Origin of the sequence: Amycolatopsis kentuckyensis (assembly GCF_041679295.1) — a bacterium.
GTDB lineage: Bacteria > Actinomycetota > Actinomycetes > Mycobacteriales > Pseudonocardiaceae > Amycolatopsis > Amycolatopsis kentuckyensis_A.
This window is the reverse complement of record NZ_JBGDMD010000006.1, coordinates 448,690-561,322: the sequence shown is the minus strand read 5'-3', so window position 1 is coordinate 561,322 and position 112,633 is coordinate 448,690. Positions and strand designations below refer to the sequence as shown.

108 protein-coding genes and 1 tRNA gene (2 of these 109 running past the window's edge) are annotated in these 112,633 nt (G+C 71.0%); 41 read left to right on the top strand and 68 right to left on the bottom strand.

Annotated elements, in window-relative coordinates:
* A protein-coding gene (locus ACERZO_RS27840; RefSeq protein WP_372667706.1) for a helicase-associated domain-containing protein crosses the window boundary here: on the top strand, window positions 1-1,974 show its 3' portion. Its footprint begins 270 nt before the window's first position; the window shows 1,974 of its 2,244 coding nt (coding positions 271-2,244); its start codon lies beyond the left edge, outside the window; its stop codon occupies window positions 1,972-1,974.
* Here the strand turns inward: ACERZO_RS27840 and ACERZO_RS27835 are convergent.
* Entirely contained in the window at window positions 1,971-2,609 is a 639-nt protein-coding gene (locus ACERZO_RS27835) for a class F sortase (RefSeq protein WP_372667705.1), read from the bottom strand. The two genes, ACERZO_RS27840 and ACERZO_RS27835, sit on opposite strands and share 4 nt — an antisense overlap.
* On the bottom strand, window positions 2,606-3,091 hold the full coding sequence (locus tag ACERZO_RS27830) for an excalibur calcium-binding domain-containing protein (RefSeq protein WP_372667704.1): 486 nt from the start codon (window positions 3,089-3,091) through the stop codon (window positions 2,606-2,608). The genes ACERZO_RS27835 and ACERZO_RS27830 overlap by 4 nt, the downstream gene beginning before the upstream one ends.
* A gap of 244 nt (window positions 3,092-3,335) precedes the next feature.
* Between ACERZO_RS27830 and ACERZO_RS27825 the strand changes: the two genes are divergently transcribed.
* Complete coding sequence (locus tag ACERZO_RS27825; protein ID WP_372667703.1) at window positions 3,336-3,962, top strand: response regulator; 627 nt, start codon at window positions 3,336-3,338, stop codon at window positions 3,960-3,962.
* Window positions 3,963-4,173: 211 nt separating this feature from the next.
* On the opposite strand, the gene ACERZO_RS27820 is transcribed toward ACERZO_RS27825, so the two are convergent.
* The 5 genes from ACERZO_RS27820 to ACERZO_RS27800 form a co-directional block, all read right to left on the bottom strand.
* Window positions 4,174-5,340: a GAF domain-containing sensor histidine kinase gene (locus ACERZO_RS27820; protein ID WP_372667702.1), complete on the bottom strand. Its 1,167-nt coding sequence runs from the start codon at window positions 5,338-5,340 to the stop codon at window positions 4,174-4,176.
* Between the two features lie 50 nt (window positions 5,341-5,390).
* Complete coding sequence (locus tag ACERZO_RS27815) at window positions 5,391-8,999, bottom strand: ATP-binding cassette domain-containing protein (RefSeq protein ID WP_372667701.1); 3,609 nt, start codon at window positions 8,997-8,999, stop codon at window positions 5,391-5,393.
* Window positions 8,996-10,003, bottom strand: coding sequence for a cytochrome d ubiquinol oxidase subunit II (gene cydB / locus ACERZO_RS27810; RefSeq protein ID WP_372667700.1), 1,008 nt, complete (start codon window positions 10,001-10,003; stop codon window positions 8,996-8,998). Before cydB ends, ACERZO_RS27815 begins: the two co-directional genes overlap by 4 nt.
* A gap of 570 nt (window positions 10,004-10,573) precedes the next feature.
* Entirely contained in the window at window positions 10,574-12,046 is a 1,473-nt protein-coding gene (locus ACERZO_RS27805; RefSeq protein WP_372667699.1) for a cytochrome ubiquinol oxidase subunit I, read from the bottom strand.
* A 38-nt stretch (window positions 12,047-12,084) separates the two neighbouring features.
* On the bottom strand, window positions 12,085-13,077 hold the full coding sequence (locus ACERZO_RS27800; protein ID WP_372667698.1) for a S41 family peptidase: 993 nt from the start codon (window positions 13,075-13,077) through the stop codon (window positions 12,085-12,087).
* A 186-nt stretch (window positions 13,078-13,263) separates the two neighbouring features.
* Here ACERZO_RS27800 and ACERZO_RS27795 point away from each other — a divergent pair, with 186 nt between their 5' ends.
* Together ACERZO_RS27795 and ACERZO_RS27790 are read left to right on the top strand one after the other, a co-directional pair.
* Complete coding sequence (locus ACERZO_RS27795; RefSeq protein WP_372667904.1) at window positions 13,264-13,851, top strand: TMEM165/GDT1 family protein; 588 nt, start codon at window positions 13,264-13,266, stop codon at window positions 13,849-13,851.
* A 56-nt stretch (window positions 13,852-13,907) separates the two neighbouring features.
* On the top strand, window positions 13,908-14,558 hold the full coding sequence (locus tag ACERZO_RS27790; protein ID WP_372667697.1) for a DUF998 domain-containing protein: 651 nt from the start codon (window positions 13,908-13,910) through the stop codon (window positions 14,556-14,558).
* Here ACERZO_RS27790 and ACERZO_RS27785 read toward each other — a convergent pair.
* Together ACERZO_RS27785 and ACERZO_RS27780 are read right to left on the bottom strand one after the other, a co-directional pair.
* A complete protein-coding gene (locus ACERZO_RS27785; RefSeq protein ID WP_372667696.1) occupies window positions 14,555-15,196 on the bottom strand; it encodes an IclR family transcriptional regulator in 642 nt (213 codons plus the stop codon). The two genes, ACERZO_RS27790 and ACERZO_RS27785, sit on opposite strands and share 4 nt — an antisense overlap.
* A complete protein-coding gene (locus ACERZO_RS27780; RefSeq protein WP_372667903.1) occupies window positions 15,193-16,047 on the bottom strand; it encodes a hypothetical protein in 855 nt (284 codons plus the stop codon). Before ACERZO_RS27780 ends, ACERZO_RS27785 begins: the two co-directional genes overlap by 4 nt.
* Before the next feature lie 86 nt (window positions 16,048-16,133).
* On the opposite strand from ACERZO_RS27780, the gene ACERZO_RS27775 reads away from it, so the two are divergent.
* The 3 genes from ACERZO_RS27775 to ACERZO_RS27765 all read left to right on the top strand — a co-directional run bounded on the left by ACERZO_RS27775 (window position 16,134) and on the right by ACERZO_RS27765 (window position 19,926).
* Window positions 16,134-17,306 (top strand): homogentisate 1,2-dioxygenase, encoded by a 1,173-nt coding sequence (locus ACERZO_RS27775; RefSeq protein WP_372667695.1) that lies wholly within the window; start codon window positions 16,134-16,136, stop codon window positions 17,304-17,306.
* 72 nt (window positions 17,307-17,378) lie between these two features.
* Complete coding sequence (locus ACERZO_RS27770; RefSeq protein WP_372667694.1) at window positions 17,379-19,187, top strand: substrate-binding and VWA domain-containing protein; 1,809 nt, start codon at window positions 17,379-17,381, stop codon at window positions 19,185-19,187.
* A gap of 1 nt (window position 19,188) precedes the next feature.
* A complete protein-coding gene (locus tag ACERZO_RS27765) occupies window positions 19,189-19,926 on the top strand; it encodes a hypothetical protein (RefSeq protein WP_372667693.1) in 738 nt (245 codons plus the stop codon).
* Here ACERZO_RS27765 and ACERZO_RS27760 read toward each other — a convergent pair.
* Window positions 19,923-21,137: an MFS transporter gene (locus ACERZO_RS27760; RefSeq protein WP_372667692.1), complete on the bottom strand. Its 1,215-nt coding sequence runs from the start codon at window positions 21,135-21,137 to the stop codon at window positions 19,923-19,925. The two genes, ACERZO_RS27765 and ACERZO_RS27760, sit on opposite strands and share 4 nt — an antisense overlap.
* 293 nt (window positions 21,138-21,430) lie before the next feature.
* On the opposite strand from ACERZO_RS27760, the gene ACERZO_RS27755 reads away from it, so the two are divergent.
* Window positions 21,431-22,171: a substrate-binding domain-containing protein gene (locus tag ACERZO_RS27755; RefSeq protein WP_372667691.1), complete on the top strand. Its 741-nt coding sequence runs from the start codon at window positions 21,431-21,433 to the stop codon at window positions 22,169-22,171.
* On the opposite strand, the gene ACERZO_RS27750 is transcribed toward ACERZO_RS27755, so the two are convergent.
* Window positions 22,138-23,169: a hypothetical protein gene (locus tag ACERZO_RS27750; protein WP_372667690.1), complete on the bottom strand. Its 1,032-nt coding sequence runs from the start codon at window positions 23,167-23,169 to the stop codon at window positions 22,138-22,140. The two genes, ACERZO_RS27755 and ACERZO_RS27750, sit on opposite strands and share 34 nt — an antisense overlap.
* 166 nt (window positions 23,170-23,335) lie before the next feature.
* Between ACERZO_RS27750 and ACERZO_RS27745 the strand changes: the two genes are divergently transcribed.
* On the top strand, window positions 23,336-24,133 hold the full coding sequence (locus tag ACERZO_RS27745; RefSeq protein ID WP_372667689.1) for a DUF2470 domain-containing protein: 798 nt from the start codon (window positions 23,336-23,338) through the stop codon (window positions 24,131-24,133).
* On the opposite strand, the gene ACERZO_RS27740 is transcribed toward ACERZO_RS27745, so the two are convergent.
* A complete protein-coding gene (locus ACERZO_RS27740; RefSeq protein ID WP_372667688.1) occupies window positions 24,125-24,586 on the bottom strand; it encodes a PPOX class F420-dependent oxidoreductase in 462 nt (153 codons plus the stop codon). The two genes, ACERZO_RS27745 and ACERZO_RS27740, sit on opposite strands and share 9 nt — an antisense overlap.
* Before the next feature lie 22 nt (window positions 24,587-24,608).
* On the opposite strand from ACERZO_RS27740, the gene ACERZO_RS27735 reads away from it, so the two are divergent.
* The 3 genes from ACERZO_RS27735 to ACERZO_RS27725 all read left to right on the top strand — a co-directional run bounded on the left by ACERZO_RS27735 (window position 24,609) and on the right by ACERZO_RS27725 (window position 27,353).
* On the top strand, window positions 24,609-25,421 hold the full coding sequence (locus ACERZO_RS27735) for a CPBP family intramembrane glutamic endopeptidase (protein ID WP_372667687.1): 813 nt from the start codon (window positions 24,609-24,611) through the stop codon (window positions 25,419-25,421).
* Between the two features lie 40 nt (window positions 25,422-25,461).
* Window positions 25,462-26,649, top strand: coding sequence for an arginine deiminase (locus ACERZO_RS27730; protein WP_372667902.1), 1,188 nt, complete (start codon window positions 25,462-25,464; stop codon window positions 26,647-26,649).
* A 149-nt stretch (window positions 26,650-26,798) separates the two neighbouring features.
* A complete protein-coding gene (locus tag ACERZO_RS27725) occupies window positions 26,799-27,353 on the top strand; it encodes a ferritin (RefSeq protein WP_372667686.1) in 555 nt (184 codons plus the stop codon).
* Window positions 27,354-27,423: 70 nt separating this feature from the next.
* On the opposite strand, the gene ACERZO_RS27720 is transcribed toward ACERZO_RS27725, so the two are convergent.
* The 4 genes from ACERZO_RS27720 to ACERZO_RS27705 all read right to left on the bottom strand — a co-directional run bounded on the left by ACERZO_RS27720 (window position 27,424) and on the right by ACERZO_RS27705 (window position 30,525).
* Entirely contained in the window at window positions 27,424-28,248 is an 825-nt protein-coding gene (locus ACERZO_RS27720) for a hypothetical protein (RefSeq protein WP_372667685.1), read from the bottom strand.
* Window positions 28,245-28,757, bottom strand: coding sequence for a SigE family RNA polymerase sigma factor (locus ACERZO_RS27715; protein WP_372667901.1), 513 nt, complete (start codon window positions 28,755-28,757; stop codon window positions 28,245-28,247). Before ACERZO_RS27715 ends, ACERZO_RS27720 begins: the two co-directional genes overlap by 4 nt.
* Before the next feature lie 195 nt (window positions 28,758-28,952).
* On the bottom strand, window positions 28,953-29,306 hold the full coding sequence (locus ACERZO_RS27710; RefSeq protein ID WP_372667684.1) for a DUF952 domain-containing protein: 354 nt from the start codon (window positions 29,304-29,306) through the stop codon (window positions 28,953-28,955).
* A gap of 337 nt (window positions 29,307-29,643) precedes the next feature.
* Entirely contained in the window at window positions 29,644-30,525 is an 882-nt protein-coding gene (locus ACERZO_RS27705) for a DUF5926 family protein (RefSeq protein WP_372667683.1), read from the bottom strand.
* A gap of 53 nt (window positions 30,526-30,578) precedes the next feature.
* On the opposite strand from ACERZO_RS27705, the gene ACERZO_RS27700 reads away from it, so the two are divergent.
* Window positions 30,579-31,745, top strand: coding sequence for a cytochrome P450 (locus ACERZO_RS27700; RefSeq protein WP_372667682.1), 1,167 nt, complete (start codon window positions 30,579-30,581; stop codon window positions 31,743-31,745).
* Here ACERZO_RS27700 and mca read toward each other — a convergent pair.
* Entirely contained in the window at window positions 31,735-32,580 is an 846-nt protein-coding gene (gene mca, locus ACERZO_RS27695; protein WP_372667681.1) for a mycothiol conjugate amidase Mca, read from the bottom strand. The two genes, ACERZO_RS27700 and mca, sit on opposite strands and share 11 nt — an antisense overlap.
* Window positions 32,577-33,926 carry a DHA2 family efflux MFS transporter permease subunit gene (locus ACERZO_RS27690; RefSeq protein ID WP_372667680.1) on the bottom strand — a complete coding sequence of 450 codons (1,350 nt, stop codon included), beginning with the start codon at window positions 33,924-33,926 and terminating at the stop codon, window positions 32,577-32,579. Before ACERZO_RS27690 ends, mca begins: the two co-directional genes overlap by 4 nt.
* 89 nt (window positions 33,927-34,015) lie before the next feature.
* On the opposite strand from ACERZO_RS27690, the gene ACERZO_RS27685 reads away from it, so the two are divergent.
* Window positions 34,016-34,612, top strand: coding sequence for a TetR/AcrR family transcriptional regulator (locus tag ACERZO_RS27685; protein WP_372667679.1), 597 nt, complete (start codon window positions 34,016-34,018; stop codon window positions 34,610-34,612).
* On the opposite strand, the gene ACERZO_RS27680 is transcribed toward ACERZO_RS27685, so the two are convergent.
* The 13 genes from ACERZO_RS27680 to ACERZO_RS27620 form a co-directional block, all read right to left on the bottom strand.
* Window positions 34,609-35,586 (bottom strand): DUF4328 domain-containing protein, encoded by a 978-nt coding sequence (locus ACERZO_RS27680; RefSeq protein WP_372667678.1) that lies wholly within the window; start codon window positions 35,584-35,586, stop codon window positions 34,609-34,611. The two genes, ACERZO_RS27685 and ACERZO_RS27680, sit on opposite strands and share 4 nt — an antisense overlap.
* Window positions 35,587-35,624: 38 nt before the next feature.
* Window positions 35,625-35,984 (bottom strand): rhodanese-like domain-containing protein, encoded by a 360-nt coding sequence (locus tag ACERZO_RS27675; RefSeq protein WP_372667677.1) that lies wholly within the window; start codon window positions 35,982-35,984, stop codon window positions 35,625-35,627.
* A 53-nt stretch (window positions 35,985-36,037) separates the two neighbouring features.
* Window positions 36,038-37,666 (bottom strand): solute symporter family protein, encoded by a 1,629-nt coding sequence (locus ACERZO_RS27670; protein WP_372667676.1) that lies wholly within the window; start codon window positions 37,664-37,666, stop codon window positions 36,038-36,040.
* Window positions 37,663-38,013: a DUF485 domain-containing protein gene (locus tag ACERZO_RS27665; protein WP_364463954.1), complete on the bottom strand. Its 351-nt coding sequence runs from the start codon at window positions 38,011-38,013 to the stop codon at window positions 37,663-37,665. The genes ACERZO_RS27670 and ACERZO_RS27665 overlap by 4 nt, the downstream gene beginning before the upstream one ends.
* A gap of 124 nt (window positions 38,014-38,137) precedes the next feature.
* Complete coding sequence (locus tag ACERZO_RS27660; RefSeq protein WP_372667675.1) at window positions 38,138-39,928, bottom strand: sodium/solute symporter; 1,791 nt, start codon at window positions 39,926-39,928, stop codon at window positions 38,138-38,140.
* Window positions 39,929-39,958: 30 nt separating this feature from the next.
* Complete coding sequence (locus ACERZO_RS27655; RefSeq protein ID WP_372667674.1) at window positions 39,959-40,492, bottom strand: hypothetical protein; 534 nt, start codon at window positions 40,490-40,492, stop codon at window positions 39,959-39,961.
* Between the two features lie 13 nt (window positions 40,493-40,505).
* The gene (locus tag ACERZO_RS27650; protein WP_364276095.1) at window positions 40,506-41,342 is read right to left on the bottom strand and encodes a LytR/AlgR family response regulator transcription factor; all 837 of its coding nucleotides are present in this window, start codon (window positions 41,340-41,342) and stop codon (window positions 40,506-40,508) included.
* 83 nt (window positions 41,343-41,425) lie between these two features.
* Window positions 41,426-42,811 (bottom strand): glycoside hydrolase family 16 protein, encoded by a 1,386-nt coding sequence (locus ACERZO_RS27645; protein WP_372667673.1) that lies wholly within the window; start codon window positions 42,809-42,811, stop codon window positions 41,426-41,428.
* Between the two features lie 157 nt (window positions 42,812-42,968).
* Window positions 42,969-43,814 carry a S49 family peptidase gene (locus ACERZO_RS27640; protein ID WP_372667672.1) on the bottom strand — a complete coding sequence of 282 codons (846 nt, stop codon included), beginning with the start codon at window positions 43,812-43,814 and terminating at the stop codon, window positions 42,969-42,971.
* 19 nt (window positions 43,815-43,833) lie between these two features.
* Entirely contained in the window at window positions 43,834-45,150 is a 1,317-nt protein-coding gene (locus ACERZO_RS27635; protein WP_372667671.1) for a histidine kinase, read from the bottom strand.
* 245 nt (window positions 45,151-45,395) lie between these two features.
* Window positions 45,396-46,256 carry an Fpg/Nei family DNA glycosylase gene (locus ACERZO_RS27630; RefSeq protein WP_372667670.1) on the bottom strand — a complete coding sequence of 287 codons (861 nt, stop codon included), beginning with the start codon at window positions 46,254-46,256 and terminating at the stop codon, window positions 45,396-45,398.
* A 39-nt stretch (window positions 46,257-46,295) separates the two neighbouring features.
* Window positions 46,296-46,730 carry a DUF983 domain-containing protein gene (locus tag ACERZO_RS27625; RefSeq protein WP_086677814.1) on the bottom strand — a complete coding sequence of 145 codons (435 nt, stop codon included), beginning with the start codon at window positions 46,728-46,730 and terminating at the stop codon, window positions 46,296-46,298.
* 104 nt (window positions 46,731-46,834) lie between these two features.
* Window positions 46,835-48,373 (bottom strand): sigma-70 family RNA polymerase sigma factor, encoded by a 1,539-nt coding sequence (locus tag ACERZO_RS27620; RefSeq protein WP_372667669.1) that lies wholly within the window; start codon window positions 48,371-48,373, stop codon window positions 46,835-46,837.
* Window positions 48,374-48,561: 188 nt separating this feature from the next.
* Here ACERZO_RS27620 and ACERZO_RS27615 point away from each other — a divergent pair.
* Both ACERZO_RS27615 and ACERZO_RS27610 read left to right on the top strand, forming a co-directional pair.
* A tRNA-Gly gene (locus ACERZO_RS27615) sits at window positions 48,562-48,634 on the top strand.
* 203 nt (window positions 48,635-48,837) lie between these two features.
* Window positions 48,838-48,969 (top strand): hypothetical protein, encoded by a 132-nt coding sequence (locus ACERZO_RS27610; protein ID WP_372667668.1) that lies wholly within the window; start codon window positions 48,838-48,840, stop codon window positions 48,967-48,969.
* A gap of 156 nt (window positions 48,970-49,125) precedes the next feature.
* Here ACERZO_RS27610 and ACERZO_RS27605 read toward each other — a convergent pair whose 3' ends face one another.
* The 3 genes from ACERZO_RS27605 to ACERZO_RS27595 form a co-directional block, all read right to left on the bottom strand.
* Window positions 49,126-49,419 (bottom strand): YiaA/YiaB family inner membrane protein, encoded by a 294-nt coding sequence (locus ACERZO_RS27605; protein WP_372667667.1) that lies wholly within the window; start codon window positions 49,417-49,419, stop codon window positions 49,126-49,128.
* A gap of 69 nt (window positions 49,420-49,488) precedes the next feature.
* Complete coding sequence (locus ACERZO_RS27600) at window positions 49,489-49,890, bottom strand: immunity 7 family protein (RefSeq protein WP_372667666.1); 402 nt, start codon at window positions 49,888-49,890, stop codon at window positions 49,489-49,491.
* Between the two features lie 33 nt (window positions 49,891-49,923).
* Window positions 49,924-50,463 carry a DUF2716 domain-containing protein gene (locus ACERZO_RS27595; protein ID WP_372667665.1) on the bottom strand — a complete coding sequence of 180 codons (540 nt, stop codon included), beginning with the start codon at window positions 50,461-50,463 and terminating at the stop codon, window positions 49,924-49,926.
* A gap of 135 nt (window positions 50,464-50,598) precedes the next feature.
* On the opposite strand from ACERZO_RS27595, the gene ACERZO_RS27590 reads away from it, so the two are divergent.
* Complete coding sequence (locus tag ACERZO_RS27590; RefSeq protein WP_372667664.1) at window positions 50,599-51,264, top strand: alpha/beta fold hydrolase; 666 nt, start codon at window positions 50,599-50,601, stop codon at window positions 51,262-51,264.
* A 12-nt stretch (window positions 51,265-51,276) separates the two neighbouring features.
* Here the strand turns inward: ACERZO_RS27590 and ACERZO_RS27585 are convergent, their stop codons facing one another.
* Complete coding sequence (locus ACERZO_RS27585; RefSeq protein ID WP_444843234.1) at window positions 51,277-51,900, bottom strand: hypothetical protein; 624 nt, start codon at window positions 51,898-51,900, stop codon at window positions 51,277-51,279.
* Between the two features lie 98 nt (window positions 51,901-51,998).
* Complete coding sequence (locus ACERZO_RS27580; protein ID WP_372667663.1) at window positions 51,999-53,753, bottom strand: hypothetical protein; 1,755 nt, start codon at window positions 53,751-53,753, stop codon at window positions 51,999-52,001.
* 163 nt (window positions 53,754-53,916) lie between these two features.
* Between ACERZO_RS27580 and ACERZO_RS27575 the strand changes: the two genes are divergently transcribed.
* The 6 genes from ACERZO_RS27575 (at window position 53,917) to ACERZO_RS27550 (ending at window position 63,885) form a co-directional block, all read left to right on the top strand.
* Window positions 53,917-55,053 carry a hypothetical protein gene (locus ACERZO_RS27575; RefSeq protein ID WP_372667662.1) on the top strand — a complete coding sequence of 379 codons (1,137 nt, stop codon included), beginning with the start codon at window positions 53,917-53,919 and terminating at the stop codon, window positions 55,051-55,053.
* Between the two features lie 131 nt (window positions 55,054-55,184).
* Window positions 55,185-56,399: a hypothetical protein gene (locus tag ACERZO_RS27570; protein WP_372667661.1), complete on the top strand. Its 1,215-nt coding sequence runs from the start codon at window positions 55,185-55,187 to the stop codon at window positions 56,397-56,399.
* Entirely contained in the window at window positions 56,392-59,121 is a 2,730-nt protein-coding gene (locus ACERZO_RS27565; protein ID WP_372667660.1) for a glycosyltransferase, read from the top strand. Before ACERZO_RS27570 ends, ACERZO_RS27565 begins: the two co-directional genes overlap by 8 nt.
* Window positions 59,118-60,410 carry an alginate O-acetyltransferase AlgX-related protein gene (locus ACERZO_RS27560; protein ID WP_372667659.1) on the top strand — a complete coding sequence of 431 codons (1,293 nt, stop codon included), beginning with the start codon at window positions 59,118-59,120 and terminating at the stop codon, window positions 60,408-60,410. The genes ACERZO_RS27565 and ACERZO_RS27560 overlap by 4 nt, the downstream gene beginning before the upstream one ends.
* A 23-nt stretch (window positions 60,411-60,433) precedes the next feature.
* A complete protein-coding gene (locus ACERZO_RS27555; RefSeq protein WP_372667658.1) occupies window positions 60,434-61,591 on the top strand; it encodes a hypothetical protein in 1,158 nt (385 codons plus the stop codon).
* Between the two features lie 5 nt (window positions 61,592-61,596).
* Window positions 61,597-63,885 carry a glycosyltransferase gene (locus tag ACERZO_RS27550; protein WP_372667657.1) on the top strand — a complete coding sequence of 763 codons (2,289 nt, stop codon included), beginning with the start codon at window positions 61,597-61,599 and terminating at the stop codon, window positions 63,883-63,885.
* A 4-nt stretch (window positions 63,886-63,889) separates the two neighbouring features.
* Here ACERZO_RS27550 and ACERZO_RS27545 read toward each other — a convergent pair whose 3' ends face one another.
* From ACERZO_RS27545 to ACERZO_RS27525, 5 genes are all read right to left on the bottom strand, one after another.
* Window positions 63,890-64,849: an FkbM family methyltransferase gene (locus ACERZO_RS27545; RefSeq protein WP_372667656.1), complete on the bottom strand. Its 960-nt coding sequence runs from the start codon at window positions 64,847-64,849 to the stop codon at window positions 63,890-63,892.
* Window positions 64,846-65,841: a GDP-mannose 4,6-dehydratase gene (gmd, locus tag ACERZO_RS27540; protein ID WP_372667655.1), complete on the bottom strand. Its 996-nt coding sequence runs from the start codon at window positions 65,839-65,841 to the stop codon at window positions 64,846-64,848. Before gmd ends, ACERZO_RS27545 begins: the two co-directional genes overlap by 4 nt.
* A 197-nt stretch (window positions 65,842-66,038) precedes the next feature.
* Entirely contained in the window at window positions 66,039-66,707 is a 669-nt protein-coding gene (locus ACERZO_RS27535) for a response regulator (RefSeq protein WP_372667654.1), read from the bottom strand.
* Window positions 66,704-67,810 (bottom strand): sensor histidine kinase, encoded by a 1,107-nt coding sequence (locus ACERZO_RS27530; protein WP_372667653.1) that lies wholly within the window; start codon window positions 67,808-67,810, stop codon window positions 66,704-66,706. Before ACERZO_RS27530 ends, ACERZO_RS27535 begins: the two co-directional genes overlap by 4 nt.
* A gap of 66 nt (window positions 67,811-67,876) precedes the next feature.
* A complete protein-coding gene (locus ACERZO_RS27525) occupies window positions 67,877-68,710 on the bottom strand; it encodes a helix-turn-helix transcriptional regulator (RefSeq protein WP_372667652.1) in 834 nt (277 codons plus the stop codon).
* 101 nt (window positions 68,711-68,811) lie between these two features.
* On the opposite strand from ACERZO_RS27525, the gene ACERZO_RS27520 reads away from it, so the two are divergent.
* Complete coding sequence (locus ACERZO_RS27520) at window positions 68,812-70,236, top strand: MFS transporter (protein WP_372667650.1); 1,425 nt, start codon at window positions 68,812-68,814, stop codon at window positions 70,234-70,236.
* A 17-nt stretch (window positions 70,237-70,253) separates the two neighbouring features.
* Here the strand turns inward: ACERZO_RS27520 and ACERZO_RS27515 are convergent, their stop codons facing one another.
* Window positions 70,254-71,090: a helix-turn-helix domain-containing protein gene (locus ACERZO_RS27515; protein ID WP_372667649.1), complete on the bottom strand. Its 837-nt coding sequence runs from the start codon at window positions 71,088-71,090 to the stop codon at window positions 70,254-70,256.
* Window positions 71,091-71,189: 99 nt separating this feature from the next.
* Between ACERZO_RS27515 and ACERZO_RS27510 the strand changes: the two genes are divergently transcribed.
* The 3 genes from ACERZO_RS27510 to ACERZO_RS27500 are packed head-to-tail and all read left to right on the top strand — an operon-like array spanning window position 71,190 to window position 72,913.
* Window positions 71,190-71,516 carry a hypothetical protein gene (locus tag ACERZO_RS27510; protein WP_086675050.1) on the top strand — a complete coding sequence of 109 codons (327 nt, stop codon included), beginning with the start codon at window positions 71,190-71,192 and terminating at the stop codon, window positions 71,514-71,516.
* Window positions 71,517-71,520: 4 nt separating this feature from the next.
* On the top strand, window positions 71,521-72,045 hold the full coding sequence (locus ACERZO_RS27505) for an RNA polymerase sigma factor (RefSeq protein WP_372667648.1): 525 nt from the start codon (window positions 71,521-71,523) through the stop codon (window positions 72,043-72,045).
* Complete coding sequence (locus tag ACERZO_RS27500; RefSeq protein ID WP_372667647.1) at window positions 72,038-72,913, top strand: VOC family protein; 876 nt, start codon at window positions 72,038-72,040, stop codon at window positions 72,911-72,913. The genes ACERZO_RS27505 and ACERZO_RS27500 overlap by 8 nt, the downstream gene beginning before the upstream one ends.
* A gap of 416 nt (window positions 72,914-73,329) precedes the next feature.
* Here the strand turns inward: ACERZO_RS27500 and ACERZO_RS27495 are convergent, their stop codons facing one another.
* The 3 genes from ACERZO_RS27495 to ACERZO_RS27485 all read right to left on the bottom strand — a co-directional run bounded on the left by ACERZO_RS27495 (window position 73,330) and on the right by ACERZO_RS27485 (window position 76,948).
* Complete coding sequence (locus ACERZO_RS27495) at window positions 73,330-75,096, bottom strand: gamma-glutamyltransferase family protein (RefSeq protein WP_372667646.1); 1,767 nt, start codon at window positions 75,094-75,096, stop codon at window positions 73,330-73,332.
* A gap of 30 nt (window positions 75,097-75,126) precedes the next feature.
* Window positions 75,127-75,519 (bottom strand): VOC family protein, encoded by a 393-nt coding sequence (locus tag ACERZO_RS27490; RefSeq protein WP_372667645.1) that lies wholly within the window; start codon window positions 75,517-75,519, stop codon window positions 75,127-75,129.
* A 124-nt stretch (window positions 75,520-75,643) separates the two neighbouring features.
* Window positions 75,644-76,948, bottom strand: a complete 1,305-nt coding sequence (locus ACERZO_RS27485) for a UDP-glucose dehydrogenase family protein (protein ID WP_372667644.1) — start codon at window positions 76,946-76,948, stop codon at window positions 75,644-75,646.
* Window positions 76,949-77,090: 142 nt separating this feature from the next.
* Here ACERZO_RS27485 and ACERZO_RS27480 point away from each other — a divergent pair, with 142 nt between their 5' ends.
* Window positions 77,091-77,849, top strand: a complete 759-nt coding sequence (locus ACERZO_RS27480) for an SDR family NAD(P)-dependent oxidoreductase (RefSeq protein WP_372667643.1) — start codon at window positions 77,091-77,093, stop codon at window positions 77,847-77,849.
* 40 nt (window positions 77,850-77,889) lie between these two features.
* Here the strand turns inward: ACERZO_RS27480 and ACERZO_RS27475 are convergent, their stop codons facing one another.
* The 3 genes from ACERZO_RS27475 to ACERZO_RS27465 form a co-directional block, all read right to left on the bottom strand.
* Window positions 77,890-78,543, bottom strand: coding sequence for a class I SAM-dependent methyltransferase (locus ACERZO_RS27475; RefSeq protein ID WP_372667642.1), 654 nt, complete (start codon window positions 78,541-78,543; stop codon window positions 77,890-77,892).
* A gap of 6 nt (window positions 78,544-78,549) precedes the next feature.
* The gene (locus tag ACERZO_RS27470) at window positions 78,550-78,810 is read right to left on the bottom strand and encodes a hypothetical protein (protein WP_372667641.1); all 261 of its coding nucleotides are present in this window, start codon (window positions 78,808-78,810) and stop codon (window positions 78,550-78,552) included.
* Between the two features lie 128 nt (window positions 78,811-78,938).
* Window positions 78,939-80,579, bottom strand: a complete 1,641-nt coding sequence (locus tag ACERZO_RS27465) for a TM0106 family RecB-like putative nuclease (RefSeq protein WP_372667640.1) — start codon at window positions 80,577-80,579, stop codon at window positions 78,939-78,941.
* Window positions 80,580-80,669: 90 nt separating this feature from the next.
* On the opposite strand from ACERZO_RS27465, the gene ACERZO_RS27460 reads away from it, so the two are divergent.
* Window positions 80,670-81,131: a DUF6474 family protein gene (locus ACERZO_RS27460; RefSeq protein WP_364463854.1), complete on the top strand. Its 462-nt coding sequence runs from the start codon at window positions 80,670-80,672 to the stop codon at window positions 81,129-81,131.
* A 158-nt stretch (window positions 81,132-81,289) separates the two neighbouring features.
* Here ACERZO_RS27460 and ACERZO_RS27455 read toward each other — a convergent pair whose 3' ends face one another.
* From ACERZO_RS27455 to ACERZO_RS27440, 4 genes are read right to left on the bottom strand one after another with little or no spacing between them, the layout of a single operon-like run.
* Window positions 81,290-82,249, bottom strand: a complete 960-nt coding sequence (locus tag ACERZO_RS27455) for a glycine betaine ABC transporter substrate-binding protein (protein ID WP_372667639.1) — start codon at window positions 82,247-82,249, stop codon at window positions 81,290-81,292.
* On the bottom strand, window positions 82,246-83,025 hold the full coding sequence (locus ACERZO_RS27450) for an ABC transporter permease (RefSeq protein WP_372667638.1): 780 nt from the start codon (window positions 83,023-83,025) through the stop codon (window positions 82,246-82,248). The genes ACERZO_RS27455 and ACERZO_RS27450 overlap by 4 nt, the downstream gene beginning before the upstream one ends.
* Entirely contained in the window at window positions 83,022-84,188 is a 1,167-nt protein-coding gene (locus tag ACERZO_RS27445) for an ABC transporter ATP-binding protein (protein WP_372667637.1), read from the bottom strand. Before ACERZO_RS27445 ends, ACERZO_RS27450 begins: the two co-directional genes overlap by 4 nt.
* Window positions 84,181-84,828 carry an ABC transporter permease gene (locus ACERZO_RS27440; protein ID WP_364463846.1) on the bottom strand — a complete coding sequence of 216 codons (648 nt, stop codon included), beginning with the start codon at window positions 84,826-84,828 and terminating at the stop codon, window positions 84,181-84,183. Before ACERZO_RS27440 ends, ACERZO_RS27445 begins: the two co-directional genes overlap by 8 nt.
* Before the next feature lie 253 nt (window positions 84,829-85,081).
* Here ACERZO_RS27440 and ACERZO_RS27435 point away from each other — a divergent pair, with 253 nt between their 5' ends.
* The 4 genes from ACERZO_RS27435 to ACERZO_RS27420 all read left to right on the top strand — a co-directional run bounded on the left by ACERZO_RS27435 (window position 85,082) and on the right by ACERZO_RS27420 (window position 88,039).
* Window positions 85,082-85,627, top strand: a complete 546-nt coding sequence (locus ACERZO_RS27435) for a hypothetical protein (protein WP_372667636.1) — start codon at window positions 85,082-85,084, stop codon at window positions 85,625-85,627.
* Window positions 85,628-85,703: 76 nt separating this feature from the next.
* Window positions 85,704-86,462 (top strand): YcnI family copper-binding membrane protein, encoded by a 759-nt coding sequence (locus tag ACERZO_RS27430; RefSeq protein ID WP_372667635.1) that lies wholly within the window; start codon window positions 85,704-85,706, stop codon window positions 86,460-86,462.
* Window positions 86,463-87,011 (top strand): copper resistance CopC family protein, encoded by a 549-nt coding sequence (locus tag ACERZO_RS27425; protein ID WP_372667634.1) that lies wholly within the window; start codon window positions 86,463-86,465, stop codon window positions 87,009-87,011.
* Complete coding sequence (locus ACERZO_RS27420; protein ID WP_372667633.1) at window positions 87,011-88,039, top strand: copper resistance D family protein; 1,029 nt, start codon at window positions 87,011-87,013, stop codon at window positions 88,037-88,039. The genes ACERZO_RS27425 and ACERZO_RS27420 overlap by 1 nt, the downstream gene beginning before the upstream one ends.
* A 212-nt stretch (window positions 88,040-88,251) precedes the next feature.
* Here the strand turns inward: ACERZO_RS27420 and ACERZO_RS27415 are convergent, their stop codons facing one another.
* Together ACERZO_RS27415 and ACERZO_RS27410 are read right to left on the bottom strand one after the other, a co-directional pair.
* Window positions 88,252-89,139, bottom strand: a complete 888-nt coding sequence (locus ACERZO_RS27415; RefSeq protein WP_372667632.1) for a phosphotransferase family protein — start codon at window positions 89,137-89,139, stop codon at window positions 88,252-88,254.
* 22 nt (window positions 89,140-89,161) lie between these two features.
* The gene (locus ACERZO_RS27410; protein WP_372667631.1) at window positions 89,162-90,547 is read right to left on the bottom strand and encodes a tetratricopeptide repeat protein; all 1,386 of its coding nucleotides are present in this window, start codon (window positions 90,545-90,547) and stop codon (window positions 89,162-89,164) included.
* A gap of 306 nt (window positions 90,548-90,853) precedes the next feature.
* Between ACERZO_RS27410 and ACERZO_RS27405 the strand changes: the two genes are divergently transcribed.
* Both ACERZO_RS27405 and ACERZO_RS27400 read left to right on the top strand, forming a co-directional pair.
* A complete protein-coding gene (locus tag ACERZO_RS27405) occupies window positions 90,854-91,198 on the top strand; it encodes a hypothetical protein (protein ID WP_372667630.1) in 345 nt (114 codons plus the stop codon).
* 13 nt (window positions 91,199-91,211) lie between these two features.
* Complete coding sequence (locus ACERZO_RS27400) at window positions 91,212-91,634, top strand: hypothetical protein (RefSeq protein WP_372667629.1); 423 nt, start codon at window positions 91,212-91,214, stop codon at window positions 91,632-91,634.
* Between the two features lie 421 nt (window positions 91,635-92,055).
* Here ACERZO_RS27400 and ACERZO_RS27395 read toward each other — a convergent pair whose 3' ends face one another.
* Window positions 92,056-93,318, bottom strand: a complete 1,263-nt coding sequence (locus ACERZO_RS27395) for an MFS transporter (protein ID WP_372667628.1) — start codon at window positions 93,316-93,318, stop codon at window positions 92,056-92,058.
* A complete protein-coding gene (locus tag ACERZO_RS27390) occupies window positions 93,308-94,627 on the bottom strand; it encodes a GH1 family beta-glucosidase (protein WP_372667899.1) in 1,320 nt (439 codons plus the stop codon). Before ACERZO_RS27390 ends, ACERZO_RS27395 begins: the two co-directional genes overlap by 11 nt.
* Window positions 94,628-94,756: 129 nt before the next feature.
* On the opposite strand from ACERZO_RS27390, the gene ACERZO_RS27385 reads away from it, so the two are divergent.
* Window positions 94,757-95,404, top strand: a complete 648-nt coding sequence (locus ACERZO_RS27385; protein WP_372667627.1) for a TetR/AcrR family transcriptional regulator — start codon at window positions 94,757-94,759, stop codon at window positions 95,402-95,404.
* A gap of 381 nt (window positions 95,405-95,785) precedes the next feature.
* Here ACERZO_RS27385 and ACERZO_RS27380 read toward each other — a convergent pair whose 3' ends face one another.
* Window positions 95,786-96,970, bottom strand: a complete 1,185-nt coding sequence (locus tag ACERZO_RS27380) for an amino acid deaminase/aldolase (protein ID WP_372667626.1) — start codon at window positions 96,968-96,970, stop codon at window positions 95,786-95,788.
* An 85-nt stretch (window positions 96,971-97,055) separates the two neighbouring features.
* On the opposite strand from ACERZO_RS27380, the gene ACERZO_RS27375 reads away from it, so the two are divergent.
* Window positions 97,056-98,351, top strand: coding sequence for a D-arabinono-1,4-lactone oxidase (locus tag ACERZO_RS27375; protein ID WP_372667625.1), 1,296 nt, complete (start codon window positions 97,056-97,058; stop codon window positions 98,349-98,351).
* Here ACERZO_RS27375 and ACERZO_RS27370 read toward each other — a convergent pair.
* From ACERZO_RS27370 to ACERZO_RS27360, 3 genes are read right to left on the bottom strand one after another with little or no spacing between them, the layout of a single operon-like run.
* The gene (locus ACERZO_RS27370; protein ID WP_372667624.1) at window positions 98,348-99,298 is read right to left on the bottom strand and encodes a ribose-phosphate diphosphokinase; all 951 of its coding nucleotides are present in this window, start codon (window positions 99,296-99,298) and stop codon (window positions 98,348-98,350) included. The genes ACERZO_RS27375 and ACERZO_RS27370 overlap by 4 nt on opposite strands.
* Window positions 99,295-99,945 (bottom strand): SDR family oxidoreductase, encoded by a 651-nt coding sequence (locus ACERZO_RS27365; RefSeq protein WP_372667623.1) that lies wholly within the window; start codon window positions 99,943-99,945, stop codon window positions 99,295-99,297. Before ACERZO_RS27365 ends, ACERZO_RS27370 begins: the two co-directional genes overlap by 4 nt.
* Window positions 99,946-99,955: 10 nt before the next feature.
* Window positions 99,956-100,606, bottom strand: a complete 651-nt coding sequence (locus ACERZO_RS27360) for a hypothetical protein (RefSeq protein WP_372667622.1) — start codon at window positions 100,604-100,606, stop codon at window positions 99,956-99,958.
* A 422-nt stretch (window positions 100,607-101,028) separates the two neighbouring features.
* Here ACERZO_RS27360 and ACERZO_RS27355 point away from each other — a divergent pair, with 422 nt between their 5' ends.
* The gene (locus ACERZO_RS27355; protein ID WP_372667621.1) at window positions 101,029-102,099 is read left to right on the top strand and encodes an HpcH/HpaI aldolase/citrate lyase family protein; all 1,071 of its coding nucleotides are present in this window, start codon (window positions 101,029-101,031) and stop codon (window positions 102,097-102,099) included.
* Window positions 102,096-102,947, top strand: coding sequence for an HpcH/HpaI aldolase/citrate lyase family protein (locus tag ACERZO_RS27350; RefSeq protein WP_372667620.1), 852 nt, complete (start codon window positions 102,096-102,098; stop codon window positions 102,945-102,947). Before ACERZO_RS27355 ends, ACERZO_RS27350 begins: the two co-directional genes overlap by 4 nt.
* Window positions 102,948-102,969: 22 nt before the next feature.
* Here the strand turns inward: ACERZO_RS27350 and ACERZO_RS27345 are convergent, their stop codons facing one another.
* Genes ACERZO_RS27345 through ACERZO_RS27310 form a run of 8 tightly spaced genes read right to left on the bottom strand, consistent with a single transcriptional unit; the run spans window position 102,970 to window position 111,257 of the window.
* Complete coding sequence (locus ACERZO_RS27345) at window positions 102,970-104,355, bottom strand: amidase (RefSeq protein ID WP_372667619.1); 1,386 nt, start codon at window positions 104,353-104,355, stop codon at window positions 102,970-102,972.
* Window positions 104,356-104,364: 9 nt separating this feature from the next.
* Window positions 104,365-105,120 (bottom strand): SDR family NAD(P)-dependent oxidoreductase, encoded by a 756-nt coding sequence (locus tag ACERZO_RS27340; protein WP_372667618.1) that lies wholly within the window; start codon window positions 105,118-105,120, stop codon window positions 104,365-104,367.
* Window positions 105,117-106,529: an aldehyde dehydrogenase family protein gene (locus ACERZO_RS27335; protein WP_372667617.1), complete on the bottom strand. Its 1,413-nt coding sequence runs from the start codon at window positions 106,527-106,529 to the stop codon at window positions 105,117-105,119. The genes ACERZO_RS27340 and ACERZO_RS27335 overlap by 4 nt, the downstream gene beginning before the upstream one ends.
* A complete protein-coding gene (locus ACERZO_RS27330) occupies window positions 106,522-107,295 on the bottom strand; it encodes an ABC transporter ATP-binding protein (protein WP_372667616.1) in 774 nt (257 codons plus the stop codon). Before ACERZO_RS27330 ends, ACERZO_RS27335 begins: the two co-directional genes overlap by 8 nt.
* On the bottom strand, window positions 107,292-108,023 hold the full coding sequence (locus ACERZO_RS27325) for an ATP-binding cassette domain-containing protein (RefSeq protein ID WP_372667615.1): 732 nt from the start codon (window positions 108,021-108,023) through the stop codon (window positions 107,292-107,294). Before ACERZO_RS27325 ends, ACERZO_RS27330 begins: the two co-directional genes overlap by 4 nt.
* Window positions 108,020-108,826, bottom strand: a complete 807-nt coding sequence (locus tag ACERZO_RS27320; protein WP_372667614.1) for an ABC transporter permease — start codon at window positions 108,824-108,826, stop codon at window positions 108,020-108,022. The genes ACERZO_RS27325 and ACERZO_RS27320 overlap by 4 nt, the downstream gene beginning before the upstream one ends.
* Window positions 108,826-109,770, bottom strand: coding sequence for an ABC transporter permease (locus ACERZO_RS27315; RefSeq protein ID WP_372667613.1), 945 nt, complete (start codon window positions 109,768-109,770; stop codon window positions 108,826-108,828). Before ACERZO_RS27315 ends, ACERZO_RS27320 begins: the two co-directional genes overlap by 1 nt.
* A complete protein-coding gene (locus tag ACERZO_RS27310) occupies window positions 109,767-111,257 on the bottom strand; it encodes an ABC transporter substrate-binding protein (protein WP_372667612.1) in 1,491 nt (496 codons plus the stop codon). Before ACERZO_RS27310 ends, ACERZO_RS27315 begins: the two co-directional genes overlap by 4 nt.
* Window positions 111,258-111,323: 66 nt before the next feature.
* Between ACERZO_RS27310 and ACERZO_RS27305 the strand changes: the two genes are divergently transcribed.
* Complete coding sequence (locus ACERZO_RS27305) at window positions 111,324-112,070, top strand: FadR/GntR family transcriptional regulator (protein ID WP_372667611.1); 747 nt, start codon at window positions 111,324-111,326, stop codon at window positions 112,068-112,070.
* A gap of 10 nt (window positions 112,071-112,080) precedes the next feature.
* On the top strand, window positions 112,081-112,633 hold the 5' portion of the coding sequence (locus ACERZO_RS27300) for a patatin-like phospholipase family protein (protein ID WP_372667610.1). It continues 488 nt past the right edge of the window; the window shows 553 of its 1,041 coding nt (coding positions 1-553); its start codon is at window positions 112,081-112,083; its stop codon lies off the right edge, out of view.

The window sequence follows — 112,633 nt, the reverse complement described above, 5'->3', positions numbered from 1 at the left end:
GCCGAGGTCAAGTCCTTTTTGGACGATCTCGCCGACCGCATGCTCCTGTGGCGCGACGACGACCGCGTCACGCTGCCGGATTTCCTGCGCCGCGGCGGCTTCCAGGCCGAAGGGCTCGGTCAGCCGGTCGCGGACCTGCTGGCGGAGCTGAGCCGCGGCCGCAGGGCGCGGCTGTCGCAGGCCCTCGGGCTGCCGGAAGGCCTGAAGGAGCTCGTCCACTTCTACCGCGACGGCGACCGCGTGCGCGAACTGTTCCGCACCGCCCCCGAGCCGACCCGGAAACTGTTGCAGGACATGGCCGACGGCGTTCCCGAGGCCGAGGGGGTGCTGCCGTTCCACACCGAAGAGGGCTGGGCGTTCGAGCACGGTTTCCTCATCAGCACCTACTACGGCAGCGCGGCCATGCCGATCGAGGTGTCGCTCGCGCTGCGCGGCCCGGACCACCAGCTGCCGTTCACGCCCGAGGAACCCGGCCACTCCACCACGCAGGTCGGAGCCGAATCGGCCGAGGCGACGTCGTCGGCCGCCGCGCTCCGGTTGCTCGACCGCGTGTCGGCCGTTCTCGACCTCGCCGCCGCGGAGCCGTTCCCGCTGCTCAAGGACGGCACGATCGGTGCGCGGCTCGTCAAGAAGGTCGCCAAGGAGACCGGCGCGACGCCCGCGGAGATCGAGCTGGCCATCGACCTCGCGGCACAGACCGGGCTGCTGCTGGCCGACGAACCGCCGACACCGCGCCGCGGTCAGAAGGCGGCGCCGCCGACGCTCGCCCCGGACCCCGACCTCGTCCGGCCCGCGCCGGCGTTGCTCTACCGCCTGCTGCTGACGACGTGGTGGGACCCGGCGCCGCCGGACCTCGGGATCGACGTCGGCGCGCTGGTGCGGCGGCTGGTCGTCCGGCTGCTCGCGCGGCTCGAACCCGGCACCGCCGTCGTCGACGGCCTGACCGGCCTCGCCGAATGGCACGCGCCGATGCTGCCGACCGAGGACTTCGCCGGGCACGTCGCGGACGCGCTCGAGGCGGCCGAGCTGCTCGGCGTCGTCGCGCACGGCGCTGTCACCGCGGTGGGCCGCGCGCTGCTCGACGGGCACGGGCTCGTCGAAGTCACCGACGGGCTGGTCGCCCGCGCCCGGACGACGGCGCTGTTCGGCACCGACCTCACCGCGATCGTGCCCGGCTCGCCGGACGCGCGGCTCGCCGCGGCGCTCGACCGCGTCGCCGATCGCGAGGCCCAGGGCACCGCGACCAGCTGGCGGTTCTCCCCCGCGACCGTCCGGCGGGCGTTCGACCAGGGCGCGACCGCCGGCGAACTGCTCGACGAGCTGCGCGCGCTCGCCGCGGGCGAACTGCCGCAACCGCTGGTGTACCTGGTCAACGACGTCGCGCGGCGCCACGGTGAGGCACAGGTCCTCGACGTCGCGAGCGTCGTCGTCGGCGAACCCGCCGTGCTGGCCGAGCTCGCCGCGCACCGCAAGCTCGCGAAACTCGGCCTGCGCGCGGTGGCGCCGACCGTGTTGACGTCCACTGTGGACGCTGCCGGCACGCTCGACGCCTTGCGTGAAGCCGGTTACTCGCCGACCCACCACGCCGCCGACGGCAGCATCGTGCTGCCCGCCCGCGAGCCCGCATCGCCGACGGTCACCTTCCGCGACCCCGAGCCGGACGACGGGCCGCCCGACCCGCGCGCGCACGCCGAGCGGTTGCTCGCGGCGCCGTCGAGCGGCCCGAGCCTGCTGCGCGGGCAGCTCGCGCGAGCGATGAGCGACCGCTACGCGGGTCGGCTGACGCCCAAGCAGCAACAGCTCTGCTGGCAGCTCGAAGCCGGCATCCCGGCGGACATCGTCTACCAGGAGGACAGCGGTCCCGCGCAGTTGGTGATCGCGTACCCGGAACTCGACGGCGACGTCCTGGACGTCTGGTCGCTCGGCGACCACGCGTACCGGCGGCTCGAGCTGGCGAAGATCGACCTCGGCTAGGCCTCGACACCGGTGAGCCGCGCGTAGGCCACGACGTTGTCGAGGTAGTTGCCGCTCGACCGGTCGAACTCGCCGCCGCAGGTGATGAGCCGCAGCTCGGGCTCGGCGGTGTCGCCGTAGACCTGGTCGGTCGGGAACTCCGCCTTGGCGTAGCGGTCGACGCGGTAGACGGTGAAGACCGCGGTCCGGCCGTCGGACCGCCCGACCCTCGCCTGCTCGCCGGGCTTCAGCTCCTTGAGCCGGGAGAAGGCGCCGGGCACGTGCTTGTAGTCGACGTGCGCCGCCAGCACCGCCGGGCCGACCTCGCCGGGCGAAGGCGCGCCGGTGAACCAGCCGACCGTCGTGGCGTCGCCCGGGACCTCGAGCTCACCCTGCGAGGTCAGCCCGAGGTCCTTGATCGCGTCCGCGCGCACGCCGATCGCCGGGATGCTCAAGGAGGCCGGTTTCGCCGCCGGGAGCCCGCCACCGGACGGCGTGGCGGTGGTCGACGGCGCGACCTCGACGGGTACGGGGGACGGTGGGGCGACCTGCTCCGGCGCGTGCGGCGAGAACGCGAGGACGAGGGCCACCACCAGAACCGACCCGAGCGCGGCGACGACCGCCGTGACCGCCGGCCACAGCCGCGGGTGCCTCAATTCGCGCGCCGGCGCAGGTGGAACACCATGCCACCGGACGCCGCCGCGGCGAGCAGCGCGCCACTCAGCACGAGGAACCCGGGGGCGCCTTCCTCCGGCTCGCCGCCACCGGTGGCCACACCGCCGACCGGCTTCACCTTGACCTGGCCGACCGTCGTCGATTTCTTGGCCGGGGTGGTTTTCGGCGCCGAGTGGGTCTTCGTCGTGGTCGACGACGGCTGTTCGGGTGTCGTCGTGTTCTGCTGCGGTCGGTGCGGCAGGGATTCGCACGCGATTCCGTCGTGATCGGAATCGAGGTTGTTCGGGTCGCCCTGCGTCGCGTCGAGCACCGCTTGTGCCTCTTCCTGGTACTGGAAGTTCTTGCAGTCCAGGTCGGCCGCGAGCGGCGTCGCGAGCTGCGCCGAGGCGAGGGAGACGGGACCGAGGAGAGCGAGCCCGGCGACGGCCGCGGCCGTCGTCAGGGCACGACGAAACAAGGACACCGGAAGGTCCTTTCAGGAAGAATCGGGGTGATTGCGTGGTTACTATCGCGCCGCCCGCGGCCCTGTTACGGACTATTCCGGAATTTCGGAAACGTCAGCGCTCCACCGGGAACCGGCGGTCTGGTGATTCTTCGCCATTCGCCGCTGACCTGCGGAATCAGCGCCGAGAATGCGTGGCTCCGGAAATGTTACGAGATCCGCGGTCACACTTTGGGCGTAATCGCCCGGTGTGTAGCCTGGGGATATGCCGATCCAGGTACTGCTCGTCGACGACCACGAAGTGGTCCGCCGCGGGCTTCGCGACCTCCTCGGCGACGAGCCCGACATCGAGGTCGTCGCCGAGGCGAGCAGCGTCGAAGAGGCGCTGGCGGTGGCGATGCACGTCGAGCCGGAGGTCGCGGTGGTCGACGTCCGCCTCGGCGACGGCGACGGCATCACGCTCTGCCGCGAGCTGCGGTCCAAGCCGAGCCCGCCGGCGTGCCTGATGCTGACGGCGTTCGACGACGAAGAGGCGATGGTCGGCGCGATCATGGCCGGCGCCGCGGGTTACCTGCTGAAGCAGGTGCGCGGGCAGGACGTGGTGAACGCGGTGCGCGAGGTCGCGGCCGGGCGGTCGCTGCTGGACCCGGTGAGCACCGCGCGGGTGCTCGACAAGATGCGGCACCCGCCGACGGACGAGCTGGCGACGCTGACCGAGCGCGAGCGGGATGTCCTGGAGCTGATCGGCCAGGGCCTGTCGAACCGCGAGATCGCCGAGCGGCTGTTCCTCGCCGAGAAGACGGTCAAGAACTACGTCACGTCGGTGCTGGCGAAGCTCGGCATGCAGCGCCGGACGCAGGCCGCCGCTTGGATCGCGCGCCGGGAAAAGTAACCCCGCGCGACGGTCGCGTCCGCAAGCCGCCGTTCGCTGCGTCCTTTTCAGCCGTCGTCACCGTCCGCCACGCCGATCGGCGGGTTTGACCTGCCGTTTTCACTCGAATGTGAGTCGAATGGGTGTTCGATTTCCCGGTACGATCTTCGGTGAGGGCGATGAAGGGAGGCTGGATGACCCGAGAAGGTTAGATCGCGGTCAGTCAAGTGGTTCAGTCGAGTGGGAGGTCGAACGCGACGAGCGTGCCGAGACTGGGTGAGGAGTTCAGGAAGAACTTGCCGCCCGCGGCGTCCGCGCGTTCGGCGAGATGACGCAGGCCACGGGTGGCGACGCCTTGGGGGACGCCGGAACCGTTGTCCCGGACACGGAGTTTCACGCCGTCGGAGTCCCTGGCCAAGGTCACGCGGGTTTCGCTCGCGCCGGAGTGTCTGACCACATTGGACAGTGCTTCGCGTAGGGCGGCCCGGATGTGGTCGGCGCGTTCCGCGGGGATGTCGGCGAATTCGCCGGACAGCTCCAGGGTCGGCGGGTACCCGAGCAGCTCGCCGGCGATGCGGACCTCGCCGCGCGCCGACTCGGCGAGGTCGGTGGGCGTGCCGGTGTCGTGGCGAGGCTCCGGTGACCGCAGCGCGCGCACGGTGCCGCGGATCTCCTCGATGGTCTGGTCGAGCTGGTCGATGGCGTCGGAGAGCCGCGCGCCGTCGGCCTGGGCGAACCGCTTGCGCATGTTGCGCCGAACCCGGTCGAGCTGCATGCCCGCGCCGTAGAGCCGCTGGACGATGACGTCGTGGAGTTCGCGCGCGATCCGTTCCCGCTCTTCGTACAGGGCGACGCGGTGCCGAGCGTTGGCACCTTCGGCGAGCGCGAGCACGACGCCGGCCTGCGCGGCGAAGGCGACGAGCATCTCGACGGTCCCGGCGGAGAACGGCTCGCGCCCCCGCTTGCGGTAGACGGTGAGCGCGCCGAGCACGCGTCCCCCGGACCCGAACGGCGCGGCGGCGAAGGCCCCGTAGCCGTGGAGTTCGGCGGGCACGAAGGGCGCGGTCCGCGGATCGACGGTGAAGTCGTCGCTCGCGACGGGCTCCCCGCCACGCGCGACGCGTCCGGCGGCGGAATCGGCCGGGAGCGAGAGCCCGCGCAACGACTCTCCGTTGCCGTCGTCGGGTGCGGGTTCGTCGGCGCCGGCGTAGTGCGCGGCCTCGACGACGACGCGCCCGTCGTCGGCGCTGACCATGGCCAGGCCGAGATCGGCATCGGCGAGCTCGGCCGCCCGGGCGACGACGGTGTCGAGCACCGCGCCCGGGTCGTCGCCGGACAGGGCGGTGCTCGTGATCTCGGTGGCGGCGGACAGCGCCCGCGCGGCAAGCGTCGGATCCATGAGTTCCGTCATTATCGCGCGCCGCTGCGGCGGCGCGCTGGGGGATTCGATCACGACACGGGCACCCGGGTGACAACGTGGCCGTCGCGAACCTCGAGCACGAGGTCAGCACCATCGGCCTCCTCGGCGCGGTGGGTGACGTGCACAACGGTCCGCCCGGCAAGCGCCTCCCGCAGGTGCGCACGCACGGCGTGCGCGGTCGGCTCGTCGAGGTGCGAGGTGGGCTCATCGAGGAGCACAAGCCCCGCTTCAGGCGCCCCAAGCAACGCCCGAGCGAGGGCGACGCGTTGCGCCTGCCCCCCGGAGAGCCCACTGCCACCGCTGCCCAGCAAAGTAGCGAGATCAACATCCCCGACGGCCGCCAGGCGCAAGGCTTCACGCAGCTCGTCGTCGGACGCGGTCGGCTGCGCGAGCCGAAGGTTTTCAGCGACCGTGGTGGCGGCGAGCATCGGCTCTTGAGGAGCCCAGGCAACTCGCCCGGGGACATCGATCAGCCCACGCCGAGGAGCGAGAAAGCCGAGCAGAGCGGCAACAAGGGTGGACTTCCCAGCCCCACTGGGCCCAACAACGGCGGCATAGGTCCCCGGTGCGAGGTCGAGGTCGACATCGCGAAGAACGGCGGGCCCACCAGGCCACCCAAGCTCAGCCCTACGCAGCACGACACGGCCACCGGTGTCGTCCGCTCCCTCGCGACGCAAGCCGACTGCCTGGTGCGGTGGCAAGTGGTGCTCGAAGCCATCCCCCTCGCGCGCGCCGGTGCTGCACCCGACCTCAACCGCGGACCGCGCGCCACCGCGTCCAGCCTCAACCAAGGGCCGCACGCGGTCCTCCACCTCACTTCGCGCGCCGCCGCGCCCGGCCTCAACCAGCCCCGGGTAACTGGCCTCGATCGCGCTCGGCACGCCTTGCCGCAAGATTTCGGCGCCGTCGGGGCCAACCTCGGCCACATCCAGCGCGCCGCGCTGCCCGATGCCTCGTCCGTTTCGGCGGCCAACCTTGGCCACCGCGCTGGGCCGGCGGTCCGCCGCCTCAACCCGCGCGCCACTGGGCCCGACCTCGGCCGAGCCGCGCAGGCCGTCCTCGTCCGGTGCGTCGGCCAACCGGTGGCGGGCTCGCTGCAGCGTGTCCCAGTGCTGGGCCACCGCCGGCAGCAGTGCGAGCACCTCCGCCAACGCCAACGGCACCAAAGCCAGCAGCGGCGCCAGCACCGGATCCAGACCACCCGCCGCCACTGCGCGCGCCGCGAAGGCCGTGCTGATCACCGCGCCCACGCCGCACGCCAGCGTCACCAGTGCCTCTGCCGCGCCCGCGCCGAATGCCTGGCGGCGGGCCTCGGCCACCAACCGCGTGTCCGCGTCCGACAACGCCCGGCGGTGTTCGCGATCCCTGCCGAACGCCAGCAACTCGGCCGCCGCCTCGAACAGCACCAGCACCCGCGACGCCACCTCGCGGCGACCGTCCGCCAGTGCCGAGGTCGCCCGGCGCTCCACCCGCAACGCCACCCACGGCGCGCACAACCCCACCGCCACCGCCACCAGCAACGTCAGCCCGGCCGCGGGCAACACCCACGTCTGCACGGCGATCGCCCCCACCGCGACCAGCGCCACCACCAACGGCGGCGACACCACCCGCGGCAGCAGATCGCGCACGGTGTCGACGTCGGCCACCAAGCGCCGCTGTCCCTCGCCCGCTCGCAACCCGCGCGCCGGGCCCAAACGCACCAGCGAATTCCACAACCGGACCCGGAGACGCCCGGCGATGCGGAACGCCGCGTCGTGCGTGACCAGCCGTTCCACGTACCTCAGCGTCGCGCGGCCCAACCCGAACGCGCGGACGCCGACCACCGCGACCGTCAACGTCAGGATCGGCGGCTGCTGCGACGCCTTCGCGATCAGCCACCCCGACGTCGCCGTCAGCGCCACTCCGGCCAGCAGCGCCGCCGCGCCCAGCGCCGCGCCGGCGAAGAGCCGTCCGTCGAGCAGTGCGCGCCATGACAACGGCGCGCCCGGAGCGTCCACTGTGGACGAAGGCGTGACAACCGGGGCGTCGGGCGCCAGGTCGACCGCCGCCGTGCGCTCGTGGGCCGCGATGATCGCCGCGGCGCCGTTGTCGACCGCGCGTTGGACCGCCGCCAGCACCAGGCGCGCGTTGGCCTCGTCGAGGTGGGCCGTCGGCTCGTCGAGCAGGAGCAGCCACGCGCCGTCGCGGACGCGGTGCAGCGCTCGGGCCACCGCGACGCGCTGACGCTGTCCCAGCGAAAGCTGCGTCACCGGGCGGTCCGCGAACCCCGCGAGGCCGAGTTCGGCGAGGAAGTCGTCGCCGCCCAGTTCCTCCCGGACCGTGCCGCCCGCGAACACCGGCGACTGCGGCACCCACGCGACCTGCTCGCGCCAGCGCGCGAGGTCAGCGTCGGCCAAGTTCGTCGCGCCGACCGTGATGGCGCCGTCGTCAGCCGGGACGAAGCCGAGGAGCGCCGAAAGCGTCGTGGACTTTCCGCCGCCGCTCGGGGCGCGCAACCAGACCGTCTCGCCGGGGCGGACCGTGAACGTCTCGCCGTCAGGCGCGAATCCGCCACGCCGAGAAACGCGGAGGGAGGACACGCGCACCTCATCGCGCGACACTACCTCGGTGCCGGCGGCAGGTGCTGGAATGGCCAGCAGATCGGCGACGCGCCGGACCGCTTCGACGCCGTCCTCGCTGGCGTGGAACGCGGCGCCGACCGCGCGCAGCGGCTGGTAGCACTCGGGCGCCAGGATCAGCACGCCCAGGCCGATGGCCAGCGGCAGGCTCCCGCCGACGAGCCGGACGCCGATCACCACCGCGACCAGCGCGACCGACAGTGTCGCGATCAGTTCCAGCACGAACGCCGAGGAAAACGCGACCTTCAGCGTCTTGAGCGTCGCGCGGCGGTGGCGTTCGGACAGCTGCCGGACGGTCTCGCGCTGCGCGGTCGCGCGCCGGAACGCCGTCAGCACCGGCAGCACGCGCACGAGTTCCAGCAGCCGTTCGGACATCCGGTGCGTCGCGTCGGTCGCGCCGGCGACGCGCCCGGCCGTGAACTTGCCGACGAGGATCGCGAACACCGGGAGCAGCGGCACGGTCAGCGCGACGATCATGCCGGACGGCCAGTCGGCGAACAGGATCGCAGCGCCGGCGCCGAGCGGTACGACCGCCGCCGTCACCAGCGCGGGCAGGTACTCGCGGAAGTACGCGTCGAGCGCGTCGAGGCCGCGGGTGGTCAACGCCGTCAGCTCGCCGTGGCCGCGACGGGCGATCCACTCGGGGCCGAGGCGCAGCGCGTGGTCGACGGCTCGCGCGCGCAACTCGCGTTGGGCGGTCGCGGCCGCGCGGGCGGAGACCGTGCGCACCGCCCAGCCGGTCAGCGCGCGCGTCGCGACGAGGGCGAGCAGCGCGGCCAGCTGGGCGGTGCGTCCCCCGGAACCTGCTCCGACGATCGCCGCGAGGACGTCGGCGAGCAGGAATGCCTGGGCCACCAGCGCGGCGGCGTGGAGGAAGGACAGGAACCCGACCAGGGCCAGCGCCCGGCGCACGGCCGGCACGAGAGCCGGCAGTGCGCCGAGCGGGCCCTTTCCCGGCCGCGCCGAGTCCACTGTGGACTCCGAGGCGGGAAGAGGAGCGCGTCCGGGAAGTTCGGTCATGGCGCGTGGACCGCCGGGATGTGCTGGGTGCCGATGCGCTTGCGGAACACCCAGTACGTCCAGCCTTGGTAGACCAGCACGGCGGGGGCGCCGAAGACGGCCACCCAGGTCATGACGGTCAGCGTGTACGGGCTCGACGCGGTGCCTTCGACAGTGAGGGTGTTGGCGGCGTCGAGCGTCGACGGCAGGACGTTCGGGAAGAGCGCGCCGAACAGCGTGACGGCGGCCCCGGCGATGACGACGGCGAGCGCGGCGAAGGCCTGCCCGTCGCGGTCGGCGCGCAGCCGCAGCCAGGCGATGACCGCGGCGAGAGCACTGATCCCGAACGAGAGCAGTGTCCACAACGTGCCTTCGCGCCACTGGACGACCGAGAGGAACGCGACGATCGGCACCATCGCGGCCGGCAGGGCCGTCACCGCGAGGCTCTTCGCACGTTCCCGCAGTTCCCCGCTGGTTTTGAGGGTGAGGAACGCGGCGCCGTGAGCGAGGGAGAAGGCGGCGATCGCGACGGCGCCGAGCAGGGTGTCCCACCGGAAGGCGGCGAACGCGGACCCGACGCGGTTGCCGTCGGCGTCGAGGGGCAGGCCGAGGACGGTGGTGGCGATGATGAGCCCGACGCCCAGCGGCGCGACCCAGGAGCCGGTCATGATCACGCGGTCCCAGGTGCGGCGCCAGCGTTCGGAGTCGACCTTGCCGCGGTACTCGAAGGCGACACCGCGGCCGATGAGCGCGAGCAGCACGATGAGGAGCGGCAGGTAGGCGGCCGAAAAGAGCCCGGCGTACCAACCGGGGAAGGCGGCGAACATGGCGCCGCCGGCGACGATGAGCCAGACCTCGTTGCCGTCCCAGACGGGCCCGATGGTGTTGACCATGACCCGGCGCTCGGTGTTGTCCTTGGCGAGGACGGGCAGCAGCATGCCGACGCCGAAGTCGAAGCCTTCGAGGAAGAGGTAGCCGAGCCAGAAGAAGGCGATGACGACGAACCAGACTGTTTCGAGGGTCATCGGATCCCGCCTTTCGCGTGGTCGCCGCGAGTTATCCACACCCGGGCGAGTTGTCCACAGATTTGCTGTGGGTAACCCGCGAGAGTGACCAAGCCGATACGCTGGGTTCGGGGACGCCCCCCGGGAAGGGCGGGGGCTGCGCTGGGGAAGTCTGGGGCTGCTGCATAACCGCCGGTGACCGGGTCGCCGGACGTCGTGAATGACTCATTCAGGGCTTGGGCGGTCCTGAATGACTCATTCCGGACGTCTGCGGAGCGCGCGACTTTGCCTGCGCCCTGCCCGGGAGCGGTGGGGGCTTGGCAAAGCCCGTGCGGTGCGATCCGACCCCCGCTGCCGCAAGGACCAAAAGGTCGCAAATGCCTCATTTGGGACGTTGAATGAGTCCTTCGCGGCATCGCCGCGGCCTTCGGGCGGACGCCGGTGAGCGCCGTTCCGGCTCGATCGGCTGCCGGATGCGAGCTGAAGACGCTCTGAGCAGAGACCGTGCTGAGCACGCCTGACGGAACCCGGCCGGGAACGGCGAGGGCTGCTGCACAGCCGCTGAGCTGAAAGTTTGTCATCTCGGCTCCCTCAGTACGCGAAGGCGAGCGTGTCGCCCTCGGCCTCGTCGGAGTCCTTCTTCTCCGGGGGCATCACCGCTTCGACGCCGCCGCGGATGTACTTGCGCATCAGGTACAGCTCCACCACTCCCAGCGCCGCGTACACCGTGGTCAGCGCGATCAGGGACGTCCAGACCTCACCGGTCGTCAGCCGGGACACCGCCTGGGCCGTGAACATCCACACCCCGTCGACGCCGCTCGGGTTGGGGGCCACCACGAATGGCTGACGGCCCATCTCCGTGAAGATCCAGCCCGCGCTGTTGCCCAGGAACGGCGTTGCGATGCCGCCCAACACCAGTAGCGGGAACCAACGGCCGGACGGGATGCGATCGCGGCGGGTCAGCCACAGCGCGAGGAGGCCGATGCCCGCCGACACCGCGCCGAAGCCGATCATCATGCGGAAGCCCCAGTACGTCACCGGGAGGTTGGGCACGTAGTCGATCGGCTTGCCCGCCAGCGAACCCAGGGCCGGGTCGTCGGGGTAGTTCGTGCCGTACTTCGCCTGGTACTCCGTGATCAGGTCCTCGACGCCCTTCACTTCGGTCTTGAAGTCGTTGTGCGCCAAGAAGGACAGCAGCGCCGGGACGTTGAACGTCTTGACGTCCTCGCAGTTCGACCCCGCGACGTCGCCGATCGCGATGATCGAGAAGCTCGCCGGCTTTTCCGTGTGGCACAGCGCTTCCGCCGACGCCATCTTCATCGGCTGCTGCTCGAACATCAGCTTGCCCTGCGTGTCGCCGGTGATTGCGAGGACCGCGAAGGCTGCGATGCCGACCCAGCCACCGAGGCGCAGCGACGAGCGCCAGACGTCCTGGTTCGAGCGACGCCGCCACAGGTGCCAGCCCGCGACGCCCACCAGGAACGCCGCCGCCACCGAGAACGCGCCTGCCAGCGTGTGCGGGATCGCGGCCAGCGCCGTGTTGTTCGTCAGCACCGCCCAGATCGAGTTCATCGTCGGCTTGCCGTTCTCGAACGTCACGCCGACCGGGTGCTGCATCCACGAGTTCGCCGCCAGGATGAAGTACGCCGACGCCATCGTGGCCAGCGAAAACGCCCAGGCGCACGCCAGGTGGACCTTCTTCGGCAGCCGGTCCCAGCCGAAGATCCACAGGCCGAGGAAGGTCGACTCGACGAAGAACGCGACGAGCCCTTCCATCGCGAGCGGCGCGCCGAAGACGTCGCCGACGAAGCGCGAGTACGCGCTCCAGTTCATCCCGAACTGGAACTCCTGCACGATGCCGGTCACGACGCCCATCGCGAAGTTGACCAGCAGCAGCTTGCCCCAGAACTTCGTCATCTTCAGGTGCCGCGGATCGCCGGTGCGGACCCACTGGGTCTGCATCGCCGCGACCAGGATCGACAGCCCGATGGTCAGCGGGACCATCAGGAAGTGGTAGACGGTGGTGATGCCGAACTGCCACCGCGCTAGCTCAAGGACCTCCACGTGGTCCAGCGTGCTCCGGGGCGCCGGACCCAGCTAGATCAAACGGTCCTGTCCCTCCCGGGACCTACGTCCTTCACCTGGTCGAGTGCCTGCCGCGCCTCTTCGGCGACGCCGCGCCGCGGCCCGGCGGCCCCCAGCTCGAGGACGTGCCGCAACGCCAGCTCGTACGCGGTGCCGAACGCCTGGTCCGCGGCCACCGCGATGTCCGGGCGGACGCCGACGCCCTCCCAGTTCTCGCCGGTCTCCGGGTGGAGCGAACGCGCGATCGAGACGGTCACGTCGAGATAGGTGTCCACTTTGTACTGCTCACGCGGGTGGGCGCCGCCGCGGGTGGCCTCGCCTACGGTCTTCGCCCGGCCCTGCTGCTGGAGGGAGAACGCGAGGTCCTCGCCGCCGGAGAACGTCCGCGGCCCGGTCAGCACCCAGACCGGCTTGGTGCCGCCGAACCGCGGCCCCGGGACGTACGGCAGCGTCCACATCTGCGTGGTCTGGTGGCCTTCGCGCTCGTAGATGTCGAGGTAGTGGACCTGCTCGTCGACGAGGTAGGTCTGCAGGAGCGCGCTCGTCCCCGGGGTGCCGCCGCGGTTGCGGCGGACGTCGAGCAGCAGCGCGTCGGTGGGCGCGAGCAGCGTCATCGCCGCCGCGATCGCCGGGCCGGCCAGCTCGGGCGGGTAGAGCATCGTCGTGTCGAGGTAGCCGACGTTGCCGGCCAGCCGCCGCACCTCGGCGATGCCGAAGCTCTCCAGCTCGGCCTCGAGGCGGAAGCTCTCGGAGTTCACGGCCGCGTCGCCGTCGTCGGCGACCGGGTCAGCGTGGTGACGCAGGCGCAGGTGCTTGTCGCCGTTGACCGACTGCAGGTCCGTTGTGACGAGCGTCGCGAACTCCGCGTCGTCGACGTCCGCGTACGCGCCTTCGCCGAGACGCTGGCGCAGCACCTCCGCCAGCTTCGCCGCGACGTCGGGGAAGACGTAGTGCGCTTCCAACCGGCGGATGACCTCGTCGACCTGCGCAGCACGCGCCTCAGACCCCATGGTGTCAACCTACCCCCGGCCACAACCGAATTTTCGGCGCGCCGAAGAAAATTGTGCGACCTGGCTTGACGACAAATTCATGGCCGCCGATCCGGCAATTTCGCGGAAGCCATCAGCTTGCCTTGTTCCGAAGCTCCCCTTTATCGTTGCAGTGAAAGGGGCGAAGAAATACTCATGACTGCCGCGATGGTGGCGTTGATCAGCGCGTTCGGCCTGGTCCTCGCTGTGGAGCTGCCGGACAAGACGCTGGTCGCGACCCTGGTGCTGACCACCCGTTTCCGGGGTGGTCCGGTATTCGCCGGGGTGTGCGCGGCGTTCGCCGTGCAATGCGTGATCGCGGTCGCGTTCGGCAGCGTGCTGACGCTGTTGCCGGACACCGTCCTTTCGCTCGTCGTCGCCGCGATGTTCGGCCTCGGCTCTTTCATGCTCCTTCGCGAGGGATTCAGCGAAGCGGACGAAGCCGGCGACGACGCTTCGCGCATCGGCCCCGCGCCGCTGTCCTTCATGCGCTCCGCGATGACGTCGTTCGGCGTGCTCTTCGCCGCCGAGTGGGGCGACGCGTCCCAGCTCGCGACGGCGAGTCTCGCCGCGCGAGTCGGCAACCCCGTCGCTGTCGGCGTCGGCGCCTTCGCCGCGCTGATCGTCGTCGCCGGGCTCGCGGTCTTCATCGGCGGGAAGATCCGCAGCCGGATCAAGCCGAAGCTGATCCAGCGCTGCGCCGGGTTCGCGTTCGCCGGGTTCGCGGCGTTCGCCCTGCTCCAGCTCGCCTTCTGACCGATCTTTCACAGGTTGGCCGGGTAACCTTTCGGAAACGAAAGGATGAGCGCCCGGTGAACAAGCCCTTGACCGCCGCCGTCTCGCCACTGCACGGGCGGCTCGCGCTCGGCGGCATCGGCCTGGCCGTGGCCATCTCGATCGACCTGCACCTGCGCCTGTCCGGCCAGGTCAGCCCGGTCTGGCAGACGCTGTCGGAGTACGTCTACGGCAAGCTCGGCTCGTCCTCGGCCGCTCCCCTGTTCAGCGTGATGTGCCTGGCGCTGTCGCTCGGCTCGGTCGCGCTGCTGGCCGGCATCGCGAAGGCGCACCGGCCGGGCACCACCGCCGTCTGCGTGCTGCTCGGCGTCTGGTCGGCCGGCCTGCTGGTGTGCGGGCTCGTGCCCGTCGACCCGGACGGACAGGCGCGTTCGCTGTCCGGGCAGGTCCACAACCTCGCCGCGCTCACGGCGTTCGTCGCGCTGCCCGCGGCCGCGTTCGTCCTGACGCGCAAGGGCCGCGAGCGCTGCCCGTGGGAACCACGCCGGACGACGATCCGGCGCCTGGCCGCGGCGAGCTTCGCCAGCGTCGGCGTGGTGCTCGGCGGGTTCGTCCTCACGCTCGTCCTCGGCCCCGCCAACCAGGAGGTCACGCTGGGCCTGTTCGAGCGGCTGCTGTTCACGATCGACGTCACGCTGCTGCTGACGATGGTCAAGCCCCTGCGCTAGCCGTCCGTCTTCAGGATGTCCGCCAGCCGGACGGCGGCCGCGACGACCTGGGGGCCCACCTCGGCGGCCTTGAGCGGCTCCATCGAGACGACGCCGACGCTCGCCTTCAGCCCGGGCACCCCGCGGACCGGCGCCGCGACGCCGGACGCGCCCGCCTGCAGCTCGCCCGTCGACGTCACCCAGCCGTCGCCGCCCGGGCGCAACGACATCGCCTTGCCGGCCGCCCCCGCGGTCAGCGAGTGCCGGCTGCCGACGCGGTACGCGACGTGGAAGCTCGTCCACGACGGCTCGACGACGGCCACCGCAAGCGCTTGCGTACCCTGCGCGACCGACAGGTGGGCCGTCGCGCCGACCTTCTCGGCCAGCTCACGCAGCACCGGACCGGCGGCGTCCCGCAACTGCGGGAGCACCTGCCCGGCCAGCCGGAGCAGGCCGACGCCGAGCCGGACCTTCGTGCCGTCGCGCCAGACCAGCCCGCGCTCCGACAGCGGCACGAGCAGCCGGTAGACGGCCGCGCGGCTGGCACCGATGGTGACCGCCAGCTCGGAGATGGTCGCCGCGTCGCCCCCGGCGTCGGCCACTGCCTGCAGCAGCGCCAGCCCGCGGTCGAGCGTCAGCGACCCCTCCCGGCTGGTCACAGCAAGCCGAGTTCGCCCATGTCGGCGACGGGCTGCTCGAACGACGCCGCGGCGTAGGACGCGAAGAGCGCCCGGACGGCCTTCGCGGCCGGCTCGGACAACGCGCGGGCCTCGTCCGCCAGCGCTTCGGCGTCGGTCGACTCCAGCGCCGCCCGGACGTCACCGCCGGAGAGGCTGCGCGCGGAGGCCACGAGCAGGTTCAGGAAGCCGTGGTGCACGAACCCGGTGTCCGGGTCGGCGTGCCGGACCGCGCGGTGCAGGCTGTTCGTCGCCTTGAACGACGCCCCTTCCGCCCCGCTGACGACGGCGAGGAAGTCCGCCACCTCGTCGACGCTCGGGAAGTTCTCGCCCGCCTGGCCGCCGCAGCGGATCTTCGGCCAGCTGCCGTGCTCGATGACCTTGCGGACGCCGTCCAGCCAGCCGACGCCGCGCCGCGGCTCGACGACGCGGATGACGTCCTCCGGGACGAACTCCGAGACGCGCTCCAGCCAGACCTCGTCGACGTCCGACGGCGCCGGCATCTCGACCATCCGCAGCGCCAGCAGCTCACTGCGCGACTCGACGATGGAGATCGCCTTCGGGACGCCGCCGAGACCGGTGTCGATGATCAGCGAAAGCGGCAGCGGCTGCTTCGGCTTGATCTTGATCAGCTCGGTGATCAGCTCCGGCAGCCGGGACGCCTGGCAGAGGAAAACCCCCAGGACACCGGCGTGTTCGGACTCCCGGCTCGCGAAGTGCGCGCGCAGGGCTTCGGGCATGGCGGCATCACCCGGAGGGAACAGCGCCGAGTCGTCGACGAGCCTCGCGAACAGGGGAGGAATTCCACGGGGGCCGGGGGGCGTGAGTTCCACAGCGCTTGACACGACTGACACGCTAGTAGCGTACGACATGAGGACAAAATCGTTCGCACAACGGACGCCATTTGAAGGGAGCGCCGATGCCTTACTACCGGCAAGTAGGCGAGATCCCGCACAAGCGGCACACCGCGTTCCGCAAGCCCGGCGGCGGCCTCTACGCCGAGGAGCTGATGGGTGTCGAGGGCTTCTCCGCCGACTCCGCCCTGCTCTACCACCGCGGCCTGCCGACGGCGATCGTCGACGCGGTCGCCGTCGAAGAGGACCGCGGGTCGCTCACGCCGAACCACCCGCTCAAGCCGCGGGCGTTCCAGACCCGGGACCTCAAGTTCGGCGCCGAGGCCGACGCCGTGACCGACCGGCGGCGCCTGTTCGGCAACCACGACGTCACCATCGGGTTCGTCACCGCGACCGCACCCAGCCCGCTCTACCGCAACGCGGCCGGCGACGAGCTGTTCTACGTCCAGGGCGGCTCGGCGACCGTCGAGACGATCTACGGCCGGCTCGAGGTCGGCGACGGCGACTACCTCGTCATCCCGACGTCGTGCACCTACCGGGTCATCCCCCACGGCGAAGTCGGCCTCTTCATCCTCGAAGCGCGCGGGCACATCGGACCGCCGAAGCGGTACCTGTCGGCGAAGGGCCAGTTCCTGGAGCACTCGCCGTACTGCGAGCGCGACGTCCGCGGGCCCACCGAGCCGCTGCTCGAAGACGGCGAAGACGTCGACGTTCTCGTGCGCCACCGCGCGGGCCTGACGCGCTACACGTACGCGACGCACCCGTTCGACGTCGTCGGCTGGGACGGCTGCCTCTACCCGTGGGCGTTCAACATCGACGACTTCGAGCCGATCACCGGCCGCGTGCACCAGCCGCCCCCGGTGCACCAGACGTTCGAGGGCCCGAACTTCGTCGTCTGCTCCTTCTGCCCGCGGAAGGTCGACTACCACGAGGACTCGATCCCGGTGCCGTACAACCACGCGAACGTCGACTCGGACGAGCTGATGTTCTACGTGCGCGGCAACTACGAGGCCCGCAAGGGGTCGGGGATCGGGATCGGCTCGCTGTCGCTGCACCCGTCCGGCTTCACGCACGGTCCGCAGCCGGGCGCGGCGGAGGCGTCGATCGGCGCTGAGTTCTTCGACGAGACCGCGGTCATGGTCGACACGTTCGCGCCGCTGGAGCTCGGCGAGGCCGCCGACGCGGCCGAGGACCCCGGCTACGCGTGGACGTGGTCGCGCCGCGGCCCTAAGCAATAGTCAAAATACCGTCCCCTTCTCGTTCCGCTGCCCGATAATGGTATTTCCGGGTGGCGGAACGGGGAGGATTCGATGATCAATTCCCAACCAACGCGGCGCAAGAGAAAAATCCTCCCGTTCGTGGCCGCGATCGTGGTGGCCGCCGGGCTGATCATCGGGATCCGGGCCTGGACCAGCGGCTCGAGCGACGACGCGGACGAGCCGAAATGCACCGGCGCGGACGCGGTCGCGCTCAACGTCGCGTCCTCCCCGGAAAAGGTGGGAATCGTCCAAGAGGCCGCGAAGGCCTACTCCGGACGGACCGTCGCCGGACATTGCGTCGACGTGATCGTGAAGTCGAAGTCGTCGGGCATCGCGATGCAGGCGCTGGCGAACGGCTGGAACGAGGCCACCGACGGGCCGCGCCCCGACGTCTGGACGCCGGCCGCGAGCGGCTGGGTCAACCTGCTGCGCGTCAACGCGAAGGGCGACACGGGATCGATCGTGCCGGACGGCGACCCGCAGTCGATCGCGAACTCGCCGCTGACCGTCGCCATGCCGAAGCCGATGGCCGAGGCGCTGGGCTGGCCGGCCAAGCCGATCGGCTGGAAGGACCTCGCCACGCTCGCGACCGACCCGGCGGGCTGGGCGAAGTACGGCCACCCCGAGTGGGGCAAGTTCCGGCTGGGCAAGACGAACCCGAACATCTCCACCGCGGGCCTGAACGCGACCATCGGCGCGTACTACGCGGCCACCGGGACGTCGTCCGACCTCACCGCCGCCGCGCTCGAGAAGCCCGAGGCCAAGCAGTTCGTCTCGAACATCGAGCAGGCGATCGTGCACTACGGCGACAACACGCTGACGTTCCTGACCAACCTGCAGAAGGCCGACGACCGCGGCGCGGCGCTGTCCTACATCTCGGCGGTGACGGTCGAGGAGAGCTCGCTGATCGGCTACAACCAGGGCAACCCGACGAACGACCCGGCGAAGGTCGGCCAGCACGCGCCGCCGAAGGTGCCGATCGTCGCGATCTACCCGGCGGACGGCACGCTCAACTCCGACCACCCGTTCGTCACGCTGAACTGGGCCGACCCGACGCGCAAGCAGATCGCCGCCGACTTCCTCGGCTACCTGCGCGGCCCGGAGACGCAGCAGCGGTTCGCCGCGCTGGGCTTCCGCTCGTTCGAGGGCAAGCCGGGTCCGCAGGCGACGGACCGGAACGGCGTCCAGCCGGACGCGAAGATCAACTTCATCCGGCCGCCGTCCCCGACGGTGCTCTCGAAGCTGCTGGCGTCGTGGACCGAGCTGCGCAAGAAGGCGAACGTGCTGCTGGTCGTGGACGTCTCGGGCTCGATGGGCGACGAGGTCAAGGGCACCGGCAAGAGCAAGATCGACCTGGCCAAGCAGGCCGCGATCGACTCGCTCGGCCAGTTCGTGCCGCGCGACCAGGTCGGGCTCTGGCAGTTCTCCACCCACCTCGACGGCGACAAGGACTACCAGGAGCTGATCCCGGTGCAGGCGCTCGGCACCAGCGGCAAGGAGACGCTCGCCATGCGGCTGAGCGGGCTGACGCCGCAGGCGGGCACCGGGCTCTACGACTCGTCGCAGGCTGCGTACGAGTACATGAAGGCGCACATCGACCCGGCGGCGATCAACGCGGTCGTCGTGCTGACCGACGGCCGCAACGAGGACTCCGGCGGCGTCGACCTCGACCACCTGCTGCCGCAGCTGCGGCCGGAGGGCAACGCGGAGACGGTCCGGCTGTTCACGATCGCCTACGGCTCGGACGCCGACCAGGGCGTGCTGAAGCAGATCGCGGAAGCGACCGAAGGATCGGAGTACGATTCGTCCAAACCGGACTCGATCAACCAGGTGTTCACCTCCGTGATCTCGAATTTCTGACATGAAGTTCGCCCGTGAGCTCGCCGAACCGTGGGGGCTGCTGCTGGCCGCCACGGCGGCCGGGGTGGCCTGGGCCGTCCAGCTGCCGGTGCTCGTCGCCCTGCTGATCGGGGTGGCGGTGCTGGCCGCCCGCGCGGGCGTGGCCACGCTGGGCCGGGAGAAGGAGCCGCCGCGGCGGGAAGCGCGGGTGCTCGACGTCGCCCCGGGATCCGACGAGGAGACCTGGCTGCGCCGGGCCGAGGGCGCGGCCGACGGGTTCGCGTCGCTGAGCTCGTCGCTGGACGCCGGCCCGCTGGCCGACCGCGTCGCGGACATGGAACCGGTGGTCCAGGAGACGCTGGCGACGCTGGAACGCCTCGCGGGCCGCGCGTCGGCGACCGGGAAGGCGCTGTCCCGGGTCGACCTCGACGCCGTGACGCGCGAACGGCGCCGGCTGGAGCGGTCGCTGCCCTCGGCGCGCGAAGAGGTCCGGGGTGACCTCGAACAGGCGTTGGCGGCCGTCCAGGCGCAGGAGGACGTGCACACGCGGCTTTCGGGAGCCCGCGACAAGCTGCTGGCCCAGCTGCAGTCGGGCGCGTTGGGGCTGGACAGCCTGGTGGCCCGGGTCGCGGAGCTGACGGCCGCGACCACGGACTTCGCGGTCGACACCGGCGCGGTGCGCGAGCTGAGCGACCAGCTGGAGGGCATCCGGCAGGGCGTGCTGGAGACCGAGCAGGCGACGCGGAAGTCGCTGGGTTAGACGGCCACGGGCGTCCGGTCGCGGCGCGGCAGCAGCAACGGCGTCCCCAGCACCAGGACCCCGGCGACGCCGATCGCGACGCGCGGGCCGGTGAAGCTCGCGAGCACGCCCCAGAGCGCGGTCATGGTCGCGATCGACGCCTTCGTGCTGACCGACCACGCCGAGAGCGTGCTCGCGACGCGGTCCGCGGGGAGCTGCTCGAGCCGGTAGGTCGCGAGGACGGGGTTGAACACGCTGCAGCTCACGATGATGCCCAGCTCGACGAGCATGACGAACGCGAGCCCGCCGGTACCGCCCGGGACGAAGGCCAGCGCGAGCAGCCAGCACGCGCGGATCGCGCCCGACGTCAGCAGGACCGGGTGCCTGCCGAACCGCCGGACGAGCCGCGGGGTCAGCCGCGAGCCGGCGAGCCCGCCGACGCACGGGACGGCGAACGCGAGCCCGTACTGCCACGGCGTGAACCCGAGCTGGTTCAGCATCAGCACGGCGAGCAGCGGTTCGGTGGCCATGATCAGGCCGTTGAAGAGGAGGACGTTGAAGTAGAGCGGCCGCAGCCCGGGGTGGGTCAGGATCGTGCGCCAGCCGCCGGCCAGGTCGCGCGCGCGTAGGCGGGTTGTTTGGCGAGGGCGGGCTTCGTCGCCACCGATGGCCCGGATGCCAAGCGCCGAGAGCAGGAAGCTGGCGGCGTTGGCGGCGACGGACGTGACCGGTCCGAAGAGCGCGAAGGCGGCTCCGCCGAGGGGTGGGCCGAGGGCGGTGGCCGTCCAGTTCGTCGCCTCGAACCGGCCGTTGGCGACGAGGAGGTCTTCGGGCGGCACGAGTCCCTTGAGGAAGGCACCGCTGGCCGAGGTGAAGGTGATGTCCGCCGCGGCGACGACGACCGAGACAGCGAGGAGCTGCGCGAAGGTGAGCTCGCCCAAGGCGTAGAGGGCGGGCACGCTGATGAGGGCAGCGAACCGGACGAGGTCCATGGCGACCATGACCGGCCGCTTCCGCCGCCGGTCGACCCAGGGCCCCAGCGGCACGGCCACGAGAGCGCCGACGGCGGGCCCGACGGCGGCGAGCGCGGAGACGGCGGCGGGGCCGGAGTGGAGGACGAGGATGGCCAGCATCGGGAAGGCCCCGAAGCCGAGCCAGGTGCCGAAGGCGCTCACCGCGTACGCCGACCAGAGCCACCGGAATCGCGGCCCCAGCGACCGCCCGCGCATCACGGTGAGATCAAAGCGAGGATCGGCAGCGGGAGCAACCAGCCGCGCGGCAAGTCGTTGCACCACAAGGGTTATCCACAGCCATCGCCGAATGTGGACAACTTCGGGCGCCGGGCCGGTCTCCCGGCTTTTTGTCGCACCCCGCCGATAGACTGGAACCGGGGACGCCCCCCTGGGAGCGGCGGGGGATGTCTTGGCCTCCTGGGGATTGGCAGGGTGCAGGTGGTCGGCCGATGCGCTCGGCGGCGGTGGCACCGGTGGGGGGCACGTCAGCGGCGCATGGTGGCGTGCCAGCGGTGCGCGGACCGCCTTTGTGTTGCGCCCGGGAGCTGCTGCGGGCCGAACTGCGAGCGCTCGCGTCGGTGCGTTCTGGGCCGCTCCGGGTCGATGTCATCGGGCGGCGGCTCTGTCCCGCCGCGTTGTTGCGCGGGTTCCACGAGGCCCACCCGGACGTCGCGCTGGAGGTCGTCACCCTCTTCGACACCGCCGCGCTCCGGGACGGCTCGGTCGACGCCTCCTTCCGCGCGGTCGTCGAGCTGCCCGAAGGCCTTGCGGCGCAATGGGTGTCCGACGAGCCCATCCAGCTGCTGTGCGGCCCCGCGCACCCACTGGCGGGCTCGCCTTCGGTCACTCCCGCCGAGCTGGCCGGGCACCGGATCTGGATGCCCGGCGTCGTCCCCGGGACCGAGTGGGGCGCGTACTACGCCGAGTTCGCGGCTGCCTTCGGCCTGTCGATCGACGCCGCCGGGCCGAACTTCGGCATCGAGGTCGTGCTGGACACCGTCGCGGAGTCGGCTGAGGTGGCGACGCTCGTCGGCGCGGGGAGCCACGTGCTGTGGCCGCCCGGGCACGACTTGCGGCGCGTGCCGATCGAGTACCCGGCGCCCGTCTACCCGCACTCGCTGGTCTGGCGCCGGGACAACGCGCACCCCGGACTAGCCACGCTTCGGCGACACTTCGCCGACAACGAGCGCGCCGCCGATGCGTGGCGGCCGAGCTGGGCTCAGCCCAGCCAGACCGTGCCGAGCACGGGGTAGCCCGGCACGCCCGTCTTCGCCGCGCCCGGCTTCGGGACGCCCGCGATCCACAGGCGGCCCGTCGCCGCGATGTTCGCCGCCATCGACGGGTCCGCCTTGGGGAGGCGGAAGCCGACCACGGTTCCGTCGGCCAGCATCGTCAGGCCGCTCACCCGGGCCGCACCGCCGCGGCGGGTCATCCGGACCGGGCCGTCCAGCACCGCCCGCAGCTCGGTCCAGTGCTCGGCCGGAAGCGGGCGGCCGTGGGCGAACGAGCGCAGCACGGCCGCCGACGCACTCAGCAGCGCGCCCGCGGCGAACGGCCAGGCGACCCACCCCACGGCCGGGAAGTCGAGCCGCACCCACAGCGCGAACCCGGCCAGGACCAGCAGGAACGCCGCCGTCGCGCGCAGTTCGCGAGCGATCTGGCGGCGGTGCGCGCTCAGCACGGGATCGAGCCGCGGCGAACCGGACCAGGCCGGCGCGGCCACCGCCACGGCACCGGCCGGCGGCGCGTCGTGGATCCGGGCCCGGCGGACGCGCACCACGCCGGAGAAGCCGACGAACACCTTCGGCCCCCGGCCCAGCAGCCACACCCGGCGGTGCCCGGCCACCAGCAACCGGTACGCCTCGTCGAGCCGGACGCGCAGCCACCGGCCGTCCGGCAGGCGCACGCCGACCGTCCGCCCGGCCGCGACCAGCCCGTCGGCGGCGATGTCCACCTGCCGGAACGCTTCGCGCTTCAGCCGCGTCTCGGGCACCCTGGCGTACGCGTGGCAGAACCACCACACCTCGATCGCCCCGGCCAGCGCGAGCGTCCCGAGCGGCAGGGCGACCCCCGCGCCGGTGACGAACTGGGCGACCCCGAACGCCAGGAACAACCAGGTCAACGCCCGCCGGTCGCCGGCGCTGCGGCCGATCCGGTCGAGGTATTCGCCGAAGATCGGCAGCGCGCCGGACGGCATCGCGGGGTCGAGCTCGAATGCGGGCACGCGTTCGGGTACCGGGACGATCTGCACGGCTGGGCCCCCACCGTTTCGGCGTTGTCACCGGCCTTTTCGAAATTCCGCACATCGGCGTTACCGGATGGGCCGTTCAGCGGAGCACCGCGTGACCCGAACCGCAATCGAGCGACTATCCAGACCGCCCGATTCAGGTTAGGCTCACCTAAGTAGGAGGTGAGCCGTGACCGAGGCCCCGACATCCATCCGCCGCCCGCCGGCACCGAACCCCGCCGAGCGCGCCAAGACGATCGCGACCCGCAACGGTCCCGCGTCGCTGATGCCCACCTGCGAACGCGCCGGCCTGGACGGCGAACGCGTCGTCCCGGTCCTGCACCACGTGCACCACAGCGGCAGCGTCAGCGTGCTGCTGCCGGACGACCACCCGATGGTCGGCGCGGCCAAGCAGACCCAGCGCGGCGAGCTGGCCGTGATGGTCGAGCTCGCCGACCAGGCGCCGGTCGCTCTGCGGGAACCGATCCGCGGGCTCCTGTGGATCACCGGCTGGCTGCGGCCGCTCTCGCCGGTGTCGGCCCGCGCGCGGGCGGTGGCAATCGCCGAGTCGCGGCCGGACGAACGGCTCCTCGACGTCGGCCACGGCGTGACGCTGCTTCGGCTCACCCCCGCGTCGCTCGTGCTCGCCGACGCCGAAGGCACGCACTCGCTGCGCCCGCACACGTTCAGCGCGGCGCCGCCGGACCCGTTCCACGACTACGAGGCCCAGTGGCTGCGACACCTGGAGAGCGACCACTCCGACGTCGTCGAGCAGCTGGCCAAGCACCTGCCGGCGGAGCTGCGCGGCGGCCGGATCCGGCCGCTCGGCCTCGACCGGTTCGGGCTGCGGCTGCGCGTCGAGTCCGACGCGGGCGACCACGACGTCCGGCTGGCTTTTTCGAAGTCCGTCGACAGCCCGCCGCAGCTCGCGATGGAGCTGCGGCGGCTAGTCGGCTGCCCGTTCCTGCGCGGCGGCGCGTCAGGCTAGTTCGGCGGGGAAACCGCCCTTGGCGATCGGGCCCCAGCTCTCGATCGTCACGCGGATGATGCTCTTGCCCTGCTTGACCATCGCTTCGCGGTATTCGTCCCAGTCCGGGTGTTCGCCGGAAATGGCGCGGAAGTACTCGACGAGCGGCTCGACGGAATCCGGGATGTCCAGCACCTCGGCCGTGCCGTTCAGCTGGACCCACTGGTCGTTCCACTCGTCGGAGAGGATGCAGGCGGAGACCTGGGGGTTGCGCTTGATGTTCACGATCTTCGCGCGCTTCGGGTAGGTCGAGATGACGAGCCTGCCCTCGGCGTCGACGCCGCACGTGACCGGCGAGAGCTGCGGCCCGCCGTCGGCCTTCGTGGTCAGCAGGATCGCGCGGTGGCGGGTGGACAGGAACTCGACCAGCGCGGCGCGGTCGACGGTTTCGTTGGTGGCGATGCTCCTCGGCATATCCCGACGGTAGCGTGCGGGCATGACGTTCACCGCGCGATCGTGGCTGGCCCCGGCCCGCCCCGAGTTCCCCGGCGCGATCGAAGACCCGGTCGAACGCCGGGCGATCAAGGTCGAGCTGCTGATCGTCTTCGGCATCACGCTCGGGCTGTCCGGCGTGCGCAGCCTGCTGTCCCTTGTGGACTCGCTGCTGCAGCCGGTGCCGCTGGCCCAGCAGCAGGTCCAGCTCAACGTCCCGCAGGCCGCGGCGAGCCTGATCGACCTGCTCAAGCAGCTGCTCTCGGCCGCCCAGCTGGTCGGATGGGGCGCGCTCGGGCTGTACTTCCTGTGGCGCGCGGGCATCAAGCTGGCCCAGGTCGGGCTCGACCGCCGGTCGCTGCGGCGGGACGCGTTGCTGACGCTCGGGCTCGCGGCGCTGATCGGGATTCCCGGCCTGGCGCTGTACTTCATCTCCTACCACCTGGGCTTCAGCCTGGCGGTGCAACCGTCCACTTTGGGTGACACGTGGTGGCGCCCGGTCACGCTGACGCTCTCGGCGTTCGGCAACGCGTTCGCCGAAGAGGTCCTGGTCATCGGCTACCTGCTGACGCGGCTGCGGCAGCTCGGCGTCCGGGAGAACACCGCCGTGTTCGGGGCGGCCGTGCTGCGCGGGTCGTACCACCTGTACCAGGGGTTCGGCGGGTTCGTCGGCAACTTCGTCATGGGCCTGGTCTTCGGGCGGCTGTGGCAGAAGACGAACCGGCTGTGGCCGCTCGTCGCCGCGCACACGCTGTTCGACTTCGTGTCGTTCGTCGGATATTCGCTGCTCAAAGGTCACGTTTCCTGGTTGCCCTGAGTACGCTCGCTGGGTGATCGACGAAACGACACCTCCCCGGGTGGACAGCGAAGTCGGACCCCTGCGCGCGGTGCTGCTGCACCGGCCCGGCAACGAGCTCAAAAGGCTGACGCCCCGCAACAACGACCAGCTCCTGTTCGACTCGATCCCGTGGGTCGACCGGGCCCAGGCCGAGCACGACGCGTTCGCCGAGGTGCTGCGCAGCCGCGGCGTCGAGGTGCTGCTGCTGGCCGACGCCCTGCGGACGGCGCTGGACGACGACCGCGCCCACGCCGCCGGCGTGCACGCGGCGGTCGACGACCGGCGCCTCGGCGGCGACCTCGCCGACTCGCTGCGGTCGCACCTCTCCGGCGTCGACGCGGGCGGGCTCGCCGAAGTGCTGATGGCCGGGATGACGTTCGAGGAGCTGCCGTCCGCCGAGGGCGCGTCGCTGGTGCGGATGATGAACCACCCGCACGACTTCGCCGTCGACCCGCTGCCGAACCTGCTGTTCACGCGCGACTCGTCGGCGTGGATCGCCGACCGGGTGGCGATCTCGTCGCTGACCATGCCGGCGCGTCGCCGCGAGACCGCGGTGCTGGACCTGATCTACGCCTACCACCCGTACTTCCGCCACGCGGCCCGCGCGTACGGCGCGCATTCGGCGCCGATCGAGGGCGGCGACGTGATGCTGCTGGCGCCGGGCGTCCTCGCCATCGGCGTCGGCGAGCGGACGACGGCGGCGGGCGCGGAGTCGCTCGCGCGGTCGGTGTTCGCCGACGGCATCGCGCACACCGTGCTGGCGGTGCCGATCGAGCAGTCCCGCGCGACCATGCACCTGGACACGGTGTGCACGATGGTCGACGCCGACGCGGTGGTGATGTACCCGCTCGCGCGCGACTCGCTGACGGCGTTCACGCTCCGCCCGACCGGCGACGGCGGCGTCAAGGTGGCCGGGCCCACGCCGTTCCTGGTGGCCGCGGCGGAGGCGATGGAAATCGACCGGCTGCGCGTCATCGACACCGGCCTCGACCCGGTGACGGCCGAGCGCGAGCAGTGGGACGACGGCAACAACACCCTCGCCCTGGCGCCGGGCGTGGTCGTGGGCTACGAGCGGAACGTCGAGACGAACGAGCGGCTCGAGGCGGCCGGCATCGAGGTGCTGCCGATCGCGGGTTCGGAGCTGGGATCCGGGCGGGGCGGGCCGCGGTGCATGTCGTGCCCGATCCGCCGCGAACCGTTGAAGTAAATGAAGTAAGCCTTCCCTAAATGAGTACGACAATTTAGGGAAGGCTTACTTAAATAAGGTTCGTCTTCTTTAGGAATGGTAACCCTAATAGGGTCGAGATCACCAGTCCCGAGTGGCATTAGCGCCAATCTTGATCTATTCTGGTCTGCATGGCCCTCACCAAGAAGAAAGAACCGCGCTCGAAGTTCTTCGAACTGCTGCAGGCGCAGATCCACAACGAGTTCAACGCGTCCCAGCAGTACATCGCGCTCGCGGTGTGGTTCGACGCCGAGGACCTGCCGCAGCTGGCGAAGCACTTCTACAAGCAGTCCGTCGAAGAGCGCAACCACGCGATGGCGCTCGTGCAGTACATGCTCGACCGCGACCACCACGTCGAGATCCCCGGCACGGGCGAAGTGCGCAACGACTTCTCCGGCGTCACCGAGGTCATCGAGCTCGCGCTCGAGCAGGAGAAGGAAGTCGCGACCGACATCTCCGCGATGGCCAAGGCCGCGCGCGCCGAAGAGGACTACATCAGCGAGCAGTTCACGCAGTGGTTCCTCAAGGAGCAGGTCGAAGAGATCTCCCAGATGAACACGCTGCTGAACGTCGTCAAGCGCGCGAACGGCAACCTGTTCGAGGTCGAGAACCACCTGTACCGCGAGTCCGTCGGCGACGGCGGCCGCGACTCCGGGATGCCGCCGGTGGCCGGCGGGGCCCTGTAAGGACTTCGATAAACGGAAACCCGGGCTCTCCCCCTGTGGACAGCCCGGGTTTCCGCATGCGGCCGGCGTTTCAGCCGGCGCAGTCCTGGTTGACGCTCGCGAGGCTCGTCTGCACGACTCCGGAGTCGCCGAGCCGGAAATGGTAGTCGGCGCCGGTGGTGACCGGAGCCACGACGCCACCCGTTTCGTCCTTGGCCCCGGGGTAGGCCGCGAGCACCTGGTCCTTGGTCGACCCGGCGCCGATGCCCTCGGCGGTGTGCGCCGCCTGCGCGGGGGTGACGACCGCGAGCCCGAGCGCCTTCGAGACCACCACGGTCGCGGCCGCGGGCACGCCGCCGCCCTGCGCGGTGTAGACGGTGCAGCTGCCGCCGGCCTGCGCGTCGCTGAGCGTGACGCCCTGCGCGGCGATCTGGGCCTCGGACATGCCGAGCTTGATGGTGCCGAAGCCGTCCGGGTCGAGCAGCGGCCCGCTGAGCACGGGCGGCAGCTTCGACGACGGCTGGGCCGACGGCGGCCGCGAAGCCTTCGACGTCGGCGAGGCGGGTGGCACCGAGACCTGGATGTCCTGGGTGCTGGTCGGGCCCGGGACCGAGGGGTCGGGCTGCCGCCCGGCCGTGAGGTTCTCGGGTGGCTTGACGCTGATGGACGAGCCGTCGGCGGACATCACCGCGGTGCCGTCCTCGCCGTGGAGGCGGACCATGGTGAGCCCGCCCGAAACGGCGACGACGGCGGCGGCGACCCCGGTCGCGGCGAGCACGCCCTGGCGGCGCCGCCGACGGCGCCGCGCACCGGCGACGATGGTCGTGCCCGCGTCCGGCGGCGGCGGCAAGTCCAGCCGCTCGTCGGCGAACAGCGCGCGCAGGCGCTGCTCCAGCTCGTCCTCGGAGATGTTCAACCCGCGTCACTCCCTTCGCCTTGGATGTCGGCCGCGGTGAGTTTCATCCGCAGCGACGCGATCGCCTTGCTGGCCTGGCTCTTGACGGTGCCCTGGGTAACCCCGAGGGCGCTCGCGATCTCCGCCTCGGAGAGCCCCTCGTAGTAACGCAGGACCATGACAGCCCGTTGTCTGGGCGGCAGCGTTCGTAACGCGCGCCACAGCGGCTCGTGCTCGAACGGGTCGTCCGGCACGTGCGGGCTGGTGTCCGGCAGATCGGCGACGAGGTTCTCGCGCCGCGTCCGCCGCCAGCGGCTGACGTGCGCGTTCGCCATCGACCGGCGCACGTAGGCCAGCGGGTCGCCGGTCTTCTCGTGCACGTAGGTCCAGCGCGAACCCATCTTTTCGAGCACGGTCTGGACCAGGTCCGCGGCGTCGTGCGGGTTGCCGGTGAGGGCGTGGCCGTACCGCAGCAGCCCCGGCAGGGTGGCCTGCACGAAGTCGCCGAAGTCGGTCAGCTCACCCGGCAACGTCGCGGCCCTCCCTCGGCCTGCATTGGTCACCCAGGTATCTCCCCCGGTGAAGACGGGTGCCGCAGCCGTCACCGTATCGCCTCCCATCGGGGTTGAGCCGCTTTCCTCCCCAACACGCATCACAGCCCCCTCAGGTTGCCCGCGGCTTCGCCCGATTTCCGAGACGCGCGGGCGGGTGATGAGTTGCCCACCTCAGCGGCGGGCGAGCGCGGCCGGCAGCCGGAAGCCACCGTCCGCGGTTTCGGTGAATTCGTGCACCCCGACGACGGCGGAGTGCGGGATCGGACCGTAGACGTGCGGGAACCAGACCCCGGCGGGATGCGGCGGTTCGCCGTCTTCCCACCGGACGGGCACGCCCAGCTCGTCCGGGTCGATCTCGAGCAGCACCAGATCGGTGCGGCCCCGGTAGAGCGCGTTGGCGGGCAGGTGCGCCGTGCCGAAGTCGGAGCAGTGCACGAACCCGACATCCCCCAGTGACGGCGGCCGGTACTCGCCGCCTTCGCCCACTTCGGCCCAGTCGGCCGCCCCGCAGATGTGGAGTATCACGCGGAGAATCGTCCCACCACGGCGTTCCGGTGGCGGTGTCTCGTGCGCCACATAAGGCCTGGTTGAACGCTCATCGAGCCGGTTTCCGGTCACCGGGACGGGTGGGTGGTTCGGTGCTTCCCGACGAAAGTTTTCGGCGACGGCGGATTGCTACGGGCGACCGGTCGGTGGGACCGGCGGGTGGTCGGCTGAGGTGCGGCGAGGTCGGCGGCACCAGGGTTGCCGGCTGAGGCGCGGCGAGGCCACTCCCGTCGTTGGGGCGCGGCGGGCAGTTGCCGCCTGGTCGCCGACCGCCGCCGGGCGGAGGCTCGGCGGCGGTCGTCGGTGCGGGATTGGGTCAGCGCAGGGTGAGCTGGCGGCCGATGAGGCCGTCGCGGGCTCGGCGCTCCGCTGCGTTCAGGGGCTCGGTGTCGAGAGACTTCAGCGCCGTCTCGAGGCGGGTGCCCAGGGCTTCCTTCGCCTCTGCCCACTCGCGGGCGTGGGCCTCGGGGTCGAGGTCCCACACCGGGACCAGGAGGCCGTGCGCGCGGAACGAGCCCGCGTAGCGCGAGCCCTCGCCGAGGCCGAGCTCGCCGGCCGCGGACAGGCGGGCCAGGGCCTGGAGCAGCAGGTTCTCCGGCTCCGGGCGGACCCAGCGCAGGTGCGCCTTCTCGCCGGCGAGGACCCAGTAGGCACCGTGGCCGAGACGCTCGGTCGGCATGATCGCCGCGTTCGCGCGCTCGAGGGAGACCGCGACGTCGCCCGTGGCGTCCGCGTCCTCCGGGAGCCACCAGGCGAAGTCCTTGTGGAGCGTGACGTCGAGCTCGGCGCCCGGGGTCAGCAGGTCCTGGAGGCGGGCGTGCTCGTCGGCGGACGGCGGGGTCGTCGTGTCCGGCACGCCGAGGACGTCGCCCTCCTTGGCGTCCAGCAGCCACTTCAGCGAGCGGCCGAGGTCGCGGCTGATGTCGGACGAGCGCGTCTGCACCTGGAGGCCGAGGTAGCGCTCGCCGTCCGAGCGGACGAAGGCCGCCGCAGCCATCGGCAGGACGGTGCCGAGGGTGACGTCGCCGCCGTCGGCGAGGGTGAGCTTGGCGGTCGCGGACGGCACGAACTCGCGCAGCGCGATCAGCTCGGGCTCCGCCACCAGCCCTTCGAACGGCTGGCCGACGAAGACGTCGCGCACCTTCGGCTTGCGGTCCGACGCCTGCTTGGGACCCTTCTTGCGCGCGCCCTTGCCCACTGCTGCCTCCTCTGGCTCGGCTTGGAACGCTATCGAAGGGTTAGTCTCGCGACGTGTTCGACCCCCGCGATCCCGCGTTCCTGGAAGACCCGTACCCGGCGTTCGCCGCACTGCGCGAACAGGGCGACGTCCATTTTCACGACGAGCTCGGCTTGGCCGTGGCGGTGTCGCACGCCTCGGCGTCGGCGGTGCTGCGTCATCGCGGCCTGGGCCGGATCTGGCAGGACGCGCAGCCGCTCGAACGGTTCGCGTCGTTCAACCTGCTGCACCGCAACTCCCTGCTGGAGAACGAGCCGCCGGCGCACACGCGGCTCCGCCGGCTGATCGCGGGCGCGTTCGGCCGCGGCCACGTGCAGCGGCTGCGTCCCATGGTCGCTTCCTTGGCCGCCGGCATGGTGGACGACCTGGCGGCCGCGATCGCCGCCGACGGCAGCGCGGACCTGCTGGAGCACCTCGCCCAGCCGCTGCCGGTCGCGGTGATCGCCGAGCTGCTGGGCGTCCCCGGGACGGACGGGCCGCGGATGGTCGAGCTGTCGAACGCGATCGTGAAGATGTACGAGTACGGCCTGACCGAGGAGGGCCGCGACGCCGCCGAGCGGGCGGCCGAGGAGTTCGTGTCGTACGTCCGGTCAGTGGCCGCCTCCCGTGCTTCGTCGCCGGGCGATGACATCATCAGTGACCTGCTGCGCAGCGAGCTGACGCCGGACGAGCTGGTCGCGACCGCGGTGCTGCTGCTGATGGCCGGCCACGAGGCGACGGTCAACGTGCTCGGCAACGGCATCACCGCGCTGCTCACGCACCGGGACCAGTGGGAGCGGCTGCTTGGGTCTCCTTCCTTGCTGGATTCGTGTGTGGAGGAGCTGATCCGGTTCGACGCGCCGCTGCAGCTGTTCGAGCGGACGGCTACCGAGGACGTGTCGATTTGCGGGTTCGAGGTTTCGCGGGGGCAGAAGATCGGCGCGCTGCTGGGGGCCGCGGCGCGGGATCCGAAGGTGTTCGATGAGCCGGATCGGCTTGATATCGGGCGGACGCCGAATGCTCATCTCGGGTTCGGGATGGGGATTCACTATTGCGTGGGGGCTCCTCTTGCTCGGGTGGAGATCGCTGCCGCGTTGAGTGCGTTGACGGAGAAGTTGCCCGGGCTGCGGTTGGTTGAGGCTCCGCCGCGGCGGCCGGAGTTCGTGATCCGGGGGCTGCGGGAACTTCGCGTCACGGCGTGACTCCGGTGAAGAGGTCGTCTTCGAGTCCGGGGCCCGCGGTGGGGTGGGCCAGGTGGTAGTCCTCGTGGGGCCAGACCTTCCGTTCGATCTCGCGTGAGTGGGCGAAGAACGGATGGGCTGGGTCGACCTGGGTTTGGTGAGCCAGCAGTGCCCTGTCTCGGGTGGCGAAGTACTGCTCGCAGCGGATCTTGGTCGTCACCCGGAACGGTGGGTCCGTGGGGAATTCCGCCAGTACCTCGGCCATTGAGGACTCCAAGCCCGCCGCGAGGGTCGCGTCGTGGAGGGCCTGGAACCAGGCTCGGCTCAGGGCTGCCTGGTAGTACAGCTTTTGTGGTTGCCAAGGGGCGCCGGTGCCGGGGTAGCGGGCGGGGTGGGCGGCGGCCTTGAACGCCTCCAGTGTCACCTCGTGTGTGCGGATGTGGTCTGGGTGGGGATAGCCGCCCGTTTCGTCGTACGTGATCACCACCTGGGGGCGGAACTCGCGGATCAGCGCCACCAACGGCTCCGCTGCCACCGTCAGCGGAAGGGCCGCGAAGCAGCCGTCCGGCAACGGAGAACCCTCCGGGGGCAGGCCGGAGTCGGTCATGCCGAGGAAGCGCTGGCGGATGCCCAGGATCTCGGCGGCCGCCGCCATCTCGCGGCGGCGGATCGCTGGGAGGTCGGCGCGGTTCTCCGGGGTGTCCATCGCCGGGTTGAGGATGTCGCCGCGTTCGCCGCCCGTGCACGTTGCCACCAGGACGTCGACGCCGTCGGCCGCGTAGCGGGCCAGTGTTGCCGCGCCCTTGCTGGACTCGTCGTCCGGGTGGGCGTGGACGCTCAAGAGGCGGAAGGTCATCGGAGGCTCCTCGCGGGAAAGAACGCGGCCGGGATCAGTGTCAGCGCCGACAGCGCCAAGGACCACGTGAACGTGGTGGCGAACGCGGTGGGCAGTGGTGCGGCAGTGTTGTGGAGGATCGCCGCCAGCAACGCCGTGCCCAGTGAGCCGCCGACGCGGTTGACCACGTTGAACGCGCTCGCCGCCCGGGGGATGCGGGACCGCTCCAGCGAGCCGTACAGCGTTGTCATGCCGGGTGCGGTCGCCGCGCCCAGGCCGGCTCCGCGGACCAGCAGCGACAACGTCAACAGCACTCCGCTCGGTGCCGAGCCGAGCTGGGTGAACGCGATCGTGCCCAGCAGGGACAGGCCGATGCCGGTCAGCATCATGCGACGGGGACCGAAGCGGACCAGGAGGCGGCCGCCCGCCAAGAGGACCGCGGCCGAGCCGACGGCCTGGGGTGCCAGCAGCAGCCCCGCCTCCCACGGGCTCGCGTGCGCCACCTGCTCGTAGTACAGCGGCAGCAGCAACATCGAGCTGTACAGCGACGCTCCCAGCAGGAACGTGCTCACCGAAGCCACCCGGAAACCCTTGTCCCGGAACAACTTCAGGTCGAGCACCGGCGACGGCGCCCGGGACGCGTGGACGCCGTACGCCAGCAGCAGGACGGCTCCGCCGATCCACGCGACGGCCACGTTCGAGGCCAGGCCGTAGACGAACGCCGCGAGGCCGGGCGAAAGCAGCAAGATCCCGCGGACGTCCAAAGGCGCGCGGACTCCGGAAGCCACACCAGCCGGCAATACCGAGCGCGCGACCACGAACGTCGCCACGCCCAGCGGGACGATCCCGAAGAACATCCAGCGCCAGCCGAAGTCCGCCACCAGGGCGCCGCCCAGCAGCGGGCCCAGGACCGGGGCCACCGTCGCCGGCAGCGTGACCACGCCGATCATCCGCCCGAGCGCCGGGCCCGCCGCCTGCGCGAACACCGCCTGGCCGACCGGCTGCATCAGCCCGCCACCCAGGCCGTGCAGCACGCGGAACGCGATCAGCGCCGGTGCCGACCAGGCAAAGCCGCACAGGAGCGTGCCCGCCGTGAAGATCGCCACCGCCGTCAGCCACACCGCGCGGCCGCCGAAGCGGTCGGTCAGCCAGCCCGACAGCGGGATCGCCGCCGACGCCGCGAGCAGGTACGCGCTGGCCACCCACTGCACCGTCGCCACCGAACTGCCGAGGTCACGGGCGATCGAGTCGATCCCGACGGTCACGATCGTCGCGTCCAGGATCGACAGCACCGCTCCCATGATCAGGACACCGCCGAGCCGCCACAGCGCTGCGTCGGGACGAGCCGCCGTCAGAGTCACATCCACCCCCAGAAGATTAGGTCGAACCTCAGATTAGGTCCGACCCACGTACTGGGTCAAGCACAAACTTGGGTCCGACCCAGTAGAGTGACGCCATGAGCGAGGGACTCCGTGCCCAGAAGAAGCACGAGACCAGGAAGAACATCTCGGACGTCGCGACGAAGCTCTTCATCCGCGAGGGCTTCGAGGACGTGACGATCGCGGAGATCGCCGCGGAGGCGCGCGTCGCCAAGATGACCGTGACCAACCACTTCCCCCGCAAGGAAGACCTGGTCTTCGACATCCGCGCGGACTTCACGTCCTGGCCCACGACGCTGATCCACGACAGCGTCTTCCACGACACCCGCGAGCTCTACTTCGAGGCCCTGGACGCCCAGCACGCGTTGGTCGGCTTCTCCGGTCAGGGGTTCGCCCGCATGATCCGCCAGAGCCCGATCCTCACGAACGCGCTGCACGAACTCCACCGCGAGCGCGAAGCGAGCCTGACCGAGCTGCTGACCAGGCGGCACCCCGACGACGGCCTCAAGCCGCGGCTCGCCGCCGCGCACCTCGCGACGGTCCTGCGGGTGCTCTTCGAAGAGGTCTTCGACCGGATCCTCGACGACCAGCCGAAGGGCGGGATCGTCGACGCGGTGTGGCCGGCCGCGGAAGCGGCCTTCGACCAGCTCGAACCGGTGCTGGGCGGCTACTAGCGCGCCGCGCCGGCGGGGCGCGCGGTGCGGAGCTCGGGCTCCGGGGCGTCCGTCACCTTCAGCACGCGCATCGAGCGCACGGCCAGCGCGTCCGACGGCGCCAGCAGGGCCGAGAACCGCCGCACGACCAGGGCGGTCATCACGGCCAGGAACGCCGCGGCCAGGTCGGTCAACGCGACCATGACGACGCTGTCCGCCATCGACTGGACGTCGTCGCGGAAGCGCCAGGCGATCGTCACGCCCAGCAGCACCCAGTTCAGCAGCCAGGCGCCCCACCACACGAGCACCTGCCGCGACGGCTTCGGCCGGACGTCGCGCGGGCGGCCCAGCACGGCGTGCTCCAGCTCGCCCGCGATCGACAGCGCCATCGGCAGGTTCGCCACCGGCACGAGGATGCCGACGAGCACCTGCCACACCGGCCGCGGCGGGTCGTCGCCCGAGACGTCCGCCGCCGCGCGGCGGGCGACCAGCAGCCACCAGAGCGACAGCCCGGCGGGCAGCAGCGCGAGGATCGAGGCCAACAGGCCGGCGGTGAGCACGAAGCCGTCGGAGAACGCCACCACCGAACGGTTCAGCGCGGACTCACGACCCTCGACGAGCAGCACGTACCGCCAGATTTCGGAGGAGGCCGCGACCACCGACAGGACGGCGAACGCGAACAGGACGCCGATCAGGCTGCGGCTGAGCACCGGCATCCGGTCGATCGGGCGGACCTCGTCGGACGCCGTGCCGGGCACCGACGTCGGGCGGCGCCAGACCAGGTTCGGGAAGCCCCAGCGCGGCGGGACCGGGTACGACGGCGGACCGTAGTACCGCTCGGGTGGCGTCACCCGGCGACGCGGCCACGCGCCCGGCGGCGGGGTCGCCACCCAGCGCAGCTTCGGCCGGTGCGGGGGCCGGCGGTGGTACGGGTACGGCTCCGGCTGGGCGGCCAGCGTCCGGCCCTGCAGCTGCTGCGCCGAGGGCGGCGGCACCTGGCGCGGCCAGTACCCAGGCGGAGGCGGCTGCAAGGCTAGATCACTTCGGGATCGATGCCGGGGTGCTCGCCGACCATCGGCCGGCCTTCGCGCTGCCACGCGCCCATGCCGCCGGCGACGTTCACCGCGTCCCAGCCGCTCTGGTTGAGCCACGCGGCCGCCCGCGCGGACCGGCCGCCGCTGCGGCAGATCACGTGGATCGGCTGGTCGTCGGGCAGGTCGGCCAGCTCGCCCACGCGGGCGGGCAGCTCCCCCATCGGGATGTGCACGGCGCCGGGCGCGTGGCCGGCGGCCCACTCGTCGTCTTCGCGGACGTCGAGCAGCACGAGGCCGTCCTTGGGCAGGTCGCGGACCTCGGCGGTCGGCAGTTCAGCAGGGCTCACCACGATCTCCATGCTGCCATGCGGGGGCGTTGCCCGCGCGTGAGGTGGACGCCCCCGCAAAGCGGTCAATGCCTGACGGCCTTCTCGGCACCCGCGCTGGTCAGCGCGCGCACCTCCATCTCCGCGTACTTCGCGGCGTTGCGCTCCTTCGACAGGACCGTGCCGAGCCAGCCGAGCAGGAACGCGGCGGGGATCGAGACCAGCCCCGGGTTGTCGAGCGGGAACCAGTGGAAGTCGACGCCCTGGATCATCGACGCGCTCTTGCCCGTCTTCGGGTCCACCGGCTTGCCGGACACCGCCGGCGAGAAGACGATCAGCACGATCGTGACGAGCAGGCCGCCGTAGATCGACCACAGCGCGCCTTGGGTGTTGAACCGCTTCCAGAACAGCGAATACAGGATCGTCGGCAGGTTCGCCGACGCCGCCACCGCGAACGCGAGCGCCACGAGGAACGCCACGTTCTGCGATTTCGCCAGGATGCCGCCCGCGATGGCCAGCGCGCCGATCACCAGCGCGGTGATCCGGGCGACGCGGACCTCGCCGCCGGTCGAAATCTGCCCCTTCTTGATCACGTTCGCGTAGACGTCGTGCGCGAAGGACGCCGACGCCGTGATCGTGAGGCCGGCGACCACCGCGAGGATCGTGGCGAACGCGACCGCGGAGATGAACCCGAGCAGCACCGGGCCGCCCAGCTCCAAGGCCAGCAGCGGGGCCGCCGAGTTCGTCGTGCCGGGCGCCTTGGAGATCTTGTCCGGCCCGACGATCGCGCCCGCGCCGTAGCCGAGCACCAGCGTGAACAGGTAGAACACGCCGATCAGCACGATGGCCCAGACCACCGAGCGACGCGCGTCGCGCGCGGTCGGCACCGTGTAGAAGCGCATCAGGACGTGCGGGAGCCCCGCCGTGCCGAGGACCAGCGCGATGCCCAGCGACAGGAAGTCGAGCTTCGTCGTGCCCGTCTTGCCGTACTGCTTGCCCGGGTCGAGCAGTGCCGCGCCGCCCTTGCCCCCCTTGTCGACGGCGGCCTGGAACAGGTCGGACAGGTTGAAGCCGTACTTGCCGAGCACCCACAGCGTCATCGCGAACGCGCCGACGATCAGCAGCGCGGCCTTGATGATCTGCACCCACGTGGTGCCCTTCATCCCGCCGATCAGGACGTACAGGATCATGATCACGCCGACGACGGCGATCACGACGTCCTGCCCCGCCTCGCCGGAGATGCCGAGCAGCAGGTTGACCAGGCCGCCGGCGCCCGCCATCTGCGCGAGCAGGTAGAAGAACGACACGGCCAGCGTCGAAACCGCCGCGGCCGCGCGCACCGGCGTCTGCTTCATCCGGAACGCCAGCACGTCGCCCATCGTGAACTTGCCGGTGTTGCGCAGCAGTTCCGCGACCAGCAGCAGCGCGACGAGCCACGCGACCAGGAAGCCGATCGAATAGAGGAAGCCGTCGTAACCGTTGACGGCGATCGCGCCCGCGATGCCGAGGAACGACGCCGCGGAAAGGTAGTCACCAGAAATCGCGATGCCGTTCTGCGGGCCGGTGAACGCGCGCCCGGCGGCGTAGTAGTCCGACGCCGTCTTCGTGTTTCGGCTGGCCCGGAACACGATCACCAGCGTGATCGCGACGAAGACCAGGAAGATGATGATGTTGAGGGTGGAGTTGCTGCCCTCCACACCCGCGGCGAGTGTCATTCGACCGGCTCCCCTTCGATCCGGGCGCGGATTCCGTCGGCGACCGGATCGAGCTTCCGGTTGGCGTAGCGCACGTAAAGTCCCGTGATGACGAACGTCGAAACGAACTGCAGGAGGCCGAAGACCAAGCCGACGGTGATGTTTCCGAAGAGCTTGGTGCTCATGAACCCGTGCGCGTAGTCGGCGAGGAGCACGTACAGCAGGTACCAGAGCAGGAACAACGCGGTCATCGGGAACACGAACACCCGCAATCGGCGGCGCAGGTCCGTGAATTCGGGACTCCCCTGGATGCTTTCCCAGTCGGTCTGCGGCTCCGCGCCACCGACGTCGTGTTCGGTGCTGCTCACAGCGGATCTCCACCTTCCCGTTTTCGTACTGGTCGTACTGGTAGAAACCAACGGAACGTATGGGTCAACCGTGTAGTTCGTAATCCCTCGATCGGGTAATACTTTCTTACTGACTGTCAGTGCATTACTTGCGGTGCCGACCGCGACCGGCGATTCGCGTCTTTTCTTCGGCTTGTCCGAATCGCGCGACCGCGCGGTCGCGCATGAAACCGAGCGGATCGGGCGCGTGCAGCCGCAGCATGATGTCGTGCACGTGGTCCGGGCGCCCGTACCCCGTCGCGCGGCTGACGAAGTACGTCGTCACGAACGCGACCGGCACGGTGATCAGCGCCGGCTGGTTGACGAACCACGGCGCCCAGCCGCCGGTGTAGCCGCTCACGACGTTGACGATCAGCGCGGCCAGCACCAGGCCGCCGCCGACGAACATCCCGGCCAGCGCACCCGGCCAGGACAGCTTGCGCCACCAGATGCCCAGCACCAGCAGCGGGCTGAACGTCGACGCGGCGAGCGCGAACGTCAGCCCGATCGACAGCGAGATGTCCTCCGGCCGCAGCGCGACCGCCAGCCCGATCGGGAACAGCGCGACCAGCCCGGTCGCGACGCGGAAGTCGCGGACGCGGCCGGGCAGCAGGTCGGTCGAGACGACGCCGGCGACGCTCACCAGCAGCCCGGACGTGCTGGAGAGGAACGCGGCGAACGCGCCGGCCGCGGTGACCGCGCCGAGGACCTGGCCCCAGACCCCCGGCAGCATCGCCGAGGGCAATCGCAGGATCGCCGCGTCCGTCTTGCCGGTGACCAGCAGCTCCGGGACGTACATCCGCGACAGCGCGCCCAGCAGCGTCGGGAAGAGGTAGAACAGGCCGAGCAGCAGCAGGACGTGCACGGTGGTGCGGCGCGCGGCCTTGCCGTCCGGGTTGGTGTAGAAGCGGACCAGCACGTGCGGCAGGCCCATCGTGCCCAGGAACGTCGCGAACATCAGCGAGTACGTCTGGAGCAGGTCGGTGAGGCTGCCCGACGCCGGGTGCAGCCAGTTCGCGTTGTCCGCGCTCGCGTCGCTGACCACCGGCACCGGCGTGCCGGCCAGGAACTTCAGCTTCGTGCCCTCGGAAACCTGGTGCGGGGCCAGCGGGGTCCAGTGCGTCGGCCCGGCGGCCGGGCCGTTGTCGGTGCGGCCGTAGGCCCAGAGGTAGGTGTCGCCGCGGACGGTCAGGGTGACGTCGGTCTGGACGTCCACTGTGGTGTCGGTCGGGAACACCGGTGGCGCGGCGGCACCGAGCGGGCGGAAGCCGTCCGGGCCGCCGCCGGCGAAGAAGACCATGCACAGCACGAACGCGGGGACCGCGATCGCGAACAGCTTGAGCCAGTACTGGAAGGCCTGGACCACGGTGATCGCGCGCATGCCGCCGGCGATCACGTTGAACGCCACCAGGACCATCACCGCGACCGCGCCCGCCCACACCGGCACCGGGAGGATCGTCGCCAGGGTCAGGCCGGCGGCCTGCAGCTGCGGGACCATGTAGAGGATCCCGATGAAGACGACGAACCCCGTGGAGAACCGGCGGAGGCCCTTCGAGCCGAGCCGCATTTCGACGAAGTCGGGCAGCGTGTACGCGCCGGACCGCCGCAGCGGCGCCGCGACGAAGAGCATCAGCGCGAGGTAACCCGCGGTGAAGCCGATCGGGAACCACAGCGCGTCGGCGCCGTCCTTGAGCACGATTCCGGCGATGCCGAGGAAGGACGCCGCGGACAGGTACTCACCGGAGATCGCGGCGGCGTTGCGGCGCGACCGGACGGTCCGCCGGGCGACCAGGAAGTCGTGCGTGCTCGTGGCCGAACGCGAAGAGCGGTGACCGAGGAAGAACGTCACCACGGCGACCAGCACTATGCCGGTCACGGCCCACGGGTTCAGCTGCACGGGGGAATCCTCGCACGAGTCGTGCGGAAACTAGTTTTCGATCATGTCCACGAACGCGCGTTCATTGCGTTCGGCCAGCCGGTTGTACCAAATTCCCACCCCGAACAGGAACGGGAACGGCAGCACGCCGAGGATCAGCCAGGCCACCGGGATGCCGACCACGCTCAACCGGGAGAACCCGGGAACCAGGTAGAACAGCACCGGCAGTGAGCCGAACACGACGACGACGAGCCCGGCCAGCAACAGTGCCGTCCGCAGCTGGACCTTCACCAGGTGGTCCTTGACGAGCAGCTTCCCCCAGCTGGTCTGCTCTTCCAGCTCGACGCGGGCGCGCAGGGTGCCGGAGCCGCGGCGGGGGTCGGCGAGGATCACCCGCTCCCGCTTGGGTTTCGCGTGGTGCTCCGGCTTCGGCGGCGGCTCGTCGTCCGGCGCGGGCGGCAGCGACTCGACGACGGCGCGGTCCGTCGGCTGCGGCAGCGGCCGCTGCTGGCGGACGCGCCTGCCGAGCGTCGGATCGGGCTCTCGCACGCCGTTCGGCAGGCGCTCGTAGAAGTCGTCGGTCATGACCGGGCCCGGCTCAGCCGTTCCGGCCCGAACCGACCAGCCGGTCCTTCAGCGCGCGGGTGTGCCGCCGGCTGACCGGCAGCACCTTCTCCTCGTTGCCGATCACGACCTGGTAGCCGCCCTGGCCCATCCGCAGCTCGGTGATGAGCGGCAGCGCGACCAGGAACGACCGGTGGATCCGGACGAACCCGGCCTTCTCCCAGCGTTCCTCGAGCTGGGCCAGCGGGATGCGGACCAGGTGGCTGCCTTCGGTGGTGAACAGCCGCGCGTAGTCGCCCTGCGCCTCGACCCAGCGGACGGAGGAGCGCGGGATGAGCTTGGTGGTGCCGGCCAGCTCGACCGGGATGACCTCGTCGTCGTTCTTCACGCCCGGCTCGCCGCCCATGGCGCCGGGCGGGGGCGCGGCGGCCGCGGCCAGCTTGTCGATCACGCGCGAGATCGCGCGGTCGAGGCGGTCCTGCTGGTACGGCTTGAGCACGTAGTCCAGCGCGCCGAGGTCGAAGGCGTTGACCGCCTCCTCGGCGTGGCCGGTGACGAACACCAGCGCCGGCGACGGCCGCAGCGCGGCGAACACGCGCGACATCTCCATGCCGGACAGGCCGGGCATGTCGATGTCCGCGAAGACGGCGTCGACGATCGGCAGGCCGCGGTCCTTGCGTTCGCGTAGCCTCGGGTCGTCGGTGGACAGCAACCGCAGCGCCTCGGACGCGTCGATCGCGGGGAACACCTTCGCCACGTGCGGGCTGTTGCGCAGGCAGTGGACGAGTTCGTCAAGACCGTTCGGCTCGTCGTCCACGGCCAGGACCACGAGCTTCCGGGTGTCATCGTGAGCACTCACAGTGAAACGCATCCTGCCCATTGCCGAGTGCAATGTCCAGCCCCCGTCTGCCTGATGTGGGAGAACCCGCGGCCGGGGGCCGCGGGTCCCTCGTCTCAATGCACGAACGTGAACCAGTTGAGGTTCACGAAATCCGCGGGCTGGCCGCTCGTGAACGTCAGGTAGACGTTGTGCACGCCGGTGACCGCGCTGATGTTCGCCGGGACGGTCCGCCAGCTCTGCCAGCCGCCCGTGTTGCCGAGGGCGAAGCTGCCGATCGGCGCGTTGGACCGGCTGTCGAGCCGCACTTCGACGAGCCCGCTCACGCCGGACGCCGCCCCGGACGCGACTCTGGCCTGGAAGTTCGTCGCCGCACTGCTGCCGAAGTCGACGTTCGGGTAGAGCGCCCAGTCGCCGTTGCCCACCGCGCCGATGTTCTGCCCGCCGCCGGAGTCCGTGGTGGCCTCGGTGATCACGCCGGACTGCTGGCTGAAGGACTCGGCCTGGATGGTGCTGTACGCACTGCTCCCGCCGCCGGGCGTCGTGGTCGTCGGGGGCGTCGTCGTGCCGCCACCGCCGCCGCGGGTGGTGACGGTGACGTAGTCGACGACCATCGGGCGCCCGGGCACGATCCCCGGCCCCGGCGTGGTGGTACCGGAGTTGTTGTTGGGGAACGCACCGCCGATGGCGACGTTGAGCAGCACGAAGTAACCCTGGTGGGTCGTCATGTTCGCCCAGGTGGTGGCGTCGACCTGGTTCTGGCTCACCGAGTGGAACTGCTGGCCGTCGACGAACCAGCGGAACACCTGCGGGCTGGTGCTCGCGTCCCACTCGAAGCGGTAGGTGTGGAAGGCCGACTGGCAGCTGCTGCCCGGGCACGCGCGGTTGGCGGGCAAGCCGGTCGTCTCGTTGCACGGGCCGCCGGGGTTGACGCCGCAGTGCAGGACGCCCCAGACGGAGTTGATCCCGTTGACGTTCTCCATGATGTCGAACTCGCCGATGGCGGGCCAGTTCCACCAGTTGCCGCGGTAGGGGCCGCCGAGGGCCCAGAAGGCGGGCCAGTAGCCGAGCGCGGCGGCGCCGGTGACGTTCGGCATCTGGATCCGGCTTTCGATCCGCATGACACCGCCGGCGGGCGGCTTGAAGTCGGTGCGCTGGGTTTCGATCCGCGCCGACGTCCAGTTGCCGGCGCCGTCGCGCAACGGCGTGATGCGGAGGTTGCCGGCGCCGTCCTGGGCGAGGTTGGCCGTGCTCGACGTGTAGTTCTGGATCTCGCCGGTGCCCCAGTTCGCGGGGCCGCCGGGGTAGGCGTGACCGGTGTCGATGATCCAGTTCGAGCTCGCGGGCAGCGTGCCGGAGCCGCCGGTGAAGTCGTCGGCGAAGACGGTGGTCCAGCCGGATTCGGGCGGCGGGATCGACGCTTCGGCGTTCAGGGTGAGGGGCACGGTGATGAGCGCGGCGCCGACGACGGCACCGAGGGCGAGTCTTCGGGAGTGGGGCATCGGGTACGACCTCCTTGTCGACCGGATTTGTTGCCGTTCGCAACAAAGCCCGTCGACAAGGAGACCTGACGTCCCACCCCGATTCCAGGGGCGTTACGCGTCCAGAGTGACTGAGGTCACAAAGTCTGCCCCGAAGTACTCAAACCGGACATCGGGCTCAGAGGCCGAAGCGGGACCAGGCTGCCTTCTGCGTCACCGCTTCCAGCACCGCCGACGCCGCGGCCGGGGCGCCGATGCCGAGGCGGGCCAGGAGGGCCTTCTTCGGCTCCGCCACCGAGATCTCCGCGTCCGGGAAGCGGTCGGTGACGATCTGGCGGAGGCTGCCCACGCCGTCGATCAGCCCGAGCTCGACCGCCTTCGCGCCGAGCCAGACGTCGCCCGTGAACAAGTCCTCCGTGTCGGCGAGGCGGTCGCCGCGGCGTTCCTTGACCCAGCTCACGAACAGCTCGTGGAGCTGGGCGTGCATCTTCTTCAGCCACTCGACGTCTTCCGGCTTCTCCGGCGAGAACGGGTCCAGGCGCGACTTGTTCGCTCCCGCCGTGTGCAGGCGGCGCTCGATGCCGAAGCGCTCGAGCAGCCCCGTGAAGCCGAAGCCGCCGCTGATCACGCCGATCGAGCCGACCATCGACGTGCGGTGCGCGTAGATCTCGTCGGCCGCGCAGGCCAGCCAGTAGCCGCCGGACGCGGCGACGTCCTCGCAGAACGCCAGTACCGGCACGCCCTTCTCGTCGGCCAGCTGCCGGATCCGCTCGGCGACCAGCCCGGACTGCGTCGGCGCGCCGCCCGGGGAGTTGATCAGCAGCGCGACCGCCTTCAGCCGGTCGTGGCCGAACGCCCTGGTCAGGGCCGACTCGACGGCGGCCAGGTTGATCGCGCCCCGGCCCAGCGGCGATGGCGACGGCGTGATCACGCCGTGCAGCTTCACCACGGCCACGACGTCCTTGCGCTCGACCCGGTCGGCGAGCACCGGGATCCGCGAAGCCAGCTTGTCCGTAACGCTCATACCGCCAGGCTAGCCGGATTCAGCCCATGGGGAGGATGCCGGAGCGCGTGCCGTTGACGCCGTTCACCTCGGCGCCGTTCAGCTGGGCCGGGCCACCCTGGGCCGGGACGTCGGCGTCGGCGTCCGCGCTGTAGTCCGGCATGTTCGGCCGGACGCCCGGGACGAACTTCGGCACCCGCAGCGTCACCTTCATGCCGGCGCCCGGCGCGGTCTCTACCATCACCGCGTAGTCGCTGCCGAAGACCTGCTGCATGCGCTGGCTGATGTTGCCGAGCCCGACGTGCGCGCCGGTGCTGTGCGCGTTCTTGACGTCCCGCAGCCGACGCGGGTCCATGCCGATGCCGTCGTCCTCGACGCTGATCAGGGCCTCGGTGCCGTGGTCCTGCGCGATCACCGTGACGCAGCCGCCGCTGGGCTTGCTGGCCAGCCCGTGCTTGACCGCGTTCTCCACCAGCGGCTGGATGATCAGGAACGGCACGACGACGCTGAGCACCTCGGGCGCGATCTTCATCCGCACCTCGAGCCGGCCGCCGAAGCGGGCGTTCTCGATGGTCAGGTAGCGGTCGATGTTGCGCAGCTCCTCGGCCAGCGAGGTGAACATGCCCGACGTCCGGAACGAGTAGCGCGTGAAGTCGGCGAAGTCCTGAAGCAGCTCTCGCGCCTCTTCGGGGTCCGTGCGGATCAACGCGGAGATCGTGTTGAGCGCGTTGTAGACGAAGTGCGGCGAGATCTGCGCGCGCAGGGCCTTGATCTCGGCCTGCTGGAGCTGGTGCTTCGACTCGTCGAGCCGTGCCAGCTCGAACTGGGTGCAGACGAACTGGGCGACGGCGTCGGCCATCTGCACCAGCCGCCCGCGGGTGCGGCCGACGACGATCAGCGCCGCCTCGGTCTCGCCTTCGACCAGCAGCGGCACGATGACGGCGGTCTTCATCCGGCACGTGCCGCGGTGGTTGCACGGCATCCGGTCGTGCGCGACGACCTCGCGGCGGTGCTTGCGGATGGCCGCGCCGATCGCGTCGACGAGGTCGACGTAGTGCTCGTTCGCCTCGCCGTCCCACGACAGCAGCGTGCCTTCGCTGTCGGTGATCCCGACGGCGACGCAGTCCAGCATCTGCAGCAGCTGGGTGGTGATCTTGTCGGCGGCGTCCTCGTCCAGGCCGGAGCGGAGGTTCGGGGCGGCCTTCGACATCCGGTGCACGGCCTGCAGCATGGCGTCCTCCACCACGCTGGCCGGTTTGCGCTGTTTCACGAGCAGCACGATCACCGCGATGCCGAGCAGCACCGCCAGACCCCACGGAACGATCTGCGCAATCGGAAACCCGGACACGGCGTCCATGCTCTGCGCTCGACCAACCGGGTGCAAGGCCTGATCCCACTTTCTGTCCAACTGTGATGACCGAGGGTGGAGCGAACCCTACCGAGAGTCGGAACCGGCCCGGCACGGTCACTGTCCGCAACACGCGGAGAGCGTCCGCTGTTCCACTCCTTCCAGCGAATGGCCAGGAAGAACGCAGTTTCGCCGAGTCTCGATCTTGAGACAGCCACGCACGGCGCAGTACGTGCGACCGAACGGGGGAATCTTTACTTCAGCAGCCGCGACATCCGGCGGTCGGCCAGCGGCTTGCCGCCCGTCTGGCAGGTCGGGCAGTACTGGAACGACTTGTCCGCGAACGAGATCTCGCGGATCGTGTCGCCGCAGACCGGGCACGGCAGGCCCGTGCGCGCGTGGACGCGCAGGCCCGAGCGCTTCTCGCCCTTCAGCCGCGCGGCCTTCTGGCCCACCGAGCGCTGGACGGCGTCGGACTCGATCTCGACGATCGCCTCCGCGAGGGTCTCCAGCGCGCCGTCGTCGAGCTTGCCGATCGTCGCGTACGGGGACAGCTTCGCGCGGTGCATGATCTCGTCGGAGTAGGCGTTGCCGATGCCGGCGATCAGCGACTGGTCGGTGAGCGCCCACTTCAGCCGGGTGTTCTTGCCCGCGAACAGCTCGCGCAGCTGGGCCGCGTCCAGCGAGAGCGCGTCCGGGCCGAGGCGCGCGACGCTCGCGATCTCCTGCGGGTCCTTCACGACCCACACCGCGAGCCCCTTCTTCGTGCCCGCCTCGGTGAGGTCGAATCCGGGACCGGTCGCGGACTCGAGGTGCACGCGCAGCGAGATCGGGCCCTTGCCCGGCTTGAGCGGCGCCGCGGCCAGGCCGTCGGACCAGCGCAGCCAGCCCGCGCGGGCCAGGTGGACGACCAGGTGCAGGTCGCCCGCGACGACGTCGAGGTGCTTGCCGTACCGGGTCGCGCCGGTGATCTCGCGGCCGTGCAGGTCCGTCCACGGCGGGGTCGCCGTCTTCAGGACGCTCAGGGATGCGACATCGATGCGGAAGATCGTCCGGCCGACCGCGTTCTCACGCAGGTGGTGCGCCAGCGCTTCGACCTCGGGCAGTTCGGGCATGCTCCCAGTTTCACCCCTTCGGCCGAATTCCGGTACTCGCTATTCGACCGGGTGCAGCGGCCCGTCGAAGTCGGGCAGCGAGTGCCGCTGGATCGTCTTGGAAATCTTCTTGACCTCGCCCTGCACGGTGAACATGCCGCGGATCGTGCCGACCCAGCGTTCGGACGGCCGGTCGCGGTCGCCGTCGGTCTCGGCGACCACCGTCCACGGGCGGCGCAGGATCCACCGCAGCGGGAAGAACAGCACCACCAGCAGCAGGGCCAGCAGCACCCACGCGGGGATGTTGACCTCGTTCGGCGTCCACACGACCAGGATCACGGCCAGCAGCGCGGTCACCACGATCATCGCGATGCCGGGGCCGTAGCTGCCCGCGACGTCGTGCTCGAAGTCGTCGGCCGTTGCCGGTGCGCGCCATTCCATCTGGGCACGGACCACCCAGTCGCGGCCGTCTTCGCCGCGTACCAGCCGGTTCATTCAGTTGCCTCCCGGGGCGCCCGCAGGGTGAGCACGGACAACGTTACCGTGCCCAGGCTCGCCCGCGCGAGGGATGAACCGGACATCCCACCCGGCGAAGTTGATCACTGCTGTTCAGAGGCGGTCGACGTCGGCTGCGCCGGTTCGCTCGAACCAGTGACGTCGGACGTGCTGCTCGGGCACGGTTTTCCGGAAGTCGGCGTCACCGTCGTCGACGGCTCGGTGGTCGCGGTCTCGTCGTCCTTCGGCTTCGGCTCCCCGGACGGGGCCGTCGACGAGCCGGGACGGCCGGTCGGCGACAGTTCGGGCGCCTCCGCGTCCTCCGGCACGCCGGTGTCGGTCGACTCGGTCGTGACGGTCATGAGCGGGCTCGTCGTCGCGTCGAGCCGCGGCGACGTCGAGGAGTGGCTGGGCGTGCTGAAGGTCGACGACGTGATGTCGTCGCGCGGGGTGAGCCCGTCGCCGCCGCTCACCTCCCCGGCCGGGACGTCGCCCGGCACGGTCGGCACCTCGTTCGCCGCGACCTGCTTGGCGCCGCCGCGCTGGCGCGCCGGGACGGCGACCCCGGTACCGCGGCCGTTGAGCACGCCGATGCCGATCCGGGGGTCCTGCTGCGGCTGCGGGGGTGGCTGGTGGTGCGGCCCGACGGGCGGCACCACGACGAGCTCGGGCGCGCCGCCGGTCAGCCCGACGTCCTGGACGGCCGTCGACCCGAACAGCACCGGCCCGGCCGCGACGCCGACGGCACCCACGGCCGCGGTCGACGCCAGCGCGAGCCCGATCTTGACCTTGGAGCCGACCAGCACGCCCTTGATCGTCGTGCCGAGCCCGGCCAGCACGCCGCTGCCGCTCGCGGCGGCACCCGCGGCCGGCACCAGCAGCACCAGCACCCCGGCGTGCGCGCGCAGCGACGAGCAGACGTCGCGCAGCTCGTCCTGGGTCGCGCGGCACGACGAGCAGCCGTGCAGGTGCGCCTTGATGCGCTCGGCCTCGGCGCCGGTGACGCTGCCCGCGGTGAACCCGCCGAGCTTCTCGACGACCGCGCGGCACGAATCCGGCCCGCGGTTGACCGACAAGTGTGCCTGCAAGTACGCCGCGCGCAGGCCCTGACGGGCACGCCGGGCCAGTGCCGCGGTCGCGTTCGCGCTCAGCCCGAAGTGGGTGGCGACCATGGCGGGCTGCTCGCCCTCGACCTCGGTCTGCCACAGGACGGTCCGCCAGCGCTCGGGCAGGCTGGTGAACGCCGTCGTGATCAGCGTGTGCTCGGCCGTGCGGGCGTGCGTGTCGGCACCCGCGCCGGCGCGGAAGGTCAGCTCGTCGTCGGACACCGGGACGTCGCGGCGGGCGCCGTGCCACTCCCAGGAGACGCGGCGGGCGACGGTGAGGAGGTAGGCGCGGACGTAGTCCCGGGGGCCGGCGCCGCGGCGAAGGGCCTGGAGCACGCGGAAGAACGTCTCCGCGGTGATGTCCTCGGCCTCGGACCGGTCGGAAGCCAAGCTCTGCGCCAGTCTCCGGACGGCGGCGGCGTGCAGCTCGAACAGCTCCCCGAAGGCGGCGTCTTCGCCGTTTCGAAGTCGTTGCAGCAGTGCCTGCTCGTCGGATTCCGAGGCCGCTGGTGGCGGCGCAGTGCCCAGCTCGGTCATCCGGCCCGGCACCTCCTCCCCGAAGGTCTCCCCATTCGGTCGAATGGGGACACCATACGGAGGGATTCAGCCGTCGTCACCCCTTGTACGCCAGCTGTGACACCGAAGCACCGGGTCAGGGCACTTCGGGACCCGCTCATCGGAGCAGTTTTCGGCTGGTATAGAGTGTCTTTCAACAGCAAGGCAGTGCGGATGTAGCGCAGCTGGTAGCGCATCACCTTGCCAAGGTGAGGGTCGCGGGTTCGAATCCCGTCATCCGCTCAAGATCGAAACGCCCCTGCTCAGGACATCGAGCAGGGGCGTTTCGCTGTCCCGGCCCGGCTCGCGGGTGAGCGCCATCACACGACTTTCGTTGCTTCCTGACCGGGTTCGTGCCGGTTCGGCAATGGTTTTCATCCGGTGTTCCGGCCACGTTCTCCCGATGCCACCTCTTCGGGTGATGCTCGGGGATGATCGTGCTGGGCATGACCGAACTGACTCGCCGTCGCCTCCTCGGCGGGGCCGCCGGGGCCGCCGCGCTCACGCCGCCGAACGTCCAGCGGGCCCTCGCGCAGGGCGCACCCAAGCACGCTGTCCGGCGTGCGCGGGTTCGGTGACCCGCACGCGGCGACGCCGGGAACCCGGCGGGCTGCGCACTGCCCCTCCACCTGGACACCCACGCGACCAACGCGCAGAAGATCCCGGGCGCGGACCAGAAGCCGCCGAAGCAGGAGCCGGGCGGGCGGCCGCGGGTGCCGCGCCACTGACCGGTCCTACATGGCGGGGGCCTTGAACGGGTCGTGCTCGGCGAGGAGCTTGTCGAGCCGGGCCTGGTCGACGCGGGAGACCACGGAGGTCTCCTCCTGTCTGTCGCGGACGCACTTGGCGAGCGTGAAGGTGGAGGTGACCAGGTAGAGCGCGCCGAGGGCGAGGAAACCGCGGATCCAGCCGTCGACCGGCAGGTACGCGATGCCGCCGATGACCGCTGCCAGCGCCAGGCCGAACGAGATCGCCGCCTGGATGTAGAAGGCCGTCGTGGTGGGGGACGTCGTTCCGGATTTCGTCATGTGACGAGGGTCTCGCCGGGCCGGTGCGGGTGTCTTGAGCAGTACTACTCAGGCCCGGTTGCGATCGGGCTACAGCTCGTAGACGTCCAGGACCGTCGGGGCCACCGGGGTCAGGTGCGGGTCTTCGCGTTCCGTCACCTGGCCCCGGGCCATCCGGTACACGCGGAACTCGTTGTCGTGCTCGGGGTCCTGGTCGTCCCAGACGTGCAGCAGGCCGTACGAGCCCGCCGCCAGCTCGCCGACCCTCGTGAACAGCTCGAGCAGCTCCGGGCCCAGGCTGCCGCCGTGCTTGTCGAAACCGCCGAAGTGCAGCATCGGCATACCCGCGCTCCAGCGGAGGTCGACCAGGTCGAACTCACCCGCGTCGCGGATCGCGCGGTGCACGCGGTCGACCAGGCGCTCCAGGAGCGCCGCGTCGTCGTCGCCGCTCGCGGTCGCCTGGATGGTCACCCAGCCGTGATACTCGAACACCAGCAGAACGGTAGCAAGAGATCAACGACGAGCTCAGCGGGCCAGCGCGGACGGCTTCCCGTCGCGGCGCAGCACGTTCGTGAGGACGCCTTCGCCGTGCTTCTCGAACGCCGTGACGAGCTTGTCGCCGAACACGCAGAGCGTGCGCTCCCACGGGTGGCCGAGCGTGCCGAACGAGAAGTCCGACGCGAGGAACAGGTGGTAGTCCGCGCGCGGGAACACCGGCACCGGCCAGCGCGCGCCCTCGGTCATCAGGTGCGGGCGGACGCGGAAGGACTGGTGCTGCCAGTGCAGGGCCCACATCCAGCCGTCCGGGCCGCAGGCCTCGCGGAACGCGGCGAGCGCGATGGCCGCGACCTGGTGCTCTTCGACGGCGTACGGGCCGAGGCGGAACTCGGCCGACGCGCGGTCGAGGTCGCCCGGCGAGAGGTCCCAGGTCCGCGACGGCGCCGGCTCGCGAAAGCCCGGCCAGGCGTGGGCGTAGGTGCTCGGCCAGAACGCCAGCTTGTCGTACACCCAGTACCAGGCGGGTTCGTCGGCGACGCGGGAGACGGCTTCCCAGGCAGCATTCACTGTTACGACCTCTGACTTCGGCCGGGCACGGAAGAACACGCGAAAGCTTCGTGTTCGCCCTCCGGTTTGTCCAGTCCTCGTCCGCTCGCCGCGAACTGTGTCACTCGACCGGGTGGGTTCTGCCAGATTGTCACCATGCGGGTCCTCTTCGTCCACGGTGCCTTCGTCCGCGACGGCGCCTGGTGGTGGCAGCCGACGGCGGACGTCCTCGCCGGCCGGGGTCTGCGCAGTTCAGCGGTGGTCCTGCCGAGCTGCGAACGCGAGCCGCGCGGCGATCTCCACGACGACGCCGAGGCCGTCCGCGCGCTGCTCGACGCCTCCGACGAGCCCGCGCTGCTCGTCGGGCATTCGTACGGCGGGATGGTGATCACACAAGCGGGCAACCACCCCGCGGTCCGCCGGCTCGTCTACGTGACGTCGTTCCTGCCGGACGCCGGCGAGGCGCTCGCGGACTTCGGCGGCAGCGAGCCGCCGCCGTGGCACATCAGCCACGGCGACGGCACCGCGAGCGTCCGCGAAGAACTCGTGCGGCCGCTGTTCGCCCAGGACTTCGACGACCCGGCTTACGCCGGTGCCGCCGCCCGGCTCACGCACCAGAACGAAGCCGTCTTCGGCCAGCCGGTGACGACCGCTGCCTGGCGGGAGGTCCCGTCCACCTACCTGCTCTGCGCCGACGACCGCGCGACGCTGCCGGAGACCCAGCGACGGCAGGCCGCGCGCGCGACCGACGTCGTCGAGCTGCCGGTGGCGCACCACCCGTTCGTCACGCGGCCGGAGCTGGTGGCCGACGTGCTCCTTTAGTACCTCCCCGGTTCAGGCGGCGTCCCAGAGCGTCAAGAACGCCGAAGCCTCGCTGCGGGCCCAGGGTCGCAACCGTTCGCGGTCACGCGCCGAGAGCTGGAACTCCTTGCTGCGCCGGACGTCGATCACCAGGGCGTGCCCGCCCGGCAGGATGTCCGGCATCGCCTGCTCCAGCACCCACAGCGCGAGCTGCGCGGAGTCCTTCGCCAACGGCTCCTCCTTGAAGTACAGCCAAGTCGCGTACCGGCGGCCGTCGCTCTTGCGCAGCCCCAGCTGCGGGCTGACGCCGATCTCGAGGTCGCCGATCCGGCAGCGGCCGCGGCCGACCTCGACCAGCCGCGGCGACTTCCGGCCGAGCCAGCGCAGCCAGCCCTCGGCGATCGCCGCGTAGTGCGGTTTCGTCCGGTCGTCGGCGGCGTTGACGAGCGCGCGCAACGCCGTCGCGTCCTGCCCCGCCGCCCGCCCGGACCGCACGGCGTTGGCCGCCCGCCGGTAGTAGTTGAACGCGGCTCGCGCCGGGTCCTCGTACTGCCGGCGCTGCCGCCGGACGAACGACGACCGCGACGGTCCGTTGCTGGCGCTGTAGCCCACGAACGTGGACAGGGTGATGTAGGCCATGGCCCTGCCTTCCTCCATCACGCCACCCGCGGACGCGGGCGGCATCTCCCCTGGACAACGCCCATTTTAGAACATATGTACGACAGTTTCGGGGTCCGATAGGGCGACAGCGGTGACTAGCGCAAGCTGAACGTGACGAGGTCCGTCGAGTCGGTGCGGGTGATGCCCAGCCCGTCGAGCGGCCGGGTCAGCACCTGCGCGTACGGGCCGCCGGCGGCCGCGGCCTTCAGCAGGACGACCTGGCCGACGCCGTACTTCCGCAGCACCGCGACGCTGCGGGCGTCCGGGAACGTCTTCGTGGCCCGGACGATCTCGCCGTACTGCGGCGGCAGCAGGCCGTTGTGGCCGTTGACCAGCGCCGGAAAGCCGTCGGTCGACCAGAGCTGGTAGACGTACTCGCTGAATTCGCCCAGCCCCTGCCGCACCGGCAGGATCAGCGTCGGCGGCGGCGAGCCCTGGAACGTCCGGGCCAGGTCGGGCGGGATGCCCGCCGGGGACGAGTGCGGTTCGGCCGGGACGCCTTCGAGCAGCGCCAGCAGCAGCGTGACGCCGATCAGCGCCCGCAGGTACGGCGCGTCCTGGCGTTCGCGGACCAGCTCGCCCCACCTCGTGAGCGCGCCCGCGGCGAGCAGCGCCAGCAGCAGGATCACCCACAGCATCAGCCGGCCCGGCGTGCGCAGCGCGTCCCAGCCCGGGAGGAAGTGCCAGAGCAGGTAATAGGTGGCGTACCCGCCGAAGAACTGCGAGCCGAGCGCGAAGACCGTCACGACGACCGCGCCGGCGCCGAGCCAGGCCCGCACCCGGACCGGCCACGCACTGACGAACAGGCCGGCCACCGCGACCACCAGCAGGGCCAGGCCGGGGAACAGCAGCTTCTCCGACGCGCCCGTCGCCGACAGCCACCCCGGGTCGGCGAAGACACCGCTCTTGAGGTTGAACGGGCCGCGCTGCCAGAACCACGTCTCCGTCGGGGCGGCCAGCAGCCCCTGCGGCGGCGGGGAGAACTGCTGCACCTCGCGCCAGGAGCGTGTGAAGCCGTACTGGTCGACGACCCGGCGGTACGGGACGGTCATGAGGTAGGTGACGACGGCGAACACCGCGATGCCCGCGCCGTCGGCGACCGCCGTGCGCGCTCCGAACCGGCGCCGCTGCCGGACCGCCGTCACCAGCAGGACGACGCCGACCACGCCGAGCAGGTAGGCGAACGGCAGCCCGATCGCGAACCCCAAGGTGATCTGCCAGGCCGCGACGACCCAGCCGGCGAACGCCCACCACGGCCGGGACAGCTCGGGCCGCCACCCGTGGCGCAGCGAGAAACCGTGTCCACGGGCGAGGGCGAACAGGGCCAGCGCGATCCCGCCCGTGGACAGGATGTTGAGGTGGCTGGCGTGGCTCAGCCGCCACGGCGCCCACGCGAACGCGAGGCCGGCCAGCACCGCCGCCGGCCGGCTGCCGCCGAGCTGGCGGACGAGCACGTACGCGCCGGCGTAGGCGAGCGCACCCGCGATGAGGTACGCGGCGTTGTAGCGCAGGAGCGCGGCGTACGGGCCGTCGCCGAAGAAGCTCAGCGGGAGATAACCGAGCAGGGAGTCCGAAAAGGCGTAGCTGCCGGTCGCCGGGAAGAGCGTGTTGCCCGTCCAGAGGTCCCCGCCGGAGGTGAGGAAGTGGTGCTGCCACGCCAGCTGCCAAGCCTGCAGCAGCGGGTCGCCCGGTTCGCCCGCGACTGTCGACTTCGGATGGAGCACGACCGGGAGGGTGAACACCGCGGCGAGCAGGAACCCGGTGAGCACGGCGAAAACGCCTTCCCGGACGCGCCCGCGACCGGGGCGCACCCGGGCCGCGACGGCTCGCGGCTGCTCGTCGGTGATCAACGACTTCCCCTCTCGATCGCCTCCCCCGTGCTCGGTGCCCACGGGAAGGACTCCCGAAACGGCGCCGCGTGCGCTACGTTGCCGATCAACTTCAAAACGCAACCTCGCAGGTCGGCCGCGCGTGCCAGACTGATGCCCCGAACGGCGGATGGGGGTCGGAACCATGAGCTGGCAGGAAGAACTGCGTCGTCTCGACGCGGACCTGGCGGCCGGCCGGATCGAACCCGCGGCGCACCGCAAGCAGCGGGAAGAGCTGCTCGCGCAGGCGTCCGGGTCCACCGTGCCGTCGCCGGTGCCGGCGCCCCTGCGCCGTCCCTCCTGGCACAGCGCCAACCCCGCGGCGAACCCGGTGCCGCCGGTCCACCCGGTCCACCCGGTCACGCCGGCGCCGGCCCCGCCGCCGGCGCGCGTCGAGGTGCCGTGGGCGCGGCCGCCGAAGCAGCCGGCCGGGCCGCGCTCGTTCCAGACGCCCGCGACGAACGCGGTCCCGCCGATCCCCGACCACATGACGACCGCGCCCAGCCCGGCCGACATCACCCCGACCCGGTACCTCGCCGTCGACGGACAGGTCCCGGGCGCCGCGGCGGCGAGCCGGTTCCCGCCCATCGACCCCGGCGGCGCCCCGCCCGCGGGCCAGGACCCGGACGACTCGCGCGGCAAGCACCGCTGGAACGACCCCGCCCGCGGCCGGCCGACCTGGCTGTTCGTCGGCCTCGGCGTGCTGCTCGTGCTGGTCATGGTCGTCGGCGTGACGATGTGGCTGGGCTCGGACGACGAACCCGGCGGGCAGGCGAGCGGGCCCGCCACCGTGCCGAGCACGTCGGCTTCGGGGCTGCTCGGCGGCGTCGAGGACCGGCTGCCGAAGCTGCCGGGCACGCAGAACTCCGACAACTCGACGATGTCGATCGACCGCGCGGTCGAGCTCGGCGTCTTCGCCCGGCCCACGGCCGACGTCCTGCGCCGCAACGGCGCCACCGAGGTCGTCTTCCGCGGCTCGGCCGTCGCGGCGGGCAGCAACCTGCTGATGGTCGTGCCGATGCCGGGTCCGGCGAACGCCGAAGCCGCCGTGGAAGCGCTTTACACCACCGCGCTTTCCAACGGGTTCAACGCCGTGCAGTCCGACCTGCGGACCGCCGTCGCCACCACGGGCGACACCCAGGTCAGGGCGACCTGGTACACCTCCGGCGGCATGGTCGTGAACGTCGGTGTCTCCCAGACCCAGAAGCTGGGCGACGAGGCCCTCACCAGCCGGCTGGGCCAGGTGCTGGAGGACCTGCGCGCGGTCCTGCCGCCCGGCTGATCCGGACACCGTGGGCACATCGGCCGGGTGACGGTCACGAAACGACCCTCGGCCACGGCACCGGTCGGCGCTGCGTGCAGAATGTGCGTGAGTCTGCGAGCACGGGTTTGCGACGAGGAAGGGGGGCAGGTTTGTCCTGGCAGGAGGAACTTCGCCGGTTGGACGAGGAGCTGGCCGCCGGCCAGATCTCGGCCGACGACTACCGGGCTCGACGAGACGCCGTGCTGTCCTCCGCGGTGAACGGCGAGCCGCAGCAGGCGCCGCAGGGCGCCTCGTCGGCCGACAGCACCCAGATCATCACCCCGGTCAGCCCGCCGCAGGGGCAGCCGCACCAGCAGCAGCCGGGTGGCTCCGAAGCGGACCGGACGCAGATCGTGAGCAGCGCCGACGCCTCCGGGGGCGCCGAGCGCACCCAGGTCGTGTCCGGCATGCAGCAGCAGCCGCCGCCGTACCAGCCGCCGTGGTCGCAGGACTCCGCGGAGCGCACCCAGGCCGTGCCGGGCGTGCCCCCGCAGGCGGTCGCCTCCGGTGGCCTCCGGCCGGGCGGCCCGACGTCGGGCGGGTTCCCGCAGCAGCAGCCCCCGCAGCAGCAGCCGTGGAACACCGGCGGCAACGCGGCTCCGCCGTGGGGCGCGAGCGAGTACCCGCAGATGGCACCGGGCCCGGACTGGGTCAGCCAGGGGCCGGAGACCTTCGAGACGACTTCGTCCGGCGGCAAGAAGAAGGCCGTGATCGCCATCGTCGCCGTGCTGGTGGTCGCCGCGCTCGGCGTCGGCGGCTGGCTGATCTTCGGCAACGGTTCCGGCGGCCAGGAGAACCCGCCGGTCGCGAACTCGTCGTCGCCGCCCGCGCCGACCAGCACGGTCCGGCCGAAGGACGACCTGGAGATCGCGAAGCTCCCGGCCCCGCCCGGGGAGAAGACCGACATCCAGACGTTCGCGGACGTCGAGCGCGCCGGGTTCCTCACCCCGGAGGAGAACGCCGTCTACAAGACCGCGGGCGCCTCGAAGGTGCGGATGGCCGCAGCCGGGCTCCCCGACACGGTCAAGGCGCTGGTGCTCACCGCGCAGACGTCGTCCAGCAGCGCCGCGACCGTGGCCCGCGACGACCTGGCCGAGCTCCAGACCAAGTTCACGATGAAGCCGTACACCGGTGACGTGCCGGACGGCGTCAAGGCGTCGCAGTTCGCCAAGTCGGCGGACTTCCCCGCCGTGATCCGCGCGCACTACGTGCACAAGGGCACGCTGGTGCGCATCGAGGTGTCCGGTTCGGACCTCGCCAAGATCAGCGGCGTGTTCGACGACATCCTGGCGGCCCAGCTCGCGGAGCTGCCGGCCAATGGCTGAGCGCGCCGGCCGGGTGACCACCGCCTGCACGGTGGTCACCCGGGCCGGCCTGCCGTCGGCGCGGGTGCTCGCCCGGACCTACCGGGCGCACCACCCCGGCCACGGGTTCCTCGTCCTCGTCGTCGACGGGACCGGCACCACGAGCGAGGACGGCTGCCGCGTCGTCGGCGGCGACTGGCTCGACCTCGACCGCGACGAGTTCCACCGGATGGCCACCTGGTTCACCGCGTCCGAGCTGGTCGAAGCGGTCAAACCCCTGCTGCTGCACCAACTCCTCGAAGACGCCGACGTCGCGGTCTACCTCGGCTCGCAGATCCGGGTCTTCGCCCCCTTCGCCGAGCTGAGCGCGCAGGCCGCCGAACACGACGTCGTGCTGGCCCCGCGTGTCCTCGCTCCGCTCCCGCAGGACGGTCTCGAACCCGGTCGCGACGCCACGGACAGCGCTTTCCACGACGACTTCGTCGCGGTCGGCAAGGGCGCGCGCCCGTTCCTGATCGCCTGGGCGGACGGCCGCCGGTACGCGCCGGTCCCGCCGCCTTCGCACCCCTCGCCGCCGGTCGAGCACTTCTTCGACCGCGTCCCGGCGCTCTACCGCAACGTCGTCACGCGCGACCCCGGCGTGGCCGCCGGCTTCTGGAACCTGCACGAGCGCAAGCTCGCCGAGGGTCCGGACGGCGGCGTGACCGCGGGCGGCACCCCGTTGCGGTTCTTGAACTTCTACGGCTTCGACCCCGACCGGCCGTGGCTGCTCAGCAGCCAGTGCCCGGTGCGCCCGCGGGTCGTCCTGTCCGCGGATCCGGTGCTGCGCAAGCTGTGCGACGACTACGCCGCCGAGCTGGTCGACGCCGGGCACACCGGCGAAGAAGTCCCGTACGGCTTCGACAAGCTGCCCGACGGCACGCCGCTGACCACGCCGATGCGGACGCTCTACCGCGACACCTGGCTGCGGGCGCACCGCGCGGCGACGACCCCGGCGCAGTTCGCGCCCACCGTCGTCGACGAGATCCCGCCCCCGCCGTTCGGCGACGACCGCGGCGCGGCCTTCCGCGACTGGCTGCGCGCCCCCGGCTCGCCGATGGCGCGGTCGGCCGGGCTCAGCAGGCTCGCGCTGTGGCTGTGGGCGAGCCGGATCGACCTGCAGACGGCGTTCCGCAAGCCGGAGCGCGCGGACGGCCCGGCGTTCCGGCAGTGGTGCGCCACGCACGGGATCGACGAAGGCCTGCTGCCCGGCTGGGCGCTGCCGACCGAGCCGCCCCCGGTGGCCGGGCCGGTCGACGAGTTCGGCGTCAACGTCTCCGGGTACCTCACGGCCGAGCTGGGCCTGGGCGAGATGGGCCGGATCGCGCACCGCGTGGTCGCCGCCGCGGGCATCCCGGTGGTGTCGGTCGTCGAGTCGCGGTCGCTGTCGGCGGCGGTCCGCACCGGGCTCGCCGAGCCGGACACCGTGAGCCGGCCGCGGTTCCCGGTCAGCATCCTCGCGGTCAACTCCGACTACACCGGCCTGCTGCTGGACAGCCACCCGGAGCTCGGGCACCGGCGCTACCGGATCGGGCTGTGGGCCTGGGAGCTCGAAGACTTCCCGGCGTCGATGCACGGCGGTTTCGACCTGGTCGACGAGGTGTGGGCGATCAGCGACTTCACCCGCCGCGCGATCGAGCCCCACTCGCCGGTGCCGGTGAAGACCTTCCCGATGCCGGTGCTCGACCCCGGCGTACCGGAACGGGTTCCGCGCAAGCCGGGCGACCCCGTCCGGTTCCTGTTCGCCTTCGACTTCAACAGCACGGGCCAGCGCAAGAACCCGTGGGGCGCGGTGACGGCGTTCCAGCGCGCGTTCCCCGGCCGTGACGACGTCCGGCTGGTCATCAAGGCGACCAACGGGCACCTGCACGCGGCCGCCGTCGAGCGGCTGCGGTACGTCATCGGCGACGACAAGCGCATCGACCTGCTGGAGACGTACCTCAGCCTCGAAGAGCTGAACAGCCTATACGCGACGAGCGACGCCTACGTCTCGCTACACCGCAGCGAGGGTTTCGGGCTGACTGTCGCCGAGGCGATGGTGCGCGGGCTGGCCGTGATCGCGACCGACTACTCCAGCACCACGGAGTTCTTCCACGACGGCACCGGCTGGCCGGTCCCCTACCGGATGGTCGAGGTCGGCGAGGGCTGGCCGCCGTACCAGCCCGAAGGCCTGTGGGCGGACCCCGACCTCGACGCCGCCGCGAAGGCCATGCGCGAGGTCGCGGACGACCCCGCCGAGGCCCGGCGCCGGGGCGAGGCCGCCCGCGCCCACGTATTGCGCGTCCGGTCGATGGACGTCGCCGCCGCGTGGGTCGAGACCGAACTCCGCGCCGCGTACGCAACCTGGCGGCGAAGGGACCCTGGAGAGGCGAGCCGCGGTCCCGATTCCCCGCTGGCCCGCGCCGAAGCCGCGTTGCAGTGGCAGCCCGATCCGGACAGCCCGCACCGGTTCCCGCTGGCCCCGGTGTTCCGCCGCGCGATCCGGCGGGCGCTGAGCCACTACGACGGCACCCAGCGCCGCATCCTGCGGACACTCACCGAAAGCACCGGCGAGGCGATCACCGGCCTGGCGGGCACGATCGACGAGAAAGCCACCGCACAGGACCGGCGGCTCGGTATCCTCGAGGCCGAGCTCGCCCAGCAGAACGCGCGCATCGAGCGGCTCGAGGCGCGGCGTTCCGACGACCCCCGGCCGCCGGCATGACCCAGCAGAAGACGCCCCAGGCCTCGCGCGCGCTGCCCCCGGTGCACGAGGCCTTCCTGCCCCGCGAACACGCCCTGCACCGGCCGCGCCACGGCCGCCGCCAAGCCGTCGCGCTCGCGTGCGCCGCGGTGTTCTTCGCGACGCCGGTGCTCGCGTCGATCGCCGGGGTGCACCCCGGCCAGTTCGAAAACCGTGCGCTGACGGAGTTCCCGAGCATCGGGCAGGGCTGGTCGTTCTTCCCGCAGCTGGCCCAGTGGGCGACCGACCACCTCGCCTTCCGCGAGCAGGCCGTGCACGCCGCCGACGGCATCAGCCGCGGCGTCTTCGGCGAGGCCCCGCCGCTGGGCGGCCAGCCGCAGGCGCCGGAAGGCCCGATCCCGGCGCAGCCGAGCACGCCCGCGCCGGTCGTCAACTACCCGAACGTCCTCGAGGGCAAGAACGGCTGGCTGTACCTCGGCGACGAGATCGCCAGCCACTGCAACCTCAGCAAGCCGCTGGACCAGACCATGGCGGAGCTCGACCGGCTGCGCGACGGCGTGCGCGCGTCCGGCCGCCAGTTCGTCGTGGTCATCGCGCCGGACAAGACGACGATCGCGCCGGAGTACCTGCCGGCGAACTACGCCGGCAAGGAGTGCCGCGAACGGACCGCCGCCGAGTTCTGGCAGCGCGTCGACGCCGACAACGCGATCCTCGACCTGCGCGGCGGGCTCGAGGCGCAGGGCCGTCAGGTCGGCGCGCCGGTGTACGGGCCGCAGGACGCGCACTGGTCCGACGAGGGCGGCATGCTGATGGCCCGCTCGCTGGCCGAGTCGATGAGCCCGGGCAGCACCGCGTCCTGGGTGATCAAGCCGAGCGACCCGTGGACGATGGCGGCCGACCTGCCGCCGCTGATCGGCCACACCGGCCAGACCAGCGGGCGGCACTACGAGGTGCTGACCGACGGAAAGCGCGACCAGACGCGCGAAGTCCTCAGCGACCTCAAGGCCCCGCTGAAACTGCAGTCCGCCACCGGCACCGGCACCTACCAGGGTTCAGTCGCGCTGCTCGGCGACTCCTTCACCTACCGCGCGCTGCCCTACCTCGCCGCGACCTTCGGCCAGATGACCGCCCAGCACCACAGCGCCCTGCTTTCCGACACCGGCAAGACCGTCGGCAAGATGTTCGCCGACAACAAGGTCGTGGCGATCGAGGTCGCCGAGCGCACCCTCGCGTCCGGCAAGTTCGGCCTGCTGGCCCCGCAGGTCGTCGACAACGTCCTGGCCGAGCTCGCGGCCCGCCCGATCCGCTGACCCCCTGACAGAGGGATTACCGCATGTCTGACGCCCGTGTCGCGGACGCACTCGACCGCCTGGAGCAGCACGCCAACCTGCACCTCCCGCTGCGCCGCGGTGACCTGCTCGGCCGGCTCGCGCTGCGGTTCCTGTGGCGGCGTCAGCTGAAGTGGCAGGTCGAGACGAACCTGGCCACGCGGGACGCGGTCAGCGCGTTGTCCGACGAGGTCCGCGCCGCCGAAGGGCACTTCCAGCGCTGGCTGGGCGAACGCGGCGAGCTGGTGCGCGCCGAGTCGCTGCACCGCGAGCTGGAATCGCTGTACCGCAACGACCAGAACCTCGCGGCCGGCCTCAACCAGCGGCTCTACAGCGCGGTCGGCGGGTTGCAGGCCCAGCTGTCCGGCCTGGCGATGCAGGTCACCGAGTCCGCGGACCGCTCCGGCGACGTCGAATCCCGGCTCAAGGAGCTGGAGGCGCAGCTCGAGCGGCTGCTGGCCGCGGCCGAGCAGGTCCGGCTGCGGAACGTGCAGGTCGACCTGCTCCTCGACCGGTCACGCCGGGACGCCGAGCCCCCGGCACCCGTTGCCTCGGTTCCCGACCGCGACTCCTTCCTCGAAATCGCCGTGGAGGCCCTGCTCGACGGGTCCGCCGAACGCGCGCGGGACGCCGTGCGCGCGTACCTGCCGGTCGTCGAGGAGGCCCGGAAGGCCGGTGCCACCGGCGCGGTGCTGGACATGGCTCCCGGCCGCGGCGGCTGGCTGGAGGTGCTCGCGGCGGCGGACATCCGGTACCGCACGGCTTCGCGGAACGCCTTGGTGCGCAAGCAATGCGCGGCCGTGGACGTCCAGGTGACCGACGCCGACCCGATGCGCCTGCTCGAAGAGGCGACGCCCGGTTCGCTCGGCGCGATCACCGCGTTCCGGTTCGCCGAACGGCTCGAACCGGCGGCGCTCGCGCGGTTCGCGGAGCTCGCGGCCGCCGCGCTGCAGCCGGGCGCGCCGCTCGTCGTCGAGACGCCCTTGGCGGGCCCGGACTTCCACCTCGACCCCTTCGCGCAGCGCCCGGTGCACCCGGACTTCCTGCGGTTCCTCACCGAGGCCGCCGGCTTCTCGCACGTCGAGGTCCGGCAGGGCGAGGCGGACATCCCGGTCACCGCACCCGGCGGGCGGGAGCGGTACTGCCTGCTCGCGTGGCGGTGACGGGCGTGCGCCACCGGATGTGGACGCCGCTGCCGCCCGAGCGCAGCGGCATCGCCGACTACAGCTTCGAGCTGCTGGAGACGATGGCGGGCATCGCGGACGTCTCCGCGGTCGGCCGGTACCCGGCGGAAGCCCAGTCCCCTGTTCCGCTGCTCGGCCCGGATGACGTCGAGGACTCCGCCGACGCCGTCGACATCTACCAGATGGGCAACAACACCGAGTTCCACGAGTGGATCTACCACCGGGCGCTCGCGGTTCCCGGCCTGGTGGTGCTGCACGACCCGTCGCTGCTGGACTTCTCGCTGAGCTACCACGGCGGCATCGAGTCGACGGCGTTCAAGGACGAACTCGCGTACGCGCACGGCCCGATCTGGGGGGACCCGGCCGACCCGGCGCTGGTGCTCGGCTGGCCCGCCGTCGACGTCGACGGCGTCAAGCACCTCGACCGGCAGACGATGAGCCTGGAACGGCGGATCGTCTCGGCCAGCCGCGGGGTGCTGGTGCACGACCCGTTCCGGGCGCGGCACCTGCGGGAGCGCTACCCCGAGGTGCCGGTGTTCGCGGTGTCCTCGGCGGCGCCGGTCATCGACGACGACCACAAGCGCCCGGCGGTCCGCGCCAAGCTCGGCTGGTCCGAAGACGACGTCGTGTTCGGCATCTTCGGCGGCTTCACCGCGATCAAGCGGATCCGCGTCGCCGTGCTGGCGTTCGCGCAGGTCCGGCGCCGGTGGCCGCAGGCGAAGCTGCTGATCGTCGGGCACGCGCGCGAGAAGGACATCGAGGCCGACGTCCACCGCGCGATCGCCGAGCTCGGCGTCGGCGACGCGGTGCGGATCATCCCGAGCCCGGACATCGAGGAGTTCCAGGACCTGATCGTCGCGACCGACGCGCTGATCGGCCTGCGCTGGCCGACCGCGGGCGAGACGAGCGCGGTGATGATGCGCTCGTACGGCCTCGGCCGGCTGTTCATCACCAGCGACCTGCCGCAGCACCGGCACTACGACCGGGAGTTCTGCCGGCTGGTCCCGATCGACCCTCAGCGCGAAGCCGTCGAGCTGGTCGCGCACCTCGAACGGATCGTTTCCTGGCCGGAGGAAGCGCGCGAAGCGGGCCGCAAGGCACGCGAGTGGGTCCGGCAGAACGCGTCCTGGCCGGTCGTCGCCGCGGCCTACCGCGACGCCGCCGAAGCCGTGCGCGGACCGCTGCCGCCGCCGGTCAAGCCGTCGCGAGACCGGCCCGGGATCAACATGTTCGGCGACGTCCGCGCGGCCGGCGTCAGCGCGGAAGCGACCCGGCGGCTGGCGACCGTGCTGGCCGGCCGGCTGCCCCGTACGACGTTCACCGAGTTCAACACCCGCGTGCCGGACCGGCCGTACGAGGTGCCGCGCGAGCTGGCCGACCTGCGCCGCGGCAAGGACTACGCGGCCGACCTGTTGCTGGTGGACGCCGCCGAGTTCCCCTTGATCCCGAAGCACTCCTTCGACCGCTACACGATCGCGCGGTGGACCGGCGAGCTGCCGGACGTCCCGGCGCGCGGGCTGCCCGAACTGTCCTCTGTGGACGAGCTGTGGGTGCCGTCGGCGCTCGCCGCCGGGCTCCTGCGCGGGAGCACCGACATCCCGATCACCGTGGTCCCCCCGGTGGTCCCGGCCGCTTCTCCCGACGGCGACCGCGCGCGGTTCCGGTTGCCGGAAGACGAGCTGGTCGTGCTCACGACGTTTTCCGACGCCGAGCGCCAGAACGCGCGGGCGGCGATCACGGCGTTCCGGCACGCCTTCCCGGCGGGCAGCGCCCACCTGGCGGTAGCGACGGGCAAACCGCCGTCGTGGCTCGAAGCCGAGGTCGCCGCAATCGGCGGCACGGTCCTGTCCGAAGTGGACCGTGGACTGCTGCTGGCGTCCTGCGACATCTACCTTTCGCTGCACCGGTTCGAGACGTTCGGGCTGCACTTGGCCGAGGCGATGGCGCGGCGCAAGCCGGTGGTCGCCACCGGCCACGGCGGCAACCTCGACTTCATGCCGCCGGGCGCGGCCGCGCTCGTGGGCTTCGAGACGTACGTCGCGAAGGACGCCGAAGCCGGCTTCACCAACGGCTTCACGACGTCGTACCCGCTCGGGCACCCGTGGGCGGAACCCGACGTCGACCAGGCCGCGCAGTGGTTGCGCACGCTCGCCGGGAACCCCGCGTTGCGGATGTCCATGGGCGAGCGGGCCGCGGCCGCCGTCGAAGCGGTGTGCGGCCCGGACGCCGTCGCGGACGTCGTGCTCCGGCGGCTGGCGGCCCTCCCGAAGTGAGGGCTCAGCCCCGCCGGGCTTCCAGCTCGGCGATGCGGCCGGAGGCGGCCGCGAGCTGCGCTTCCAGTTCGGCGACCCGCGCCTCCAGTCCGGCGGTGTACCGGGCGTTGCGCGTGCGCTGCCGCTCCTGTTCGGCGCGGGCCTGTTCCAGCTCGGCCAGGTAGTCGGCGGCGCGCCGGTGCGTCTCCTGCAGCTCCCGCAGCTCGGCTTCCATGCGGCGGGCGTAGCCGATCTCGGCCGCGCGGCCGGTGCGCAGCTCCTCCAGCGCCTTGGCCTGCTGCAGGACGTCGTAGCGCTCGAAGTCGTCGAAGACGTTGGCGGGCGCGGCGAGCCGCTCGAGCGCTTCGGCGTCGTCGGACTGCGCGTAGAAGCGGTTCAGGCCGTCGAAGAGCCCGCAGCGGTAGCCGGCGTCGAGCAGCATCGGCTCCCACTCGGCGTGCGTCTGCGTCTCCGCGCCCGGCTCGGTGGCCTCGACGACGAGCACCCGCGGCCGGTGCCGCGTCCAGTCGCCGCCCTCGATCACAGCTCGCTCGGCGCCCTCGACGTCGATCTTGAGGAAGTCGACCGCGCCGGGGTGCTCGTCCAGGACGGCGGCCAGCGTCGTCAGCTCGACCTCGACGGTGTTCACGCGCCAGCCGCGGTCCTCGCGGTACCGGCCGGCGAGCCCGTCGTCGAGCGTCGACCAGCCCCACTCGTTCTCGACGACGTGCAGCTTCGCCGTGCCCGGGCGGGCGCCGACGGCGACGTCGAGGTTCAGGTCGTCCGGCCGGGCCGCGCGCAGCTCCCGGGCCTTCGCCGGGATCGGCTCGATGTTGATCCCGCGCCAGCCGAGGTCGTAGAAGTGCTTCGTCACCGACGCGACGAGCGGATCCCCGGCGCCGATGTCGACATAGCGACCGGTGTCCTGCCCCGCGAAGACGCGCGCGAGCACCACGTCCTCGGCCTGCTGCGCGTAGCTGATCATGGCAGCGAGATGCCGGCCTTCCCCGCTTCGAGCTTCAGGTCGTGGTCGACCATCATCGCGACCAGGTCCTCGAACCCGACCTCCGGCTTCCAGCCGAGCTCGGTGTGGGCCTTGGAGGCGTCGCCGACCAGGAGGTCGACCTCGGCGGGCCGGAAGAACCGCGGGTCCTGCTCGACGAACCGCTCCCAGTCGTCGAGGCCGGCGTGCTTGAACGCCAGGTCGACGAAGTTGCGGACGCTGTGCGTGCGCCCGGTCGCGACGACGTAGTCGCCCGGCTCGTCCTGCTGCAGCATCTGCCACATCGCGCGGACGTAGTCGCCGGCGAAGCCCCAGTCGCGGCGCGGGTCGAGGTTGCCGAGCACGAGCTTTTCCTGCAGCCCGAGCTTGATCCGCGCGACGGCGTTCGTCACCTTGCGCGTCACGAACTCCATGCCGCGACGCGGGCTCTCGTGGTTGAAGAGGATGCCCGAGCAGGCGTAGAGGCCGTAGCTGTCGCGGTAGTTCACGGTGATGTCGTGCCCGAACACCTTCGCGACGCCGTAGGGCGAGCGCGGGTAGAACGGCGTCTGCTCGGTCTGCGGCGATTCGCGGACCTTGCCGAACATCTCCGAGCTCGACGCCTGATAGAAGCGGATCGGGTTGTTCTGGCTGCCGCCGACCATCCGGACGGCGTCGAGCAGCCGCAGCACCCCGAGGCCGGTGACGTTCGCGGTCAGCTCGGCCTGCTTGAAGCTGAGGGCGACGAAGGAGATCGCGCCGAGGTTGTAGACCTCGTCGGGCTGCACCTGCTCCAGGACCCCGACCAGGCTGGAGAGGTCCTGCAGGTCGCCCTCGACGATCTCCACGTAGGGGTACTCCGTGCGGATCATGTCGATTCGTGGGTTGTTCTGCCCCTTGACCAGGCCGAAGACCTCGTACTGCTGCTCGTGGAGCAGCTCGGCGAGATATTGGCCGTCCTGACCGGTGATTCCGGTGATCAACGCACGTCGCACCCGCTGAGGATAGCCGGGTAGTAACCGTCACTTAGCCCGAAGGTGTGACTTCGGCCGTGTCGGTGAACGCCGTCCCACTCCCGCACGCCTTCTGAGCAGAGCATCGGCCCGGGAAGGAGGTGCCATGATCTGGATTTGCCTGGTCGGTGTCCTCGCCGTCGTGTTCCTGGTCCGGACGTTCCGCGTGGTGCGCCGGGTCAGGCGGAGTGACGTGGGGTGACCAGCCCCGACTCGTAGGCGAGCACCACCAGCTGCGCCCGGTCGCGCGCGCCGATCTTCGTCATGATGCGGCTGACGTGCGTGCGGGCCGTCGCGGTGGAGATCACCAGGTGGGCCGCGATTTCGTCGTTCGACATGCCGCCCGCCACCAGGCCCAGCACCTCGCGCTCGCGGTCGGTGATCTCGCGGACGGCGCTGGTGTCGATGCGCCGGTTCTCCGGGCGGCCGACGAACTCCTGGATCAGCCGGCGCGTGACCGTCGGCGCCAGCAGTGCCTCCCCGCTCGCCACGACCCGCAGCGCGCGCAGCAGCTCGACCGGTTCGGTGTCCTTGAGCAGGAACCCGCTCGCGCCCGCGCGCAGGGCTTCGTACACGTACTCGTCGACGTCGAAAGTGGTCAGGACCAGCACTTTCGTCCCGGCGAGGTCGGGGTTCGCGGTGATCCGGCGGGTGGCTTCGAGGCCGTCGACACCCGGCATCCGGACGTCCATCACGACGATGTCCGGCTGGTGTTCGACCGCGCCGGCGACCGCCTGTTCGCCGTCGCCGGCCTCGCCGACGACCTCGAAGCCGTCTTCGGTCTCCAGCAGCACGCGGAACCCGGCGCGGACCAGGACCTGGTCGTCGGCCAGCAGGACGCGGATCATGCTTCCCCCTCGATCGGTAGCTGGACGCACACTTCGAAGCCGCCGTCGACCGGCCCGGCGGTGTACCGCCCGCCGAGCGCGGCGGCGCGTTCGGACATGCCCCGCAGGCCGTGGCCCGGGGTCGGCTGGGCGGTGCCGCGGCCGTCGTCGCGGACCTTCATGGTGAACGTGCCTGTCCGGCGTTCGAACCGGACGTCGACGCGTTCGGGCTGGTCGGCGTGCCGGACGACGTTCGTCAGCGACTCCTGCAGGATCCGGTACGCGGCCGCGTCGACGGGTGCCGGGAGGTCACCCGCCTCGCCGTGGACCTCGACCGTGAGCCCGGCGTCGCGAGCGTGGTCCAGCAGCTCGGCGGCCTGGGCGAGGCTCGGCGCGGGCGCCTTGTCCTCGCCCGAGCGCAGCACGGCCAGCGTCGCGCGCAGGTCGTTGAGCGCGGACGCGCTGGCCGCCTTGATGTTCAGCAGCGCCTCTTTCGCCTGTTCGGGCCGCCGGTCGGCGACGTGGGCGGCGACGCCGGCCTGGACGTTGATCATGGCGAGGCTGTGCGCGACGACGTCGTGCACCTCGCGGGCGATCCGCAGCCGTTCCTGCTCGGCGAGCCGGTGCCGGTGCTCGTCGGCCTGCTCGCGCCGGGCGGCGAGCGCGTCGAGCTGGTACCGCACGGCGGTCCCGACCCCGATGACGGCGGTCAGCCAGACGACGAGGAAAGCGGCCCCGGCTTCGAGCGCGAAAGACCTCGTCACGACGACGTGCCAGACATACGCGGCAGCGAGAGCGCAAGTGCCGGTGATGCCCGCGGTGAGCGGTCCGCGTTGCCGGGTCAGCACGAACAACGCGACGGTCGGTACCAGGATGACCGGCCCGCCGGGCAGGCCGGAGGAGTAGTAGCCGAACGCGGACGCGGCGCCGACCAGGAAGAGCGTCAACGGGAAGCGGTGGACGAACAGCAGCGTGAGGACGGTCGCGGCGAGCCACGCGACCCCGAGCGGCGTCAGCGGCGTCGCGCCGGGCTGCCACCGCGAAGACGCGCTGGTCGCCCCGAGCACGAACACCAGGACGACGACCGTGCGCGCCACGCGTCCTGCCCAGGGCGGCCTTCTCATGCCGCGAAACTACCGGTCAGCGGACATCGGCGCGTCCGTCTCGGAGCGCGCTCCCGGCGTACGTCGTCAGTCGAACACGAGGGGCAGCTTCGCCGCCGTCTCCTCGTCGGCCGGGGTGTAGGTCGACATCGTGATCTCCGAGCGGCGGCCGTAGTAGAGGTACGTGAAGTTGAACCGCAGCAGGCCGACGTCCGGGTGCAGGTAGCGCTTGGTGCGGATCGGCTCGGAGTTGACGTCGTGGTGCGGCCACAGCTCGGCGAACAGCGGCGACTCCGCCTTGAGCCGCTTGACCAGGTTCTTCCACGCCGGTTCGGCGACGTGCTCGGCCATCGCCGCGCGGAAGGACGCGATCACGCGCGGGATGTTCGTGTCCCAGTCGAGCATGCGCTTGCGCCACTCGGGGTTGAGCAGGCACTGGACCAGGGTGTTGCGGTCTTCGAACGGGATCGCGTCGACGTCGCCCATCAGCCACGTGTAGCCGCGGTTGTAGCCGAGCAGGTCGCAGCGCGCGTTGCGGATCGCGACCGGGTACGGCTCCAGCTTCTTCAGCATCAGCTCCAGCTGCGGCGAGACGACCTGGCAGTCCTTCTCGCCCTCGGGCTCGGGCGCGCCGGCCAGCCGGAAGAGGTGGGTGTGCTCGTGCGGGTCGAGGCGCAGCGTGCGGGCGATGGCCTGCAGCACCTGCTCGGACGCGTTGATGTCGCGGCCCTGCTCCAGCCACGTGTACCAGGTGACCCCGACGCCGGCGAGCTGCGCGACCTCTTCGCGCCGCAGCCCCGGCGTCCTGCGACGACCGTGCAGCGGGAGCCCGACCTGCTCGGGCGTGATCCGCTCGCGACGGCTGCGCAGGAACCTCGCGAGTTCCTGCCGGCGGAGGTCGGATTCGACGGCGGTGGTCATGGTGCCAGGATCGCACAACTCCGAAACTGGTACCAGGTAGTCGCAATACCTGGATAAACGACAACTGGTACTAGTTTGGTTTCGGGCCGATCGTAGTACTCATGACCACGACAGAACTCGCGCCGAGCACCCCCGGCGCCCCGGCCCGGCCGGGACTGACCCCCGCCGGCCTGGTCACGGTGCTGCTGGGGGCGGCACTGCCCATCATCGACTTCTTCATCGTCAACGTCGCGCTCCCGACGATCGATGCCGACCTCCACGCGTCCACCGCGACGCTCGAGCTGGTGGTGGCGGCGTACGGCATCGCGTACGCGGTCCTGCTGGTGGTCGGCGGCCGCCTCGGCGACTCGTTCGGCCGCCGCCGGCTGTTCCTCACGGGCCTGTGGCTGTTCACGTTGACGTCCCTGGCCTGCGGAATCGCCCCGACGGCGACCACGCTGGTGATCGCCCGCGCCGCGCAGGGGGCGGCGTCGGCGTTGCTGCTGCCACAGGTGCTCTCGATCATCCAGGCGACGACGTCCGGCGAAGCGCGTTCTCGCGCTCTGGGTCTCTTCGGTGCGACGGGCGGCCTGTCGACGGTCGTCGGCCAGCTGCTGGGCGGCGCTTTGGTGGCGGCGGACGTCTTCGGGACGGGCTGGCGGCCGATCTTCCTGGTCAACGTCCCGATCGGCCTGGTCGTGCTGGTGATGGCCCGCCGGCTGCCGGAGAGCCGCGCGCACAACCCGCTGGGCGTGGATCGCCTCGGGACGCTCCTGCTGGCGGTCACCCTGATGTCGTTCCTGGTGCCGTTGATGGAGGGTCGCGCACTGGGCTGGCCGGCGTGGACGATCGCGTTGCTGGTCGTGTCGCCTTTTGCCGCCGCGGCGTTCGTGCACGTCGAACGGCGTCAGGAACGTCTGGGCGGAACGCCGCTGCTGCCGCCGTCGGTGATGCGGCTGCCGAGCGTCCGGCGTGGCTTGATGGTGGCGATCCCGTTCTTCGGGGCGTTCGGTTCGTTCATGTTCGTGTACGCGATGACGTTGCAGGAGGGCCTGCACTTCGGGCCGCTCGGCGCGGGTGTCGCGCTGACGCCGCTGGCCGTCGCGTACTTCACGGTGTCGATGCTGAGCAGCCGGCTGGTGGCGCGGTACGGCCAGAAGGTCGTCCCGGTCGGCGGCGCGATCACGGCAGTCGGAATGGTGGCGCTGCTGTGCACGACGCTGTCGGCGTGGCCGCACGTGACGGTGTTGGATCTGGCGCCGTCGATGGTGGCGATCGGGGTCGGGAACGCGCTGGCGATGACGACGTTGTTCCGGATCGTGCTGTCCCACGTGCCGACGGATCTGGCCGGGGTGGGGTCGGGTGTGATGACGACCAATCAGCAGACGTCGCTGGCTTTGGGCGTGGCGACGCTGGGGAGTTTGTACGCGGCGCTTTCGGGTTCGCTGGGGAGCCGGGACGCGTTCGCGTGGGTGATCGGGGTGGTGGCGCTGCTGGCGGTGGTGGTCGCGATCACCGCGCGGCGGTTGCCGGACCCCCGGGTGTGACGGTGGCGGAGCCGGGTTCAGCCCGGCTCCGCCGCGACAGCAAGGCGCTTCAAGAACTCGATCGACGCAGCCTCGTCGAGAGCGATCTTGACGAGGTGCTTGAACTGCATGCGCGCCTCGGCGATCTCCTTGGGCCGGTCGAGGTGGAGGGCGCCGAAGCCGCCACACGTGTAGACGAGCCCCGGCTCTTCGGGATCGGGAAAGTCGAGGATCGTGAAGCCGCCGCTCAGCCCGATGTGCAGTCCTGCGGTAACGGGTACGACCTGGACTACCAGGTTCGGCAAAGCGGTTCGCTCGATGATCCGCTCCAGCTGCGCTCGAGGACAGCGGGCAGGCCAGAGTGCGATTTCGTCGATGATCAAGTGCACGCGGAAGCCCGGATCGCCGCACAACCTGTGCTGGCGCTTGGTTCGCACCTCGGTCATCGCGGCGACCTGGTCGGCGGTCCACGGGATCGCCGAGTCTTCGAACACCCGGCGCGCGTAGGCCTCGGTCTGGAGGAGTCCGGGTACGAGCCCGACCTCGACTCCACGGACGCGAGAGGCACTGGCCTCGGCGCCGACGTACCCGAAGTCGCGCGGCGGGTTGCGCGGCCACCAACCCGGTTCCTTTGCCTGGTCGAACATCCGCACGTACTCTTCGTACTCCGAAGCGAGCACGCCGTAGCGGTCCAGCAAGGCCAGGAAGTCGTTGTAGCCCGGCAAGTGGCCCTGCTCGATGCGGCTCAGCTTCGACTTCGAGATCCGGATCGGTTCACCGGCTTCCGACTGGGTCAGCCCGGCACGCTCCCTCAGCCTGCGCAACGAGCGACCGACCTGGCGGCGCGGGAACGGTGGCCTGGTGGGTCGTGGCACTCGATCACCTCCGCGGCGATCGTATGAGCGCGACCCCGGCTGTGGGATTCCCACGTTTCCGACGCCCTCGTTCGAGGTCGGAACGCGAACCTGCAGGTCATGGACAGGTACGGCTACCCCCACGAGCTCGAGTACCGGCGCGAGGCCGACGGCTCGCGGGTGCACGAATACACCGAACTCGTCGACGACATGGGGTTCGTCCTCGAGCACCGCAGCGAGCGGTACCAGGGCTGGACCGTCCGGTACGGGACCGCCTGCGCGCACGACTACCTGTCCCGCAAGCGCGCCCGGCCGGGGACCTTTGTCGTCAGCGTCTACCGGCTGTTTCCGGGGCGGCGGGACCACGTCGTCACCATCCGGGTGACGTGGCCGCCGAAAAAAGCGAAAGTTCACCCGTCGGAAAAGCCGCGCGCCGGACGACGATGAAGGTGTGACGGAACCACGGGTACGACCGGACCCGGCCTTCGCGCTGCTCGGGCTCTACGAGACCGCGCTGCCGGAGGTCTACGGGTACCTGCTGTCCCGGTGCGGTGACCGCACGCTCGCCGAGGAGCTGACGTCCGAGACGTTCCTCGGGGCGGTCGCCGCCTGTCGCAAGGAGTACGCACCTCCAGTGAGCACCGGGTGGCTGATCGGCGTCGCCCGGCACAAGCTCGCCGACCACTGGCGGCGCAAAGAACGTGAGGAACGCGGACTGCGGCTGGTGCACGACAGCGAGCCGGACGTCGAGGACCCGTGGGACGAGCGGCTCGACGCCCTGCGCGCGAGACAGGTGCTCGACTCCCTCGGGTCGCACCACCGCGCGGCCCTGACCCTGCGGTACGTCGACGGTCTCGGCGTCCCCGAAGTCGCCGGCCACTTGGGCCGCAGCGTGCACGCCACGGAGGCGTTGCTCGTGCGGGCCCGTGCCGCGTTCCGGCGCGCCTACGAGGAGAAGGAGGGTCGCGATGCCTGAGCCTTTCGACGCGCTTCGCCGTCCCTCCGCGCGGGTCGCCCCCGACCCGGACTTCGCCGCCGAACTGCGCGACAACCTGCGTCGCGTCATCTTGAACGGAGCCGATATGACCACCACTTCCGAGGCACCGGCCACCGCGGCCGAACTGCGCTCGCTGACGCCGTACCTCGCCGTGTCCGATGCGCGGGCCGCGCTCGACTTCTACGTCGAGGTGTTCGGCGCGGTCCGCCGGGGCGAGCCGATCCTGATGGATGACGGCCGCATCGGGCACGCCGAGCTGGCCATCGGCGACGCGGTGCTGATGCTGGCCGAGGAGTACCCCGAGATCGGGCACGTGGCGCCGCGCGAAGGGGGCGCGTCGGTGCGGGTGGAGGTGCCGGACCCGGACGTTTCGGTGAACCGGGCACTGGAGCTGGGCGCAACGCTGATCCGCGCGGTGAGCGACTCACCGTACGGCCGGGGCGGCTCGTTCCGCGACCCGTTCGGGCAGCGCTGGCTGGTCTCGCAGGCGGCACCCGCGCGCCCGGCTCGCCACGGCGCGGCGATGTACTTCACGTTCCAGGTCCCGGAGGCGGAGCCGGCGAAGTCGTTCTACGGCGCGGTGCTGGGCTGGGAATTCACGCCAGGGTCGGTGTCCGACGCGTGGGGCTTCTCGGGCCCGGGTCTCGAGGGCGGCCTCTGGGCCGGCGACCGCCAGGTGGGCTGGAAGCTGATGTACGCGGTCGAGGACCTCGACGCCGCTTTGACCCGGGTGCGCGAGCAGGGCGGCCGCACGGGCGAAGTGGAGAACCACCCGTACGGCACGACGGCCGACTGCACCGACAACCAGGGCATCGAGTTCTGGCTGTGGGAGCGGCCCGGGAAGTGAGGAATCCCATCCGCCGGGCCGTGCGTTCGGGCGCACACTCGAAGCATGGCCGGGCAATGGGTGCCGCGTGACCACGACGAGCTGACCGCTGGGTGGCGGTTGTGGCTCGAACTCGGCTCGAGCGCTTGGCCCAGCTGAGATGGCAGCCTCGCCGAGAGGGGCCTGCCTGGGTTACCTGCCCAGCCCCCACCCTCTCCGGGGGACCTGCCCCGCTTCCAGCGTATCGGCGGCGGGGGCGGAAAAGGGGGCGTGCGGCAAATCTGTGGATACCCGAAGCTGGTGTGGATAAGTTGGCTGTCACGGGGCAATCGCGCTTGACAACAGCTGCGCGGGCTGCCGTCTCGCGGGGTTCGCCGACTACGCCCTCGGCGTGCGGACGCTGCTCGCCGAGGGCGGCGGGGGGCCTCGCTCGCACTCTAGCGGCCAGCTGCGTAGCCCTGCATTCCTCGGGCGTTCGCCGCTGCTCGCAACAAGCCGTCCGAGCGCGAGACCGCTGAGAGGCGGCCCAATGCCCAATCGCCCGCGTCGATCAGTGAGTGGCCTCGCTCGCGTAGGGCGTCCAATGTGGACGCACCCAGCCGGGACTCCACCACCAGCTCGCGCGGGTTCCACGAGCGCGGGTAGAACGAACTCGGGAACGCCGTCGTGTGCCACGCCGGTGAATCGATCGACTCCTGCAGGTTCAGCCCGCCGTAGGTGTGGGCCAGCCAGAAACACAGCTGCCACTGGTCCTGCTGGTCCCCGCCCGGGGTGCCGAACGCCAGCGTCGGGACCCCGTCGCGCAGCGCCAGCGACGGCGATAGCGTGATCCGCGGGCGCTTGCGCGGTGCCAGGGAGTTCGGCAGCCCCTCCTCCAGCCAGAACATTTGGCCACGGGAGTCCAGGCAGAAGCCCAGCGACGGAATCGTCGGGCTCGACTGCAGCCAGCCGCCCGACGGCGTCAGCGAGACCAAGTTGCCCGCCGCGTCGACGACGTCCAGGTGGACCGTGTCGCCGCGCGTCTGGCCCTGGGGGCCCACCGTCGGCTCGCCCGTTGCGCCGCCTTCCGACTGCACTCCCTGCAGCGAGTTCAGGATCGCCGGGAGACGCGCCGGGCCGCGGGCGTCGCCCGGGCGGAGCGCAGGAGACGCCGAGTCGCCAATCAGTGCGCGGCGCGCGTCCGTGTAGGCGGCCGAGAGCAGCACGTCCAAGGGGACGTCCGTGTCGCCGTACCAAGCCTCGCGGTCCGCGAAGGCCAGCTTCGCCGCTTCGGTCGCCAAGTGCACCGTGCGCTCCGACGGGATTCCGTCCACATAGGACAGCTCGTCGCGGAAGCCGTGCAGCAACAGCGCCTGCTGCAGCAGCGCCGGGCCCTGGGTCCAGCCGCCCATCTTGACCAGGCGCCAGTCGTCGACGTCCACGAACGCCGGTTCCTCGTACGTCGCCGACCACGACGCCAGGTCTTCTCCGGTCAGCAGGCCCGCGTGGTCGCGGCCCGAGTCGTCGCGGAACGCCTTCCGGCTGAACGCATCGATCTCCTCGGCGACGAACCCTTGTGACCAGGCACGACGTCCCGCATCGAGCTGCGCCTCCCGGCCCGGGACCGACTCCGCTTCCCGCAGCAGACGCTCCCACGTGTCCGCCAGGACCGGGTTCCGGTGCAGGCCCGACGCCGGCTTGCCGTCCGGCATCCACAGGGCCGCCGACGTCGGCCAGTGCTCGGTGAACAGCCGCGAGACGGCCTGGATCGTGTCGCCGACCCGCGACACCAGCGGGACGCCGTTGCGCGCGTAACCGATCGCGTACGACAGCACCGAGCGCAGTGACTTCGTCCCGTAGTCGCGCAGCAGCAGGAGCCACCCGTCCCACGCGCCCGGGACCGTCGCCGGGAGCAGGCCGCTGCCCGGGATCAACTCCAGACCCAGCGAGGCGAAGTGCGCGACGGTGGCCCCCGCGGGCGACGGGCCTTGAGCGGCCAGCGCCCGCGGGGTCGGGTCGTCCGCCGTCACGAAGAGGCCGGGTACCTGGCCCGCCGGCCCGCACAGGTGCGGCTCGGCGACCTGCAGGACGAACCCGGCGGCGACCGCCGCGTCGAACGCGTTGCCGCCGTCCTCCAGCACCGCCATCCCGGTGGCCGAAGCCAGCCAGTGCGTCGATGCCACCATCCCGAAGGTGCCGGCCAGCTCGGGCCTCGTCGTGAACATGCCCCGATAGTACGCATTGCTAAGGAACTTTTACCAGGACGACGAGCGACGCCGCTCCGGCTCGTACGGCTGCGTGATGATTTCCATCCCGTTCCCGCCGGGATCGAGGAAGTAGACGCCACGACCGCCGTGGTTGTGGTTGATTTCGCCGACCTGTTTTCCCATCGGGTCGGCGTGGTAGGTCACGCCCGTTTCGACGAGCCGCGCGAACACGGCGTCGAAGTCGTCCTCCGGGACCAAGAAGCAGTAGTGCTGCAGGCGCAGGTCCTCTTCGGGGACGGTCGCGAAGTCCAGCCGGACGCCGTTGCGCATCTCGACGGGGATGAACGGACCCCATTCCTCCCCGACTTCGAGGCCGAGCAGGTTCGCCAGGAATTCGGCGGATTCCCGGTTGTTCCGGGACGGGACGATCAGATGGTTCAATTCAACGGAAACGGAAACTGACACGGTGAAATGCCTCCACGGGCACTCCCGCCACCTCCATGCCTCACCCAGCCGGTGACCGACACGCGATGCCGTGCCGATCACCCTAACCAAGAGAAGCGCTTCAGGAAACCTTGATTCGCGCCGCCGCCCGCGGCCGCCCGACGCCCTGCCAGGACAACCCCGCGTCGACGATCACCCGCGGGTCGAGCAGGTTCCGCGTGTCGACGACGTCGATGCCCTCCATCAGCTCGGCCATCGCGGCCCAGTCGAGGTGCTTGAACTCGGCCCACTCGGTCAGCACGACGACGGCGTCCGCGTCCTTCGCGATCTGGTAGGCGTCGTCGACCACGGTCATCCCGGCGATCTCGCCGTCGATGGCCGGGTCGTAGGCGACCAGGTCGGCACCCAGCGCGCACAGCACCGAGGCGACGGCGAGCGCGGGCGAGTCGCGCAGGTCGTTCGTGCCCGCCTTGAACGCCAGGCCCAGCACGCCGATCCGCGCGCCGGCCAGCGTGCCGCCGACCGCGCCCGCGATCTTCGCGACGATCCGGTCGCGCTGGGCGATGTTCTCGTCGATCGCCGAGGTCAGCATCTTGAAGTCGTAGTTGACCGACTCGGCCACCTTGACCAGCGCGCTCGTGTCCTTCGGCAGGCACGAGCCGCCCCAGCCGGGGCCGGGCTTGAGGAACGTCCGGCCGATCCGCCGGTCGTAGCCCATGCCCTCGGTGACGAGGTCGATGTCCGCGCCGAGCCGTTCGCACAGCTCGGCGATCGAGTTGACGTAGGACAGCTTCAGCGCGAGGTAGCAGTTCGCGGCGTACTTGACCAGTTCGGCGCTGGCGGCGTCGGCGACGACGACCGGCGCGTCGAGCTCGCTGTACAGCTCGCCGACCCAGTGCGCGGCCGCGAAGTCGTCCGAGCCGACGACGATCCGGTCCGGGCCGAGGAAGTCCGCGACCGCGGTGCCCTCGCGGAGGAACTCGGGGTTCGACACGACCGGCACGTCGGTGCGGCCGAGCATCGCCTGGATCCGTTTCGACGTGCCCACCGGCACGGTCGACTTGGTGACCAGCGCGCAGCCGGCGGGCAGGACGTCGCCGATCTCGGCGGCCACCGCCTCGACCGCGCGCAGGTCCGCCGAGCCACCCGCGCCCATCGGCGTCGGGACGCAGAGGAACACCGCCTGGGCGTCGCGGACCGCGTCGCGCGCGCCGACGACGAACTGCAGGCGGCCGGCCGCGATCCCGCGGGCGACCAGGTCGGCCAGCCCCGGTTCCAGGATGTCCACGCGCCCGGCGGCGAGGCGCGAGACCTTCGCCCGGTCGACGTCCACGCAGGTGACGGAATGACCCAGACCGGCCAGGCAGGCCCCCGTGGTCAAGCCGACGTAACCGGTCCCTACCACCACGATCCGAGCTGGCGTCATGGTGCTGAAGGTGACAGCCGGAGTTGACCACGACGCTAACGGAAACGGTCGCCCCCGGGAGCGGTGAGCGAAGACACGAACCCCGCGTGCGAACGAGCGTTAACCTGAGGCGGCGAACAGGACCACGAAGGGAACGGCACAGATGCAGATCACCGACACCGCGGCGCTCGTCACGGGTGGCGCGTCCGGCCTCGGCGGGGCGACGGCGAAGGCCCTCGCGGCCAAGGGCGCGCGGGTGTTCGCGCTCGACCTGGCGCCGTCCATCGAGAAGGCCGAGCAGGTCGACGGCATCACCTACGTCGAGGCCGACGTCACCGACGTCGAGCAGGTCGAGGCCGCCGTCGCGACCGCTTCGGGCTCGGGCGTGCCGCTGCGGACCGTGGTGAACTGCGCCGGCATCGGGCCGTCCGCGCGGATCCTGTCCAAGAAGGGCCGCCACGACCTCGCGCTGTACGCGAAGGTCATCCAGATCAACCTGGTCGGGACGTTCAACGTGCTGACCATCGCGTCCGAGGCGATCGCCAAGACCGAGCCGCTCGAGGACGACGCGCGTGGTGTCATCATCAACACAGCGTCCATCGCCGCGTTCGACGGCCAGATCGGGCAGGTCGCCTACTCGTCGTCCAAGGGCGGCGTCGTCGGCATGACGCTCCCGGCGGCCCGCGACCTGGCCTCGCACGGCATCCGCGTGCTGACCATCGCGCCCGGCATCGTCGACACCCCGATGCTGGCCACGGTCAGCGAGGAGTTCCGCGCGACGCTCGCGGCCGGCATCCCGTTCCCGAAGCGCCTCGCGCGGCCGGACGAGTACGCGCAGCTCGCGCTGTCGCTCATCGACCACGACTACCTGAACGGCGAGGTCGTCCGCATGGACGGCTCGCTCCGGATGGCCCCTCGCTGACCCACCCCGCCGGGGCACGTGCGTGCCCCGGCGTCCGCGGTCAGCGGGTCAGGCGGACTTCGAGGCCGATGCCGTCGGTCGTCACCGAGCAGCCGCCGAAAGCGCTTTCGGCGGCCATCGCCTCGAACTGCTCCCGCGTGAACGCCCGGCGCCGCAGCCACCCGAGCGTCTGCCGGATGGTGAAGCCGCTGACCGCACCGACGTTCATCCCGGCGACCTCGCGGGCGATGTCCGCGCTCGTGGCTTCGCGGTTGAGGTCGTGGATCACCGCGTACCCGCCCGGGCGCAGCACCCGGTGCATCTCGTTCAGCGCCGTCACCGGCTGCCGGAAGTTCTTGAACGCGGCCTGGCAGACCAGGTAGTCGAACGACTCCGCGTCGAACGGCGCGTGCGTGATGTCGCCCTGGCGGAAGTCGATCTCCAGGCCGGCGCGGTTTTCCCGGGCGATCTCGACCATTGTGTGGCTGATGTCCAGCCCGGTGACGCGGAAGCCGCGCTTGGCCACCTCGATGGCGAAGAAGCCCGGCCCGGGCGCCACCTCCAGGACCTCGGCGCCGTCGGGCCACCCCGCCGTGACCTCGGCCGCCTGCCGCCGGTACTGCGCGAGCTGGGCCTCCGTGCCGCGGTTCTTGGCGTACCAGCGGGCCTGGAAGCCCTCCATCTCGGGCACCTTGTGCTTGCGGGTCGTCTCCATCGGTTCCTACCTCTCCACGAACTCCCCCAGGTCGTCCGGGAATTCGCCGGTTTCGTGGTATCGGCGCCACGCCTCGATGCCGGGCAGCGCGCCGGTGGTCAGTTCTTCGAGGAAGCCGCGCACCCAGCGCCCCTCGGCCTCCGTCATCGCGAGGTCATACTCGACCTCCACCAGGAACAGCCGCGGCAGCACCGGCCGCAGCTGCTCCAGCGCGGCCCCAGGAAACGGTGGATCAGGTCCGCGGCGAAGCTTCACAGCGAACCGCACTTGATCAGCAGGTCGGCCTCCCAACCGCACTGCTTGAACACGGATTTCGTACGCGTGTGGCGCACTCGAGCACCATGAACACTACTGGCGATTGTTTCGCCCGGCAAGTGTCTTAGTCGATGAACTACTCAGAGATCGAACATGTACGGCACTTCGGCCTGCGCTCGGGCATCGATCCACTCGCGCAGCGCGTGCGTCGCCAGGACGTCGTCCTCGTTGTAGCGCAGCAGCCGCTCGCGCTGTTCTCCGTCGGGCGTCTCGCCGTCCATGCCGACGGCGTCGCGGTACCAGCGCATCGATGCCTCGCCGCCCGCCTCCGGGTCGCGCCACGAGAAGCCGGCCACCGGGGCGATCACCTTCAGGCCCTTGCCGTGCGAGCACAGGAACTGGTCGGTGACGCTGCGGAAGAGGTCGACCCACTCGTCGGAGTCCACAAAGGACTGGACTTCCTTCTTCGTGGGGACGCCCGGGTGGTCGCCGAAGCGCTCAACCGAGCCGAAGAGCCAGCGGTTCTCGGCGAGCGCGTTGTAGCAGTAGGCGCGGAAGGTCAGGCCGGCCGCTTCGGTGCGCTCGCGGACGTCGGTGAGCCACGCCCAGAACTCGGCGAACGACCGGGCTTCGTCGTCGGTGGGCAGCGGATCCCACGTCGCGAAGGCGCGATACCCCTGAGAGACGCCGATGTCGGCGCCAGTGAGCAGGCAGCCCCAGAGGTACGCACCGGCGTCGCCGAAGCTCTCCATGTCGACGTCGACCTCGACGTCGGCGCGCGGGACCTCGACGCGGTCGACGCGGCGCACCAGCGTCAGGTCGGCCAGCCACGCGCGAGCCAGGACGACCGCGTCCGGGAACGTCACGCCGGTCCAGTTCACGTCCGGCGCGTCGCCGGTCGGGTCGAGCGCGGCCAGCTTGTCCACAGTGGACACGCCGGCCCGGCGCAGCTCCACGGCGTCCTCGCCGCGGACGACGAGGCTGACGTCGCGGGTCTCGGTGAGCACGACCTCGCACGTCGGCCACCACGGGCAGCGGCGGCACTCCAGCACGCGCGACGGCTCGGCCAAGGGCTCCTCGCCGTTCGCGGCCGCCGTCGCGATGGCGAGCCGGTCGGCGAACCGGACCTGGTATTCGGTGAGCGCGCTGCGCCCGCCCGGCCAGGTGCCCGCGGTGAGGTCGTGCCAGACGACGACGTCGGCGTCGAGGCCGATGACGCCGCCGAGTGCGAGGCTCTCGTCGGCCTGCCCGAGCGTCTGCAGCATGCGGCGGGTGTGCACGAGCCGGAGCTGGTCGCGCGGCTGCGACCGGACCTTGCGGCCGTCGTCGGCCGTGCGGTGCGCCGGGTCGAGGTCGGTCAGCTCGGTGACGATCGCGCCGGCACCGCGGTCGGAGATCCGGTGGCGCACCACGAGCACCGGGACGTACCCGCGGCCGGTGCGGACGAGCAGGTCGACGCCGCCACGCCGGTGGCCCGCCGCGTCGACCGGGAACAGCGCACCCCAGATGTACTGCGCTTCGGCGGCGAAGGCCTGCTCGGTCAGCTCGACGCGTTCGTGGGCCGGCAGGTCGCGGTCGATCTTCACCCAGTGGCCGGGGTTGGCCGCCATCAGCCTGCTGACGATGTCCTCGCGGTGGGCGGTGGCGTCGGCGATCCGCTGCTGCGCCGTCGGGTCCGGCGGGGAAAGCGGTACCTCGCGCATGGCCGGGTCGTGCTCGAGGTGCACACGACGGCGGCAGCGGCTGACCGCGCCCGCGTCGAGTACCACCTCACCCTGCATGGAGATCACTCTAGATTCCCACCGCCGAGCCGACATGCCCGCCACCCTGGCTACCAGTAAGTTCGACGTCGACACGTCGCAGGAGGTGCCATGGCGCGCAAGGCCAAGGTCGAGGGTGATGCCAGGTTCACCCCTAAGAGGGCGAAGAACGCGGTCGCGGTGGCGAAGGTGCTCGGCCCGGCCGTGATCCCGGTGGTGGCGCCGTTCGCGGTGCGCGCGGCCGGTGCCGCGCGGGACGCGTACGACCGCTACCAGGCGCGCAAGCTGGGGGTCTCGGTCGACAAGCTGGGCGAGTACACCGGCCGCGGCGCGGCCCTGCACGCCCGGATCGCGGGACTCGCCGACGGCTGCCGCGACCTGCAGAAGTCGGAGAAGGCGTCGAAGGCGGACCAGGAGTTCGTGAAGGACTCGCTGAGCACGCTGGAGCAGCTGTCGGCCTCGGTGCGCGCGGCGGAGCGGATGCCGGCGGCGCGGCGCAAGGCCGTGCACCGCGCGGTGGCCGGCGAGCTGGAGCGGCTGGAAGGCCAGCTGCTGCACCGGCTGGGGATCTGACCGCAGCCCCCGCCCTATCCCGGGGGGCGTCCCCTGGTCCAGTCTATCGGCGGTAGGGGCCGAAAAGGGGCGCCGCGGAAATCTGTGGACAACTCCGCGCCTGTGGATGGCTGATTTGACAAACGGCCGGGCAGCGTGATCGCTGCCCGGCCGCTCGGCTACTTCACGAAGCCCTTCTTGACCATCCAGTCGTGGGCGACCTTGCCCGCGTCCTGGCCGTCGACGTCGACCTGCTTGCACAGCTCGACCATCTGCTCGTTGTCGATCGCCGCGCTGATCTTCTCCAGCGGGCCGCGCAGGTCCGGGTGCGCCTTGATGAAGTCCGTGCGCAGCGTCGCCACCGCGTTGTACTGGGGGAACGCCTTCTTGTCGTCCTCCAGCACCCGGAGGTTGAGCCCCGAGATCCGGCCGTCGGTCGTGAAGACCTCGCCGACCGGGCACGTTCCGCTCGCCACCGCCGAGTAGATCGTGCCGATGCCGAAGTTCTTCACCGTCGGGCTCTGGAAGCCGTACGCCTTGACCGCGGCCGGGAAGCCGTCCTGACGGCTGGTGAACTCCGTCTCCAGGCAGAACACCGCCTGGTCCGGCTTCTGCTTGATGAACGCCGCCAGGTCGGACGTCGTCTTCAGGTTGTTCTGCGCGCCGTACGCCTCGGTGACGGCGAAGGCGTACTGGTCGTTCAGCGGCGAGTAGTTCAGCCACGTGACGCCGAACTTCTCCTCGTCCGCCTTGGCCGTCGCCTCGTACTGGGCCTTCTCGCCGCCCGGTACGGGAAGCTCGTTGCCCTGGTAGTTGATCCAGCCCGTGCCCGTGTACTCCCACGTGACGTCGGTCTGGCCGGACAGCAGCGCCTGGCGCGAGGAGTTGGAGCCCTTGATGTCGGACAGGTCGACGACGTCGGCGCCGGCCGCCGTCAGGGCCATCTCCGCCATGTACGCCAGGATGATGTTCTCGGTGAAGTCCTTCGACCCCACCGTCACCTTCAGCCCCTGCAGCGACGGGATCGGCTGGATCGAGCCCGGCTTGATGTCGTACGGGACCGCCTGGTTGACCGTCAACCCGCAGGACGACAGCGTCACCCCCAGCAGCGCCACGACTGCCAAACGACGGAGTTTCATCGCAGCCCCTTCGGTCCGAAGAACTGTTCCGCGACCGCGCCCAGCCAGTCCACCAGCAGCGCCAGCGCGACGGCCAGCACCGAGCCGGTCACCAGCACCGGGGTCAGGTTCAGCTTGTAGCCGGTGTCGATCAGCAGCCCGAACCCGCCGGCGTTGACGAACATGCCGAACGTCGCCGTGCCGACCGCCAGCACGAGGGACGTGCGCAGGCCGGCCAGGATCAGCGGGACGGCGAGCGGCAGCTCGACCCGCCACAGCACCGCGGCCGGCGACATCCCGATGCCGCGGCCGGCGTCGATCAGCGCCGGGTCGACCTGCTGGATGCCGACCATCGTGTTCCGCAGCACCGGCAGCAGCGAATAGAAGGCCAGCGGCAGCGCCGCCACCCAGATCCCGCCGGTCGCGCCGGTGACGATGAACCACAGCACCAGCACGCCGAGCGCGGGCGCGGCCTGGCCGATGTTCGCGATCGCCAGGAAGATCGGCGCGAGGAAGCGCGCCCACGGCCGCGTCACGATGATGCCGAGCGGCACCGCGACCAGGACGACGATCGCGGTCACCACGAGCGTCATCAGCACGTGGTCCCACAGCGCCGTCAGCAGCGACGACGCGTTGAGCGTCTCCTTCTCGGTCGCGGTCAGCCCGCTGGAGAACACCGAGACCAGCGTCACCGCGACGATGACCAGGACGGCGACGGGCTGGGCGAAGAGGCGGACGCGTTCCGCGCGCTTGGAGCCGGACTCGGTGCTGAAACCGGTATCGACGGCAGCCGTCATGCGGACACCTCTTCGCCGTTCGTGTGCTCGTCGCGCAGCTGCTGGATGGTCGCGATCACGGTGTCCAGCTGGATGGTGCCCGCGTACTCGCCGCGCGCGCCGGTCACCGGCACCGACCCGCCCTCGGCGAGCATCGCCTCGAGCGCGTCCTGCAGCGTCGACTGCAGGCTGACGATGTCCCGCAACGGCTTGCCGACGTTGGCCAGCGACGTCGCCGAGGTCAGCTCGCGGGCGTGCACCCACCGCGTCGGACGGCGGCGCGCGTCGAGCACGAGCGCGAAGTGCCGCTTCGACTTGTCGAGCTTCTCCCGGACGGACGCGGGCGTTTCGTCGACGGTCACGGTCAGCGCGTCCTGCTGGAGCTCGACGTCCCGGACCCGCAGCAGCGTCAGCTGCTTCAGCGACGCGCCCGCGCCGACGAAACCGGCGACCGTGTCGTCCGCCGGGTTCGCCAGGATCGCCTCGGGCGTGTCGTACTGCAGGATCGAGGACTGGTTGCCGAGCACCGCGATCTTGTCGCCGAGCTTCACGGCCTCGTCGAAGTCGTGCGTGACGAACACGATCGTCTTCTTCAGCTCGCTCTGCAGGCGCAGCAGCTCGTCCTGCAGGTTGCCGCGGGTGATCGGGTCGACCGCGCCGAACGGCTCGTCCATCAGCAGCACCGGCGGGTCCGCCGCGAGTGCCCGTGCCACGCCGACACGCTGCTGCTGCCCGCCGGACAGCTGGCGCGGGAAGCGGTCGCGGAAGTCGGCCGGGTCGAGCCCGACCAGGTCCATCATCTCCTCGACCCGGTCGTTGACCTTCTTCTTGTCCCAGCCGAGCAGGCCCGGCACGACCGCGATGTTCTGCGCCACGGTGAAGTGCGGGAACAGCCCGGCCTGCTGGATGGCGTAGCCGATCCGGCGGCGCAGGGTGTCGACTTCGAGCTTCAGCGCGTCTTCGCCGCCGATGGTGATCTTCCCCGACGTCGGCTGGACCAGGCGGTTGATCATCCGCATGGTCGTCGTCTTGCCGCAGCCGGACGGGCCGACGAAGACCACGATCTTGCCCGCGGGGACAACCATCGAAAAGTCGTTCACGGCCGGTTCGCGGGTCCCGGGGTACCGCTTGGTCACGTGCTCCAGCTCGATTTCGACGCCGGAGACTTCCTCGTTCTCAGCCACGGACACCCCTCGAGATGGTGAAGCGCTTGATCAGGACGTAGATGCCGTCGAGGATCAGCGCGAGGATGACGACCCCGACCGTTCCGGTGACGGCTTGGTTCAGGGAGTTCGTGCTCCCCGCGTTCGTGAGCCCGGAGAAGACCTCGGCGCCGAAGCCGGGGCCCTTCGCGTAGGCGGCGATCACCGCGATGCCCATCAGCATCTGCGTCGCCACGCGCATGCCGGTGAGGATCGCGGGCCACGCCAGCCGCAGCTCGACCCGGGTCAGCACGCCGAAGCGGCTCATCCCGATGCCGCGCGCGGCGTCGACGACCGCCGGGTCGACGCCGTCGAGGCCGACGATGGTGTTCCGGACGATCGGCAGCAGGCCGTAGAGCACCAGCGCGATCACGGCCGTCGTCGGACCGAGCCCCGAAAGCGGGATCAGCAGGCCCAGGAGGGCGAACGACGGGACCGTCAAGATCGTGCTCGCCAGCGCCGTGGCCACCGCCGAACCGATCGGGCTGCGGTAGACCGCGATCCCGATCAGCACGCCGAGGACCGCGGCGAGGATCGTGCACTGCACCACCATGCTGGTGTGCAGGTAGGCCTCCAGCCAGAGCTTGCTCGCCCGGTCGGAGATGTAGTCGAAGAGGTTCATCCGTGTCCGCTCTCCCGCCCTTTGCGCAGGCTCTCACCCGAACGGGCTAGTTCCTGACCGACGGCTCAGTACCCAGCTCATGGCCGGTCCAAACCCCCGTTTCGGCCCACCGGTTCCGCCCACCTTGGCCTTCACCGGCGTGATCGGCAACAAATGACCTGAACCACGGCGTGACGCGAAACGTGAACTTCATGTGTGCTCACCTCACGGGATCACACGCTCACGCGGGGCGAGGTCCTTTAGGGTGCTCCTCATGAGCGTTCCGGCACGGCGTCCCGCCGTGCTGGGTGCTACCCGGGGTGTGTCGCTCGCCGTGTCCGCCGCGGCGCTGTCCGTGACCGCGCACCGCCTCGCCGACGGCGGCCTGCCGGACCCGCCGATGACCGTGCTGCTCAGCGGGCTCTTCGGCTGGACCGCGACCGCGCTGGCCCGCAGGGCGCGCGGACCGGTCGCCACGATCACCCTGCTCGGCACCGCCCAGCTCGTGATGCACCTGCTGCTCACCACGCTCGCCGGCCACCACGACATGTACGCGATGCCCGGCAGCACCGGGCTCGGCATGGTGGCCGCGCACTCGGTCGCCACCCTGGTCACCGCGCTCCTGCTCGCCCGCGCGGACGCGACGCTGCTGACGGTGCTCGCCGTCCTGCGCGCGATCCTGCCGCGGCTGCTGACTCCGCTGCCCGTACCGGCCGCGGCCCCCGCGCTCGTCCCCGCCCGCACCGCGGCGCCGGGGCACCTCGTCGGCGTCGACCTGCGCCGGATCCGCGGGCGGCGCGGCCCGCCCTGTCACTCCTGAAACCCAGCTCAACCCCCGAAACGGCCCGGTCCCCGAACCGAGCTGTCCCTTTCTTGAGTTCATCAGGAGTGAACCCATGTCCCAGCACGTCTTCCAGCGCGCCGGTTTCCTCGCCGCCACCATCGGTGTCGCCGGTCTCCTCGGCGCGGGCGTCGCCTCCGCGCACGTCACGGCCAACGTCTACGGCCCGCAGCCGACGAAGGGCGGCTACGCGGCGATCGTCTTCCGCGTGCCGAGCGAGGAGAAGGACCCGATCACCACCACCAAGGTCACCGTCGACTTCAAGGCGGACTACGGCATCGGCTCGGTCCGCACCAAGCCGGTCCCCGGCTGGACCGCCGAGGTGACCAAGTCGAAGCTGCCGACGCCGGTGACCAAGGACAACGGCACGCAGATCACCGAAGCCGTCACGGCGGTGACGTGGACCGCGCAGGCGGGCAGCGAGCTCAAGGCCACCGACTACCAGGAGTTCTCGGTCTCCTTCGGGCCGCTGCCGACCAACGTCGACGAGGTGGAGTTCCCGGCGCACCAGACCTACAGCGACGGCAAGGTCGTCGACTGGAACCAGCCGACCCCGGCGGGCGGCGAGGAGCCGGAGCACCCGGCCCCGGCCGTGAAGCTGGCCGCCAAGTCCGAAGGCGACGAGCACGGGATGGCCGCGAACACCGCGACCACCACCGGAGAGCACACTGAAGCCGCGGCGGCGACGTCGGACAGCACGGCCCGCTGGCTCGGTGGGGCCGGCCTGCTCGTCGGCGCCATCGGCCTCGGTGTCGGGGCCGGCGCGACCATCCGGGCCCGCAAGGCCACGGCGAAGCCGGGAGGCAACAGCTAAATGCGGAAGGCGCTCGTCGCGCTGGCGTTGACGGTGGTGGCCGTGCTCGGCACGGCCACCCCGGCGCTGGCGCACAACGTGCTGATCTCCTCGGACCCGGCGAACGGCTCGTCCGTCGCCGCCGGCCCGCAGAAGATCAGCCTGACGTTCGACCAGTACGTGCAGGGCGCGGACGTCAACCAGATCGCGGTGACCGGGCCCGGCGGCGGCCAGTGGGCCGAGGGCCCGATCAGCGTGGTGAACAACGTCATCAGCGCGCCCCTGCGGCCACTCGGGCCGGCCGGCAAGTACACCGTCGGCTACCGGGTGCTGTCCGCAGACGGCCACCCGGTGACCGGTGAGCTCTCCTTCACCCTCACCGCGGCGGGCACCGGCACGCCGGCGACCGTCGACGCGGCGAAGTCGCCGGGCAGCTCGTCGCAGGCGGCCCCGCAGTCCGGCTCGACCGGGGTGCCGATCTGGGTCTGGATCGCCGGCGCCGTCGTGCTGCTGGCCATCGGGCTGACGGTCGCCCTGCGCTCCGGCCGGTCGGTGGAAGAGAAGAACTGATGACCCAGGCCGAGACCACCGCGAAACCCCGCTATTCGACGCTGCTCTGCGTCGTGACGGCGGGCCTGCTCGGCGCCCTGATCGGCGTCGCGCTCATGTCCACCACGCCGGTCCCCGGGGTCGTGGAGCCGAGCGCGGTGGTCTCGGCCGGCATCCCGGTCGTGCGGGTCCTGCTCGACCTCGCCGCGGTCACGACCATCGGGCTCGCGCTGCTGTCGGTGCTCGTCGGCTACGACCGGCCGAAGCTGACCGAGCCGATCATGCGGCTGGCCCGCCCGGCCGGCGTAGCGGCCGCGCTGGTCTGGGCGACGGCCGCCGTCGTCGCGCTGATCCTGCAGACCGCGGAGTACAAGCCCGGCTCGTCGACGCTCACCGCCGGGGACATCGGCGGCTACATCGCGAACGTCGGCGCGGGCAAGGCGCTCGTCATCGTCGCCGCGCTCGCACTCGTGCACGCCGGGATCGGCGCGCTGGCGCTGCGCTTCGGCGAGAAGGTGCCCGCCGAGGTCCGCGTCGGGCTCGGCCTGTTCGCGCTGCTGCCGCTGCCGGTCACCGGGCACGCGTCGAACTGGAACTACCACGACTACACGATGATCTCGATGGAGCTGCACGTCATGAGCGCGGTCGCCTGGACGGGCGGCCTCGGCGCGATGACCGTGCTCCTCGTCGCGAACCGGACGCTGCTGGCGCACGCGCTGCCGCGGTTCTCGAAGCTCGCGACGCTCTGCCTGGTCCTCTCGGCGGCGACCGGGCTGTTCAACGGCCTCGTCGAGATCTCGCTCAACCCGACCATCGGCTTCTGGGCGGCGATCTTCACCACGCCGTACGGGCAGCTGTTCGTCCTCAAGTTCGTGTGCACCGGCGCCATCGCGCTGCTCGGCGCGTACACCCGGTTCCGGCTGATGCCGCAGATCGTCCGGCACAACCGCACGGCGCTCGCCGCGTGGGCGACGCTCGAGCTGACCGTGATGGGTTTGGCGTTCGGCTTCGCCGTGGTGCTGACGCGGGCGCCGGTCGTCGCGTCCTGAAAGCCCTTCCCCGCTGGTAGAACGCGGTCTCAGGTCACGCCGAGTAGCTGCAACTTGCGCATTGGGCTGAGGGGTAGACCATTGGGGGCGACCCGTCGGGCCGAACTTTCTACCCTGAGAAGAGCCCATTTCGGAAGCGACGAACGGTCATCTGCAGTCGGCGAATGCACGTGCAGCTTGTGGCGCCGGTCACATGATGTGACAGTCCTGGCTCAGCGGTAACGCGTCCAGCGTGCGTCCGTCCGGCCGCTGCGGAGGTCGTCCAGACGGCGGAACAGCTCGGGCCGCACCTGCGGCCGGCTGCGCAGGATGGGCAGCACGCTCGTCGTCAGCTTCAGCTCGCGGATGGCCCGGAGCACGGCGAACCCGGACCACGACGTCACGTCGAAGCCGTACGCCGCGGCGAACGTCCGGTAGTGCACCGGCGGGTCGCCGAACCGTTCGCGGCCGACCGCCAGCGGCGTCAGGTCCCACTCCGGCGGGCCGACGCACGACGAATCGAAGTCGCAGAGCACGGGCCCGTCCGGCCCGGGGATGACGTTGCCGGGGTACGCGTCGCCGTGGACCAGGCCCCTGGGCAGGGGAAACTCCAGCCCGGCCAGCGCGGTTTCAAGCTCGGCGCAGCGGTCGAGCAGGAAGTGCCGGTCGGCGTCACCGAGTTCCTCGGCGTCGGACACCCGGGCCCGCACCGCGGCGAACGGCGCCCACTCGGCGAGGCCGTCGGGCGCCGGGAGCGCGTGCACCTGACGCAGCAGCCGGGCCAGGTCGGTCGACGTCGCCGGCCGGCCGATGCTCGGCACCTGGTGCCACACGGTCACGAGGTGCCCGTCGACGGCCATCGGCTGCTCGACGGTGTCGAGGAGCCGGATCGCGGGGACGTCGTGGTCTTCGAAGTGCCGGGCCACGCGCACGACCGTGCCGACCCGGTGCCGCAGCTGGGTCGAGCCGACGATCCGGATCACAAAAGGCGCCGTGACCAGCGCGTACACGGCGTTGTTGGTGAACCGCAGGAGCCGCGCGCCGGCCGGGTCGAGACCCAGCCGCGCGCAGGTCGCGGCGAGCACGCCACGCAGCTTGCCGGAGGTGAACCGGCCGTCCAAGACGGTCTCGGCCCCTTCGGCGTCAGGCGGCGTAGAAAGCGTTGAGGCGGTCGGCGAGGTCACGCGCGTCGGCGTTGTTGCGGCGGCGCTCGGCCTCGTCCTGCAGGGGCCGCATGCGGTCCTTGACCCGCTCGGACTTGATGCCCTCGGCGCAGTCGATGGCCTTGCCACCGACCTTGGCGCCGTGGTCGAGGTCGCCGTCGAGCAGGTGGTTGGTGGCGAGTGCGCTGAGCATGAACGTCTTGGAGCGGGCCATTTCGTCGTCGTAGGACTCGACGGCCCTGGTCAGCGCGGGGATGGCGTACTTCGTGTGCTCGGCGTTCTGCTGCGCGAGGACCGTGTGGACGGTGCCGACCATGGCGTAGACGTCGGTCTCGGTGAAGAACTTCACCCAGGACTCGGCCTCGGCCAGGTTGGCGCGCTCGAACTCGTCCTTGCTCCGGCCGAGCAGCTTCACGGCCTGCTCTTCGTTGCCCATCATCGCGTAGGCCCAGGCCTCGTTCGCGCAGAGCACGGAAACGGCCAGCTCGGAACCGCTTTCCTGGGCGGCGATCTGGCCCAGCTGGAACAGCTTCAGCGCGTCGTTCGGGGCGTCCTGGTGCAGGTAGACGCGGCCCATCCGGTAGAGGACGTTGGCGACGAGCGGGTGGTTCTCGCCCTGCTTGGCCAGGTCCAGCGCGTTCGCGAAGTGACCGCGGGCGGAGTCCATCAGGCCGGTGTCGAAGGACGTCCAGCCGGCCAGCGAATGCAGGTCGGCGAGCGCCACGTACAGGCGGTTCTTGACGATGTCGGTGCCGTGCGCCTCGAGCATCTGTTGTCCCCAGGACAGCTGCGCGACCACGGCGTCGCGGCAGAACCCGCCGCCGTACTGGTAGTCCAGCGCCCGCAGGGCGCGCGTCGCGGCCTCCACCTGGCGCACGTCGGTCATGCCGATGCGCCCGGGCGCCGGCGTCCGCGCCGGTCCCGCCGACCACGTGCCCGATTCCGGACCGAACACCGCCGCACCCATCGTGACCTGGGCGGCGTGCGCGAGGAACCTCCGTCGCTTCACGGACTCGTCCTCCTCAGCCTGCTGGCCGTCGGCGGAGCCGACGACGCGTATCGCCGTGGCCTCGTCGTAGGCGAGGCCCATGTATCCACGTGGGACACCCAGGCCGTCGGCGATCCGCGTGAGGACGTCGTAGGCCATGACCTGGCGACCCTTGAGGATCTCCGACACCTCGGACTGGGACTGGCCGGTCATCGCGGCGATCTGGCGCTGCGAGACACCGTGCTTGCGCAAGAGGCGGTAGACGGCGCTGATCTCGCGGGACGCGAGAGCCGCTCTCATCTCCGGCTGCTCCCACGCGTCAGCGGGAACCGCGTGGCTCTGCCGGGCTTCGGCACTGCCACCGTTACTGGCGTCCATCGCGCCCCCTCCAACTGTCCGGTCGGGCGTCTGTGAAACAGCGTAGGCAAACCTGCGGAACCGTGTGAACAGCCGAACTGGTGCCCTGATCGGTCCGGGCGAAGTCCGTTGACCGCTTACCGTGGAACCCGGTCCGGTCACCGCTATGACGCCATTTCGACCTTCTATCGCACCCGGTTTCACCTCACTGTAGTTGTCAGATCTCCGTCACCGCCCGGACACCGGCAGCGATCACGGAGAGCTACGAAAACCGCAGGGATGTTGCAGAAGGCATCTTCGAAGACTTTCGACAGAGCGGAGAAGGGCGTGGAGTTCGTGGACTCGTTCGCAGGGGGACATGCCGGCACGGTCACCCGCGCCGTGCGGCCGGCGCTTTCCCCGGTCTCTCCCGTCTCCGCCGTCCGTCCCGTCACCCCGGCCGCCGCGGTGGACCCCCGCACCGCGAGCGTCCGCCACTACGAAGGCGGTCAGCTGGTGTGGCGCGTGCAGTGCGGCGACCTCATCAGCCGCGAGCGCGCGGTGACGGTGTTCGTCGAGGACAACCAGGTGGTACTGGTCTCGCCCCCCGGCGAGACCGCGCGGCTGACGTCCGGCCAGCTCGGACAGCTGCGCGCCGCGCTCAACGAAGCCGCCAAGATGGCGGAAAGGTAACGGTGAGCTGATCATGGATCAGGTACTCGGGCAGGTCCTCCGCAACGCGGTCTGGGAGCGCCTCGACATGCTGACCGACCTGGCGAACCGCGCCGACGCCCAGTCGCTCGTCTCGGTCGCGCGCTCCGAACTGCCCCGCTTGACGGAGGCCTGGCGCGCGATGCTGAAGATGCACGAGCCCGACGAGCGCGGCGACTGCCCGACCTGTTCGACCCGGTGGCACCGCTGCAAGGCGCCGTGCTCGGTCTGGCAGGTCGCACACGAACACCTGGTGGCGGGCGGCCTGGCCCCGCAGCAGCAGGCTCCGGCGAGCCGGCTGAGCGGGCGGCGCAAGAGCCCGGTACCGGCGCAGGACCGCGGCGTGCCGGCCCCCAGCGCGGCCGAGACCACCGGGCGCCACGCGCTGGTGAACCCGCGCCGAGCGGTCACCGCCTGATCCACCCGGGTCGTCGCCACCTCCCGCGGTCGCGGCCCAGCCTGCTCCACCCCGACCTGGGTCAGCGCCGGTCCCGCCGGCTGCGCCCACCCAGTACGGCGAGCGCAGCCGACCGATCGCCCCATCGGACCCGCGCCGGCTCTCGCCCGGCCGGGGACTGTTTCGCCCGCACCCCCGAGCAGCGCGAACCAGTCCTCGGCCACACACCCGGTCCCCACCGCGATTAATCGAAAAAATTACGCGTTAGGCCTAGCCCAGGCGGTAATCCCCCGCTAGATTGATCAACACACGCGGTATGGACCACTGGTTCGCCCGCGTTGCCCGCCCGCTTTTGATCCGAAGCAGTGCGGCCCTCGAATTCCGCGGGCCGGTGCCGTTGCACTCCCCTCCCCCGACCGGCACCGGCCCGCGGTTCCAAGTTCTAGCGAACCGCCTTCACGCGCAGCACGAGCACCGCGGCCAGCAGCGTCGCGACGGCCGAAGCCGCGAAGAGGCCGGGATAGCCACCCAGGTAGGCCAGCACCAGCGGCGTCAGGAGCGGCGCGACCACCTGCGGCAGCGAGTTCGCGATGTTGATGACACCCAGGTCCTTCGCCCGGTCCTGCGCGGCCGGCAGCACCTGCGTCAGCATCGCGAGCGCGACCGCCATGTACGCACCGAAGCCGACGCCCAGCAGCGGCGACGCGGCGAGCGCGACCGGCCAGCTCTGCCAGACGACCAGCAGCAAAGCGGCCAATGCCATCACACCGGAGGCCGCAAGGACGTACGGCTTACGCCGTCCGGACTTGTCCGAGAAGTGGCCGGCGAGCACCGCGCCGATGACGAGCGCGACGCCGTAGAGCCCCATCATGATGAGCAGACCCGTGTCCGGGTCCTTGTAGTGCACCGCGTCCTTGAGGAAGAACAGCAGGTAGAGCGTCCCGAACGCGTTGCCGAGGTTGATCATGAAGTGGCACGACCAGGCCCACGCGAAGTCCGGGTGCCGCCGTGGCGAGACCCAGAGGTTGCGCAGGATCTCGCCCACCTGCGACGACGGCCGGTACTCGACCGGCAGGCGCGCGTCCGGCGTCCGGAAGACGAAGAACGCGGCGCCGGCGACGACGATCACCGCGCAAACCGCGTAGGCGAGCGGAATCCCGGCGATGCCGAGCATCACGACGACCACGACCGCGCCGAGCACCGTGCCGAGCATCTGCGCGATGCCGACGAGCCCGCCGACCTGTGCGCGCTGTCCGACCGGGACGCGGTCGGCGATGGCGGACATCAGCGTGGCGAGCATGCCGTTGAGGCCCGCTTGGACGAGGCACCAGCCGACGATCAGGATCGCGACGGTCGGCGCGAAGGCCAGCACGAGCAGCCCGACGGTCGCGACGGCGGCGCCGATGACCGTCCACGGGTGGCGGCGGCCGAAGCGCGAGGTCGTCCGGTCGGACAACAGCCCGACGGCCGGGTTGACGACCAGCGCGACGATCGCCCCGACGCCCATCACCAGGCCCAGGACGAACTCCTTGTTCGCCTGGTCGAGCAGTTCGGCCTGCTGCGGCAGCAGCACCTGGATCGGCGCGTAGATGCCCAGCCAGAGCGCGATGTTCGCGAAGAACAGCAGGCTCATCCAGCCGGGCCGCACCCGTACGACGGGCTCGGCGAGCGCCTCGGGGAGAGCCTCGGTCGTTTCACTGCTCATGGCGCACCAGCTTCCGGTACCAGTGGAACGAGTCCTTCGGCGTGCGCCGCAGGGTTTCGTAGTCGACGTGCACCAGGCCGAAGCGCGGCGCGTAGCCCTTGGACCACTCGAAATTGTCCATCAGGGACCAGCAGAAGTAACCCCGGACGTCGACGCCGGCGTCCATCGCCTCCCGCAGCGCGACGAGGTGGCTGTGCAGGAAGTCGATCCGCTCGGGGTCGTGCACGCCACCGTCCTCGGCGACGACGTCGGCGAAGCTGCAGCCGTTCTCGGTGATCTGGATGGGCGGCAGCTTGTCGCGGTAGCGCCGGTGGAAGTCGAGCAGCAGCTCGCGCAGGGCGTGCGGAACGATCGGCGAGTCGTTCGTCGTCATCGGGTAGCCCTCGATCGGGCGAAGTTCGAAGGGCAGCGGATTGCCCGGTCCGGGGTTCGCGACGCCTTGGGGCTCGTAGTAGTTGACGCCGTAGAAGTCGAGCGGCTGCGCGATGGTGGGCAGGTCGCCGGCGAACCCGGCGGGGAGGTGCGCGTGGAGCTGCTCGGGGTAGCTGCCGAGCAGGACGGGGTCGGCGAAGAGGCGGTTGAGCAGGGCGTCGAGCCATTCGGCGGCGTCGTGGTCGGTCTCGTCGGCGGGCCAGATCGGCGAGTGGTTGTTGGCGGTCCCGATGTTCGTCGCACCGGCCGCGCGGAGGGCTTGGACGGCGAGTCCGTGCGCGAGGTTCTGGTGGTGCGCGGTCGGGATGGCGTCGAGCAGGAGCGTCCGGCCGGGTGCGTACTCGCCGATGCCGTAGCCGAAGATGGACATGACCATGGGCTCATTGAGCGGAATCCACAGTTTCACCCGATCGGCGAAGCGCTCTCCGAGGATGTGGGCGTACTCGGCGAAGCGCTCAGCGGTCGTGCGGGAGAGCCAGCCGCCGTCGTCTTCGATCGCCTGCGGGGTGTCCCAGTGGTAGAGCGTGACGGCGGGAGCGATGCCGGCTTCGCAGACGGCGTCGATGAGCTTGTCGTAGAAGCCGAGGCCGTCGGAGTTGGGCGCGCCCTTGCCATCGGGCTGGATCCGCGGCCAGGCGACGGACATCCGGTAGGCGCCGACGCCGAGTTCGGCCATCAGCGCGATGTCTTCGGGGTAGCGGTGGTAGTGATCGGCGGCTACGTTCGCCTTTTCCCCGCGGGCGATCTTGCCCTCGGTCGCGGAGAATGTGTCCCAGATGGACGGTCCGCGCCCGCCTTCGCTGGTGGCGCCTTCGATCTGGAACGCCGAAGTGGAGACACCCCAGAGGAAATCGGGCGGGAAGATCGGGTTCTGCACCGGTGCTGACCCCTTCGTCAGGCCACCCGTACGGGTGAACATGAAAAGTTCTCATATACTAGGTCTTCACTCGTCCGTGGGGAAGCCCGTCGGCACGATAAAGTCCCAGATCAGACGAGGAGGAGTGCCGTGTCCGACATCCAGGCCGCGAAGGTGCCGGCAGAAGCCACCCCCTTGCGCCGTCAGCCGGTCCAGCAGCGAAGCGCGAAGAGGGTCGAGCAGATGCTCGACGCGAGCGCGGCGCTGATCGACGAGCTTGGCTACGACGCACTCACGACGACCCTGATCGCCAAACGAGCGGGCGTGGCGGTCGGTTCGCTGTACCAGTTCTTCCCGGACAAGCGAGCGGTCGTGCAAGCGCTTACGGCCAGGAACCTCGAGCGCTTCGTGGGCGCGGTGAACGAGCGCCTGAAGCAGCTGGGCCCGGAGCACTGGTGGGACGTCGTGGACTCGATCCTCGACATCTACCTGGAGATGCACCGCTCGGTCCCGGGCTTTTCGAAGGTCCACTTCGGCGACATCATCGACCGGCAGTTGCTCGACGAGACGCGCGACAACAACGCGGTGATCGTGGATTCGCTGACGGACTTGGTGGCCACGCAGGTGGACCGGCCGGTCGAGGACCTGCGGTTCGCGATCGGCATCGCCAACGAGGTGGCGGATGCGTTGCTGAAGCTGGCGTTCCGGAAGGAGCCGCGGGGGGACGAGAAGATCGTCGCCGAGGCCAAGTACGTCGTGAAGGGGTATTTGGCGGCGCGGTTCGGGGAGCGTTCGTAGCTTGTCCACAGAAGTTGTCCACAGGTATGCACAGCTGTGGACAACTCGGGTGTTCGGGGCCGGGTTGTCGGTAGGCGCCGATAGACTGGCTGTGGGGGTTCCCCCGGGAAGGGTGGGCTGCGTGTGGGCCCCCGGTCAGCCGAAGTTCTGGTGCTCGCCGCGGTAGGTCGGGGCCGTGCGGTCCGCTCGGTGCCGTGCACGTACATCGACGACGGCGATGAGATCGGCGGCATCTCGCCGCGGCCCCGCCAGCTCAGCGGCTGTGCGGTCATCAAGCTCTCCATCGATGAGCTCACCGCGGAATTCCCCGGAAGTCCGGAGAAATACGCGCTACTGGCTCATCGAAGGGCACCCCGTTGACTGGCGGGCCGTGATCATTCGTTAGCCGAAGTTCTGCTGCTCGCCTCGGTACGTCGGGACCGTTCGTTCCACCCGGTCGCCCATCACCAAGTGGTAGTGCGTGAAGCGCTCCGCCAGTTCGCCCGCCTTCGCGTGCCTCAGCCACACCCGGTCGCCGAGATTCAAGCCGCGGACCGCTCGGCCCGTCACCGGGGTTTGGACCTCGCCCGCTCCCTCGAAGCCGAGGAACTTCAGGCCCGTCGGGAGGTACGGCGTTGGCTGGCGTGAAGGCCCGGTGGGCCCCGAAGCGATGTAGCCGCCTGAGAACAGCGTCGCGATCTTTCGCGTAGGACGGCGGACCACCGGCAACGCGAACAACGCTGCCGGGCGGGGGCTGAACCGGGAGTAGCCGTCGAACAGCGTTGGGCCGATCAAGCCCGAGCCCGCCGCGATCTCGGTGACCACCGCGTCCGCTCCCGTTGACTCGATACTTCCCGTGCCTCCGCCGTTCACGAACTCCAGCGGCGTCACCGCCTGGACCGCGCGGACCGCCTCGCCGCGGCGGCGGTTCAGCTCCGCCGCCGAACGGCGCTGCATCCAGCCGATCACCAAGCGGTTCAGGCGCGCGCCCGCCGCGTCGCCGAGGCCGGCGATCTGGCCTTCGTACGCCATCACGCCCACCAGGCGGAAGCCCGGGCGGGCCAGGACTTGCTGGGCGAACGTCGATGCCTGCTTCGGCGTGAAGATCGGGGACCGGCGCGTGCCGACGTGGACTCCCGGGAGCGGGCGCCACGACGCGTCCAGTTCCAGGCAGACGCGGATCTCCGGGTGGCCGTGGCCGAGGGCCGCGTCGACCAGGTCCAGGTGCGCCGGTGAGTCCACCATGATCGTGATCGCCGCGCGGGCCTTTTCCGACGCGGCCAAGCGGCGCAGGGCTTCGTGGTCGGCCGTCGGGTAGGCGACGACGATGTCATCGGTCGTGCCCAGCTCCGCGTGCCAGATCGCTTCCGCCAGCGAGTAGCACATCAGGCCCTCGAAGCCCGGCATCGCGAGCACGCGCTCCAGCAACGCCCGGCAGCGGACCGACTTGCTGACCACCCGGATCGGCTTGCCCGCCGCGCGGCGGCGGAGGTCGTCGGCGTTCGCGTCGAACGCCGCCAAGTCGACCACGGCCAAGGGTGGATCGAGGTCCTTGGTCGCCAAGTCGTACACCGTCGCACTGGTCACGAGGTCTAAAGTACGACAACAAAGCTTGAAACGCGAATACTGTTCACATACTGTCTCGGACATTCGACCGATGGAGGGGGCGCGCATGACCCGGTGGACCAACTGGGCGGGCACGGCGTCCGCCTCGCCGCAGCACGTTCACCAGCCGCGCAGCGCGGCCGAGATCGCGGCGGCCGTCGAAGGCGTCGCCGCGGCCGGCCGGACCGTGCGGCCCTGGGGCAGCGGGCACTCGTTCACCGCGATCGCCGTCGCCGACTCCGACGCGCTCGACCTGCGCCACTGGACCGGCATCGAGCGCGTCGACCTGGAAACCGGGCACGTCACCGTCCGCTCGGGCACCACGATCAAGCAGCTCAACGCCGAACTCGACGCGCTCGGGCTCGCCATGACCAACCTCGGGGACATCGACGCGCAGACCATCGCCGGCGCGATTTCCACCGGCACGCACGGCACCGGCGCGCGCCTCGGCGGCATCGCCACGCAGATCGCCGCGCTCGAACTCGTCCTCGCGGACGGCTCGGTCGTCTCCTGCTCGGCTGACGAAAAACCCGACCTCTTTGCCGCCGCCCGCGTCGGCCTCGGCGCGCTCGGTGTGCTCACCACCGTGACCCTGCGCTGCGAAAAGTCCTTCTACCTGCGCGCACAGGAACGGCCGGAGCCGCTGGAGCAGGTCCTCGAGGGCTTCCACGACTTCGCCGACCAGAACGAGCACTTCGAGTTCTACTGGTTCCCCTACGGCAAGAACGCCCTGGTCAAGCGCAACAACCGGTGCGAGACGGCCGAGCCGCTGAGCAAGGTCCGCGAGTTCGTCGACTACCAGGTCATGGAGAACGTCGCGTTCGGCGGGCTCTGCCGGACCGGCCGGCTGATGCCGCGGCTCGTGCCGTCGCTCGGGAGCTTCGCCTCGAACGTCCTCTCCGCGCGCGAGTACAGCGACGTCTCCCACCGGGTCTTCGTCACCGCGCGCAACGTCCGTTTCACCGAAACGGAATACGCTGTTCCACGTGAATCAGTGCTCGACGTGCTTGCCGAACTACGCGCTGTAGTGCCGACGCTGAAGGACCCGGTGATGTTCCCGGTCGAGGTCCGCGTCGCCGCGGCCGACGACATCTGGCTGTCGACCGCGCAGGGCCGCGACTCCGCCTACATCGCCATCCACCAGTTCGTCGGCATGCCGTACCGCGAGTACTTCAGCGCGTTCGAGAAGATCGCCGGCGCGGTCGGCGGCCGCCCGCACTGGGGCAAGATGCACGACCTCGACGCAGGCGTCCTCCGCTCGCGCTACCCGCACTTCGACGACTTCCTGCGCGTGCGCAAGGAAACCGACCCGAACGGCGTTTTCACGAACACCTACCTGGACCGCGTGCTCGGCCCGGCCTAGAAGAGCGCCGACACCGATTCGCCGTTGTGGATGCGGCGGATCGCCTCGGCCATCGCCGGGGCGATCGACAGGATCTTCAGCTTCTCCGTGCGCTCTTCCTCCGGCACCGGGACCGTGTTGGTGCAGACGATCTCCAGCACCTCCGGCCGGCTGCCGATGCGCTCGATCGCCTTCGCCGCGAACAGGCCGTGCGTGCACGCGACTCGGATCGAACGGGGCTCCAGCTCGGCCAGCCGGTCCAGCAGCTCGAGCACCGTGCTGCCCTTGGCGATCTCGTCGTCCAGCACGATCACGTCGCGGCCGGTGATCTCGCCGATCACCGACGTGATCTGGACGCGGTCGTCCGGGAAACGTTCCTTCGCGCCGGCTGCGACCTGGGCGCCGAGGAGCCGTGCGAAGTGCGACGCCTCCTTCGCGTTGCCCAGGTCGGGTGAGACGACCGTGGTGCGCGAAAGGTCGTACTGGCGGAAGTGCTTGGCCAGCTCCTGCAGCGCGTGCAGGTGGTCGACCGGGACGCTGAAGAAGCCGTGGACCTGCGGCGAGTGCAGCGTCATCGCCAGGACGCGGTTCGCGCCCGCCGTCGTCAGCAGGTCGGCGACCAGACGGCCGCCGATCGAAATGCGCGGCGCGTCCTTCTTGTCCGAGCGCGCGTACGAATAGTGCGGCATCACGGCGGTGATCCGCGACGCCGACGCCCCGCGCGCCGCGTCGAGCATCAGCAGCAGCTCGACGAGGTGCTCCTGCACCGGCTTGACCAGCGGCTGGATGATGAAGACGTCCCGCTCGCGGCAGTTCGCCTGCAGCTGGACCTCCAGGCAGTCGTTCGCGAACCGCCGGACCTCGGCCGGCTGCAGCGGGACGCCGAGGTGGGCGCAGATCTCTTCGGCCAGTTCGGGGTGCGCGCTGCCGCTGAAGACGGCGATTTCCCGGGAAGCTTGGGTGATCACAGCGCGGAAATCGCTTCGCCGATGGCGTCCTCGCCTGAGATCAGCGTCAGGGTGCGCCGGGCCGTCTCGGGCGCGTCGAGCAGAGCCACGAGCACCGCGGCGACGTCGTCGCGCGGGATAGGGCCGCGGGGGGTCCGCTCGGCCAGCAGGACCAGGCCGGTGCCGGGGTCGTCGGTCAGCGAGCCGGGCCGGAGGATCGTCCAGTCGAGGTCGCGGGCCTTGAGGTCGTCCTCCGCCGCGCGCTTGGCGCGCAGGTAGTGCCGGAATTCCTCGGTGACGTCGGGGTTCTCCGGGTTGTCGGCGCCGATCGAGCCGACCTGGATGTGCCGCCGGACGCCCGCGCGCTCGGCCGCTTCGGCGAACAGCGCCGCGGCGCCACGGTCCACAGTGTCCTTGCGGGCGGTGCCGCTGCCGGGGCCCGCGCCGGCGGAGAACACCGCGGCGTCGGCACCCTTCAGGACTTCGGCGACGGCGTCCACATCGGAATTCTCGAGATCCAGCACGACGGCCTGGGCGCCGGCGGCTTCGAGGTCCGCCGTGTGGGCGGGGTTCCGGATGATGCCGACTGCTTCGTCACCGCGCGCGGCGAGCAGCCGCTCCAGCCGCAGCGCGATCTGACCATGTCCACCAGCAATGACGACTCGCATGGAGCCGAGACTAGTGCGAAGCCGGCGCCTCCGCGGTCCGGAGCAGGTGGTCGTAGACCAGCTCGTTGACCAGGCGGGAAACCGGGTCCTCGGCGAGCACGACGCGCTCGGTGCGGCCTTCGAGGTCGAGGTCGACGACCGCGTTCGGGTCGGCGGTCACGACGGCGAGGCCGTATGCGCGGGCCCGCGGGAGGCAGTTGCCGACGTAGTCCTCGGTGAGGATGGCCGGCGACGGGAGCACCATCGCGGCCTCGCCGTAGCGGGCGAACGGAACCGCGGAGGCCATCGCGGTGCGCCAGTGGCGCGCGACGGCCAGGACGCCGACGATCTCGGCGGCCGGGGCGGGGGCGGTTCCGGCCAGCTCCGGCCAGGTCCAGGTGTCGACGGTGGCGCGGTCGGCCACCGGGCCGGCACCCATCGCGATGCGCTCGGCGTGCACGTCGGTGCGGAGCTTGGCGACCACGCAGACCTTGCGGCCCAGGATCGTGATCTCGGGGAGGACGACGCCGTTCCAGCCCAGCTGGACGGCGGCGGCGCGGGCGAGCTCGTCGACGCTCGCGGGGAGCTCGATCGGCGGCACCACGCGGCTCGGCATCGACCGGCTGCGCTTCGCGCCACCGGCGACCGTCGAGCGCTCGGTGTTCTGAGGTGTAGCCGCCACGAGTCCGCCTCCTTCTAACCTGCACCGCTTCGTGACCGGGGGAAACCGGCACCCAACCTGTCTAACAGCGCGGCGGCGCGGCGTCGCCGGGTAGTGCGAGTGGCTGCGATCGGCGGCGCCCAGCGGTCGATGACCGGTCGGTAGGCGGTCATCCGACTTCGGTCGAACGGTGCGGCCAACCGAGTGATCGCGGGGTGAGTGGCACTACGGAACGGTTCCACCCGACTACCCGGGGCAGGAATCACCAAACCCGCTCCGACTAGCCCGTTCGGCGCAATACCGGGAAAATCCACAGTGGACGCGGGCCGCTGAGCTGCGGTTGTCCGCCGTCACCCACATGGCGGTGACTTGCGCCGCAGCGGTAACGAGGCCCCGCGACTAAAGTTACCGATCAGTCACTTAGTCGTCGCCGTGGAGGACCGATGCGCTCCCCGAAGGACTTCTTCGCCCCGCTCGCCCTGGGCGCGCCCGCTCCCGTGCGGGAGATCCCGGTGACGCCGTCCCGGATGATCCACTTCTTCGACCCGGGCAACGAGAAGATGGCGGCCAAGGTGCCGGACATCGCCAAGAAGGTCGACGTCCTGCTCGGCAACCTCGAGGACGCCGTGCGTGCCGACCGCAAGGAGGCCGCGCGCGCCGGGCTCGTCGCGATCGCCAAGGCGAACGACTTCGGGAAGACGCAGCTGTGGACGCGCGTCAACAGCCTCGACTCGCCGTGGGTGCTCGACGACCTGGTCACGCTGGTCACCGAGATCGGTGACAAGCTCGACGTGATCATGGTGCCGAAGGTCGAGGGCGCGCAGGACATCCACTACGTCGACCGGCTGCTGGCCCAGCTCGAGGCGCGCGCCGGCCTGACGAAGCCGTTGCTGGTGCACGCGATCCTCGAGACGGCCAGCGGGGTGGCCAACGTGGAGGAGATCGCCGGCGCGAGCCCGCGCATGCAGGGCATCTCGCTCGGCCCGGCCGACCTGGCCGCGAGCCGCCGGATGAAGACGACCCGCGTCGGCGGCGGGCACCCCGGCTACCTGGTGCGCACCGACCCCACCGGCGACGACCTGAACGAAGGCCGGACGACCTACCAGCAGGACCTCTGGCACTACACGGTCGCGCGGATGGTGGACGCGTGCGCGATGCACGGGATCCTGCCGTACTACGGGCCGTTCGGGGACATCCGCGACGTCGTCGCGTGCGAGGACCAGTTCCGCAACGCGTTCCTGCTCGGCTGCGTCGGCGCGTGGAGCCTGCACCCGGTGCAGATCGACATCGCGAAGAAGGTGTTCTCGCCTTCGCCGTCCGATGTGGCCTGGGCGCGCCGGGTGATCGCCGAGATGGGCGACGGCATGGGCGCGGTGATGATCGACGGGAAGATGCAGGACGACGCGTCGGTGAAGCAATGCCGCGTGGTCGCCGAACTGGCCGACGCCCTCGCGGCGGACGACCCCGAACTCGCGGCCGCCTACGACGCCGCCACCAAGGAGGCCCTCGGATGACCACGCCCCGACGCTCCGTCCTCTACATGCCCGGCGCGAACGAAAGAGCGCTGGAGAAGGCCAAGACGATCCCGGCGGACGCGCTGATCCTCGACCTCGAGGACGCCGTCTCCCCCGACGCCAAGGAAGCCGCGCGCGAACGCGTCTGCGCGGCTGTGGGTAATTACGGTTCCCGCGAAGTGACCATCCGGGTCAACGGCCTGGACACCGAGTGGCACGACGCCGACCTGCGCGCGGCCGCGTCGGCGGGCCCGGCCGCGGTGGTCGTGCCGAAGGTGAACTCGGCGGCCGAGGTGCACAACATCGAGCGCGCGCTGGAGCTCGGCGGGGCGCCGGACCACACGAAGATCTGGGCGATGGTCGAGACGCCGGTCGCGATGCTGCACGCGGAGGAGATCGCGGCGGCGTCGGAGCGGCTGACCGTGCTGGTGATGGGCACGAACGACTTGGCCAAGGAGCTGCACGCGGAGTTCGTCCCGGGCCGCGGCCCGCTGCTCGGCGGGCTGTCGCTGTGCTTGCTGGCCGCGCGCGCGACCGGTCGCGTCATCCTCGACGGCGTCTACAACGACGTGAAGGACCTCGAGGGTTTCGAGGCCGAGTGCGAGCAGGGGCGGCAGTACGGGTTCGACGGGAAGACGCTCATCCACCCCGCGCAGGTCGAGCCGTGCAACCGGATCTTCGCGCCGTCCGAGGAGGAGATCGACCGGTCGCGGCGGATCATCGACGCCTTCGAGGAGGCGCGCGCCGCGGGGCGTGGAGTGGTGACTGTGGACGGGCGGATGATCGAGAACCTGCACGTCGACAACGCGCGGCGGGTGCTGGCGCTGGCGGAGGCCGTCAAGAGCTGACCGCGGGGCCGGAACTTCTTCCCTATCCGATCGGCCAGGGTCGTTGCGGGCCGCGGAGCTGCTCGTACGCCGCTGCTGTGCGGAGGACGCCGATGTCGTCGAAGCGGCGGCCGCTGATCTGGAGGCCGATCGGGCGGCCGTCGTCGGTGTAGCCGCAGTTCACGGACACCGCCGGCTGGCCGGACATGTTGTACGGGACCGTGAACGCGATGTGCTCGAACGGCCGCGACGGGTCGTTCGTCGGCGACGCCCACTCCGCCGGTGGGGCCGCTACCGGGCACGTCGGCGACAACACGACGTCCAAAGCGGCAGTCGCGCGCAGGGTGGCGACGCTGATCGCGTCGATCTGGGCGAAGCCGCGGTACGCGTCCACTCCGGACACCTCCGCGCCGCCCGCGGCCCAGTCCGCGATGTACGGCAGGACCTTCGCGCGGCGGTCCGCCGGCAGCGCCGTCATGTCCGACCACGCGCGCGTGCGCCAGAAGACGTCCAGGCCGTTGAGCATTTCGCGGGTCAAGAACGGTTCGACCGGCTCGACGATCGCGCCCGCGGCCTCGAAAACGCGCGCGGCCGCCGTCACCGCGTCGAGCGTGGCCGGGTCCACCGGGAGGCCGACCCCCGGGTCCAGGTGCAGGCCGACGCGCAGGCCGGCCAGGGAAGAGTCCAGGGAAGACCAGGGAAGGTCGGCCGGTGGCAGGCTCAGGTGGTCACGCGCGTCGGGCGCCGACAGCACGCTCATCAGCAACGCCGTGTCCGCGACCGTGCGGGTCATCGGGCCCGCCACGCGGCCGAGGAACGGCGGGTCGACCGGCACGCGGCCGAAGCTCGGCTTCAACCCGGCCAGGCCGCACCAGCCCGCGGGCAGCCGGATCGAACCGCCGATGTCCGTGCCGACGTGCAGTGGGCCGTACCCAGCCGCGGCCGCCGCGCCCGCGCCCGCGCTCGAACCGCCCGGTGACGCCGAGGTCAGCCACGGGTTCCGCGCCGTCTCGTGGAAGCTCGACAGCCCGGACGTCAGCATCCCGTAGTCCGGCATCGTCGTCTTGGCCAGCAGGACACCGCCGGACTCGCGGACCCGCGCGGCCGCCGGAGCGTCCTCGGCGGCCGGCACCAAAGCGGTCGCCGCCGTGCCCAGCGGGACCGGCGTGCCGCGGGTCGCGATGTTCTCCTTGAGCGTCAGCGGGACGCCGTCGATCGGGCCCAGCGGTTCGCCGGCGTGCCAACGCGCTTCAGCGGCCTTCGCGTCCTCACGCGCGCTTGAAGGGTCGTACCCGTACAACGCGTGCAGCTCCGGCTCTCGCGCCTCGATGCGCGCGAGAACCGCTTCGGTCACCTCGACCGGCGAGAGGGTCTTCGCGCGGTACTGCGCGACGAGTTCGACGGCGGTCAGGTCGGGCAGCTCGGTCATGAACGCTCCTCAGGAAGCAGGCGGTTCGAAGCGGCCGTCGACGGCGGTCCAGCCACCGTCCACCGCCAGCACTGAGCCGGTCACGAACGACGAAGCGTCCGAAGCGAGGTACACGACGGCGCCGGCCAGCTCGTCCGGACGCGCCCAGCGGCCCAACGCGCCCTTCGTCGCGTACGCGTCGTACCACTCCGGGTTCGCCTTGATCTGCGCGGTCAGCGGGGTCTCGACGACGCCGGGGGCGATCGCGTTGACCCGCACGTCGGCCGGGCCGAACTCCGCCGCGGCCGTGCGGAACAGCTGGACGAGCCCGGCTTTCGTCGCCGCGTACGGGCCTTGACCGGGCTCGACGGTCGTCCCGCGGATCGACGAGAAGCCGATGATGCTCCCCCGCCCGCGCGCGACCATGTCGGCGCCGAAGACGCGGACGACCTCGAACGTCACGCCGAGGTTCAGCGCGATCACGCGGTCGAACTCCTCCCGCGTGTAGTCCAGCAAGCGTTTGCGGACGTTGGTCGCGGCGGTCAGCACGACGATGTCCTGCGGGCCGAGGTCCGTCGCCGCGCGGTCGATCGCGCCCGGCGCGAGGAGGTCGATCTCGTACGCCGCGCCGACGCCGGCCTCGCGCGCGGCTTCGAGGTCGCGGTCGGCGCAGACCACGTCCGCGCCGTGCGCGGCCAGGGCTCGCGCGGCTTCGCGGCCGATGCCGCCGGCGCCGAGGACCACGGCCCGGCGGCCGTCCAGGCGGAACAGCGTCGAGTAGTTCACGGGCGCAGCACCGCCATCCTCGTCACGGTCAGCTCTTCGACGGCGAACCGCGGCCCTTCGCGGCCGATGCCGGAGTCCTTCACGCCGCCGTAGGGCATGGTGTCCGAGCGGAACCCGGGCACCTCGTTGACGACGACCCCGCCGACCTCCAGCTCGTCGAGCGCGCGGAACGCCGTGTTCAACGACTTGCTGTAGACACTGGCGTGGAGGCCGTAGCGGGACGCGTTCACCGCGGCGAACGCTTCGTCCACATCGGACACCGTGCGCACGCAGACGACCGGGCCGAAGATCTCCTCGTCCCAGGCCTCGACGCCGTCCGGGACGTCGAGGAGGACGGTCGGGCGCAGCACGGTGCCGTCGACGCCACCGCCGACCTGGCGAGCGCCGGACTTCTCGATCCACGCGGCGACGCGGTCGGTGGAAGCGGGGTCGATCAGCGCCGACACCCGCGTCTTCTCGTCCCGCGGGTCGCCGACGACGACCTCGTCGAGCCGCGCCAGCAGCCGTTCGGTGAAGTCCGAGGCGACTGAGGCGACGACCAGGACCCGCTGCACCGAGATGCACGCCTGGCCGGACGCGTAGAAGCCGCCGCGCAGGACGGCGTCGGCCGCGGCGTCCAGATCGGCGTCGGGGGCGACGACGAGGGCCGCGTTCGAACCCAGCTCCAGCAACGTTTTCGTGGGAGCCGCGTCACGCGCGATGCGGTGGCCGACCGCGGCGGAGCCGGTGAACGAGACCGCGCCGATCCGGCGGTCGGTCGTCAACGCCGCGCCCACGGCCGCGTCGCCGGTGACCAGCTGGACCATCGCCGGCAGCGGGGCGAGCTGCCGGATCAGGTGCACCAGCCAGAGCGTGGCCAACGGTGTCTGCGGCGCCGGCTTGACGATCACCGGGCAGCCGGCGGCGATGGCGGGCGCGATCTTGTGCGACGCCAGCAGCAGCGGGTAGTTGAAGCCCGCGATGCCGACGACCACCCCGATCGGCTTGCGCTTCCAGAACCCGACCAGTCCGTCGCCCGACGGCAGGAGGTCCAGCGGCACGGTTTCGCCGTGCAGCCGGGACACCTCCTCGGCCGCGGCTTCCCAGGTGACGACCGTGCGGGCGACCTCGACGCGGCAGTCGACCAGCGGCTTCCCCGTCTCCAGCACGAGCAGGTCTTCGAATTCGGACCGGCGCGCGGCGAGAGCAGCGGCGACGTCGTTCAAGAGCGCACGGCGAGTACGCGAAGGCAGCGAAGCCACTTCGCGCGCGACGGCGACAGCCTCGTCGACAGCGCGCGTTGCCAGCTCAGGCGTGCCGACGGGCGCGGTGCCGACGACGCTACCGTCGTAGGGGAAAACGATTTCTTCGACGTCCACAGTGGACACCCAGCCGGTGCCGATCGGGAGTCCTCCCGGGTAGTCAGGCATCGTCACCTCCGCTCAACCGGGCCAGCTCCGCGCGCAGGTTCGGCGCGGCTTCGAGGAGTTCTCGCGTGTATTCGTGCTGCGGCGCGTCGTAGACCTGCGCCACGTCGCCCAGCTCGACGATCTCGCCGCGGCGCATCACCGCGACCCGGTCGCAGACGTGCCGGACGACGCCGAGGTCGTGCGACACGAAGACGAGCGTCAGCGCGAACTGGTCGACCAGCGACGCGAGGAGGTCGAGGATCTGGCCGCGCACCGAGACGTCGAGGGCGCTGACCGGCTCGTCGGCGATCAGCACGCTCGGGTTCGGCGCCAGCGCGCGGGCGATCGAGATGCGCTGCCGCTGGCCGCCGGAGAACTGGTGCGGGTACCGCTGCGCGGCGTCGGCGGGCAGGCCGACCGCGGCGAGCAGCTCGGCGACGCGATCGGGTTCGCGGTGGCCGAGCGGCTCGGAAACGATGTCCCGCACGCGCATGCGCGGGTCCAGCGAGCCCATCGGGTCCTGGAAGACGATCTGCAGCTCCGAGCGCAGGAAGCCGAGCTTGCGTTCGGGCAGGTTGTCGATGCGCCTGCCTTGGAACGAGACCGTGCCGGCGGTTGGCTTGTCGAGCGCGGCCAGCAACCGGACCAGCGTCGACTTGCCCGAACCGGACTCGCCGACGATGCCGAACCGCTGCCCGGCCTCGACGTCGAAGCTGACGCCTCGCAGCGCGTGGACGTCCCGCCGGGCGTACCGGCGTTCGAGGTCGCGGACTTCGATGATGGTCATCGGCGGGCCTCCAGGTCCGAGGCGGCCAGCAGCTTCCGCGTGTAGGCGTGCGAAGGCGCCGTCAGGACTTCGCGCGTCGAGCCGGCTTCGACGATCTCGCCGTCCAGCATTACGAGCACGCGTTCGCACACCGACGCGACTACCGCGAGGTCGTGCGTGATGAACAGCAACGCGCTCTCGGCGGGCAACGACGTCTTGATGAGCGACAGGATCTGGGCCTGCACGGTGACGTCGAGCGCGGTCGTCGGCTCGTCGCAGATCAGCAGCGACGGCTCGTTGGCCAGCGCCATCGCGAGCACCACCCGCTGCCGCTGCCCGCCGGAGAGCTGGTGCGGGTACGCGCGGGCCGTCCCCTCCAAGCCGACCGCGGCAAGCAGGTCTTCGGCGCGGTGCCGACGACCGTGGATGCGGCCGGGCTCGGTGACCTGGCGGCCGACGCGCATGGCCGGGTTCAACGCCGTCATCGGCTCCTGGAACACCATGGCCAGCTCGTCGCCGCGCAGCCGGGACAAGTCCTTTTCGGACATTCCCAGCAGCTCGCGGCCGCCGAGGCGCACCGAGCCGGACGCGCGGAGTTCCTCCGGCAGCAAGCCCATGATCGACAACGCCGTCAACGACTTCCCGGACCCGGACTCGCCGATCAGGCCGACGCGCTCACCCGCGCCGATCTCGAACGAGACGTCCTTGACCAGCTCACGAACCCGCAACCCGGAAACCGAAAGCGTCATACCTTCGCCGCCAATCGGGGGTCCAGGCGGTCGCGCAGGCCGTCGCCGAGGAGGTTGAAGCCCAGCACCGCCACGGCGATCGCGATGCCCGGCACCAGCGCCAGCCGCGGGTGGACGGTCAGCAGTTCCTGCGACTCCTGCAGCATCCGGCCCCACGACGGCGTCGGCGGCCGCGTGCCGAAGCCGAGGAACGACAGCGCCGCTTCGGCCAGCACGGCGATCGCGAACGACACCGACGCCTGCACGATCAGCAGGCCGGAGATGTTCGGCAGCACGTGCCGCACCGCGATCGTCAGGCGGGACCGGCCGCCGGCGCGCGCGGCGAGCACGAACTCCGTGCTCATCACCTGCAGCGTCCCGGACCGGGCGATCCGCGCGAACGACGGGATCGTCGCGATGCCGATCGCCACCATCGCGGTCAGCGTGTCCGCCCCGAACACCGCGCCGAACATGATGGCCAGCAGCAACGCGGGGAACGCGAGCACGAGGTCGTTGACCCGCATGACGAACTCGCCCAGCCACCGCGGCGACATCCCGGCGAGGATGCCGAGCGGCGTGCCGATCACCGCGGCGATGCCGACCGCGACGACACCGACGTACAACGTCGTTCGCGCGCCCACCATGATCTGGCTCAGCAGGTCGCGGCCGAACTTGTCGGTGCCGAACCAGTGCGCCGCGCCGGCGTCGAGCAGCCGGTGCGTGGCGTCGACCTTGATCGGGTCGAACGGCGTCCAGAAGAAGGACAGCAGCGCGGCCAGCACGACCAGGCCGACGAGGACCGCGCCCAGCACGAGATTGCGCATCACGAACCTCGCAATCGCGGGTCGAGCACGGTGTAGAGGACGTCGACGACGAAGTTGACCAGCAGCACGCCGACCACCAGCACCAGCACGATTCCCTGCACGGTCAGCAGGTCACGGGCGGCGACGGCGTCGAGCAGCATCGAACCGAGGCCCGGCAGCACGAACACGCGCTCGACGACGACCGCGCCGATCAGCAGGGTCGCCAGCTGCAGGCCCAGGACCGTCACCACGGGGACCGACGCGTTGCGGAGCCCGTGACGCACCAACGCCTGTCCGGGACGAAGACCCTTCGAGCGGGCGGTGCGCAGGTAGTCCTGTCCCAGCGTGTCCAGCACCGCCGAGCGGACATAACGCGTGAGCACCGCGCCCTGCACCAAACCCAGCGACAGCGCGGGAAGGACCAGCCCGCGGAAGAACTCGCCGAAGTCCTGGTTCGGCGGCGTCCACCCGCCCGACGGCAGCCAGCGCAGCTGCACGGCGAAGATCTGCACCAGGATGATCCCGGCGAGGAACGCGGGGATCGCGACGCCGATCTGCGACAGCCCGGAAACGCTCGCGCCGGACGCCTTCCGGTGCTTCACCGCGGCGAACGTCCCGGCCGGCACCGCGATCACCAGCGCCACCAGCATTCCCGCGCCGACCAGCCAGAGCGTGACGCCGAGACGGTCGAGCAGCTGCGGGCCGATCGAATCGCGCGTCACGTACGAGCGGCCGAAGTCGCCGTGCAGCACGCCGCCGATCCAGTCGAAGTACTGCGTGACCAGCGGGCGGTCGATGCCGAACTCCGCGCGGGTCTTGGCGAGCAGCTCCGGCGTCGCGTTTACGCCGAGCGCGACCTGCGCCGGATCGCCCGGCAGCACGGCCATGAAGAGGAACACCACGATCGACGCGACCAGGACGCTGACCACGAAGATCGCCACCCGGCGCAGCACTCTGGCCGTCATCGCGGTGCCAATCCGGTGAGGTCGAACGACTCGCTGACCTGGTTCCGCACGAACCCGCCGACCTTCGCCTTCGCGACGATCACGTTGGGGAACAGGAACAGCCAGTCCGCGGCCGCGTCGGTGTTGAGCTGCCGCGCCACCTGCTTCATGTCCGCGACCTGCTGCTCCGGTGTCCCGCTGTCGGCCTCGGCGAGCAACTGCTGGACGCGCTTGCTGTCGTAACCCCAGTAGTACTTCGGTTTCCCGAACGTCGTGATGTCCCGGGCCTCGACGTGCTGGATGATCGACAGGTCGTAGTCGTGGTCGGTGAACACCTGCTTCAGCCACACGGCCGGGAAGTCGAGTGGCTCGATCGTCGTCCGCACCCCGACGTCGGCGAGCTGCGACTGCACGACCTGCGCGGCCGACACCGCGTACGGCAGGTTCGGGATCCGCATCCGCAGGCTCAGGTTCGTCGCGCCCGCTTCCGTCAGGAGCGCCTTCGCTTTCGCGGGGTCGAACGGGTAGACGTTCGACAGGTCTTCGTACCAGGGATCGGTTGGCGGGACCATGCTGCCGATCAACGTGCCGCGGCCGGCCCAAGCCGTGTCCAGCAACGCCTTCCGGTCGATCGCGTACGTCAGGGCCTGGCGCACGCGGACGTCGTTCAGCGGCGCGCGCTGGTTGTTCATGGCGAGCGTGACCTCGCTGTTCGACGTGCCCTGGACGACCTGGAACCGGTCGTCGGCCTGGAACTGCGGGATCGAGTCGGGCGCGGTGATCGCCGAGATGACGTCGATGCCGTTGCTGTAGAGCGCGTTGTTCAACGCGGTCGGGTCCTTGATGTACTTGAGGACGACCGTCTTGTACGCCGGCACCCGGCCCCAGTACGCCGGGTTCGCCTTCAGCACCACGGAGTCGCCGCGTTTGCGCGCCGCCACGACGTACGGCCCGGTGCCGACCGGCTTGTTCGCCAGGTCGGCGACGCCGGTGGGGCTGAACATCGCGCCGAGCCGGCTGGTGAGGCTGAACAGCCAGCCGTTGGACGGCTTCGAGAGCACGACCCGGGCGTGGTCCGGCGCGACGACGTCGACGTGGTCGACGACGTCCATCGTGGACTTGATCGAGATCGTCCAGGCGGTCTTCACGCGCAGCAGCGAGAACTTGACGTCCTCGGCGGTGAACGGCGCGCCGTTGCTGAACTTCACGTTCGGCTCGAGCTGGAAGTCGTAAGTGCGCCGGTCCGGGCTGATCGTCCACGACTTCGCGAGCAGCGGCACCACGCGACCCTGCGAGTCGAGCTTCACCAGCCCTTCGTAGACGTTGTAGAGCAGTGCCTGCGGGATCGCGGCGCCGTCGGTCCTGGTGAAGTCGAAGTTCGCCGGCTCCGCGGTGAAGCCGACGGAAAGCGTGTCCGGACCAGCGGAAACACTGGCCGACGAGCCCGCCGAGCAGCCGGACAGCACGAGCAGCAGCGCCGCTGCCAGCACGTGAAGCCGGGCTTTCATCTGGCCTCCAGGTCGGTACACTGGTCTGACCAGTAGCCTGCACGCGACGGACGTCGAGGTCAAGGGATGCGGTTCGAACCGGTGGCTCCGGTCCGCGCGTACGAGCGGGTCGTCGAGCAGATCGAGCAGGCCGTGATCAGCGGCGCGCTCAAGCCGGGCGAACGCCTGCCCAGCGAACGCGAGCTGATGACGCAGTTCGGCGTCGGCCGGTCGACGATCCGCGAAGCGCTGAGGGTGTTGCAGGCCGCCGAGATGATCCGGTCGCGGCCCGGCGACCCGCGCGGGCCGGAGGTGCTGGCCGCGTCCCCCGCCGCGCTGCACCGGTCGATGCACCGCCTGGCGCGCGCCGACCACGTCGGGCTCGCGGAGCTGCTGCAGTTCCGGATGATCCTCGACGGCTCGGCCCACCTGCTCGCCGCGGAGCTGCGCACCGAAGACGACCTGACCGGCCTCGACGCGGCGTTGGAGGCGATGCGCGAAGGCATCTCGCACGGCTACGCCGAGTTCAGCCGCGCCGATGTCGCGTTCCACGAAGTCATCGCGCGCATCTCGCGCAATCCCCTGCTCGTCGTCAGCGAAGAAGTCGTGCGCGGGGTCGTGCTGGAACTCATCGAGGACAAGCTGGAGCACGCCAGCAACCGGACGTCGCTGATGCGCGCGTGGCTTTCGCACCACGCCGAAGTGCTCGCCGCGATCCGCTCGGCCGACGGCGCCGGCGCGGCGCACCTGGCCAAACAGGCGTTGTACGACAACTACGCCGAATACGTCCCCATCGAACAGCGCCCGCTGCTCGACCCGTTGCTGCGGTCCTAGACTCGGCGAGGTGGACGCGGCGAAACGGGACGGGGTCGGGCTCGCGCTGTCCGGCGGTGGCTATCGGGCGATGCTCTTCCACGCGGGAGCGCTGTGGCGGCTCAACGAACTCGGCTGGCTGCCGAAGCTGACCACCGTCTCCAGCGTCTCCGGCGGGTCGATCGCGGCCGGGGTGCTGGCGCACGCGTGGCACAAGCTGTACTTCGGCGACGACGGTGTCGCGGAGAACTTCGGCAAGGAAGTCGTGCAGCCGCTGCGGAAACTCGCGCGCACGAACCTCGACGTCCCGGTGACGCTGAAGGCGATGTGCATCCCGTGGCGCAGTGCGGGCGAGGAACTGGCGCTGCGGTACCGGAAGCACCTCTTCGGCGACTGCCGCCTCGCCGACCTCGATCCGGCCGGGCCGAACTTCGTGTTCACCGCGACCAGCCTGCAGGACGGCTCACTGTGGTGGTTCTTCCGCCAGCCCGGCCCGCACGGGCAGGTCCCGCTGGCGACGGCGGTGGCCGCGTCCTCCGCCTTCCCGCCGCTGCTTTCCCCGGTCGTGATCCCGGATCCGCACC

Coding starts and splice junctions, on each gene's coding strand:
- ACERZO_RS27825 (WP_372667703.1), top strand. CDS start 3,336: ATGCCGATCCAGGTACTGCTCGTCGACGACCACGAAGTGGTCCGCCGC.
- ACERZO_RS27820 (WP_372667702.1), bottom strand. CDS start 5,340: ATGGATCCGACGCTTGCCGCGCGGGCGCTGTCCGCCGCCACCGAGATC.
- ACERZO_RS27815 (WP_372667701.1), bottom strand. CDS start 8,999: ATGACCGAACTTCCCGGACGCGCTCCTCTTCCCGCCTCGGAGTCCACA.
- cydB (WP_372667700.1), bottom strand. CDS start 10,003: ATGACCCTCGAAACAGTCTGGTTCGTCGTCATCGCCTTCTTCTGGCTC.
- ACERZO_RS27800 (WP_372667698.1), bottom strand. CDS start 13,077: ATGGGGTCTGAGGCGCGTGCTGCGCAGGTCGACGAGGTCATCCGCCGG.
- ACERZO_RS27795 (WP_372667904.1), top strand. CDS start 13,264: ATGGTGGCGTTGATCAGCGCGTTCGGCCTGGTCCTCGCTGTGGAGCTG.
- ACERZO_RS27775 (WP_372667695.1), top strand. CDS start 16,134: ATGCCTTACTACCGGCAAGTAGGCGAGATCCCGCACAAGCGGCACACC.
- ACERZO_RS27770 (WP_372667694.1), top strand. CDS start 17,379: ATGATCAATTCCCAACCAACGCGGCGCAAGAGAAAAATCCTCCCGTTC.
- ACERZO_RS27765 (WP_372667693.1), top strand. CDS start 19,189: ATGAAGTTCGCCCGTGAGCTCGCCGAACCGTGGGGGCTGCTGCTGGCC.
- ACERZO_RS27740 (WP_372667688.1), bottom strand. CDS start 24,586: ATGCCGAGGAGCATCGCCACCAACGAAACCGTCGACCGCGCCGCGCTG.
- ACERZO_RS27735 (WP_372667687.1), top strand. CDS start 24,609: ATGACGTTCACCGCGCGATCGTGGCTGGCCCCGGCCCGCCCCGAGTTC.
- ACERZO_RS27725 (WP_372667686.1), top strand. CDS start 26,799: ATGGCCCTCACCAAGAAGAAAGAACCGCGCTCGAAGTTCTTCGAACTG.
- mca (WP_372667681.1), bottom strand. CDS start 32,580: ATGACCTTCCGCCTCTTGAGCGTCCACGCCCACCCGGACGACGAGTCC.
- ACERZO_RS27685 (WP_372667679.1), top strand. CDS start 34,016: ATGAGCGAGGGACTCCGTGCCCAGAAGAAGCACGAGACCAGGAAGAAC.
- ACERZO_RS27675 (WP_372667677.1), bottom strand. CDS start 35,984: ATGGAGATCGTGGTGAGCCCTGCTGAACTGCCGACCGCCGAGGTCCGC.
- ACERZO_RS27670 (WP_372667676.1), bottom strand. CDS start 37,666: ATGACACTCGCCGCGGGTGTGGAGGGCAGCAACTCCACCCTCAACATC.
- ACERZO_RS27655 (WP_372667674.1), bottom strand. CDS start 40,492: ATGACCGACGACTTCTACGAGCGCCTGCCGAACGGCGTGCGAGAGCCC.
- ACERZO_RS27650 (WP_364276095.1), bottom strand. CDS start 41,342: ATGCGTTTCACTGTGAGTGCTCACGATGACACCCGGAAGCTCGTGGTC.
- ACERZO_RS27645 (WP_372667673.1), bottom strand. CDS start 42,811: ATGCCCCACTCCCGAAGACTCGCCCTCGGTGCCGTCGTCGGCGCCGCG.
- ACERZO_RS27640 (WP_372667672.1), bottom strand. CDS start 43,814: ATGAGCGTTACGGACAAGCTGGCTTCGCGGATCCCGGTGCTCGCCGAC.
- ACERZO_RS27635 (WP_372667671.1), bottom strand. CDS start 45,150: ATGGACGCCGTGTCCGGGTTTCCGATTGCGCAGATCGTTCCGTGGGGT.
- ACERZO_RS27630 (WP_372667670.1), bottom strand. CDS start 46,256: ATGCCCGAACTGCCCGAGGTCGAAGCGCTGGCGCACCACCTGCGTGAG.
- ACERZO_RS27625 (WP_086677814.1), bottom strand. CDS start 46,730: ATGAACCGGCTGGTACGCGGCGAAGACGGCCGCGACTGGGTGGTCCGT.
- ACERZO_RS27620 (WP_372667669.1), bottom strand. CDS start 48,373: ATGACCGAGCTGGGCACTGCGCCGCCACCAGCGGCCTCGGAATCCGAC.
- ACERZO_RS27610 (WP_372667668.1), top strand. CDS start 48,838: ATGACCGAACTGACTCGCCGTCGCCTCCTCGGCGGGGCCGCCGGGGCC.
- ACERZO_RS27605 (WP_372667667.1), bottom strand. CDS start 49,419: ATGACGAAATCCGGAACGACGTCCCCCACCACGACGGCCTTCTACATC.
- ACERZO_RS27590 (WP_372667664.1), top strand. CDS start 50,599: ATGCGGGTCCTCTTCGTCCACGGTGCCTTCGTCCGCGACGGCGCCTGG.
- ACERZO_RS27585 (WP_444843234.1), bottom strand. CDS start 51,900: ATGGAGGAAGGCAGGGCCATGGCCTACATCACCCTGTCCACGTTCGTG.
- ACERZO_RS27575 (WP_372667662.1), top strand. CDS start 53,917: ATGAGCTGGCAGGAAGAACTGCGTCGTCTCGACGCGGACCTGGCGGCC.
- ACERZO_RS27565 (WP_372667660.1), top strand. CDS start 56,392: ATGGCTGAGCGCGCCGGCCGGGTGACCACCGCCTGCACGGTGGTCACC.
- ACERZO_RS27560 (WP_372667659.1), top strand. CDS start 59,118: ATGACCCAGCAGAAGACGCCCCAGGCCTCGCGCGCGCTGCCCCCGGTG.
- ACERZO_RS27555 (WP_372667658.1), top strand. CDS start 60,434: ATGTCTGACGCCCGTGTCGCGGACGCACTCGACCGCCTGGAGCAGCAC.
- ACERZO_RS27545 (WP_372667656.1), bottom strand. CDS start 64,849: ATGATCAGCTACGCGCAGCAGGCCGAGGACGTGGTGCTCGCGCGCGTC.
- ACERZO_RS27535 (WP_372667654.1), bottom strand. CDS start 66,707: ATGATCCGCGTCCTGCTGGCCGACGACCAGGTCCTGGTCCGCGCCGGG.
- ACERZO_RS27530 (WP_372667653.1), bottom strand. CDS start 67,810: ATGAGAAGGCCGCCCTGGGCAGGACGCGTGGCGCGCACGGTCGTCGTC.
- ACERZO_RS27525 (WP_372667652.1), bottom strand. CDS start 68,710: ATGACCACCGCCGTCGAATCCGACCTCCGCCGGCAGGAACTCGCGAGG.
- ACERZO_RS27520 (WP_372667650.1), top strand. CDS start 68,812: ATGACCACGACAGAACTCGCGCCGAGCACCCCCGGCGCCCCGGCCCGG.
- ACERZO_RS27510 (WP_086675050.1), top strand. CDS start 71,190: ATGGACAGGTACGGCTACCCCCACGAGCTCGAGTACCGGCGCGAGGCC.
- ACERZO_RS27500 (WP_372667647.1), top strand. CDS start 72,038: ATGCCTGAGCCTTTCGACGCGCTTCGCCGTCCCTCCGCGCGGGTCGCC.
- ACERZO_RS27495 (WP_372667646.1), bottom strand. CDS start 75,096: ATGTTCACGACGAGGCCCGAGCTGGCCGGCACCTTCGGGATGGTGGCA.
- ACERZO_RS27485 (WP_372667644.1), bottom strand. CDS start 76,948: ATGACGCCAGCTCGGATCGTGGTGGTAGGGACCGGTTACGTCGGCTTG.
- ACERZO_RS27480 (WP_372667643.1), top strand. CDS start 77,091: ATGCAGATCACCGACACCGCGGCGCTCGTCACGGGTGGCGCGTCCGGC.
- ACERZO_RS27475 (WP_372667642.1), bottom strand. CDS start 78,543: ATGGAGACGACCCGCAAGCACAAGGTGCCCGAGATGGAGGGCTTCCAG.
- ACERZO_RS27465 (WP_372667640.1), bottom strand. CDS start 80,579: ATGCAGGGTGAGGTGGTACTCGACGCGGGCGCGGTCAGCCGCTGCCGC.
- ACERZO_RS27460 (WP_364463854.1), top strand. CDS start 80,670: ATGGCGCGCAAGGCCAAGGTCGAGGGTGATGCCAGGTTCACCCCTAAG.
- ACERZO_RS27455 (WP_372667639.1), bottom strand. CDS start 82,249: ATGAAACTCCGTCGTTTGGCAGTCGTGGCGCTGCTGGGGGTGACGCTG.
- ACERZO_RS27450 (WP_372667638.1), bottom strand. CDS start 83,025: ATGACGGCTGCCGTCGATACCGGTTTCAGCACCGAGTCCGGCTCCAAG.
- ACERZO_RS27440 (WP_364463846.1), bottom strand. CDS start 84,828: ATGAACCTCTTCGACTACATCTCCGACCGGGCGAGCAAGCTCTGGCTG.
- ACERZO_RS27435 (WP_372667636.1), top strand. CDS start 85,082: ATGAGCGTTCCGGCACGGCGTCCCGCCGTGCTGGGTGCTACCCGGGGT.
- ACERZO_RS27430 (WP_372667635.1), top strand. CDS start 85,704: ATGTCCCAGCACGTCTTCCAGCGCGCCGGTTTCCTCGCCGCCACCATC.
- ACERZO_RS27425 (WP_372667634.1), top strand. CDS start 86,463: ATGCGGAAGGCGCTCGTCGCGCTGGCGTTGACGGTGGTGGCCGTGCTC.
- ACERZO_RS27420 (WP_372667633.1), top strand. CDS start 87,011: ATGACCCAGGCCGAGACCACCGCGAAACCCCGCTATTCGACGCTGCTC.
- ACERZO_RS27410 (WP_372667631.1), bottom strand. CDS start 90,547: ATGGACGCCAGTAACGGTGGCAGTGCCGAAGCCCGGCAGAGCCACGCG.
- ACERZO_RS27400 (WP_372667629.1), top strand. CDS start 91,212: ATGGATCAGGTACTCGGGCAGGTCCTCCGCAACGCGGTCTGGGAGCGC.
- ACERZO_RS27395 (WP_372667628.1), bottom strand. CDS start 93,318: ATGAGCAGTGAAACGACCGAGGCTCTCCCCGAGGCGCTCGCCGAGCCC.
- ACERZO_RS27375 (WP_372667625.1), top strand. CDS start 97,056: ATGACCCGGTGGACCAACTGGGCGGGCACGGCGTCCGCCTCGCCGCAG.
- ACERZO_RS27365 (WP_372667623.1), bottom strand. CDS start 99,945: ATGCGAGTCGTCATTGCTGGTGGACATGGTCAGATCGCGCTGCGGCTG.
- ACERZO_RS27355 (WP_372667621.1), top strand. CDS start 101,029: ATGCGCTCCCCGAAGGACTTCTTCGCCCCGCTCGCCCTGGGCGCGCCC.
- ACERZO_RS27350 (WP_372667620.1), top strand. CDS start 102,096: ATGACCACGCCCCGACGCTCCGTCCTCTACATGCCCGGCGCGAACGAA.
- ACERZO_RS27345 (WP_372667619.1), bottom strand. CDS start 104,355: ATGACCGAGCTGCCCGACCTGACCGCCGTCGAACTCGTCGCGCAGTAC.
- ACERZO_RS27335 (WP_372667617.1), bottom strand. CDS start 106,529: ATGCCTGACTACCCGGGAGGACTCCCGATCGGCACCGGCTGGGTGTCC.
- ACERZO_RS27330 (WP_372667616.1), bottom strand. CDS start 107,295: ATGACCATCATCGAAGTCCGCGACCTCGAACGCCGGTACGCCCGGCGG.
- ACERZO_RS27325 (WP_372667615.1), bottom strand. CDS start 108,023: ATGACGCTTTCGGTTTCCGGGTTGCGGGTTCGTGAGCTGGTCAAGGAC.
- ACERZO_RS27320 (WP_372667614.1), bottom strand. CDS start 108,826: ATGCGCAATCTCGTGCTGGGCGCGGTCCTCGTCGGCCTGGTCGTGCTG.
- ACERZO_RS27315 (WP_372667613.1), bottom strand. CDS start 109,770: ATGACGGCCAGAGTGCTGCGCCGGGTGGCGATCTTCGTGGTCAGCGTC.
- ACERZO_RS27310 (WP_372667612.1), bottom strand. CDS start 111,257: ATGAAAGCCCGGCTTCACGTGCTGGCAGCGGCGCTGCTGCTCGTGCTG.
- ACERZO_RS27305 (WP_372667611.1), top strand. CDS start 111,324: ATGCGGTTCGAACCGGTGGCTCCGGTCCGCGCGTACGAGCGGGTCGTC.